This window comes from Lysobacter sp. ESA13C (genome assembly GCF_019970005.1).
GTDB classification, from domain to species: Bacteria; Pseudomonadota; Gammaproteobacteria; order Xanthomonadales; family Xanthomonadaceae; genus Lysobacter; species Lysobacter antibioticus_B.
In genome coordinates this window covers 1-115,343 of sequence record NZ_JAHXYK010000007.1, presented here as the reverse complement: position 1 = coordinate 115,343, position 115,343 = coordinate 1, and the positions used below count along the sequence as shown (strand labels likewise).

Below are 115,343 nucleotides of genomic sequence, written 5' to 3'. Positions count from 1 at the left end.
CCTTGGCCGGCGCCGGCCGGTGCGTGCCGAAGTGCAGCTCGCCGTAGACGTCGTCCTCGATCAAGGGCAGTTCGTGGCGCGCCAGCAGTTCGACCAGTTCGCGTTTCTTCTCGTCCGGCATCGTGCTGCCGAGCGGGTTCTGGAAATTCGTCATCAGCCAGCAGGCCTTCGGCGCGTGGCGTGCGATCGCGGTGGCCAGCGCGCCGAGCTCGATGCCGTCGCGCGGATGGGTCGGCACTTCGATCGCATGCAGGCCGTGGCGTTCGAGCACCTGCAGGGCGGCGTAGAAGCACGGCGACTCGACCAGCACCGCGTCGCCGGGTCGGGTCACCGCGGCGATGCACAGGTTCAAGGCCTCGATCGCGCCGTTGCACACGACCAGATCGTTGGCACCGAGCTCGACCCCGCCGATGCGATAGCGCAAGGCGATATGGCGGCGCAGTTCGGCGTTGCCCGGGGTCAGGTCGTCGACCGTGCTGCGCGGGTCCAGGTGCACGGCCTCGTGCGCCATCGCCCGCCCCAGCCTGGCGAGCGGGAACAGCGCCGGGCTCATGAAGGCCGAGCCCAGCGGCACGATGTCGTGGGCCATCGCCGACTCCAGCACTTCGAACACCAACTCGCTGACGTCGACGGGTCGCGACTCGCCGTCCGGCTGCGAGGCCGCATCGGGTTCCGGTGGCAGCGTTCGGGCCTGCTCGCTGACGTAATAGCCCGAGCGCGCCCGCGACTGCACCAGCCCCTGCGCCTCCAGCAGGTAATAGGCCTGGAACACGGTGGACGGACTGAGCTGCCGCGCCGCGCTGGCCTGGCGCACCGACGGCAGCCGCTGCCCGGGCGACAGCAGCCCCTGGCGGATCGAACGGGCGATGTCGTCGGCGAGGGCCTGGTAGCGCTTCATTTGGAGTCCGTTAGGGGCCGTGTTTGATCGCTTCCCGCGATGCGGGCGCGCTTATCCCTTCTCCCGCTCCGCGGGAGAAGGTGGCCGAAGGCCGGATGAGGGCCATCGCCCAGCCACTTCGCACCAGGCCAGATGACGCCCTCGTCCCGTCTGGAGCCAGTCGACGGTTTCAGGTCGCTACGCAACTGACATGGTTTTTTATCCGAAATCTGATTCTACGTCTTCTGATCCGGTCCGGGCAGAATGGTTCCCGTAGCAAGAGCCCCCTCCGGAAGTCCCCTGCCATGAACCCGCAAGTCGAACTCAACCTGGCCCTGATCCTGTTCGTGCCGTGGTTTTCGATCCTGGCCTGGCTGTTCTGGGCCTATCCGCGCCAGCCGCGCGGCGGCGCCCGCACCGTCTTCGACAGCGCCAGCCTGATCCTCGCGACCGTGCTGGCCGGCTGGGGCATGCACTGGAGCATGCACAACGCCGACCCCAACGCCGGCGCCATCTGGAAACAGGTGCTGGCCAGTTCGGTCGCCTACGGCCTGTTCCTGCTGGTCATGACCCTGGCCATCGTCGTTCGCTGGCGCTGGTTGCGCGCTCGCCGCGCGACCTCTACCGCTGAGCCGGCCGCTCAAGCGGACTCTCACCGAAACAGCACCCGCCCGCTCGCGGGCAAGGTCGAATCATGAAGATCCTGTTCGTCGCCGCCTTTCTCGGGGTGATCCTCTACAACCTCGGCGCCGGCCTGTACTACATGCTGGTCGACAAAGGCACCAGCAAGCGCACCGTCAACGCCCTGACGCGCCGCATCGTCTTCTCGATCGTATTGATCGGCCTGGTCGTGGCCGGCATCGCCACCGGCGTGGTCGAGCCGCACGGCGTCGGCGTTTAAGCCCGGCGCCGGCGCAGGCTAAGCTGGCGGCATCACGCCGCCGAAGCCCGCGCAATGACCCAGGCCCGCATCGTTTCCAACGCCGACACCGCCGAGTACTACTTCGAAGAACGCTGCCACATCATCGAGTGGTGGAATTCCAGCGACGACCCGCAGGCTTCGATCGCGCGCGCCCGCGTCGAGCCCGGCGTTACCACCCGCCTGCACCGCCTGCGCGGCACCAGCGAGCGCTACGTCGTGCTCGAAGGCCGCGGCCGGGTCGAGGTCGGCGACTTGCCGCCGAGCATCGTCGGCCCCGGCGACGTCGTGGTGATTCCGCCGGGCGTGGCGCAACGCATCGCCAACCTCGGCGACGGCGATCTGCTGTTCCTGGCGATCTGCACGCCGCGTTTCGAGCCCGCTAACTACGAAGACATCGATCCGGAGGCCGCATGAGCACGACGGTGCCGACGCTCGGTCTGCGCGAACGCTACCTGGGCTGTCTGCTGGGCCTGGCCTGCGGCGATGCGGTCGGCACCACCGTCGAGTTCAGCGCGCGCGGCAGCTTCGCGCCGCTGACCGACATGGTCGGCGGCGGGCCGTTCGACCTGCGCGCGGGGCAGTGGACCGACGACACTTCGATGGCCCTGTGCCTGGCCGCGAGCCTGATCTACCGACGCGGTTTCGACGCGCGCGACCAGATGAACCGCTACTGCAACTGGCGCGAAGTCGGCTACATGAGCAGCAACGGCGAGTGCTTCGACATCGGCACGACCGTGAGTGCGGCGCTGACCCGCTATCTCGGCAGCGGCGATCCCTTCGCCGGCGACACCGGCCCGCGCGCGGCCGGCAACGGCGCACTGATGCGGCTGGCGCCGGTGCCGATGCTGTGGCGCCGGCATGCCGAGGCGGCCCAGCACTATGCGGCCGAATCCACCCGCACCACCCATGGCGCCGCCGAGGCCCTGGACTGCTCGCGTTTGTTCGCGATGCAGTTGCGCGCCGCGCTGATGGGCGCCGGCAAGGAAGCGGTGCTGACCCCGGCGATGCCGCCGCCGGCGAGCCCCAAGGTGGCGGCCATCCACGCCCGCGAATACGCCGGCAAGCGCGAGGACGCGATCGTCGGCTCCGGCTACAGCGTCGAATCGTTGGAGGCCGCGCTGTGGTGTTTCCTGCACAGCAACGACTACGAAACCGCGGTGCTGCGCGCGGCCAACCTGGGCGACGACGCCGACACCACCGCGGCGATCTGCGGCCAACTCGCCGGCGCGTTCTACGGCATCGACGCGATCCCGCCGCGCTGGCTCGAACGGCTGACCATGCGCGAAGAGATCGCGGCGATGGCGCTGGCGCTGTTGGATTTGGCGGAAACGGAGGTTCAGGCTTGAAAGGCCCAGGCAACTCGTTCTTCCAATTGCACTGGCTTGGTCGCGGATGAGTCGGAAATCGCGAAGCGGGTACTAGACTCCGTGCTTAGCTTGTCCTATGACCCGTTGAACGAATAAAAACCATGGATCTATCCGCTATCGAAGAGCGCCTGATCGAATGGGCCCGAAGCGAACCCATCATCGAAAGAGTCCACGTCTTCGGCAGCCGCGTTCGGGGCGAACATCGACCCGACAGCGATATCGACGTGGTCGTCGAGTTGGATCTCGAAGCCGCCCCTGGAGCGGACTTTAGCGGTGGCTTCGCGACGTTCAATTCCCGGTCCAAACGCTGGAACGCACAGCTGGCCGAACTCCTGCCTATGTCCGTGGATCTGGATTTCTACGCCGGTGCCAAGCACACGCCCATCTTGCATGCCGGCTTGCAACGTTCGAGCCGGCTGATCTACGACAAGCGGGTTTGACCGCCGGAGGACGACGCTGCCCGGAAGTGCCGCCTGAGCGATGTCGCCGGGATGGCCGGCGACATCGCGAGGCAGAGCGCGCTTCGTCGCGTGGGGACTTCAGGGCGCAGGCCTGCGCACCGTCCAGTTCTGGGTCGACTGCGTGCCGCAGGTCTGGATGGTCAGTTGCGCGCCGGCGGTCGACGAGGTCAGGCACAACCCCGACAAATCGCTGCGCAGTTGGTTGCCGACCTGGTTCCACAACTGGTTGCGGCCGCCGTTGCAGGCGTAGACGATGACCGGCGAGCCGGGGGTGGTGCGGTGCTGTTCGACATCCAGACACAGGTCGGCCTGCAGGCGCAGGCTGCGGTCGACGCCGTGCACCCAGGCCTGGTTCTCGCCGGTGTGGCAGCCGTAACCGAGTGCGGGCACGTTGCTCGTCGTCGCGCCGCCCTTCGCGTCGATGCACAGGTTGTTGCCGCTGACCACCGTGCCGCGCAACGAATTGCCGATGGCGTTGACCTGGACGCTGCCGACCGCGGTCTTGTCGACGCGGCTTGCGCAGGGCACGCTGATCTTGGTGCTCGACACGCTGGCGACCGTGGTGCCGCCATTGCCGATGGGGAGCAGGAACTCCGCGTCCGAGTACGGTTGGTTGTAGCAGTTCGACTTAGGCGAGCTCCATTCGAAGTATTCGGTCCAGTTGACCATGCCCTTCGGAGAGAGCTGGGTGGACGCGCTGCGGATGCTGCCGAGCTTGAACGAGCCGCCGCCGGTGAGGTCGGTCACGGTCACACCGAACCAGCGGTCGCCCTCGTGGGCGACGCGGAAACGGTAGGTATGCCCTGCCGTCCACTCATGGGCCATGCGACAGCTCTTGCCGACGCCTTCGCCGTCGAAGTTCAGACAATAGCTGCCCGCGCTGCCGGCCTTGGCCTCGGTCGCGTCCCATACCGAGAACAGGAACATGCGCGACTTGCCGCCGTTGCTCTGCATGCCGGTGTAGCCGACGGAGGGCGTTCCGACGAAAGCGAATTGATTGCTCCAGTAGACGTTGGCGCGATAGCCGGGGTCGGTTTCGACGGTGATGCCGAAATCGACCGAGTCGAGCCCGGTGATGGCGGGGTCGAAGGCGTAGTTGGTGTAGGTGCCCGGCGTATCGCCGGCCGCAGCGCCTAGCGAGAGGAACGACAACAGCAGCAGGCTGCCCCAGCGTTGGATCGATCGCACTATCTTCATGATGGTCTCCGTGGTGGGTTCGCCGTCCGGATGAACGGCGTTCGTGCAACTCCATCGCTATGCGCCAGTGGCCGACTCGAGGTTGCGGTCGGTGCTTCCACGAGCGAGGAGCCTTGCGGCCGTCGCAGCCGTGCCGGCGTGTTCGGCCGGCGATGAGGCTACGAACGGCGGCTTCGCCGCGGCGCCGGGACGGCGAATCCCGCGATCGTCGTCGCGGAGGATTCGCCTGTCGGCGCTGCGCGTCGGGTGCTTACTTCGTGCGCGGTTTCAAGGCGTCCGGCGCGGTCTCGTAGACCGGGTCGGTCAGGCCCTGCAGGCTGCGCGCGCGGCCGCCTTCGACGTCGAGCACGACCACTTCGTTGCGGCCTTTGCGCAACCAGGGAGCGGGCACGAACAGGGTCTGCTGCGGGCCGATCTTCCAGTAGCGGCCGAGGTGACGGCCGTTGATCCAGACATGGCCCTTGCCCCAACCGCGGGTGTCGAGGAAGGTGCTGCCAACACGGTCGAGTTCGAAGCTGCCGCGCCAGAACGCCGGGCCGGTCGGTGCGGTCTTGCTTGAATAACGCAGGCCGCTCAGGTCGCTCAGCGGCAGCGGGTGCATGGTCCAGTCGAACAGTTCCTGCTTGCCAACCGTCACCGAGCGGGTGATGCCCTTGCGCTCTTCATCCAGGCGCGCGCCGAAGTTGATCCGGCCCATGTTCTCGACGAGCAAGTCGAGCCGCTCCCCCGGCTTCAGGTCGGTCGCCAGCTCGCGTTCGCCGAAGCGCCGGTCCAGGGTGCCCACCGGCTTGCCGTCGGCCAGCGCCACCGCGTAGTCGCGCACTTCGTCGACGACCAGCTTGCCGCTGGCGCCCTGCGGCACGGTGTTGCGATAGAGCACGAAGCCGTAGTTCTGGTCGAGCGCTTCCATGGTCCGCGGCAGTTGCGCACGCACCGGCCGGCTCAGCACCGGCAGCGCGTCGAGCACGCTTACCGATTCGCGCAGCACGAACGGCGCGATCGCGATGGTCGGCGTGGCAGACTCGGGAATCGGCGGCAGACTTTCGCCGGCTTCGAGATGACGCCCGATGACCTCGCGCAAGGCGCGGTATTTCGGCGTGATGCGGCCGGCTTCGTCGACCGGCGCGTCGTAGTCGTAGCTGGTGGTGTCGGGTTGATACGGCATGTCGCGGCTGTAGTTCGCGCCCGCCATCCAGCCGAAGCTGGTGCCGCCATGGAACATGTACAGGTTGAACGAGATGCCCTGGCCGAGGAACCAATCGACCGTGCTCGCCGCTCGCTCGGGCGGCGTGGTGTGGTGCTGCTCGCCCCAATGGTCGAACCAGCCGGCCCAGTATTCGCCGACCATGCGCGGCCCCTGCGGGCGGAAGGCCTTGAGGTGCTCGAACGAGGCCTTGGCGTCGGCGACATCGCCGTCGAAGTTGATCACCGCGGTGACGCCCGGCAGCGGCCCGCCCTCGAAATAATGCGGGCCGGCGCCGTCGGAGGTGAACAAGGGCAGGTCGAAACCGGCGCCGATCATCTGCCGCTTGATCGTTTCCATGTAATCGCGGTCGCGGCCGTAGGAGCCATACTCGTTCTCGACCTGCATCATCAGGATCGGCCCGCCGCGCGTGCTCAACAGAGGTCCGAGTTCTTCATGGGTGCGGCGCAGGTAGCGTTCGACCGCGGTGAGAAAGCGCGGGTCCATGCTGCGCACGCGCAGGCCGGGGGTGCGCAGCAGCCAGGCGGGAAAGCCGCCGAATTCCAGTTCGGTGCAGATGTAGGGGCCGGGGCGCACGATCACGTCCAGGCCTTCCTCTTTCGCGGTGCGGACGAACGCGGCGACGTCGAGATTGCCGCTGAAATCGAACCGACCCGGCTCGGGTTCGTGCAGGTTCCAGAACACGTAGGTGGTGACCGTGTTGAGGCCCATCGCACGCGCCTGGCGCAGGCGCTCGCGCCAGAACTCGCGCGGAATGCGCGGGTAATGCATTTCGCCGGAACGGATCAGGTGCGGCTTGCCGTCGAGCAGGAAACGGTCGCCTTCGATGGCGAAACGCGGCGCGGCGAAACTTCCCAGCGAGGCGAAGGCGAGTCCCAGGCCGAGCAGGGCGGCGGCGATGCGGTGACGACGTGCGCGTTGGATCATGATCGGGTTCCGTAGGTCGGCCGCCGCGCGGGCAGGAAGCGACCCGCGTTATCGGCGAAGGATGAGCGATGCGATGGATGTTGCCTTACGGGTGCACGGCATGAGCCGGCAGTTTTGCGATGACCTCCTTCAGTGCATGAATCTCCAGCGCCTGCTCGGCATACAGGCGCTTGAGCTCGTTGTTCTCGGCCTGCAGTTCGCGAACCCTGGCCGTTTCGGCGACGTCCATGCCGCCGTACCTCGATCTCCAGTAGTAGTACGTCGGCACGCTGACTCCGTGCTTGCGGGCCAGGTCCTTGATCGCGATGCCGCTGTCGGTCTCCTTGAGAATCTCCACGATCTGCGCCTGGGTGAATCGACTCTTGCGCATTGAGCGCCTCCTTCGGGCTCGCTCTGCGGAATGATCTGCGTGCCGGTGTGGTTGGGGGGCAATCGAAGCCTCTCGGCAAGGCCGCGCTGGCCCGCCCGTTTGTTGCAACGGGCAGGCCGGGATTATTGACTAGGCAGCCGCTGTCACGGGTGATAACCGATGAACTGCCACTGGTTGTTGTCGGTGGCCGTGGTCGGGAAGTACCAGTACTGGCTGCTGGTCTTCAGCCGGAAGTACTTGTCGCCCGACTTGAACACCGACCCCACGCGGCCGTAACGGTTGTTCTCACCCCATTGGTGAATGGCCATCTCGGGAACGGTTTCGCTCTTGCGATAGTGACGGCCCTTGTAGGTCCAGAACTCGTTGCTGGTCTTGTCGACAGGGAAGTACTGCGCCCCTTTCTTGACCAGGGTGAAATATTCGAGATCGCCGGTATTGGGGTTGTCGTAGTAGAAATAGTCGCCGACCGCGACGTAGGCTTCGTTGCGTTCGGCCCAGCTCCTCAGCGGTTGGTTTCGATGGTAGAGATCGTTGATGACGGGATAGCCCCGGCCGATCGACTGCCAATCCGCATTCGACTGCCCTTGCGGCGGGAACGGGCCGTAGGCGCCGTTGTGTTTCGCGCGGTACAGGTAGGGGTAGTCGACGGAGAGGTCGGCCGCGAAGTACATGCCGGCGGTGGCCTGCTTGTTGTACTGGCCCCACTCGTACAGCCCGCGGTACTGATTGCCTACCGCATTGACGGTGCCGTCGCTCTCCGCCCACGAGATCGAGCCGTAGCCGGCATGCGTCATGCCCGACAGCAGCCACGACGAGTCGCAAGGGTGCGGGTTGCCGTAGGCGGTGCCGTTGAAACTGGCCAGGGCCGTGTCCTGGCCCCAGTTGCCGCGCACCGGCGCAATGGTGGCCCGGGCGTGTCGGAGCGAATAACACTGGTAAGGGTCGGCATAGAAATACTCAAGGAACATTCCATTTTCCTTGTGCAAGCCACCCCAGTTGGAGGGCACACTGATCTGCCCCAGCACCTCGGCGGTGCCGAGCGTCAGGTCGTACAGCGTCATCTGCCACCAGTCGCCGCCGTAACGCGGACTGGCCTCGGCCCGCATCCTGTACTGGTGCCCGACTTTCCAGGTGTATTGGCCTTTGATGCTGGAGCACGCGCCGAACTCGTAACAATCCACCGGCGGAAGGCGATCGCCCATCGCGCCGGTGCCGTTCCAGATCGATACCAGCGCGCGCTTTTCTCCGCTCGCGCGCTGCAGGCCCCAGTAGCCGCCGTTCGCGTTGTTGAACTTGATGTACTGCGCGAAGTAGACGTTCGAGGCGGAGTCGGTGTGCTCGGGGTACTGCTCGCCCGGATCCACGTCGATACGCAGGAAGTAATCCTTCACTTGCGGGGAGGGATTCGCCAACACCCAGGTGCCGGCGGGAGTGGTCGCCGCCGCCGGCGGGGGCGCCGCGGCAAGCAACAGACCGGCCAGGGCCGATGCGGTGTACACGGAAAAGTTAGCCATGCGGGTGTCCTCATGATTCGGTGTTCGAAGAATGGGATGGGTGCAAGCTGCGCCGGGCCGGGTGCTACTTGAACTCGTAACGCAGCACCAGCGAGGTCGTCCGCGGCGCCTGGTATTGGCTCGGAATCAGGAAATTGATATCGGGTACGACCGTGTTGTCGGCGTTGATGTCGGCGCTGAAGGTGTTGTAGCGGTCGGTAATGCCGCGGCGGTTGGTGAGGTTTTGTATGCCGAGGTCGAGGCTGAGCTTGTGGTGTTCGCCGACGCTCAGGTCGTAGCCGACATTCAAATCCAACTGCCAGAACCAGGGCAGCCGTCCCATGGTGCCCGCCGGGGTGACGCCGACCGGGTCGGTCTTCGTGTCGCAGTAATGTCCCCAACTGCCCCAGTTGTACGACAGGCTGTCGACATCGGGCTTCAGGCCGAAGCAGGTGACCGGTTGCCCGGATTGCACGTTGAGGATGCCGCCCACGCGCAGGCCGTTCCTGAAGTAGTAGACGCCGGACGCGGTGAGCTTGTGGCGCACGTCGTTGATCAGGTTGCCGTTGGCGCCGAGGGTGATCTCGGGGAAGTCGTAGCGGCCGGTTTGCCCGATGTAGCCCGCGTTATGGCCTTCCAGGTCGAGAAACCCGTTGTCGTTGCCGAACGAACGCGACCAGGTGTAGCTCAGGCCGAGGTAATAGGGTTCGTCGTCGCTGCGATGGTGATTGAGGTCGAAGGTCAGGTGGATGTATTTGTTCTTGGGCTTGGGCAGGCCGAAGGCCGAGGCGGGCACCCGCAGCGATTGCAGTTTGCCGTCGCCGGCGAAGTCGCGCAGCACGGTGACGTCTTCGCCAGGATTCACCTCGAAACAGGCGATATCGTCCGCTTCGTAGTCCGGATAGCCGTGCGCATTCGCCCAGTCGACGATGCCCTGGTTGTAACAGGTCTGATTGATGACGCGCTTCAGCGTCGAGTAGCCGAAATCGACTTGCCCGATCCAGTTGCCCGGCAGTTCCTTCTGCACGTAGGCCTGGAACTCGTCCTTGTAAGGCGCTTTCAGGTTGGTCGCGGATACTTCATGCGTCTGCGGCGGATTGCCGTCGCGCCCGGGAGGAACATAGGCCGAGCCTATCTGGGTGAGGCCGGTCGGCGCCTTGGTGACCGGGTCGATGCCGGTGTAGCGATACCACTGGGTGGTGGTCGACCGCGCCTGTGCCACGCCGAAGCTGAAGTTGGACGGCATCGACAGCGAGTACCTGCCCAGGTTCGCGCCGACCTTGAGGCTGGAGTCGCCGTTGACGTCCCAGGACAGGCCCAGTCGCGGCGAATACATCGGGAACGAGAACAAGCGCCGTTCCAGGGCATCCTTGTTGACGTACTTGTCGTAGCGCAGGCCAGCGTAAACCATGACGCGATCGCTCAGCTGCCAGTAGTCCTCGATATAGGCCGCCTGGTTGACCGAGAACATCCGGCCGAACTCGCGATTGAGGAAATGCTGCACGTACTTGCCGTTGACCCGCTCGCCGTTCTGCAACTGCACGGTGTTCGGCCGGTTGTAATAGGTGTACCAGCCGGCGAACGGCGTGTGCCAGTCCTGGCCGAGGTAGTGCACGTAATGCTCCAGGCCGAACACGATCTTGTGGTCCTGGACGTTCCAGGTCAGATCGCCTTTGTAGCCGCGGCGCCAATAGTCGTCGGGACGGAAATTGACGGTGCGCTCGTTCGCGCCGATGTTGACCGTCTTCTGGGTGGCGCTGTTGTACTCGTCGACATAGGGAATGTCCTCGGAGCCGTGGGCGCGATCGTTGATCTGGCCCAGGTAGCCGCCCATCAGCCGCAGTTGCAGGTCGTCGGTGATGTTCCAGTGGTAGTTGCCGATCAGCATCCGCTGGCGGGCCGGGGAATGCGAACTCTGCGAAAACGCGCCCCGTTCGGTGGTGTAGTTGCCTTTCAGCAAGTACGTGTCCGTATCCGACTCGTTCCAGTCGCGCGAACCGATCAGGTTGAAGGTCTGATCGTCGTTGATGTTCCAGGTCAGGTTCACCAGCGCGTTCTTGTTGCTGCTGGTCGTGGTCGTTGCGCGGTTGATGGTGTAGCGGTAGCTCTTCCAGGGCGAGGTCTTGCCCAGCAGGACGAACGCGAACAACTTGTCCTTGATCAGCGCGCCCGAGCCCCAGGCATACTGCGTCGCGCTCGAATCGCGGTGATTGTTGGACACGTACTTGTAGTAGGAGTCGTCGCCGCCGTAGATGTCCTTCTCGCGCGGGTTCAGCAGGCGCGACGTCGGCGGCGTCAGGTACAGCGAATAGCCCGCGCGAAAGCTGTTGCTGCCCTGGCGCACCGTCTGCGCCATGATGCCGCCGGTGGCGTTGGTCCATGAGGCGCCGAAGCTGCCCGCTAGCACTTCGGTGTCCTGGATGGCTTCCCGCGGCAGGCGGTTGGAGCCGAGCGAGGTTCGGTCGTTGGTCGTATCGAACTCGTTCAAGTAATAACGATTCTCGGCCGGCGAGGCGCCGCCGAGCTGCACCAGACCGGTGGTGTTGGAGTCGTGGCGTGCGTTGGAGCGCAACAGCGCGATGCGTTCGGGAGTCGCCGACGGAGGCAGGGGCAAGCCGTTGATGAGTTCGCGGCTGTAATGATTGGTCAGTTCCGGGGTCGACACGTCGATCGGCGTGACTTCGGTCGCCATCGAGGTACCGGTCACGACGACGGTATCGAGCTCGGTGGCCGCGTTCTGCGCACTCGCCGCGGCGACGGCGGTGTCGCTGTTCGGCCGCACGCTGATCCGGTTCTCGGAAAGCAACTGCCCATCGCGGCTGATTTTTACCGTGTAGCCGCCGGGGTTGAGGCCGGAGGCGGTGTAGCGGCCGTTCGCATCGACTTTGAGTTCTCTGCGGAAGCCCGTTTCCGGGTTTTCGACCAACACGCTTACCTGGCCCTGCGTCGGCGCGTATCCGTACAGGCCGCCGGTGATCGATTGGGCCTGCGCGGTACCGGCGCAGGCCATCACGGCCATGAGGCTCCACGCGAGCCGGGACCGCTCGATCTGCACGCGCCGCTTGTTCGCTTGCTGCTGCAACTTCATTACGCCCTCCCCCTTGCTGACTGCTGATCGGATCTAGTTCTATTTATCATATATAAGTACTTATTCTTTTTTGAGTCAAGTACCGCTTATCGATCCTTCGATCCATCTGTCATTGAGTGAGTGTCGTGGCGCATTACGGCAGCACTGGAACGATTCGATGTTGCGCGGCAACATCCATGTCGTGCGTTCAGGGGACGGCACGAAGTACTGTTCGAGAGAGAATCGTCGGCGCTGTGGCGAGTGCAGATGCGATGCGTCGGTCGCCGAAAACGCGCGCTCGTTCGCATGATGCCGAGCGTTTCAGGTGTTCGACGCCATGGGGCGGTGCCCGACGGATGCGCTGCGTTGCGTCGTCGACTAGTGTGTTAGATGTAACAATAGAAACTCATACGCGCGACGCCGCTGTTGCGCGACCGAATGCAAGGGATGCTCTCCGTTGAAGCCTGTTTCCATTCGCAACTTGCACAGCCAGGTGGTCCAGGAACTGGGCAGGCAGATCGTCGGCGGCGCGCTGAAACCGGGCGAATTGCTGCCGCGCGAGGAAACCCTTGCAGAGCGCATGGCCATCAGTCGGACTGCGTTGCGCGAGTCCTTGAAGGTGCTTACCTCGAAAGGCCTGATCGAGACGCGGCAGAAGACCGGCACCCGCGTGCGCGAAAAGCAGTATTGGAACCAACTCGATGCCGATGTGCTGGCGTGGCGATGCGAGACGATGCCTACCGACGACTTCGTCGAGAAGCTGTCGGAGATGCGCGAGATCATCGAGCCGGCCGCCGCTGCCGCCGCGGCGAAGCGGCGCGACCGGAAGCAGTTGGCGCGAATCAAGAGTGCGTACGGCGCCATGGATGCGGCGCAGGATCTGAAAGCCTGGACCCAGGCCGATCTCGAGTTCCATCAAAGCGTGCTGGAAGCGACCAACAACGAGTTGATGGTGTCGCTGTTCTCGGTCGTCGAGACCGCGCTGGCGACCTACTTTTCCCTGTCGGCGAGCAAGGTGGTCGACTTCAAGTATTCGCTGCCGCGGCATTTCGCCGTGCTCGAGGCGATCCGGCTGCAACGGCCGGTCGCGGCGCGCGAGGCGATGCTCGGTATCGTCGTGGATTCGCGAGCGAATATCGGCCGCATCAAGCGCTGAGCGCGTTGCCGGCAAGATAGGGGCACTGTGCTGGAGTATGCGAAATCGCGCTCGTATCGGCGAGGAAGGGAGCGCGTCGCGTTACAGTCTCGCCAGGCGCCCGCCGCTGACTTCCAGGCTCGCGCCGGTCACGAACCGCGCTTCGTCGCAGGCCAAAAACAGGACCGCCCCGGCGACGTCGTCCGGCGTGCCGATGTCTTCGGCGGAGATGACTTCGGCGCCCGATTGCAGATTCGGGTTGGACCATAACATCGGGGTGTCGATCGCGCCGGGCACCACCGCGTTCGCGCGCAGGCCCTTCGCGGCGCCCTCGATCGCGGCGCTGCGGGTCAGCGACAACAAGGCGGCCTTGGCCGCGGCATAGGGCGCCACCATCGGCGTCGTCATCGAGGCGTGCACGCTGGCGATATTGACCATCGCGCCGCCGGGCGCGGCATGGCGCAGCCATTCGCGGGTGAAATGCACCGGCCCGAGCAGGTTGACGCCGAGCAGTCGCCGCCACTCGTCGCTGCTGAAGTCTTCCAGCGGCTTGAACAGCATCAGCCCGGCGGTGTTGACGACGATGTCGTGGCCGCCGAGGCGCTCGCGCACGGCGCCACAAGCGGCATCGACCTGGCCTTCATCGGATACGTCGCAGGACAGCACGACGACATGCGCCGCTCCGGCGGCGCGGCAGGCCTCGGTCGCTTTGCTGTGACGATCTTGGCGAAAGTCGATCAGGGCGAGACTCGCGCCTTCCGCGGCGAAGCGCTTCGCGCACGCCAGGCCGATGCCCCCGAGGCCGCCGGTGATCAGCACGGTGCGGCCTTCGAAACGTCGTGCGGAACTCACCATTCGCGAATGCTCCCATCGGCGCCGCGCCAGACCGGGTTGCGCCAAGTGTGCGGTATGCGCGCGGCCTCGCGCACCCTGGCCTCGTCGATCTCGATGCCCAGGCCCGGGCCGGAGGGCACATCGACATAGCCCGCACGGATGTCGAACACCTGCGGATTGCTCAGGTAGGTCAGCAAGTCGTACTCGGCGCTGTTGTAGTGAATGCCCAGCGACATTTCCTGAATCACGAAGTTGGGCGTGGCGGCGGCCAACTGCAGGCAGGCGGCGAGGGCCAGGGGGCCGAGCGGGCAGTGCGGTGCGATGGCGACATCGTAGGCTTCGGCCATGGCGGCGATGCGCCGGCATTCGGAAATGCCGCCGGCATGACTCAAGTCCGGTTGCAGGATATCGACCGCCGCCGCCTGCAGGAACGGCTTGAAGTCCCATCGGCTGTACAGCCGCTCGCCTATCGCGATCGGCAACTTGGTGAACTGCGCCAGTTGCGCGAGGGCCTCGGGATGCTCCGACAGGACGGGTTCTTCGATGAAGAGCGGGCTCAGCGGTTCCAATGCGCTGATCAGCGAGCGCACCATCGGCCTGTGCACGCGGCCGTGGAAATCCAAGCCGACGTCCAGCCCGAGCGCCCGCACCGCCGCAACGCGTTCGAGCACCGGGTCCAGGTCGCGCGGACGGGCCAGCCAGTCCAGGTCCTCGGTGGCATTCATCTTGACGGCGGTGAAGCCCTGTTGCTGGCGGACTCGGCTGGCCTGTTCGACCTCGCCGGGGCGATCGCCGCCGACCCAGGCATAGACGGCGATGCGGTCGCGCACCTTGCCTCCCAGCAGTTGCCACACGGGAAGCCCCAGACGCCTGGCCAACAAGTCCCACAGAGCGTGATCCAGGCCGGCCAGCGCCGACATCAGCACCGGCCCGCCGCGGTAGAAACCCAGGCGATAGGCGACCTGCCATATGTCTTCGATCCGATCCGCATCGGCGCCGACGAAGCGATCGCGCAGCGCTTCATAAGCGCCATCGACGGCCTCGACATGCCCCTCCAGACTGGCTTCCCCCCAACCTACCGCGCCATCGGTCGTTTCGACACGCACGAACAGCCAGCGCGGCGGCACGCGGAAGGTTTCTATCCGGGCAATGAGGCTCATAGGCAGTCGGCGAAATGATGGCGATGGACAGGCTGCACTTTTATCATATATAAGTACTTTAAACCATCGTTCGGCAGGCGACAGAGGCGCCATGACGCCGCCGGATGAGCCGGGGATGAGTATTCCCAGGCGCAGTACCCGCTCGACCATGCAGGCTGGAGCAGCGATCAGATGCCGTCCCAAAGTCACGCAACGCCGTTCGTCATAGCGATCCTGCGCGGAATTACCCCGGGCGAAGTGCTTCGCATCGCCGAGGCGCTCGTCGAGCGCGGCGTGGGCGGAATCGAGATTCCGCTCAACTCGCCCGATCCCTTCGTCAGCATCGGGCTGCTGCAGCGGGCTTTCGGTCGCGATTGCCTGTGCGGCGCCGGCACCGTGCTCGACCTGCGCCAGGTCGAGCAGTTGCACGAGACCGGAGGGCGCCTGCTGGTGGCGCCCAACACCGACGCCGCGGTCATACGGCGCGCCCTGGAACTGGGCATGGTGCCGATGCCGGGCGTGGGCACCGCCAGCGAGGCTTTCGACGCGATCGCTGCGGGAGCGACCCGGCTCAAACTGTTCCCGGCTTCGACCTATGGCCCCGCCCATTTGCGCGCGCTGCGAGCCGTGCTCCCGGCCGGGGTGAGCGTCTGCGCCGTCGGCGGCGTGGACGAGCACAACGCGGCGCATTGGCTTCGTGCCGGGGTCGATGGTTATGGCCTCGGAAACAGCCTGTATCGGCCCGGGATGACCGCGGCCGAGGTCGCCGCCCGTGCCGATGCCTTCATGGCGGTCATCGCGGCATACCGCAAAGACGCAAGCGCGGTGGATGCATGACATTGTCGACGCTCGATCTGGTCATCATCGGCGTCTACGCCGTCGCGATCTTTGGCCTGGCGCATTGGGTCGCGCGGGAGAAACACGGACGCAAGAAAAACAGCAACGACTACTTTCTCGCCTCGCGATCGCTACCGTGGTGGGCGATCGGAGCCTCTCTGATCGCCGCGAACATCTCCGCCGAGCAAATCATCGGCATGTCCGGTTCCGGGTATGCGCTGGGGCTCGCCATCGCATCCTACGAATGGATGGCGGCCGCGACCTTGCTGATCGTGGGCAAGTGGATACTGCCGATCTTTCTGCACAACCGCATCGTCACGATGCCGCAGTTCCTGGAGCAACGCTACGGGTCCGGCATCCGCAACCTCATGACGGTGTTCTGGCTCGCGTTGTACGTGTTCGTGAACCTGACCTCGATCGCCTGGCTCGGCTCGATCGCAGTGAACCAGATCGCCGGTATCGACCAGGGCACGGCGCTGTATCTGCTTGCCGCGTTCGCGCTGTTGTATCAGTTGTACGGCGGCTTGAAAGCGGTGGCGTTGACCGACATCGTGCAAGTGGCGCTGCTGGTGCTGGGAGGTCTGTTGGTGTCCGGGCTGACCCTCGACAAGATCGGCGACGGGGCCGGCATCGGCGCCGGTTTCCGGGTGCTGGTCGAGCGCGCTCCCGATCATTTCCACATGATCCTGAAGCCGGACAATCCCTTCTATCGGGACCTGCCGGGGTTGTCGGTGCTGATAGGCGGGATGTGGCTGGCCAACTTGAGTTACTGGGGCTTCAATCAGTACATCATTCAACGCGCGCTGGCCGCGCGCGATCTGGATCAGGCGCAGAAAGGGGTGATATTCGCCGCGTTCCTGAAGCTGCTGATGCCCATCATCATCGTGCTGCCGGGCATCGCCGCGGTCGTGCTGGCCCCGGATCTGTCCAAGCCGGACGAGGCCTACCCGACGATGATGCGCCTGCTGCCGCCCGGAGTGCTCGGCCTGGTGTTCTCGGCATTGATCGCCGCCGTCATCTCCAGCATGGCCTCCAAGATCAATTCGATAGCGACCATCTTCACCCTCGACCTGTTCGACAAGTATGCGACGGGCGCTCGCCGCGGCTCCGATTCGGACGATGACCCCGTCCGCCAACGCCGCCTCGTCAGGGTCGGAAGAATCGTCGCGACGGTGGCGGTCGTCATCGCTGCGATGACCGCCCGCCCCTTGTTGGGCAAGTCGGATCAAGCGTTTCAGTTCATTCAGGAGTTCACCGGATTCTTCACGCCGGGCATCACCGTGATCTTCCTGCTGGGCTTGTTCTGGAAGCGCGCGAACGAAGCCGGCGCGATCGCCGCGGCGACGGGCTCGGTCGCGTTCTCTTATCTGTTCAAGATGGTATGGCCGTCGCTGCCGTTCCTGGATCGCATGAGCCTGGTGTTTCTGGTCACCGGACTGCTGGCGATGGCGGTGTCGCTGCTCGTCCCGTCGCGGGCCGGGGTGAACCGCATCGAGGTCGAGGGCGTCAGCTTCCGCACCAGCGCGGGCTTCAACATCGCGGCCCTGGCGGTGGTCGCGATACTCGTGGCGCTCTATGCCACGTGGTGGTGAGCCGCGGTCGGTTCCTGCGGCGCCGCGCCGATTGCAGCGGATCGGCCGCGCTTGGGGCGCTTGCCCGGCCCTGTTTTGATACCGCGCAGCGATGCCCGCTTGCCGGCTTGCGTGGCTATTGCCGCAGGCCTCCGCGATAATGCTCCGGCATGGCGGAAGGCTCCGAGTTTGCAGGCATGACAGGCCGCGGCCTTATCGGGTTGGCCGGGCCTCGCCTCTTCGATGGCACGCAGGCCCTGTCGCGAGAGCCATTACCGGAGCTGACCGTATGAATCGATTGCCTCGTTCCGCAAGCCTGACCAGGCGAATCGTCGAATCTCTGGGCGAGGCGATCGTGACCGGTCACTACGGTCCGGAGCAGGCATTCCCGACCGAGGCCGAACTGTGCGTGCAGCTTCGCGCCAGCCGCAGCATCGTGCGCGAGGCAGTCAAGATGCTCACGGCCAAGGGTTTGCTCAGTGCGCGGCCGAAGCGCGGCACCATCATCGAGCCCGAGACGAACTGGAACCTGCTCGATCCGGACGTCTTGCGCTGGTTGCTGGAGCGCAAGTTCTCCATCGGCCTGTTGCTCGAGTTCACTCAGGTGCGGCTTGCGGTCGAGCCGATGGCGGCGATGCTGGCGGCGCAACGCGGCGATGCCGAAGCCATCGCCCGGATCGAGGCCGCGATCGAGCGCATGCGCGCCGCCGAGCTGGGCGAAGGGGATGCACTCGAATCGGACATCGCCTTCCATGTCGCGGTGCTGGAAGCCAGCGGCAACCGCTTCTATTCGCGCCTGCGCGACCTGGTCGATACCGCGTTGCGGATTTCGATCGGGGTCACCAATCGTTCCAAGGGCGTCGATCTGGCCAGCGTGGAGGACCACGCGCGCGTATACGAAGCGATCGCATCGGGCGATGGCGAGCGAGCCAAGTCGGCCATGCGGGGATTGCTCGACGAGGTGACGGCGTTGATCGAGTCGACGGCCGGCGGGTCGCAGCCCGACTGAACCTGCAGGGCGTTCGCCAAGGCGGTTGGCCCCCGGGCCATCGAGTCGGCCGCAGCCGGACTGTCGAGAAAACCCGGGTTGCCCATTTCTAGCCCGTCGTCAGCGGCCGGATGCTTGGGGGCGTGACCGGGCGATCGCTTACGAACGCAAGCCGCGCGGTGTCGGTACCGATTCCAGCCACGCTTCGTTGAAGGCCTGCGCGGTCGAGGCGACCTGCGGCGCGGTCGTGCCGGGCTTGTACAAGGTGCCGCCGATGCCGAAGCCGATCGCGCCGGCCTTGCGCCAGATCGCGAGCAGGTCGGTGTGGATGCCGCCGACCGGCAGCACCGCGGTGCCGGCGGGCAGCACCGCGCGCAGGGCGCTCAGCATCGCCGGGCCGAGTGCATCGGCCGGAAACAGCTTGAGCCCGTCGGCGCCGGCGTTGAGGGCGGCCAGGCATTCGCTCGGGGTCGCCGCGCCCGGCAGGGCGAACAAGCCGCAGGCCTTGGCGTAGCCGATCAGCGCCGGATCGGTGTGCGGGCAGACCATCAGGCGCGCGCCGATGCGGACCAGGGTGTCGACTTCGTCGGCGCGGCGCACGGTGCCGGCGCCGAGCAGGATCGCATCGCCGAAACGCCGTTGCAGGCGGGCGATGCTCTCGAACGCATCGGGCGAATTCAGCGGCACTTCGATGATGCGCCAGCCCGCATCCCACAGCGCTTCGCCGACCGGCAGGGCCTCGTCGGGGGTGATGCCGCGCAGGATCGCGACGAACGGCGACTGGACGAGCCAGGCCGGCAGCGTGCTCGGCAGGGGCAGGGACGTGGCGAGGGTCATACGAATCGGGCTGCCTTTGCGATGCGCCACAAGCCGCGGCAAAACGCGGTGTCGCCTTCGATGATGTAGTGGGGGATGCCGTAGCGGCGCAGCGCCAGGGCGTAGGTCGCGGCGAGCTTGGCGCCGCCGATCACCGCGACTTCGCCGCCGTCGCCGGGTTCGTTGTTGGCGGCCAGGCACTCGTAGCCGATCAACAGGCCGGACAGGAACGCCGGCAATTCCTCGACCGGCGCGGCGTCGCGGACGTTGCGTGCGCGCACGCCGAACAACTGGTGCAACCAGTCGGGACGTTCGCGCGCGGTGTCCAGGCCCTTGATGAAGCCGCGTTCCGACCAGGCCTCGGCCGGCAGGCCGCGCCCGAGCAGGCTGTGATGCAGCAACAGGGAATAAATCTCGCCGGTCGGATAGGTCGAAAACCCGACCACGCCGCCGCCGTCCAGGGTCAGCCATTTGCTGTGCGTGCCCGGTGCGGCTACGCGTCGCGTTCCGGGCGGCACGCCGAGCGCCTGGGTCTCTTCGCCGCGCATGACGTCGTCGAAGCCATCGCTGGCGCCGCTGACGCCGGGCACGATCGCGGCGCGGCGCTGCTTGAACGTCAGCGGCTGCAACGCTGAGGCGAGCGCATCGGCATGGGCGGGCAACGGCGCGTACGGCGCTTCCTGCCAACCGTTGCGCGCGCCGACCATGCCGGCCAGCAAGATCGGCGCGTCGCCGTCGTCGAGGTCGACGCTGAGCAGGTCGTCGAGCGCGGCGGCGAAGGCCTCGGGCGAATGCAGCGAGGCCATGCCGCGCGCGCTCTGGCGCGTGGCGATGATGCCGCCGAGCGCGTCGAAGGCGTGCACGCGCAGATGGGTGGAGCCCCAGTCGACGCCGATCAGGGCGATCGCGGTGCCGGTGTTGGGGGCGTTGCGGTGGAGCGATTCATCGAGCATGGCGTTCCTCCTCGCGGCGCAGGACGCGGCCGCGGCGTTCGCCGGTGGCGTGGGCATCGCGCAAGGCGCAGGCGCCGCCGACCCAGACCGCGCGGATGCCCGCGGCCGCTTGCTTGGGTTCGGCGAAGGTGGCGCGGTCGGCGATGGTGTCGGGATCGAACAGAACCAAATCGGCGGCGAGTCCGGGGGCGATGCGTCCGCGCCGTTTCAGGCCGAAGCTGTCGGCCGACAGCGAGGTCATGCGGCGCACCGCTTCGGGCAGATGGAACAGGCCCTGGTCGCGGCAGTAATGGCCGAGCACGCGCGGAAACGCGCCCCACAGGCGCGGATGCGGGTGGGCGTCGTGCGGCAGGCCGTCGGAACCGATCATGGTGCGGTCGTGGCTGAGCACGCGGCGGACGTCGTCCTCGCGCATCTGGAAATACACCGCGCCGGCCGGGTGCAGGCGGCGCGCGGCTTCTTTCTGGTCGACCCGCCAATCGGCGGCGATGTCGCTCAGGTCGCGACCGGCCTGTTCGGGGTGCGGCGTCGACCAGCTCACCAGGATCCGGATCAGCCCGTCGACGTAGTCCGGATCGAGCACGGTCGAGCCGGCGGTGTAGGGGTAGGCGTCGAGGCCGACCCAATGGCGGCGGCGGCGTTCGTCGATGCGCGCCAGGGTCTCGACGGTGCGGCCCCAGTTCGCGGGGCCGGCGCATTTGTGATGCGACAGCACGACCGGAGTGTGCGCGGCTTCGCCGGCGTCGACGGCTTCGTCGATCGCTTCGAGCACACCGTCGTATTCGTCGCGCAGGTGCGAGGCGTAGACGCCGCCGTGGGCGCCGCTCTCGCGGACGAGTTCGATCACTTCGCTGTTCGGCGCGGCCCGGCTCGGCTGGTAGAACAGGCCGCTGGAGAAACCGATCGCGCCGGCCTGCATCGCCTCGCGCAAGCGCGCGCGCATGCGTTCGATCTCGGCATCGTCGGCGGCGCGGCCGAGGTCGGCGACCTCGGCGATGCGCAGGGTCGAATGACCGACCATCGCCGCGACGTTGACCGCCGGGCGCGCCGCATCGACCGCATCGAGGTAGTCGCGGAAGCGTTCGAAACGGAAATCGGCCTGGCCTCCGATCAACGACAGCGGCGCCGGCGGTTCGCGGTCGGCGCGCCATGGCGCCAGGCTGATCCCGCAATTGCCGGCGATCACCGTGGTCACGCCCTGGCTGAGCTTGTTGAACACGCCGGGGTCGTCGAGCACCGCGCGGTCGTCGTGGGTGTGGACGTCGATGAAGCCCGGTGCCAGTGCGAGCCCGCATGCGTCCTCGCGTTTGCGTCCGTGCAGGCTGTGGGGCGCGCCGATCGCGGCGATGCGCTCGCCGTCGACGGCGACATCGGCGCGGTAGCCGGGGCCGCCGCTGCCGTCGAGCACCCAGGCGTCGGCGATGACCAGATCGAAGGTGGCTGCCGCCGGTGCGAATCTCGCGCTCATGAGCGGCCGGGAACCTGGGTGCGTTCGACTTCGGCCTTGGCCCGGCGCGCCTTCTCCAGCACGCCCGGTTCCTGGCGCAGCGCGACTGCGATCGCCAGCATGTCGATCACGGCCAACTGCATCAGCCGCGACACGCCGGGCGAGTATGGGGTCGCCGCGCTCGACGGCGGCAACAGCAGCGGCACGTCGGCGTCCCAACCCAGCGGCGCGCCGGCCTGGGTCAGGGCGATGATGCGCGCGCCGCGCTGCTTGGCGATGCGCACGCTGTCGTTGACCTCGGGGCTGCGGCCCGACAGAGAGATCGCGAACAGCACGTCGTTGGCGTCGAGCATGCCCGAGGCGAGCCGCTGCAGATGGCCGTCGCTGTGCGCGGTGGCGGCGATGTCCAGGCGCAGGAAGCGCAGGAAGGCGTCCTGCGCGACCACGCCCGAGCCCGAGCCGACGCCGATGCAGCACACGCGGCGAGCGCCGGCGATCAAGCCGGCGGCGGCGTCGAGCGCGGCCGGGTCGGTGCGCTCGCGTACATCGTGCAGGGCCGCGGAGATGCTGTCGCAGACCTTGTGCACCAGGGTCGCGGCGTCGTCGTCCTTGTCGATGGTGACGGTCTGATAGGGCACGCCGACGGCCAGGCTGTGGGCGAGCTGGACCTTGAACTGGCGCAGGCCTTCGCAGCCGATCGCGCGGCAGAAGCGGGTCACGCTGGGCTCGGACACATTGGCGCGTATCGCCAGCGCGCCGATGCTGGCGTGGATCGCGAAGTCCAGGTCGGCCAGCACGGTCTCGGCGACCTTGCGTTCGGCCGGACGCAAGGTGTCGAGCGCTCCGCGGATCTTGGGGATGAGGTTGTCGGACACGATGGGGTCGTTCCTCGGAAGATTGTCGATCGCGCCGATCATGCGGCGATTAGGGGGTATCGATCGCGTCGGTGGCGCGGCGAGCGGGTATCGATCGCGCCGATGGCGCGTTCAGAAGAAAGTATTGATGGCGCCGGTGACGCGATAACCGTCGTCGACCGTCAGCAGCACCTGCCATTTGTCGAACGTGGTGCAAGGGTGCGAAATGCCGGTGGCGACGAGATCGCCGACCTGCAGCGGATGATCGTGCGGCAGTTCGAGATAGGCATGCTGGTCGTTCATCTTGGCGATGCGCGCATCGCGCATGGGCGCCGGCGCCGGCTCGCCGGGGCGGTGCCAGCACAGGGGCTTGGGCAGGTCGATGTCGTAGGACGCATCGCGCTTGCCGAGGGTGAGCAGGGCCAGACCCGGCTCCGGGCGCGACTGCACCGCCGCCCACACTTCCAGCGCCGGTTGCAGGCCGTGGCGGAAGCTGGCGTCGTGGCGGGTGCGCATTTCCTGTTGCAGGCCGTGATAGAAGCCGTGGTCGGAGGTGAGGTAACACCCCGAGCGCAGCACGCGTCGCAGGGGGCGCGTGGTCGCGCCGACCGTGGCGAAGGCGTCGGCGACGAAATCGAAATACGCCGAGCCGCCGGCGCTGATCAAAATCTCCTCGCCGTCGAACAGGCCCTCGCCATCGCAGCGGCGGGTCAGCTCGACCAGCTCGGCGAGCAGGCCGCGCACGCGTGCCAGGTCGCTGTCGCGATCGGCGCCGACCCACAGGCCTTCGTAGCCTTCGATGCCGGCCAGGCGCAGCGCGGGGCTCGCGGCGACTTCGCGCGCGAGCGCCAGCGCGGCGTCGAGGCCGCGCACGCCGGTGCGGCCGCCTTCGGCGCCGAGCTCGACCAATACCGGCAATCGACGTTGCGGTGCGAGCCGCTGCATCACCTCGGCGAGGCGTCGGGCGCCGGCCGAGGAATCGACCAGGACCCAGGCCTCGAAACCGGGGTCGTCGCGCAGCAGCGCGGCCAGGCTTTCGATGTCGGCGATCGCGACCGGCTGATTGGCCAGCAGCACCCGGCGCACGCCGAACCGATGAGCGATGCGCAACTGCGGGACCGTCGCCAGGGTGATCGCCCAGGCGCCGGCATCGAGTTGGGCCTGGAACAACTGCGGGCTCATCGTGGTCTTGCCGTGCGGCGCGAGCAGGGCGCCGGCCCGTTCGACGAAATCGCGCATCCAGGCGATGTTGTGGGCGAGGGTGGACTCGCGCAGCACCGCGACCGGATACGACAGGCTGCCGTCGAGAACATGCAGGCCGAGCCCGCCGATCGCGTCCTGGCGCGTGGCCTGTTGCAACGGCAATCCCTTGACGCCGGGCAGCAACAGGTTCTGTCCGAGCTCGCGCAGTGCCGCGTTCATAGGTACGGCCCCAGTCATCAGTACGGCTCCAGGGTGAGTTCCGAAGCCATCACCCGGTTGCCGGCCATCAGGCCGCCGTCGACCGGCAGCACCGCGCCGCTGATCATGCGCGCCTGCGGCGAGGCGAGGAACCAGGCGGCTTCGGCGATGTCCTCGGGCGTGGCGAAGTCGCCGAGCGGATACCACTTCTTCAAGTCCTCGAACACTTGCGGATGCTTGTCGGCGCGCGCCTGCCAGGCCTGGGTCTTGACCGTGCCCGGGCAGATCACGTTGGCGCGCAGGCCGAGCCGGCCGTATTCGATCGCGATCGATTTTGCGTAGCTGATCAAGCCGGCCTTGGCCGCGCTGTAGGCCGGATGGCCGAGTGCGGCGAGGCCGTTGACCGAGCCGATGAAGACGATGTTGCCGCGGGTACGTTTGAGCCCGTCGAGCGCCGCTTCCACCGTGCAGTAGCCGGCGTTCAAGTTCACATCGACGTCGCGCTGCCACGCGCCCGGCGCGGTGCCGGCCAGGCTCAGTCCTTCGGCGCTGCCGGCGTTGGCGATGACCGCGCCGATCGGGCCGTGCGCCTGGGTGACCGGCGCGAGTGCGGCACGCAAGGCATCGAGATCGGACAACTCGGACGCCGCGGTCAGCACCTGCCCGGGCGCGAAATTCGCGGCCAGCGCGGCCAGCGCATCGGCATCGCGATCGTGGGCGAGCACACGATCGCCGCCGACGACGAAACGGGTGAGCAATCCTCGGCCGATGCCGCCCGCGGCTCCGGTGATCAAGGTCAAACGGCTTTGGCTCATGGACGGATCATTCCTTCAATGGGGGCGCCCGCAGCGTCGGACCGAGCGCAACGAGGCGATCGGGAACCAGCGGGTGATGACGGTAGACCGGAATATCGCCGATAGCGGAGGTTTTGGGTGTGCCGAGCGAGGCGTCGGCACACTTATCTGCGCGAGGCGGGATCGTGCGAATCCATGTGTCCCCGTCGTGGCGGCCGCGCGGCGAAGGCGCGATCGTTGCGCAGGATTTCGGCCGCAGTTCGACGGCGAAACGGCGCAGGCACGGGCCCGATTGCGTGCCGGTCGCGTGCCGGTCGCGTAGCTCCGGCGCACGGCCGGACTCCCAGGAGCGGGGTGCGGCGAATGGATCACAGCGCGGTTCCCCTGGTCATCCGATCATTCCTGTAAATTTCAAACACAGATGGCTTGGCGGGCAATGGAAATGTAGCAGAGGCCCTGATAAACCGCCATGGTGCAGTGCAAAATGCATCGTGAAAGTTTGTAAGATACTTTCACGTCGGCAACGGGAAGGCCTTGAATGTGCCATCCGACTCCGAGCGCCGCCGCCATGCTGCCCGCGATCTGCGAGTGGCGCGGCGGAGCACGCCGGTCGTCGTAGCTTCGCTCTTCCCGTTCCTCCCTATGCAGAGAGTCCATCCATGAGCGATTCCAATTCCATCGTCCGTTACGGCCTGGAGCCCAGCGGCGCCGGCGGCCAACAACTGCCGTTCTCGCCGGCGGTGCGCGCCGGCGACTTCGTCTACATCTCCGGCCAGGTCGCCATGAACGAGCGCGGCGAAATCGAACAGGGCGGCATCGAGGCGCAGACGCGCCGGACCATGGAGAACGTCAAGAAAGTGCTTGGCCTGGCCGGCTGCGACTTGAGCCACGTGGTCAAGATCACCGTCTGGCTCGACGACACCCGCGACTTCTGGAGCTTCAACCGCGTCTACCGCGAGTACTTCGGCGAGCAGCCGCCGGCGCGTTCGTGCGTGCGCTCGCAAATGATGGTCGATTGCAAGATCGAGATCGAAGCCATCGCGTATCACCCGCTGAGGGGCGCGTAGGGGCGAGGGGCGATGGGCGAGGAGCGAGTAATAGCGAGGAGTGAGTAAAGAGGGCGAGCGGCGGATGCTGCCGCAGTTCGCGTGGTCTCGACTCGTTCCCAGTGCCTCACCTTTCACTCCTCACTTCTCACTCCTCGTTCCTCACTCCTCGTTCCTCACTCCTCACTTCTCACTCCTCACTCCTCACTTCTCACTCCTCACTCCTCACTTCTCACTCCTCACTCCTCACTCCTCACTCCTCACTCCTCACCCGCCCCCTACCCACCGAGGCACCTGCATGAACCGACGCGACTTCCTCGCTACTTCCGCGACCGCGGGCACCGTATTGGCCAGCACCGCGTTCACGCCGGCCTTCGCCCGCAAACGCTCGAAGTTGCGCCTGGGCCTGATCGGCACCGGCATGCGCGGCCAGGTGCTGCTCAAGGAACTGGTGCGTCGCGACGACGTCGAAGTCGTCGCGCTGTGCGACGTCGAGCCGATCATGCTCGGCCGCGCGCTGAAGATGATCGAGAAGGCCGGCCGGCCCAAGCCGACGACCTACGGCGAAGGCGGCGACAACGACGCCTACCGCAAGATGCTCGACAAGGGCGGCCTCGACGGCGTGATCATCGCCACGCCCTGGGAGTTCCATGCGCCGATGGCGATCGCGGCGATGCAGGCGCGCATCGCGGTCGCCTGCGAAGTGGTCGCCGGCATCACCCTCGACGACCATTGGCAGGTATTGCGCACCCAGCAGAAGACCGGCACACCCTACATGCTGCTGGAGAACGTGTGCTATCGCCGCGACGTGCTGGCGGTGCTGAACATGGTGCGGCAGGGCCTGTTCGGCGAGATCGTGCATCTGCAGGGCGGCTACCAGCACGACCTGCGCGCGGTGAAACTCAACAGCGGCAACCCCGAGCGCGCCACCGGCGGCGGTGTCGAGTTCGGTGCCAAGGGCTGGTCGGAGGCGCGTTGGCGCACCGAACATTCGGTCCAGCGCGACGGCGAGCTGTACCCGAGCCACGGCATCGGCCCCTGCGCGATGGTCGCCAACATCCATCGCGGCAATCGCTTCACCTACCTCAGCTCGTTCTCGAGCAAGGCGCGCGGCCTGCACGACTACATCGTCAAGCAGGCCGGCCCGGACCATCCGAACGCCAAGGTCAAGTTCAAGCTCGGCGACCTGGTCACTACCCAGATCGCCTGCGAGAACGGCGAGACCATCCTGCTGCAGCACGACACCTCGCTGCCGCGTCCGTACTCGCTCGGCTTCCGCGTGCAGGGCACCGACGGCCTGTGGATGGACATCAACGATTCGATCCACATCGAAGGCAAGACCACGCCGCACGAGTGGGACAAGGCCGAGGCCTGGCTGGAGAAGTACGACCATCCGCTGTGGCAGCGGTTCGCCGAGACCGCGGCCGGCGCGGGCCATGGCGGCATGGACTACTTCGTCGTGCATGCCTTCATCGAGGCGCTCAAGGCCGATGCGCCGATGCCGATCGACATCTACGACGCGGTCGCCTGGAGCGCGATCACCCCCTTGTCGGAGCAGTCCATCGCCGAGCACAAGACCGTGGAGTTCCCGGACTTCACCGAAGGCAAGTGGAAGAACCGCAAGCCGATCTTCGCCTTGAACGACCGCTACTGAGATCCTGCCTGGCCACGCAATACGCCGCTCGCCGTTGCTCCGGCGGGCGGTCGTCAAGCGAGGCATGGCATCGTCGCGTAACGCTCTCTCCGTTTCCGACCTCCACCCGGCGCAAGCCGGGTTTTTTTGCTGCGTTCCCGGTCGCAGCGCTGCAAGAGCAGGGGCGGCGGATCGGAAAGCTAAGACCACGGCCATGAATGGGCGGGCAGGCGGCGCCGTCTGTCTGTAACCTTTAAAACGGTGTTGACAGGTTCGATAGGGTGCGCATAACCTCTAAAAACACATTCAGAGGTTATTCGCATGCGCCTCGCGATCGGACCTACCGTGCTCGGCGCGGCCTTGTCTTCGCTGCTGCCGGCCTGCGCGCAGCCTCCCGCTGCGACGCCTGCAGCCTTCAAGTCGGACCCAGCCGCCATCGTCGTCATCGATGCGCCCAGCAACCTGGGCTTGCGCCCGCCGGCGCCGGGTGTCGAGCCGGGCGTGCGTAAATTGCCCGAGGCCCTGCGCGCGACCGGGCTGCTGCAGCGCCTGCGTGCTCACGATGGCGGCCGCGTCGATGCGCCGCCTTATTCGCCCGCTGCCGATCCCGCGATCGGCTTTCGCAACGGCGCCGCCCTGCGCGACTACAGTCAGACCCTGGCCGACCGCCTGATGCCGCTGCTGGCCCAGGACCGGTTCGTGCTGGTGCTCGGCGGCGATTGCAGCGTGCTGATCGGCAGCGGTCTGGCCCTCAAGCAGCACGGCCGCTACGGCCTGGCCTTCATCGATGCTCACGACGATTTTTCCTTCATCCGCGACCGCCGCCGTTACCACGGCTTGTTGACCGCGGCCGGGCTCGATCTCGGCCTGGCGACCGGGCATGGCCCGGCGGCGCTGTCCGACCTGCGCGGTCGCTCGCCTTATTTCCGCACCGGCGATGTCGTCCACCTCGGTCTGGTGGTGGCCGACCAGGACCGTATCGACTACGAGGTCGAGAGTTTCGAGCGTTCCGGCATTCACGCCATCGACGCCGAGGCGATCCGCCGTCTCGGCGCCGAACGCGCCGGCCGCGAGGCGCGCGCGCGGCTGGAGGCGATGCCGACCGACGGTTACTGGATTCACCTCGACGCCGACGTGCTCGCCGAACGGGTGATGCCGGCGGTGGATTCGCCGAACCCCGGCGGCCTCGACTTCGATCAGTTGCGCGCCGTGCTCGCCCGATTGCTCGCCAGCCCGAAAGCGGTAGGTATGGAGCTGACGATCTTCGATCCCGACCTCGACCCCGACGGGCTCCTCGCGCGGCGCCTGGCCGACACCGTCGCGAGCGCGTTCGAAGACAGCGGCCGTTGGCCGCGGCAAGGCGCTGCAGCCACCGCATCGTCCGCGCCGGCACGCTGAGGCGTCACCGTGCAGCGACGCAGCTTCCTGCTGACCAGTGCCGCCGCGATGACCTGGCTGTCGCGGCCTGCCGCAGCGCCGATGCCGGGACACAAAGTCGTCGATGAAACCGCGCCGTGTTCGCCGACCGCGCCCGACGGCGAATCGATCCACGCCGCGCAACCACACCCCATCACTGCCGCGACCCGGCTGCTGTTCGTCAGCGGCCAGATCCCGGTCGACGCGCAGGGCGAGGCGCCGCAGGATTTTTCCGGACAATGCGCTCTCGCTTGGGCCAACCTTGAGACGCAGCTGCGCGCGGCCGATATGGACCTGCAGCACCTGGCGAAGCTGACCGTCTTTCTCGCCCGTTCCAGCGACCGCAAGCGCGAACGCGAGATTCGCCGCCGCCTGTTGGCCGGCCGTGCCGATCCCGCGGTCAGCGTGGTGGTGACCGGTATCTACGATGAAGCCTGGCGCATCGAGATCGAGGCGATCGCGCTCGCCTGAACACGCCAGCGGCGTCGATCAGGCGTCTTCGCCGCCCGCGCTCCAACGACCGCTGCGCTGCAAGGCGCGGTACTCGCGCGGCGTCATGCCCACAGTGGCCTTGAACTGGCGCGCGAACGCGCTCTGGTCGGAGAAGCCGCAGGACTGGCCGACCTCGGCGATGCTCGCCTCTTCCTGCAGCAACCTCATTGCCGCTTCGATGCGGATCTTGGTCAGGGCCTGTTGCGGGGTCAGCTGGAACACGCGCTGGAAATGGCGTTCCAACTGCGCGACCGACAGCTTGGCCAGTTCGGCCAGCGCGGTCACGCGCAGCGCGCCGGCGAAATGCGCCTGCATGTGTTCGGTGACCCGGCGCAGGCGTTCGTAGGTCGGGTGATGGCCGTCGGGCGCGCCGAGGTCGCGCGACAGGCCGACCAGGCCTGTGCGGCCGTCGGCCAAAGGCAACGGGCGCTTGCCGGTCAGGCACCAGCCCGGTTGCCGGTTCGGGAACAAATGCACTTCGAGCTGGTTCTCGATGGTCTCGCCGTCGAGCACGCGCCGGTCCTGGATCGCATAGCGGCCGCCGAGGCGGGCCGGAAACAGCTCGGTGACGTCGCGGCCGATCACGTCCTCGCGCCGCTTCAGGCCGAGCCGGCGCACCAGGGTCAGGTTGGCGTGGCTGTAGCGGCCGGACGCGTCCTTGGCGAAGAACACCACGTCGGGCAGTGCGTCGCACAGGGTCTGCATGAGGTCGGCGGGAATCTGTAGGGACATGGCGGCCTGCTCCGGGCGGTTCCACAACGATAGCCCGATTATGCCGAATTCCGCATCCATGACCGGCAAGGATTCCTAGACGCGCGAGGCCGCCGACGCGAGCATGGCGGCATGCACAGCCTAGACATCATCGACTCCCACACCGGCGGCGAACCGACCCGGGTCGTGGTTGCCGGCTTCCCCGATCTGGGCGCCGGCAGCCTGGCCGACAAGCGCGAGCGCTTCCGTGCCGAATTCGACCACTGGCGCCAGGCCATCGCCTGCGAGCCGCGCGGTTCCGACACGGTGGTCGGCGCCTTGCTGCTGCCGCCGAGCGAGCCCGAAGCCGCCGCCGGAGTGATTTTCTTCAACAACGTCGGGTACCTGGGCATGTGCGGCCACGGCACCATCGGCCTGGTGCGCACCCTGCAACACCTCGGCCGGATTCAGCCGGGCCGGCACCGCATCGAGACGCCGGTCGGCACGGTCGGTGCGGAGTTGCACGAGGACGGCCGGGTCTCGGTCGACAACGTAGAAAGCTGGCGCCATCTGGCCGGCGTACGCGTGCAGGTGCCGGGCTACGGCGAGGTGGTCGGCGATGTCGCCTGGGGCGGCAACTGGTTCTTCATCGCCCGCGTCGCGCGGGTGATCTCGCTGCTGCACCAGCGCGAGCTCAGCGATTATTCCGAAGCGATCCGGCATGCGCTCGAAGCGGCGGGCGTGACCGGCGCCGACGGCGCGCCCATCGATCACATCGAACTGGAAACGCCGTCGACCACGCCCGGTGTCGACGCGCGCAACTTCGTCCTGTGCCCGGGGCTGGCCTACGACCGTTCGCCGTGCGGCACCGGCACCAGCGCCAAGCTGGCCTGCCTCGCCGCCGACGGCAAGCTCGCGGCGGATGCGGTGTGGCGCCAGGAGAGCGTGCTCGGCAGCGTGTTCGAAGGGCGCTATCGCCCGGGCCCGCGCGGCGTCCTGCCGACCATCACCGGCAGCGCCCACATCACCGCACACGCGCAGTTGTTGATCGACGAAGCCGACCCCTTCGCCTGGGGCATCGCGGCGAAGTGACCGGCATGAGCGCAGCGCCTTCCAACAGCTACGACCTGATCGTGATCGGTGCCGGCATCGTCGGCAGCGCCTGCGCCGAGCGTGCCGTGCAGGAAGGGCTGCGGGTCGCCGTGGTCGAGCCCGGCCCGGTCGGCGGCGGTGCCACCGCGGCGGCGATGGGGCATCTGGTGTCGATGGACGACGACCCGGCCGAGTTGGCTTTGTCGCGGTATTCGCTGGCGCTGTGGGAACGCTTCGCCGATCTGCCCGAAGCCGAATTCAGCCGTTGCGGCACCTTGTGGGTCGCGCGCGAGGCGCGCGAGTTCGACGGCGTCGCCGCGAAGATCGCGCGCCTGGCCGCGTCCGGCGTTCGCGCGCAACGAATCGACGCCGACGAGTTGTACCGACTCGAGCCCGGCCTCACCCCGGGGCTGTGCGGCGGCATGTTGGTCGCCGACGAGGCGGTGGTGTATCCGCCGCGCGTCGCCCAGCATCTGTTCGAGCGCGCCCTGCAGGCCGGCGCCACGGCGTTCCTGGGGCGTCGTGTCGTCGAGCTGAGCGCCAACGGTGCGCGCCTGGACGACGGCAGCGAATTGGTCGGTCCGGTCCTGGTCGCGACCGGTTGCGCCGTGCCCGAATTGTTGCCGCAGTTGCCGATGCGCGCACGCAAAGGGCATCTGGTCATCACCGAGCGCTACCCCGGGCGGGTGCGCCATCAACTGCTCGAACTCGGCTATGCCGACAGCGCTCACGGCGATGCCGACAGCAGCGTCGCCTTCAACGTGCAGCCGCGTCCGACCGGGCAGATCCTGATCGGCTCCTCGCGCGAGTTCGGTGTCGAGGATCGCGCGGTGTCGCTGCCGATGCTGCGGCGCATGCTCGACCGCGCCTTCGCGTTCCTGCCGATGTTGCGCGAGTTGCAGGCGCTGCGGGTCTGGACCGGTTTCCGGCCGACCACGCCCGACGGCCGACCCTACATCGGCGCGGTCGCCGACCGGCCGCGCACTTGGGTCGCGGCCGGCCACGAAGGGCTCGGCGTGACCACCGCGCTGGGCACGGCGCAGTTGTTGCTCGATCAGATGCTCGGCCGCGCGCCGGCGATCGATCCCGCGCCCTTCTTGCCGGAGCGCGCGTTGCGATGAAACGTCCGAGCGTGCAGTTGTCGATCGACGGCATCGCCGTCGAAGTGCCGGCCGGGGCCAACGTCGCCGCGGCCGTGGCCCAACTCGGTCTGCGTTTTCGCCGCTCGCGCAGCGGCGAGGCGCGTGCGCCGCTGTGCGGCATGGGCCTGTGTTTCGAATGCCGGGTCAGCATCGATGGCGTCGCCCATCAACGCGCCTGCGTGGTGGTGGCGCGCGACGGCATGCAGGTGCAGCGCGATGACTGAGCCCTGCGACGTGCTGGTGATCGGCGCCGGCCCGGCCGGGCTGGCGGCGGCGCGCGCCGCGGCGAGCCACGGCGTCAACGTCGTGCTGGTCGATCTGCAGGCGAACCCGGGCGGGCAGGTCTGGCGCCACGACGTGCGCAAATCCGCACCGGCCGCCGCGCGCCTCGCAGTGGCGGAGATGCGCGCGCGCAGCAATCTTCACTGGCTGCCGCAGGCGCAGGTCGTCGCGACCGCGCCGGGCCGGGTGCTGATCGAAGAAGCCGGCCTGGTGCGCGAAATCGAATACGGTGCCCTGGTGCTGGCTACCGGCGCGCGCGAACTGTTATTGCCGTTCCCGGGCTGGACCTTGCCCGGCGTCACCGGCGCCGGCGCCCTGCAGGCCCTGGTCAAGCAAGGCTGGCCGATCGCCGGCAAGCGCGTGCTCCTCGCCGGCAGCGGCCCGCTGCTGTTGGCCTCGGCCGCGACCTTGCGCCGACACGGCGCGCAGGTGCTGGCGATCTGCGAACAGGCGCCGGACGCGGCGCTGATGGCGTTCGCCTCGCAGTTGTGGCGCTGGCCGGGCAAGTTGCTGCAGGCCGCGGCGTTGCGCACGCGCCTGGCCGGCGTGGCCTATCGGCGCGCGAGCTGGGTGCGCGCCGTGCACGGCGACGAGCGGGTGCGCGAAGTCGAGATCGCAAGCGCGCGCGGAGTCGAACGCATCGCCTGCGACCAGGTCGCGGTCGGCTACGGCCTGGTGCCGAACACCGAACTCGCCGCGCAGCTGGGCTGCGCGCTCGAACTCGACGGTCGCCATCCGCGCGTGCGCGTCGACGAGCGGCTGATGACCAGCGTCGACGGCGTGTACGCAGCCGGCGAAGCCTGCGGCATCGGCGGCGTCGATGTCGCGCGTGTCGAAGGCGCGATGGCCGGTCACGCCGCCGCCGGCGCAGACGATGCCGCGCGTGCGCTGCGTCCGCGCCGTCGCCACGCACGCGCCTTCGCCGCTCTGTTGCCGCGTTACTTCGACCTGCGCGACGACGTGCGCAAGCTCGCCGAGCCGGCCACGCTGGTATGCCGCTGCGAGGACGTGGCGTTGGCGCAGTTGCAAGGATATTCCGACGCGCGCGCGGCCAAGCTGGCCACGCGTTGCGGCATGGGCAGTTGCCAGGGCCGCATCTGCGGCACGGCGCTGACCGAGTTGGGTCTGCTGGTGCCGGCGACGCGTGCGCATGTCGCGCGGCCGCCGGTTTTTCCCACCCGGCTGGCCAGTTTGGCCGCAGCCGGCTCTTGTTCCGATCGTACTTTCCTTACCGAATCCAAAGGGTCTGTCTAATGAGCAATGCTTCGTTCTGGCGTGGCGTCATCCCCGCGATCACCACCCCGTTCCGCGCCGACGGTGCGATCGATCACGCCTTCCTCGCCGAACACGCGCGCACCTTGATCGATGCCGGCTGCGTCGGCATCGTGCCGCTGGGTTCGCTCGGCGAAGCGGCGACGCTGAGCTTCGAGGACAAGCTGGCGATCCTGCGCACCCTGGTGCAGGCGCTCGACGGCCGCGCGCCGGTGATCCCCGGCATCGCCGCGCTGTCGACCGACGAAGCCGTGCGCCTGGCGCGCGAGGCCGCGGCGATCGGCTGCGCCGGCCTGATGGTGCTGCCGCCGTACGTGTATTCGAGCGACTGGCGCGAAATGAAGGCGCATGTGCGCGCGGTCATCGAAGCGACCCCGCTGCCGTGCATGCTCTATAACAATCCGATCGCCTACAAGACCGATTTCGTGCCCGAGCAGATCGCCGAACTCGCCGCCGAACTGCCGAACCTGCAGGCGGTCAAGGAATCCTCGACCGATGTGCGCCGCTTCGCCGCGATCCGTTCGCTGCTCGGCGAGCGCCTCGATCTGTTGGTCGGCATGGACGATGCGGTGGTCGAGGGCGTGGCGATGGGCGCGACCGGCTGGATCGCCGGCCTGGTCAACGCCTATCCGAAGGAATCGGTGCAGTTGTTCGAACTCGCCCGCGACGGCGGTGCGCGCGCCGCGGCCGATCTCTACGCCTGGTTCCTGCCGCTGTTGCGCCTGGACACCGTGCCGAAGTTCGTCCAACTGATCAAGCTGGTGCAGGAGCGCGTCGGCCTGGGCAGTGAGCACGTGCGCGCGCCGCGCATGGTCCTGGTCGGTGCCGAGCGCGACGCCGCGCTCGCCGTGATCGAGCGCGCCATCGCCGCGCATCCGGGCCGCTGAGATGGGCGCGCGCGAACCGGTACTGATCGAAGGGCGTTGGCAGGCCTCGCGCGATGCCGGCGGCGATTTCCGCGCCTTCGATCCGACCCGCGGCACGCCGTTCGGACCGGCGTTCCCGGTGTCCGGCGCGGCCGACGCCGAGGCCGCGCTGGCCTCGGCCTGCGCCGTCGCCGACGAACTGGCCGCGGCCGATCCCGAACGCATCGCCGATTTCCTGGAGGCGTATGCGCTCGGCATCGAACACGACGGGCCGGACCTGGTCGCGCTCGCGCATCTGGAAACGGCGCTGCCGATCGAACCGCGTCTGGCCAAGGTCGAATTGCCGCGCACCACCGGGCAGTTGCGCCAGGCCGCGCGGGCGGTGCGCGAGCGTTCGTGGACCCAGCCGATCATCGACACCGCGGCCGGTCTGCGCAGTCATCTCGCGCCGCTGCACAAACCGGTGCTGATCTTCGGGCCGAACAATTTCCCGTTCGCCTTCAACGCGGTGGCCGGCAGCGATTTCGCTTCGGCCATCGCCGCCCGCAACCCGGTCATCGCCAAAGTGCATCCCTCGCACCCGGCGACCAGCCAGCGTCTGGCCGAACTCGCCCACCGCGCCCTGGTCGAGGCCGGCTTGCCGGCCGCGGCCTTGCAGGTGCTGTATCACCTCGACCCCGCGCACGGGCTGGCCCTGGCCGGCGATGCGCGGCTCGGTGCGCTCGCCTTCACCGGCAGCCGCAACGCCGGCCTGGCGCTGAAGGCGCGGGCCGACGCGGCGGGCGTGCCGGCCTATCTGGAACTGTCCAGCGTCAATCCGGTGTTCTTGCTCGAAGGCGCGCTGCACGAGCGCGGCGACGCGTTGGCGCAGGAGTTCTTCGCGTCCTGCACCATGGGCACCGGTCAGTTCTGCACCCATCCCGGCATCGTGGTGCTGCCGCGCGGCGCCGACGGCGATGGCTTCGTCGCCGCAGCCGCGGCTTTGTTCGCGCAGGCCCCGTCCGGGGTGATGTTCTCGCGCGGCGTGCTCGATCATCTGCAGCAAGGGCTCAGCGATTGGCGCGAGGCCGGCGCGGAACTCGTCGCCGGCGGCGCCGTCGCCGAAGGCGAGGGGTATCGCGTGCAACCGGCGCTGCTCAGCGTCGATGCGGCGACGTTCCTCGCCGACCGGCGCTTGCAGAGCGAGGCCTTCGGGCCGGTGAGCCTGGTCGTGCGCGTCGACGGTATCGAACAGGCGGTGGCGATCGCGCAGGGGCTCGAAGGCAATCTGACCGGCACCATCTATGCCGGCGAACCCGACGCCGCCGACGAGGCCCGCCTGGCGGCGAGCCTGCGCCCGCGCGTCGGCCGCCTGATCGCCAGCCGCATGCCGACCGGCGTCGCAGTGAGTCCGGCCATGCACCATGGCGGGCCCTACCCGAGCACCGGCCATCCCGGCTTCACTGCGGTCGGGTTGCCGGCGGCGATTCGCCGCTTCGCCGCCTTGCATTGCTACGACCACGTGCGCGACGAATTGCTGCCGCTGGAGTTGCGCGACCGCAATCCAGGCGGCATCGCGCGTCAGGTCGACGGCCGCTGGACCTACGACGACCTTGGAGCTGCGCCTTGAATCAGATCGGTGGTTTGACCCTCGAGCAGGCGCGTGCCGGCCTGCAACCGTGGAGTGAGCGCGCACCGGCGATCGGCGCCCACGAGTACGCGCAACGCATCGAGCGTGCGCGCGAGCTGATGCGGCGCGAGGGCTGCGAGGCCTTGCTGATCACCGCCGGCACCTCGCTGCGTTATTTCACCGGGGTGCCCTGGGGCGCCAGCGAGCGCTTGGTGGCGATGCTGCTGACCCTCGACGGCGACCCGGCGGTGATCTGCCCGGGCTTCGAATCCGGCTCGCTTTCGCACGTGCTCAAGATCCCGGGCCAATTGCGCCTGTGGGAAGAACACGAAGACCCCTGCGCACTCGTCCTCGACACGATGCGCGCGCGCGGCGCCGCCCGGCTGGCGCTCGACCCGGGCGCGCCGTATGCGGTGTTCACCGCCTTGCGCGCGCTGGCGCCGACGCTCGACATCGTCGATGCGAGCGCCATCGTCGACGGTTGCAGGGCACGCAAGACCGAGGCCGAACTGGCGTTGATGAAGCAGGCCACGGCGATGACCCTGCAGGTGCACCGGCTCGCCGCCGGCCTGGCCGACGAGGGCGTGAGCACGGCGACCTTGCGCCGTTTCATCGACGAGGCGCATCGTGCGTTCGGCGCCGACAACGGTTCGACCTTCTGCATCGTCCAGTTCGGCGAAGCGACCGCGTACCCGCACGGCATTCCCGGCGAGCAGACCCTGCGCGAAGGCGAACTGGTGTTGATCGACACCGGCTGCGCGGTGCAGGGCTATCAGTCCGACATCACCCGCACCTACATCTGCGGCCGTGCCGGCGCCGAGCAAAAGCGGATCTGGGACCTCGAACTCGCCGCGCAACGGGCCGCGTTCGATGCGGTGCGCCCCGGCGTCAGCGGCGAAGCGGTCGATCAGGCCGCGCGCACGGTGCTCGAACGCGGTGGCCTGGGCCCGGACTATCGTCTGCCCGGCTTGCCGCACCGCACCGGGCACGGCTGCGGCATGAGCGTGCACGAGACGCCGTATCTGGTCCGCGGCAACCGGGTCGGGCTGGAGCCCGGCAACTGCTGCTCGAACGAGCCGATGATCGTGGTGCCCGGCCAGTTCGGGGTGCGGTTGGAGGATCACTTCTACGTGACCGAGAACGGCGCGGCCTGGTTCACCCCGCCGTCGCTGGCGATCGACCGGCCGTTCGCCGATTGAGTCGCCGGCGGCGTTGAGTCCGCTGGCGACCACCGGGCTTCCTCTGCACGGGCCGCCTGCCGCGCCGGTATCGGCGGTCCCCCCGGGCGGCCCGTTCAGAGGGGGAAGCCATGGCGCGGATCGGCATCGGCAGACACTTCAGGCACATCCGCGTTCGCGCGGATTGCCGCATGATGGCCCGCATCCGTCCGAATCCCGAACGAGTCCCGCGATGATTTCGATCCGAACTGCTCCGCCGCGCGCGCCCCTGGCCGCTCTGACTGCCGCCTTGTTGCTCGGCCTGAGCCTGGCGCCGGCTTTCGCCGCCGAACCGCCCGCCACCGCGGCGCCGTCCGCGTCCGCGGCCGATGAGGCGAGTGCGCGCGACAGCGAAGCCGGCGTGCGTTTCAAGGCGCTGTACACGCGCGAATGGAAATGGCGGCAGGCGCAGTTCGCCGGCGGCGACGACGAAGACGTGCAGGGCCAGGCCTCGAGCCGTCTGCCCAAGGTCGACCTCGCCACTCAGGCCGAGCGCGAGCGTTATTGGGCGCAGGTGCTGAAGGAACTCGACGCGATCGACAAGGCGCAGCTGCGCGGCGAAGACCCGGTCAACTACGAGGTGTTCCGCCAGCAGATCCAGAGCCTGCTCGCCAACCAGCGCCTGCGCGGTTGGGAGATGCCGTTCAACAGCGACAGCGCGTTCTGGACCAACCTGGGTTTCACCGCGCGCCGTCCGATCCGCGACGGCGAAGGCTATCGCCGTTACCTCGGCCAGCTGCGCGACATCCCGCGTTATTTCGACGAACAGATCGACAACATGCGCGCCGGTCTGGTGCGCGGCTACAGCGTGCCGCGCGTGACCCTGACCGGGCGCGACGCCTCGATCAAGGAAGTAGTCGACGCCAAGCTCGACGACAACCTGCTCTACACCCCGTTCAAGCAGATGCCGGCGAACATGCCCGCGGCCGAACAGGCCCGCTTGCGCGCCGAGGCGGCCAAGGCGATCGACGAGCAGGTGCTGCCGGCGTATCGCAAGCTGTTGGCCTTCATGCAGGACGAGTACATGAAGCAGGCCCGCACCACGCTGGCGGCCGAGGCCATGCCCGACGGCGAGGCGCTGTACCGGGCCAAGATCCGCGAATACACCACGCTCGACTTGCCGCCCGCGCAGATCCACAAGATCGGCCTGGAGGAAGTGGCCAAGATCCGCGCGCAGATGGACCAGACCATCGCCAAGACCGACTTCAAGGGCACGTTCCCGGAATTTTTGCATTACCTGCGCACCGATCCGAAGTTCTACCCGAAGACCGGCGACGAACTGCTGATGCGCGCCTCGTGGCTGGCCAAGCGCGTCGACGGCCAGATCGGCAACTACATCCGCCTGCTGCCGCGCCAGCGTTTCGCGATCCGGCCGGTGCCGTCGGACCTGGCGCCGTTCTACACCGCCGGACGCGGTGGGCGCGACGTGTACCTGCTCAACACCTACGACCTGCCGTCGCGGCCGCTGTTCAACCTGGCCGCGCTGACCCTGCACGAATCCGCGCCGGGGCATTCCCTGCAGACCTCGCTCGCCGCCGAGCACGAAGGCCTGCCGGACTTCCGCCGCTACACCTACATCTCCGCCTACGGCGAAGGTTGGGCTTTGTACTCGGAGAAGCTCGGCATCGAGATGGGCCTGTACGACACGCCCTACGACTACTTCGGCTATCTGACCTACCAGATGTGGCGCGCGAGTCGGCTCGTGGTCGACACCGGCATCCACCACCTCGGCTGGAGCCGCGAACGCGCCCAGGCCTTCCTGCGCGACAACACCGCGCTCAGCGAACACGAGATCCAGACCGAGGTCGACCGCTACATCGGTTGGCCGGGCCAGGCGCTGTCGTACTACCTCGGCCAGATGAGCATCGAGCGCGCGCGTGCGAAGGCCGAACAGGCGCTCGGCCAGGACTTCGACATCCGTGCCTTCCACGATGCGATTCTCGCCCTGGGTTCGGTGCCGTTGCCGGTATTGGAGCAGCGTGCCGATCGTTTCATCGAGGAGAGTCGAGCGAAGGCGGCGCAGCGGGCGAAGACCGCCGCCGCGGCGGCTGCGAAGCCTTGATCGGTCGTTGTATCGATTAGCGGCATGGGTACGTCGCTTCTCCTGTAGGAGCGGCGTGAGCCGCGATAGGAACGCGCAGAACCCGCACTGCCGTTGCCGCTGATCGAAATCTCGAAACTATCGCAGGGTAGGAGCGACGCGAGTCGCGACTGCGCGGTCTCCCGCTGCGGCGTTTGCTGCCGCAGACTCGTAAAGCAAAATCTAAAGCTTCCGTCCGCTGACGCGGCCGGGTTACTTTCTTTTGCTAAGCCCAAAAGAAAGATAACCAAAGAAAAGGGCTTTCCTTGACGAAGCTCCCCTGCGAGTACTTAGCTTGCGCTGGGATTTTCCGATAAGACGTCCCTGTCTTATCGGAAAACGCCGCACGTCCTGTGCGGCGCCCTCCGGGTCTACGGTTGCATCGCAAGTTTGGAACTGCGCCAAGCTTTCACCGCAACAGCAACAGCAACAGAAATCATCAGGTGGTGCTTCTGCTTTGGGGTAGGAGCGGCGCGAGCCGCGACCGCGCCATGGCGACAACGACGCGGCGATCTGGAGGCACGGTCGCGACTCACGTCGCTCCTACACGGGGTGGTGTCGTCGCATATAGCTGTGGCTGTGCGTCGCCGAGTCCTCGCGAAGGCAATGGAAGACCCGAAGGGCGGCGCGCAAGGATGCGCGCCGTTTTTTCATCGGGACAGGGATGTCCCGTATGTAGATCCCTGCGTCGGCATCGAACGTGCGGGCCTGTGATTCAAAGAAAAGCAACTTCTTTGGTTACCTTTGGCCGAAGGGAATCCAGACGGACTTTTGGGCCAGCAAAAGAAAGTAACCCGCCGCTTTGGAAGCGGGAGCTCTTGGCGTTTGATCTTGATCTTGCTTGAACGAAGCGTGGCGAGACCGCAACAACGCGGTCGCGGCTCGCGCCGCTCCTACCCTGGGTGGCACCGCCACAGCAGATTCACCGCGACGTTTTAGCGGCGGAAGCTCTTGGCGTTTGATCTTGATCTTGCTTGAAAGAAACGTGGCGAGACCGCAACAACGCGGTCGCGGCTCGCGCCGCCCTTACCCTTGGCGGCGCCGCTGCAGCAGATTCGCCGAGACGATGCCGCAATCGGTCTGCGACACGACAACGCTGCCCTCAACGCCCCGCCGGCTCCGGCAATCCCCAGGCCCGCCAATGTTGCGCGTACTGCGCCTGCGGCAACAGCACGAACACCGGCTGCGCTTCGGGCTTCAGCCACGCCAGCAAACGGTCCATCTCGCCCTCATCCATCGCGGTGCAGCCGGCGGTGGCTTCGCCGGGGGCTTTCCACAGGTGGGCGAAGATGCAGCTGCCCGCACCGGCGACGCCGGCGCGGTTGTGTTCGATCACGAAACCCTGGCGATAGCGTTGATCGCCGCCGGCGTGCAGGTCGCGGCGCATCGGTTCGGTGGAGCCTGCGACCGCGGCCTCGCCGACGGTCTTGGCATCGACGATGCGGTTGTACAAGGGCGAGTCGCTGACGTCGATGCAGTAGTCCGACACCGTCATCGCGCTGTAGGGCAGGGCGGTGGCGGCACGGTCGGCGTAGCCGAAGGCGGTGCCGATGTGGAACAGGCCGGCGGGGGCGCGGCCGTCGCCTTCGCGCTTGACCGGGCCGTCTTGCTGCGCCGGATGCAGGCCGAGGCCCCAGGCCGAACCGGCGCGGCCGATCGTTACCTCGGCCGCATCGCCGACCGAGCGCCACTGGCCGTCGACGCGCTCGAAGCGCTGTAGCCGACCCTGGTTGGCGTCCCAGTCGGCCGTGGTCACCACCACCAGTTGCCCGGCCTGACTGGTTTCGCCGCCGTAGCGGTCGCTGCCGGTCGTGGCGCAGCCGGCCAGCATCAGGGCCAGTCCCGCCGCGATGAGGCCGGCGCAGCGACGCAGTCCCGAGGCGGGCTTGAACTTGGCCTCAGGCTGGGCTGGAGATTCGCGCCCGGACGAGAGCATGCGGAAGGACGGGGGCATGGGCATTCCTCGCGGCGCATCGCGCGGCATCAGGTGTCGAGCATGTCCTGGATGCGTTCGGCGTTGCTGTCGAGCTGGCTGAGCCGGCCCTGGCCGCGTTCGCACAGCAGGATGAAGATCAGGTCGAGCAGGTGCTGCAGCGCCGACTGGTACAGCAGCGGCTCGACATGGGCGCGCTCGTCGTGGGCCGAGACCAGCAGGGAGAAATCGGCATGGGCGCGCAGCGGGTTGGGGGTGTGGCGGGTCACCGAGACGACCTTGCCGCCGGCTTCGCCGAAGGTGCGCGCCAGGTGGCACAGCGCGGTCTGCTTGCCGAGCTCGGAGAACACCAGCAGCAGGTCGCTCTGGTTCGCGGTGGCGGTGCTCGCGGTCATCAGCACCGGGTCGAAATGGTGGACGCTGAGGATGCCGATCATCGCTAGCTTCATCGCCAGGGCGCGGGCCGGGATGCCGTCCTCGCCCAGGCCGATGATGAACACCCGGCGCGCGTCCTGGATCAGCTCGGCGATGGCGTCGATGCGCTCGGCCGGGTTGATCAGCCGGGTTTCCTCCTCGGCGCGGGCCTTGCCGTGCCACAGGCGCTCGGCCAGGGCGGCATGCGGGTCGGCGTGGACCGATTCGACCGCGTGGGCGTCGTCGTGGCCGTGGCCGCGCGCGACCGCCTCGCCGATCGAGTACTTCAGGTCCGGATAGCCCTTGAAGCCGAGCTTCTGGCTGAACTTGACCACGCTCGACTGGCTGATGCCGAGCGCGTTGGCCAGCTGCTGCGAGGAATAGTCGCGCAGCAGGTGCGCGTTCTCGAGCAGGTAATCGGCGATCCGGCGTTCGATCGCCGACATCTGGTCGCGTTCGGAGCGGATCTTGAGCAAGGGCGACATCGGCGGGTCCAGTCCTGTACGGCTAATCCTGTGGCGAAACCGGAGCCGCGGCTCAGACGTCGAGCGGTTCCAGGCCGCGGATCTCGCGGATGCCCAGACCCGGCGCGTCGGTCACCGTGATCTCCGATTCGTTGAAGATAACTCCCCCGTCGACCGGATTGAACGCGCACAGCGAGGGACCGTCCAGATCCACCTTGGTGATCACATTGGATTTGGCCACCGCCAGGTGGACCGCGGCGGCGACGCTGATGCTGGTCTCGATCATGCAGCCGATCATGCATTCGACCCCGTACATGGCGGCGATATCGGCGATCTGGATGGCCTTGGACAGGCCGCCGGTCTTCATCAGCTTGATGTTGATGATGTCGGCGGCGCGCATCCGGATCAGGTCGATGACCTCGGCCGGGCCGAACACGCTTTCGTCGGCCATGATCGGGGTGTGGACCCGATCCGTGACGTACTTCATACCGTCGAGGTCCTGGGCCTTGACCGGCTGCTCGACCAGTTCCAGGCGCACCCCGGCGTCTTCCAGGGTCTGCAGGGCATACACCGCCTGCTTGGCGGTCCAGCCCTGGTTGGCGTCCAGGCGCAGCAGGGCGCGGCCTTCGACCGCGGCATAGATCGCCTTGACCCGCTCGATGTCGACGCCGATGTCCTTGCCGACCTTGATCTTCAGAGACTCGAAGCCGCGGTCGACCGCGGCGATCGAGTCGGCGACCATCTTCTCGATGTAGTCCACGCTGATGGTGATGTCGGTGGTGATGACCGGGTCGCCGCCGCCGAGCATCTTGTACAGCGGGGCGCCGTAAAGCTGGCCCCACAGATCGTAGACCGCGATCTCGACCGCGGCCTTGGCGCTGGAATTCTTCTCCAGCGCGCCCTGGATCAGGCCGGTGATGCGGTTGAGGTTGGCGATCTCCTCGCCGATCAGGCGCGGCGAGATGAACTTGCGGATCGCCTCGACGATCGAACCGTGGGTGTCGCCGGTGATCACCGCCGTCGCCGGCGCTTCGCCGTAGCCGATGTGGCCGGTATCGGTGTGGACGGTGACGACGATGTCCTCGACCACGTCGACCGTGCGCAGCGCGGTCTTGAACGGGGTCTTCAGCGGGACCCGCAGCATGCCGAATCGGATGTCGGTGATCTTCATGTGGTCGGTAAGGTCTTGGTTCGTTCGGCGTGTTCGGTGGTTGGGAGGGTGGCGGCGCTCGGCGACGCTACTTCGGATGGGGTCGACGGCGGTGTGAAGTCGGCGACCGCGGCTTGGGAGAGGATCGCTCTCCGGCGTGGATGGCCTCGCTCATGGACGAATACGTTGAATGCTGGTGATCCGGTCCACGGTCGGCTGCTCGCGGTTGAACAGCAGCGGCACCAGCGGCGTCACTGAGACGCCGTTGAGGTGCACGCGCGCCAGTTCGCCGGTGCGGTCGCGGAAGGTGATGCCGGTGGTGTCGTGGATCACGTAGGGCCAGCCGTCCTCGTGGCCGACCACCATCATCACGTGGCCGGGGATGTAGATCAGGTCGCCCACTTCCAGGGTCTTGAGGATCTTCAGGCGGTCCTCGTGGCCGACATCGTCGGCCAGGTCGATGCGGTTGTAGGCCGGGCTGACCGCCTGGTCGCGAGTATTGCGCGGCAGCTGCACGCCGAAGCTGCGGTAGATCTCGGAAACGAAGCCGCTGCAGTCGCGGGTGTTGTAGGAATGCCCCCAGCCGTAGCGTTCGCCGAGGAACTTGAAGCCCTGGCGGACCAAGTTGGCTTGCGTCAGCGGCAAGTAGTCCGCGGCGGTGTCCGCGGTGCGCGGCAGCAGCGCCGGGGAAAACTGCAAACGCCCCGCTCCGTCGCGATACGGCAACTCGATCACATGCGAGGCGTAATGGTGTTGGCCGTTGACCGGGCGCTCGGCCGGCCAGTCGGCGAGCAGCGGCACGCGCACGCCCATCTCCAACTGCACGTCCGACACGCCGGGCTGTTCGGGCGCATGCACGGTGCGCGCGGTCGCGCCGGTGACGACCAGGTAGGGCGCCTTGCGGGTGTAGGCGAAGATCGGCTTGGCCTCGCCCTCGGCGATGCGGTCCTTCTCGACCCAGGCCGCGTACAGCTCGCTGACCACGAACCAGTACTGGCCGTCGAGGCTCTCGTGCACGATCGCCACCGGCGTGCCCGGGAACAGCGCGCTTTCCTGGTAGCGGTCGATGTCGGTGTCGCCGCGCGCGGTGAACACGCGCAGCCGGGTCGGGAAGGTGCGCAGGTCGGCGCGGCGCACGACCATGCCGTAGCGGGTGTCTTGTAGCGCCGGGATGGCGTCCAGCGCCAGGGCGTCGCCGAGTTGCTGTAAGGTCGGCGCCGGCACTTCCTCGCCGCGCTCGTCGTACAGGGTTTCCTCGCGCGCCTGCGACAGCGCCGCGATCCACTCGCGGACCTGCGCACGTCGCAGTTTTGCCGGCAGATGTTCGATATCGTGCACCGACGGGTCGAGCCGATGCAGGCGCTGGTTCTGCGCGTCGATCGCTTTGCGGTCGAGTATCGTCGTGTCGGGCTGGGTCTGCTGGCGTATCCAGTAGTCCGCGTTCAATTGCCCCTCCTCGATGCCGATCACGCCGGTCGCCGGCGTGCGCGCAGTCTCGCGTGCGAAGGCCGGCACCGCGCCCAAGGGCACGGCTGCCAACAACGCCGCGATCAACAGCGCGGCGCGGCCATGGGAATGCTGCGGGTGGCGAGTGTCGCTACGCATCGCTTCATGCTCCGGGCGCGCTGGGCCGATCCCGCGCGCCGTCACAGGCCCGATGCCGGTCGTCCGGCACCCACCCGGCTTCGACGAACGCGCGACGTCGGGTCGGTCCGCAGAATACATACTTCCTACAAAAAATAGATAGAGAATAATTTATTGACCGGGTCCGCCCTTCATGTTACACAGCCATGAATCGATGGCCCCCGCGTGGGTGACACCAGGTATGGATCCCGTGACTGACCTGCTGTTTATCGCTCCCCGCGCGAGGGCCATCGTCTTCTTCGCTGGGAGTTGGCGGGCGGCCGTGCTGGCCGCGGCGCTGGCCGTGGCCGCGCCGGGCTGGGCCCACGGCGCGGCCACGGACGACGCCGGCGAACGCCTCGCCGCCATCGTGGCCCTGGTCGACACCGGTCATTTCGAAGGCGCCCGGGCCCGCATCGCCGAGGCCCTGGCCCGCCCCGGGGTGACCGCGCCGCAACGCCAAGCGCTGGAGTTCGAGCGCGAGCGCATGCGTCGCATCCGCCTGGACTTCACCCTCGACGAAGCCCAGGCCCAGGCCAAGCTGCGCGAGCAGATCCCCGACCTGCGCGCCGACGAGTTCGCCGCCTGGGACCGCGCCGGCCTGCTCGAATACCTCATCATCGACGGCGACAAGCGCTATTTCCAACGTGCGCCGTCGAACCTGTTCCGGCTCAGCGAGCAAGCCCTGGCGCGACGCAAGCCCGGTGCCAAACCGCTGAGCCATGGGCCGATGGAAGTGCTCAACGCCCATCACGCCGAAGTACGCGATGCCGCGCTCAAGAGCGGGCTCGCCCATGCCGCGCCGCGGCGCGTGCGCGTGACCCAGTCGTTGACCGTCGAGGCCGATGCGGTGCCGGCCGGCAAGACCGTGCGCGCCTGGCTGCCGTATCCGCGCGCCTTGCCGCGGCAGCAGGAAGGCATCCGCTATCTCGCCAGCACGCCGGCCGGCCATCGCATCGCCCCGGAGTCGGCCCTGCAGCGCACGGTCTATCTGCAACAGACCGCGAAGGCCGGGCAGCCCACCAAGTTCCAGGTGCAGTACGAACTGACCGTCTATGGCCAGTACCGTGCGATCGATCCCGACAAGGTGGTGCCGGCACCGGTGAACCAGGACACCCGGCCTTATCTGGGCGAACGCGCGCCGCACATGGTCTACACCGACGCGCTGCGCAAGTTCTCGCGCGAGGTGGTCGGCGACGAAACCAATCCTTACCGCATCGCCAAGAAGCTCTACGCCGCGGTCGACCGCATTCCCTGGGCCGGCGCGCGCGAGTACTCGACGATCTCCAACATCAGCGACTACGCCCTGCACGCCGGCCATGCCGACTGCGGCCAGCAGACCCTGCTGCTGATGACCCTGCTGCGCCTCAACGGCATCCCGGCGCGCTGGCAGTCGGGCTGGGTCTACGGCGACGACGGCTACACCAACATGCACGACTGGGCCTGGATGTATTTGGCGCCCTACGGCTGGATGCCGGTCGACGTCACGACCGGCCGTTTCGATTCGTCCGACGCGCAGCTCGCCGATTTCTACTTCGGCGGCTTCGATGCCTATCGCATCGCGTACAACGACGACTACGGCCGCGACTTCGTCCCGGCCAAGACGCACGAACGCTCCGAAACCGTGGATTCGCAACGGGGCGAGGTCGAGTGGGAAGGGGGAAATCTCTACTTCGACCAATGGGACTACGACTACGAGACACAAGTGCTGCCCGCCAAGGCTTGAGCAGGCGGAGCGGCGTCCATCATTCTGGGGAGGAAGTGCGGTATGAACGGCAAGACCTTGCGTAAGTCCGGGCTGTGCATGGCGATGGGGATCTGCCTTGCTTCGATGGCGCTGCAGCCGGCGCTGGCGGCCAACACCGACGGCTCGCTCGCCGGCCGGGTGACCGCCGGCGCCGAGGTCACGGTGCGCAGCACCGAGACCGGCTTCACTCGCACCGTGAAGGCCGACGAGAGCGGCAACTACCGCTTCCCGTTCCTGCCGATCGGCACCTATCAGTTGCAGGCCAGCAAGGACGGCGCCGCGGTCGGCGAGCCGATCGAGGTGGTGGTGAGCCTGGGCAACGAGGCCAACATCAACCTCGGCGACGCGACCAATCTCGGCGCAGTGCAGGTGATCGGCTCGCGGGTGATCTCGCCGGTCGACGTGCGTTCGACCGAATCGGCGACCAACGTCACCAAGGCCGAGCTCGAACGCGTGCCGGTCGGCCGCGACGCGCAGTCGGTGGCCTTGCTCGCGCCCGGCGTCATCCAGGGGCAGTACGGCGGCGCCTCGTTCGGCGGCTCGTCGGTGTCGGAGAACGCGGTCTACATCAACGGCCTCAACGTCACCGACTTCTACAAGCGCGTGGGCTTCTCTTCGGTGCCGTTCGGCTTCTTCAAGGAGTTCCAGGTCAAGACCGGCGGCTACTCGGTCGAGTACGGCCGTACCACCGGCGGCGTGATCAATGCGGTGACCCAGTCGGGCACCAACGAATTCCGCTACGGCGCCGAACTGGTGTGGGAGCCGGCTTCGCTGCAGTCTAAGGGCAAGAACCACTACGACGCCGACGGCAATCCGTTCCGCATCGCCAGCAAGGATCAGTACGACCGCACCAACCTCAACGTCCACGCCTCCGGTCCGATCGTCAAGGACAAGCTGTTCTTCTACGCGATGTACGAGTTCCGCGACTACCAGCCGGAAAGCACCAACGACGCCGGCAGCACCTTCTTCAAGGGCAAGTCCGACAAGGGCTTCTGGGGCGCCAAGCTGGATTGGCAGATCAGCGACAAGCACCTGCTCGAATTCCTGGCCTTCTCGGACAAGAACGAGACCACCACCGACAATTATCTGTACGACTTCGACGCCGGCCAGCGCGGCAACCGCTCCAACACCCAGTTCAACGAGGCCGGCGGCACCAACTGGGCGCTGACCTACACCGGCTACCTCACCGAGAACTTCTCGATGAAGGCCTTGTACGGCGAGAACAAGCGCGACCGCATCCAGAGCAGCCTCAACGATATCGCCTGCGATGCGGTGCAGGACCGCCGCGTCGCCGGCCTGCCGCAGATCAGTTGCGTGTCCTCGGCGCAGATCGAGGTCGGCCTGGACAAGCGCGAGGCCGCGCGCCTGGACTTCGAATGGCAGCTCGGCAACCACCTGCTGCGCTTCGGCATGGACCGCGAGGTCAACACCTCCGAGAACGAGAGCTTCTACCCGGGCCCGTCGCGCAAGTTCTTCCAGATCTACCCGACCCGTCCCGGCACCACGCTGGAGAACGGCGGCGTCGTGCCGGCCGGCGTGACCGCCTACGTGCGCGCGCGCCAGCAGGAAGTGCGCGGCAACTTCGAGTCGATCAACTCGGCCTACTACCTCGAAGACAACTGGCAGATCACGCCGGACTTCATGCTCAACGCCGGGGTGCGCATCGAGGGCTTCGACAACAAGAACGGCGAGGGCAACACCTACATCAAGATCGACGACATGGTCGCGCCGCGCCTGGGCTTCTCCTGGGACTTCAAGGGCGACGGCCGCTCCAAGGTGTTCGGCAACGTCGGCCGCTACTTCCTGCCGATCGTCAACCAGATCAACGTCAAGCAGGCCGGCGCCTTCCTCGACGAGCGCACCTTCTACGTGTTCAACGGCCTGGAGCCGTTCCAGTACAACGGCTCGACCTATTACCGCCCCATCCTGGGCGCGCAGATCGGCGCGGTCGACAACAGCCAGGGCGACGGCACCGTCGGCGACCTGCGCAGCGAGGTCGACGCCGACATCGACCCGGTCTACCAGGACGAGGCCATCCTCGGCTTCCAGTCGATGATCGACGACACCTGGTCGTGGGGCGTGCGCGGCATCTACCGCCGCCTGCACAACGCCATCGACGATATGGAGATCACCTCCAACGGCATCCTGTGCGGCGGCGAACCCGGCAGCATCGGCTACGTCATGGCCAACCCGGGCAAGGACGTCACCCTCTACACCGACACCAACTGCGACGGCAGCAACGACGGTTTCGTCACCATCGATACCTCGCGCGCCGGCTGGGCCTTGTACGACGATGACGGCAACTACGTCGGCGAGCGCGGCTGGGTCAAGCCCAAGCGCACTTACCGCGCGCTGGAGTTCATGCTCGACCGCGCCTGGGACGACAAGTGGGCGTTCAATGCCTCGTACACCTGGTCCAAGAGCGAGGGCAATGCGGAAGGGCCGTCGAACTCCGACTTCGGTTTCGACAACACCGGCCGCACCGAGTCCTTCGACGACCCGTTCGTGAACTTGAACGGCAACGGCCCCTTGCCGAACGACCGTCGCCACCAGATCAAGTTGCGCGGCGCCTATGCCTTCGACGACCACTGGTCGGTGGGCGCGACCTTGAACGCGCAGTCGGGCCGGCCGATCAATGCCTTCGGCAAGGGCAACCCGTTCGACGACACCAGTTACCACAGCTTCTACGTGTGCGTGTCCAACTGCACCGCCGACGCCTCGCAGCGCGTGTACGAGCTGCGCCGCCGCGGCTCCGGCGGCCACCTGCCGTGGACCTTCGATATCGGCGCCAGCCTGACCTATCAGCGCTCGATCGGTGCGGCCGACCTGCGGGTGAAGCTGGCGGTCTACAACCTGCTCAACAACCAGCGCAAGCTCGAAGTCGACGACGAGTTCGAGACCGGTATCGGCGTGCCGAACGAGTTCTACCGCTACGGCACCGGTTACCAGAGCCCGCGCTACGCCCAGCTGACCGTGTCCGTGGATTTCTGATGGTGTACCCGTTGGCGGCCCTGGGATGGGGCCGCCTTTCTTTCCCGCAGGACCGTCCGATGCGACACAGACCCCGTTCGCCGGTCCTGATTTTTATGCTTGCGCTGCTCGCGACGCCCCTGCCGGGCGCGGCGGCGGATCGCGTCGATGCGCCCGGCGCCGGTGACGCGAACCGGCGAGCGCTCGACCGCATTTTCGACGACGTCATGGGGCGTTACCGCCTGCCCGGGTTCGCGATCGGCGTAGTCGAAGACGGCGTGGTGACGTACGAGCGCACCGCCGGCGAGTTGGTGGCCGGCGAGGGTACGGCGATCACGCCCGACAGCGTGTTCAAGATTGCCTCGAACACCAAGTCGATGACCACCGCCCTGCTGGCGCGCCTGGTGGATGCCGGCAAGCTGCGCTGGGACGACCCGGTGACCCGGCATCTGCCGGGTTTCCGCATGCACGAGGATTGGGTCACGCGCGAGATGCAGGTGCGCGATCTATTGATCCACAACAGCGGCCTGCGCGCCGGTGCCGGCGACCTGATGCTGTGGCCGGAGCCGAACACCTTCACCCGTGGCGACATCCTGCACGGCCTGCGCTATCTCAAACCGGTGCACAGCTTCCGCTCGCGCTACGACTACGACAACCTGCTCTACATCGTCGCCGGCGAAGTGGCCGCCGCGGCCGGCGGCGCGCCTTATGAAACCCTGCTGCGGCGCGAAGTGTTCGCGCCCTTGGGCTTGTCGCGCTGCCAGATCGGCGATTGGAGCCGCGATGCGATTGGCGATGTCGCGCAACCGCATGTGCAACGCGACGGCCGCAACGTCGCGGTGCGCCGCGATGGGGCGCAGATCGCGGCGGCGACCATGGACCCGGCCGGCGGCGTGCGCTGCAGTCTGCGCGACATGACCGCCTGGATCGGTGCCTGGCTCGACCCCGGGCGCGCAGGTGCCGACGGCAAACCCTGGCTGTCGCCCCAGCAGCGCGAGGAACTTTGGCGGCCGCAGATGGCGATGACGGTGTCGAAGCGGCAACGCGAATGGAGCCGGACCCATTTCGCCGCCTATGGCTACGGTTGGCGGCTCAGCGATGCCGACGGCCTGCTCAAGGTCTCGCACACCGGCACGCTGATGGGCATGCACTCGTTGGTGACCTTGCTGCCCGAGCGCCGTAGCGGTTTCGTCGTGTTGATCAACGGCGACGCCGGACAGGCGCGCAGCGTGCTCGACCAGGTCTTGAGCGAGCGCTACACCGCACCGGCGCGGGCCCGCCCGGTCGCCTATTACGCCGATACGCTGGAGCGCGAAGCGCAGGCGCCGGCGGCGAAGCGCGCGCCGGACACCTCGAAGCGCATGGCGATACCCGCTTCGGCGCTGCGCGACCGCCTGGGCGTCTATCGCGACCCTTGGTTCGGCGAGGCCTCGGTCTGCGCACGCGACGACGGCGTCGAGTTCGCTGCGCGCAAGTCGCCCTTGCTCGCGGGTAAGATCGTCAGCGTCGGCGAGCGCCTGTTGCTCGACTGGACCGCGGACGAGGTCGATGCCGAGGCCTGGCTCGATTTCGCAGCCGCGGCCGACGGCGCCGTCACCCTGACACTGGCGAAGGTCGATCCCGATGCGGATTTCAGCTACGACTACGAAGACCTGGCGTTCGCGCGCGTCGGCGACTGCCCCATGGGCGAGGGCCGCCCTTGAGTTGAGCCTCGTTCTGGTGTTGAGCGCCTGCGCCGCCGCGCCGCCGCTCACGCCGCGGCCGAAGCCGCAGAGCGTCGCCCCGACGCTGTCGTCGGCGACCGATGCCGTCGCCGCGGGCATGGTCGAGATCCGCTCGCTGGTGCCGGACATCTCCCTCGACATCCGTTATGCCGGCGCCGACAACTTTGTCGGCCGCCCGGTGAAGGGATACGAGGCGGCCGGCTGCTATCTGCACGAACCCGTCGCCCATGCTTTGGCCCGGGTCGAACGCAGCCTGCGCCCGCAGGGCTTGATGCTGCGGATCTACGATTGCTACCGGCCGGTGCGCGCGGTGCAGGACTTCGTCGCTTGGGCCGGCGACCTCGATGATCAGCGCAGCAAGCCGCAGTACTACCCGAACCTCGACAAGCGCGTCCTGCTCGGCGACTACATCTCGCCGACCTCGGGCCATAGCCGCGGTGCGACCCTGGACCTGGGTCTGCTGGAACTGCGCGAAGACCGCTTCGAGCCGCTGGACATGGGCACGCCCTTCGACTTCTTCGACGAGACCGCGCACACCGCCTCGCCGAAGGTCAGTGCGAAACAGCGCTCCAATCGCGAGTTGCTGCGCTCGGCGATGCGCCGCGAGGGGTTCGAGAACTATCCGCTGGAGTGGTGGCATTACACCTACAAGCCGGAGCCCACCCCGCAAACGGCGTTCGATTTTCCGGTGAGGTGAACGCAGGCCGGGACTTCGGCTTTCGGCGTTGCGCTTCGGCCTGGGCGTCCGCATTGCCTGTTTCCCCTCACCCCAACCCCTCTCCCGTAAACGGGAGAGGGGCCAAGAGCGGATGGCTTTGAGTCCCCTTTCCCGTTACGAGAGAGGGCTAAGAGCGGACGGCTGTGAGTCCCCTCTCCCGTTTACGGGAGAGGGTTAGGGTGAGGGCGTCGTGCTGCGCGGCCTCAATCGAACCTCAACGTCCCGCGCCTGCGGCATCCGGCAAATACAGCTCCGCAATCCGCAAGGCCAGGCGATAGGGCTCGGGGTCGTTGCGATTGCTCAGCAACACCACGGTCAGGCGCCGCTGCGGGTAACGCACGATGACGTTGCGGAAGCCGATGCTTTCGCCGGAATGCCACAGAGTCTCGCCGGTGATGCGCCAACCGTAGCCATAGGCGACATCCGCCAAGTCGGTGGACGTATGCGGGCTGAAGGCCAGGCGTCGCGATGCGTCGCTGAGCAAGCGGTCGTCGTACAGGGCCGCGTCCCAGCGGGCCAGGTCGTCGATCGAGGAATAGATGCCGCCGTCGCCGAGCACCGCGCTGGTCGGGCTCTGGTCGGTGCGGGTCCAGCGGCGCTGCTCGAAGCTGTAGCCGTAGGCGCGGTGCGCGACTTCGGACAGGCCGCGCTCGTAGGCGACGGTGTGGCGCATGCCCAGCGGCAGGAAGATGCGCTCGCGCAGGAAGGCGGCGAAGCTCTTGCCCGAGGCTTTTTCGACCGTCAGCGCGAGCAGGGCGTAGCCGCTGTTGCTGTAGCGATACTCCTGGCCGGGGATGAAGTAGGTGCGGTTCTGGCCTTCGAGGACGCGCAGCACGTCGCGGTCGTGCATCTGCCGATCGCGGTCGTCGAACTCCGGCGGCATGACGTCCTCGTAGTCGATCAGGCCCGAGGTGTGGCTGAGGATCTGGCGGAGGGTGATGGCATCGGCGGCCTTCGGCAGCGACGGCAGCCAACGTTTGATCGGGTCGTCCAGGCCGAGCTTGCCGTCCTGCGCGAGCAGCAACACCGCGGCGGCGGTGAACTGTTTGCTGATCGAGGCCAGGCGGTAGTTGGTCTGCGGCGTCGCGGCGGCGCCATCCTCGAGCACCGCCCGGCCGTAGCCGCGGCGCAGCACCGCCTGGCCGTCGTGCAGCACCAGCAACGAAGCGCCGGGGCCGTCGCCCGCATAGTCGCGCATCAAGGCCTCGACGCGGTCGGCCGTGGCCGGGTCGGCGTTCGCAGGATCGGTGGTGGAAGAAACCGGCGCGGCGGCGCAGCCGGCGATCAGGGCGGACAGCCCCAGCGTCAGGGTGATCGTTCGCATCGGCCGATAGTGCGGCAGGGTGGGGCGCGGCTGGAAGTGTCTTGGTTATGGTGGGGAGGGGGCGGCAAAGGCGGGCTCCGCTTTATTTCGGCGGAGCCGAATACCCACGGCTTCACTGAGGCATGACTCTTAAGTCTCTGGATCTCCGCCTTCGCGGAGATGACGGCTGCAGTAGCACCGCCCGGGATTCGATCCACCACTGGAACACTCCGGGACCGGATTCGGCGCCTGTCAGTGCTTGCTATTAAATAGCGCGCCATGTAAATTGAGCCCCATGAAGAAGCCCGCCGCCTCCGCCAAATCGCCGCAGCCGACCCTGCTGCTCGACGACCAGCTGTGCTTCGCCCTGTATTCCACCAGCCTGGCGCTCAACAAGGTCTATCGCAAGCTGCTCGCCAAGCTCGGCCTGACCTATCCGCAGTACCTGGTGATGATGGTGCTGTGGGAGCGCGACGAGGTGACGGTGTCGGAGATCGGCGAACGGCTGTTCCTCGATTCGGCCACCCTGACGCCGCTGCTGAAGCGGCTCGAAGCCGCCGGCCTGGTCACCCGGACCCGCGCCGCCAGCGACGAGCGCCAGGTCATCATCGAGTTGAGCAAGGCCGGGCGCGCGCTCAAGACCAAGGCCCAGGGCATTCCTCAGGGCGTGTCGTGCGCGGTCGAAGGTTGCTCCTACGAGCAACTGGCGCTGATCAAGCGGCAACTCGAAAGCCTGCGCGAAAGCCTGATCCGAAACGCTTGATCGATGCCGGCGGTCGCTCGCCGGAGGCATCGTTCGATTCTGTAAATAGTGTGCGATTAAATAGTCATCGATTCATTTCTGGCGGGCTTGCCGCCCGCCGTCACCACCCCACCGGAGCCTCACCATGTCCATCGAAAAAGTCCTCTACACCGCCCACGCTCACGTTACCGGCGGCCGCGACGGCCGCGCCGTCTCCTCCGACAACGCGCTCGACGCCAAGCTGACCACGCCGCGCGAACTCGGCGGCGCCGGCGGCGACGGCACCAACCCGGAGCAGTTGTTCGCCGCCGGTTATTCGGCCTGCTTCATGGGCGCGCTGAAGTTCGTCGCCGGCCGCGAGAAGATCGCGCTGCCCGCCGACGCGGCGATCGACGGCAGCGTCGGCATCGGCCAGATCCCGACCGGTTTCGGCATCGAAGTCGAACTGAAGATCTCCCTGCCGGGCCTGCCGCGCGAACAGGCGCAGGCGCTGGTCGACAAGGCCCACGTGGTCTGCCCGTACTCCAACGCCACCCGCGGCAACATCGACGTGACCTTGACCCTGGTCTGATCGGCGCGGCGATACCGCGTCGGCCCACGATGTGGCCCATGCGGGACTGCGAGCGATGACGAACGGCCCGGTTGCGCATGCAGCCGGGCCGTTTCCGTTCGAGCGCGGCACTGCGATGTTCGCGGCAATAGTCGATATCTTCCGCACGGCCTGTGCAGGCTGCACGGTGAGTTTCGGTGAGCTACATACAGCTGCCTGAATACGGGTGAGCGAACGTGAGTTCGCAATGCAGGCCGATCAATAAACTGCTACGCGATCGCACAGACTCGCCATGGCGTTTCGTTCTCTGCTGTCGCGAATCGAGGCACCCGCTGCACGTTGTCGATCGCCGCTGTCGTTCGTAACTGTCGAAACAGGATCTCGTCGTTGTCGGATGGCCGGGCCAGCGCCCGGCCTCGTCGTTGGCACGGGCGTGACGCCGTTGTAATCGAAGGTCCTCGTCCTTCGACCGTCCCCGTCGTGCCAGCTTTGGCTAACGGAGGAACGGTCATGCCCGCAGATGCGCGTCGTAGTCTTCGCCTACATCCCCTCAGCCGCGGCATCGCCCAGGCGATCCCGCTGCTGATCGCCCTGCAGATGTTCGCCGGCCAGGCCCGCGCTGCGTGCACGCCGGCCGTGCCGACCGACGGCGCCACGGTCAGCTGCACTGGCGTGCCGATCCTGCTTCCGCCGAATCCGAACAGCTTCCTCAGCAACGCCAACAACCTCGACGTCACCGTTCAGGCCGGCGCGATCATGAGCACGCTGCCGGGCGGCACCGCGATGACCTTCGGCGGCAACGGCCTGACCCTCAACAATCTTGGTGCGATCGACGCCAATGCCGCCGGCTCGCTGGTGCTGGCGCGCGCGCTCGCGGTCGGCAACCTGGTCGCGCCGGCCAGCGGCAATGTCGTCATCAACAACCAGGGATCGATCGAAGGCACCTTCGACGGCACCTTCGGCCTCGGCGGCACGGCGATGCTGGTGGCCAACACCGGCACCACCGCGATCACCAACAGCGGTTCGATCGGGATGAGCGCGTTGGGTCTGTTCGATCCGGTCAATTCGGTCGCAGTCGCCATCTACGGCGGCGGCAACGTCAACTTCACCAACACCGGCACGATCACCGGCCGGGTCGCGTTCTCCAGCCCCGGCAGCGGCGGCAATGTCTTCGTCAACGCCGGCACGATCAACGGCAGCGTCTCGCTCGGCACCACCCTCAGCAACGACACGTTCATCGCGGTCACCGGCTCCTCGCTCGGCAATCCGCTGATTCCCTTGCCGCCGGTGACCGTACCGACGCCGTCGGTACCGCCGAGTTTCCTGACCTTCGCCGCGACCGGTACCGTCGATGCCGGCGTCGGCGGTCTCGACACCCTGGTGCTGCAGAACACCGTCGCCGGCCCGGGTTCGGGCAGCGGCGGCAGCGGTTCGATCTCGGCGCTGCAGTACCTCAACTTCGAAAACCTGACCGTCAACAGCGGCACCTGGACCCTGAGCGGCGCCGTGGTCAGCGGCAGCGCGACCCTCAACGGCGGCTTGTCGATCTTCGACAACGCGCTGTCGTTCGGCAGCGGCGCCTTGACCGCGAACGGCGGCGCGATTCAGGCCTCGCTGCCGGGTCTGACCCTGGCGCAGAACGTCGATCTCACCGGCGGCTTGATCGTGCAAGGCCCTAACAGCCTGAACCTCGGCGGCACCGTCAGCGGCGCCGGCGGCCTGATCAAGAACGGCACCGGCACGCTGTCGCTGCTCGGCAGCAACAACTTCAGCGGCGGCCTCGCGCTCAACGCCGGCGGTCTCACTCTCGGCAGTGCCGGCTCGCTCGGCACCGGTTTGTTCCTGGTCGGCGGCCCGGCGACGCTCAACGCCGCCTTCACCGGCACCTTGACCAACCAGGTACAACTCAACGGTGCACTGACCCTCAACGGCGCCGGCACGCTCACCCTCGGCGGCAACATCAATGGCGCCGGCAGTCTGACCCTCAACAGCGGTGCGCTGGCGCTGACCGGCAGCAACAACTACAGCGGCGGTACCGTGCTGCAGGCCGGTTCGATCGATGTCGGCAACAACAGCGCGCTCGGCACCGGCACCCTGACCGTCAACGGCGCCGGCTCGCTCACCGGCGCAGCCGGCGTGACCCTGACCAACAACCTGGTGCTCAACAACACCCTCAACTTCGGTGCCGGCGGCGGTGGCGGCGCGTTGACCCTCAACGGCACGATCAACGGTGCCGGCGGTCTCAGCCTCGCTGGCGCGCCCGGGCTCACCCTCAACGGCAGCAACAATTTTTCCGGCGGCTTCAATCTCGGCGGTGGCGCACTGACGGTCGGCAGCAACACCGCTCTCGGCAGCGGCGCGGTGACCGTCAGCGGCGCCGGCACCCTGGAAGCCAACACCGCGGTCAGCCTCGGCAACAACTTCAATCTCAATGCCGGGCTGGGCATCCTCGGCAGCAACGACCTCGCCCTCAACGGCAGCCTCGGCGGCCTCGGCGGCCTGACCAAGAGCGGCGCGGCGACCTTGAGCCTGGGCAACGCCAACGCCTTCGCCGGCGGCATCAACCTGCTCGGCGGCGGACTCAGCGTCGGCACCAACACCTCGCTCGGCCTCGGTACCTTGAGCGTCAACGGCGCGGCGAACTTCAGCTCCACCGCGGCGATCAACCTCGGCAACGCAGTGGTGCTCAATGCCGACCTCGGCATCGGCGGCAGCAACGACATCGGTTTCGGCGGCCTGATTTCCGGCGCCGGCGGATTGAACTACGGCGGCAGCGCCACCTTGAGCCTCAACGGCGCCAATGCCTTCGGCGGCGGCGTCGACTTGTCCAGCGGCAGCCTCAGCGTCGGCAACAACCTCGCCCTCGGCACCGGCGCGCTCGACGTCAGCGGCAATGCCGGCTTGAGCGCCGGCGTGCCCGGCATCGCGCTCGGCAACGCGGTCAATCTCGCCACCGGCACCACCCTCGCCCTGAGCGGCGCCAATGCGCTCGCGCTCAACGGCACCATCGCCGGCGACGGCGGTCTGTCGATCAACGGCAGCGGCGCTTTCACCCTCGGCGGAAGCAACAGCTTCGGCGGCGGCGTGTCGCTCGCCGCAGGCAATCTCCTGCTCGGCGCCGATGCGTCGCTCGGCACCGGCACGCTCGACGTCGCCGGCAACGCCAGCCTCGCCAGCACCGGCGCGGCCTTGAACCTCGGCAACGCGATCAACCTCGGTGCCGGGGCCGGGCTCACCCTCGGCGGCGCGGCCGACCTCAGTTTCGGCGGCACCATCGGTGGCGCCGGCTCATTGATCAAGACCGGTGCCGGTGCAGTCTCGCTCAACGGCGCCAACAACTTCGGCGGCGGCTTCGACCTGCAGGCCGGCACCCTCAATCTCGGCACCGCTACCGCGCTCGGCAGCGGCGCGCTGTCGGTCAACGGCGCGGCCACGCTCAATGCCAGTACCGCGCTGAGCGTGAGCAATGCGATCAACCTCAACGCCGCACTGAGCATCGGCGGCGCCAACGATCTCGCCCTCGGCGGCACCATCGGCGGGGCCGGCGGCTTGAGTTTCAACGGCCCGGCCACGCTCACGCTGAGCGGCGCCAACGTCTTCAACGGCGGCGTCGCGCTCGGCGGCGGTACCCTCGCGGTCGGCTCCGACCTCGCGCTCGGCGGCGTCGCGCTCAACGTCGGCGGCAACGCCGGCCTGACCGCAAGCGCGCCCGACATCGCCTTGGCCAATGCGATCAATCTCGGCGCCGGTACGACGCTCGCCATCAGCGGTGCCAACGCGCTCTCGCTCAACGGCAGCATCGGCGGCGCGGGCGGCCTGGCGATGAACGGCATCGGCACGCTCGAACTCGGTGGCGCCAACCTGTTTGGTGGCGGCGTTGCGCTCAATGCCGGCACGCTCGGCGTCGGCAACAACCTCGCGCTCGGCAGCGGCACGCTCAGCGTCGGTGGCGATGCCGAACTCACCGCGACCGCGCCTGCCATCGCCCTCGGCAATGCGATCACCTTGGCGGGCGGCGCGCAGTTGGGCATCGGCGGCACCAACGATCTCGCCCTCAACGGCAGCATCGGCGGCGCCGGCGGTCTGGCCTTCGACGGCAGCGGCACCCTGACGCTCGGCGCCGCCAACACCTTCGGCGGCGGTTTCGACCTCGACGCCGGCACGCTCGCGCTCGCCAATTCCACCGCGCTCGGCAGCGGCGCGCTCAGCGTCGGCGGCAACGCCAACCTCAGCGCAGCGATCGCCGGCATCGATCTGGCCAACACCGTCAATGTCGACGCCGGCACCGCACTCAGCGTGATCGGCAGCAACGGCCTGACCCTGAGCGGCACGGTCATGGGCAGCGGCACCCTGATCAAGGCCGGCAGCGCCGCGCTGACCCTCAGCGGCAACGTCTCCGGTTTCGCCGGCGGCCTGTCGGTGCAGGGCGGCACCCTCAACGTCAGCAATCCGATCGCCGCCGGCTTCGCTTCATCGGCCGGTACCAGCGCCAACTTCAGCGGCGGCGTCGACCAACTCAGTGCGACCGGCGCGATCGCCGGCGCGGTCGATCTCGGCGGTGGCGACGACCGTTTCTACAGTAGCCTGGCGAACCTCGCCGGCATCACCGGTTCGATCAACGCCGGCATTGGCAGCGACACCTTCGCGGTCGGCGGCAGCGGCGAGGGCAGCTTGCCCTGGGCTTCGTTGATCGGTTTCGAACAACTCAATCTCGCTGCCGGCGGCAGCCTGATCCTGCCCGCCGGCGGCACCGCCAATTTCGCCAACAGCGCCATCGCCGGCAACCTGGTGCTCAACGGCACGCTCGCCGGCAATGCCGCGATCGCGGCGGGCGGCGCACTGATTGGGGACGGCGCGTTGACCGGTGCGTTGACGCTCGGCGGTACCCTCGCGCCTTCCGGCCTGGCCGGGGCGACGGGTGCGGCCGGCGGCAACGGATCGGTCGGCGCGTCGCTCAATGTCGCCAGCCTCATCGTCAATCCCGGCTCAACCCTGCAAGTGCGGCAGACCGGCGCAGGCGTCACCGACAGCGTGATCGTCGCGGGCACAGCGACCTTGAACGGCGGCCAGGTCGTGGCGATTCCGCAGGCCGGCAGCTACGCACCGGTTACCGACTATCGCATCGTCGATGCCGCGGCGATCAGCGGCGCTTTCACCGGCGTCTCGCAAACCGCCTTGCCCTTCCTCGATGCGACCCTGGTGACGATCGGCAACGACGTGTTCCTGCGCTTGAGCGAACACGATGTCGGCGGCAGCGGCATCCGCTTCAATCAGTTCCCCGGCCTCAGCGGCAATCAACAGGCGGTGGCCAACGCCTTGCAGACGATCGCAGACGCCAACAGCGGTCAGTTGCCGACCCTGATCGCGGCTGCGCGCGGCCTCACCGCGGCGCAGGCGCCGCGCGCCTTCGATACGCTCAGCGGCGAGACCTACGCCTCCATCGTCAGCGCCCAGCGCTACAACGCCGAGCAACTGCAACGCAGCGTCGCCCGCCAGCTCGACCGCGTGCGCGATGCCGGCGTCGAGGACGAGGACACCCTCGGCACCTTGTGGGCGTCCGCGTACGGCGGCCGCGCCGAGTTCGACGGCGAAGGCCTGGCCGGCATCGACAACTCGCTCGCCGGTTTCGCGATGGGCCTGGAAGGTTCGCCCGGCGCGAACTTCCGTTTCGGCGGCCACGTCGGCATGGCCCACTCGAAGATGGAGACCGACCGTCGCGACGACCGGGTCGAAGCCGATCTGTTCAACGTCGGCATCCAATGGTTGTATGCGCCGGGTGCGTTCTGGACCCAGGGCGCGGTCGGCTACAGCTACGCCAGCTACGACGCCGAACGCGAGATCGCGGTGGGCAGCTTCAACGCCCGCACCGATGCGCATTTCAGCGGCGACGGCGTGTACGGCATGCTCGAAGCCGGTTGGCGCTGGGATGGCGCGAGCCTGCGCATCGAGCCCTTGCTCGGCGTGTACTACAGCAAGCTCGAAGCGATCCGTTTCAGCGAGCGCGGTGGCGGCGACGCCAACCTGGTCGTGAGCAGCGACAGTTTCGACGCCACCACCGCCGGCATCGGCGTGCGTTTCTCGGGCCTGCCCGGTCAGGGCGCGCGCAAGTGGCGGCCGACCGCGGACATCCGTTATCTGCACGACCTGCAGGACGACCGGCCGTTCGCGCGCAACGCTTTCGCCGGCGCGAGCGTGCCTGACTTCGCCGTCAACGGTTTCGCCGCCGAGCGCAATCGCTGGAACGTCGGCCTGGGCCTGTCCTACCAGCTCAGCCCGGTCAGCAGCGGCTTCATCGAGTACCGCGGCGACATCGGCAGCGACGATCGCGCGCATTCGCTCAACATGGGCCTGCGCCTGGGCTGGGGCGGTACCCCGGCGGTCGCGGTCGCGCGCGCGGCGCCGCGGGCCGATGCCCAGACCGATGCGGGCGGCGGCGATCCGGCAGCGCCGGCTACGACGAGCTCGACTGCGAAGGCGGCTTCGTCGATGCCCGTCGTCGCGGTCGCCAGCGGCGCGGCCGCGGCCGTGTCGGCACCTTCGAGCGCAGGTACGACTGCGCAAGCGGTTGCGGCGCCGGCGCGTCCCGGCTATTGCCCGATTCGGCCCGCTGTTGCCTCCAAAGCTTCGGGCTCGATCGCGAAGGCCAAGGCGCGCGCTGCGCGGCCGATCTCCAAGAACAAGCGTGTCGCCTCGCGCGGCACCGGTATCAAGGCGAAGCCGCGTCGCAGTGCGACGCGGGTCGCCGCCCAGACACCGCCTCCCGCCCCTCCGTCGGGTGCGGTGGCCCTGCCGTCGCACTGGTGCGACGAGGCTTCGGCCCGGGTCGACTAGACCGGACCGATGCATCAGCGTCCCCGGCAGGGGGCGCTACTGGCTCCGGTACGCTGGACCGGAGCCAGTAGTCGCTTTTATCGTCACCTTTGTACCGCGCAAGGATCAGCGCAACGCGGCCTGTAGACGCGGCAGGCGCGCGAGCAGCCAACGGTCGAGTACGAACACGAGCAGCAACGAGGCGCCCAGCAAGGGGAACAGCAGGCCGCAGCCCGCCGCGATGGCGACGACGGTCTTCGCTTGGGTCGGCGTCGAGGTGCGCGGCGCGCCGAGGCGGCCGCGTGGGCGCCTCCGCCACCACATCCACACGCCGCTGAGGCATAAGCCGACTACGCCCAGGCAGGGCAGCAGCATGACGAACTGGTTGGCGCGGCCGAAGTAGTTGCCCATGTGCAATTGCACGCCGACTTCGACCGCCTGCGCCGCCCAGCCGTAATCGGCGAAGCCGGTGTCGCCGGCGACGGTGCCGCGATAGCGGTCGATCTGCACGCTGCGCTGGCCTTGTGGCCGGTCCGGATAGGCCACCGCCGAGTAAACACCGTCGACGCTCTGCGGCAAGGACAGGCGGTAGTCGGCGACGAGTCCCTGCGCGGCGAGTGCGCGCACTGCGGCATCGATGCCGATGTCGCTCGCCGGCGCCGGCGAAATGCCGGCATGCCCGTCGTGATGCGCGTGCGCGGATACCGGCATCGGCACGTCGCGCAAGGTCCACGGTGTTTCGCCGATGGCCTGCGCCATGGTCGGCGCGGCGCTGGACTTGGTCGGGCCATGGTGGCGATGCTGTTCGGGATAACCGATGCCGAGCGACTGGGTGCCGGCGCGCAACAGATCGCCCCATACCCCGGCCCAGGGCAGGCCGGTCAGGATCAGGAATACGATCAGCGCCGAGGTCCACACCCCGGCCGCGCCATGCAGGCTGCGCCAGAAGCCGCGTCCGCGCGCACGCAGATCGGGCCACAAGGCGCGATACCAGGCGGGGCCGGACGGCCACCACAGATACAGGCCGGTCGCGATCAACAGCAGCGCCCAGCACGCGGCCAGCTCGACGATGGCGTCGCCGACGCGGCCGAGCAGCAGCGAGCCGTGCACGGTGTCGGCGAAACCGACCAGGGTGCGGGTGTAGACGAAGGCGCCGTGGACGCGGGCAGTGCCGGGGTCGACGAACACCCGCAGCGGTGCGCCCTGGGCCGGCGTCACGAACACCTGTGCGGTGCGGCGCGGCTGCGAGGGCAGGTCGATGCGCGTCACCGTGCCCGGATACGCCGCCTGCACGGCCGCGATCAGGCGCGACGGCGGCAGCGAGGCGCGGCGTTCGGGCGCGAAGCGCAAATCGGCGTGGACCGTGTCCTCGATTTCGTCGTTGAACAGATAGATCGAGCCGGTGATCGCCAGGATCAGCAGCAAGGGCGCGACGAACAGGCCGGCATAGAAATGCCAGCGCCATACCGCGCGATAGAGATCGTGACCGGCCGCGGCCATGTCAGAACGAGTGCGAATAGGTCAGCTCCAGCGTGCGCGGCGCGCCGAGGTAGATCTGGGTTGCGCTGTAGCCCGACCACTGCGCATAGAAGGCGTTGCCGAGATTGCGCAGGCGCAGGCTGTAGCGGCTGGCGGACGAAGGTTCCCAGGCGACCGAGGCATCGGCGACGGTATGCGAACGGACCCGATAGGCGTTGGCGTTGTCGGTGTAGAAATCGCCGACGTGGCGCAGGCCGAGGCCTAAGCTCAGGGGCAAGCCTTCGAGGCGATACCAAGCGTCGAGGCTGGCGCTGCGCTCGGGCACGTTCGAGGGGCGATTGCCGCTGCGGTCGATGCCGCCGGCTTCGAGCAGGCGGTCGAAACGCGCCGACAGCAAGGACGCGCTGGCGTCGATGCGCAGTCGCGAGGTGGCCTGCGCCGACAGCGAGAGCTCGACCCCGCGCGAGGACTGACGGCCGTTCTGCACGGTCAGTGCCGGCTGCAATGGGTCGCGGGTCAGGATGTCGTCCTGGCGCAAGCGGTAGGCGGCCGCGGTCAGCTGCAGGCGATCGTCGAACCATCGGGTGCGCAGGCCGATTTCGATCGAATCGCCTTCGCTGAGCTCGAAGGCGTTGTGGCGCTGGTTGATGGTCAGGAACGAGCTGACCGGCAACACCGCGTTGCTGTACTGCGCATACAACTGGGTGCCGGGGCGCAGATCGAACACGCTGCCGAGCCGCCACGAGGTGGGGTTGAAGCGGCGGCGGAAACCGCTGCGCAGGCCGGTGTCGAGATCGATGCCATCGCGATCCAGCGAGATGCGCTCGTGGCGCAATCCGCCGACCAGCAGCCAGCGCGGGCTCAGGTTGATCGCGTCTTCGACGAATAAGGCGGCGACGTCGACGCGGGTGCTGAAATCGTTGCGGCCATTGCGGAAATTGGCGGCGGTGTCGGCCGGAAAGCGGCCTCGCTCGTGCGCGGCCAGGTCGACCGGTGCAGCGCGACCGAAGCGGCGCAGGTTGAAGAAGTCGGTATCGCTGTATTCCACTCCGGCCGCGAACACGTGCCGGCGCCCACCGAGGCGGCCGTCGTGGCGCAGGCTGAGGCGCTCGTTCCAGACCCGCTGCTCGTGGTGGATGCGGGCGCTGCTGCGGTCGAGCAGGCCGCTGGCGGCGTTGTAGCTGAAGTCTTCGGTGTTGTCCCAGCGGCGCCGTGCGTCGTAGACACTGAACTCGTTGCTGAGCGACCAGTGCTCGTCGATGCGGTAATCCAGGCGCGAGCGCAGCCAGGTCGAATGCGCATCCATGCGGCCGTCGCCGACGTTGTAGTTGCGCGCGCGCGCGGCCCGGTCGATCGCCAGGCCGAAGGCATTGTCGACCAGCCCGCTCGGTGCGCTCGCCACCGAGCGCGGCACCAGCGGCGTGCCGAAGTAAGCCGTGTCGAAATCGTCGCGCTGATGGTCGAGGGCGAGGGTGGCCGACAAGCGCTCGTTCGGGCGCCACAGCAGCGAACCGCTGAACGCCAGCGCCGCCGAGTCGGTGTCGTCGACGTGGCCGCTCGAACGATTGGCGCTGAGCACCCCGCGAACCGCCAGGCGTTCGTTGAGCGGCAGGTTGCCGTCGAGGCCGAGGCGGGCGCTGCCGTGGCTGCCGTAGCCGAGCAGCAGTTCTCCGTTGCGCTCGTCGAGTTGCGCGCTCTTGGGCACGTAGTTGATCGCACCGGCGAGCACGCCCTCGCCGTACAGCACCGAGGCCGGGCCCTTGAGTACTTCGATGCGCTCGAAGTTGAAACTGTCCCAGTTGCGCGAGGAGAAGCCCGAACTGGTCAGGCGCACGCCATCGAACAAGTACGAGATCGCGCCGCTGGCGAAGCCTCGCATCGAGGCCACGCCGGGCTGCCCCGGCAGATTACCGGCCATGACGCCGGGCATCGCACGCAGGGCTTCGACGCTGTCGCGCAGACCCCGCGCCTGGATGTCGCGACGATCCAGCACGTCGAGGGTCGCCGGGATTTCCTCCGGGTCCAGGCCGAGCCGGCTCGCGGTGGCGACCGAGCGCGCCGGCGCTGGCGCGGCGACCACGCGGACCGCATCGAGGTCGACCGCCGCGGCATCGGCGTGGGCGAGTTGGGGCGTGTGCGCCGCGGCGAAGCAAGCCAGGGCGAGGCGGAAGCGGCGGTGGTGAGGGGGCATCTGCGGGATCGGGACTCGGAACGGCGGAGGCGCGGCCGCACGGCAAGGGTGGCGGCCACGGTCGCGGTGGATAGGGGGAGGCGGCGCTTGCAGCCGCCGGGCGCGCAGATGCTAGGCGAGGCAGTGGCGCAGCCGGCTGCGGCAAGTTGCCGCACTGCGCCTTCCGACCTGCGGTCGCGGCGCTCGCCTCTGCTGCGATGCATTCCGGCCTATGCTGGCGGCCCGCGCTGCAGGACTGGCGCGGTTCGCCCCGGCCTCGCGCCGCCCCGTTTGCCCGCCACGGTGACGCCATGACCCGAAAGATCGAAGGCCCCTTCGACGTGAAACTCAGCCCGGAGCCGGTGCACGACGCGGCCACGGGGAAATTCGGACGCATGGCGATCGACAAGCGCTTCCATGGCGAACTCGATGCGGCCAGCCGCGGCGAGATGCTCGCGGCGATGACCGAGGTCAAAGGCTCGGCCGGCTACGTCGCCCTGGAAAAAGTCGAGGGCCGCCTGGACGGGCGCAGCGGCAGCTTCCTGTTGTTGCACCGCGCCCTGATGGTGCGCGGCACGCCCGACCTCAGCATCGTGGTGGTGCCGGACTCGGGCACCGGCGAACTGCTCGGCCTGACCGGTACGATGGGCATCGACATCCGCGAAGGCGGCGCGCACTTCTATCGCTTCGAGTACGCGCTGCCCGAAGCCGAATAGGCGAACGACGGACGCTGGTTTGAATCGTCGTGCCGGCGCGCCGCCGGTCCGGCCGGCATACCGCGCAAAGACGCCCGCGCGCGTCTCAAGCACCATCGACGGGACAATCCATCGCGGCCCTGCGAACGCCGTCGCGGCGCTTCCGTGCGAACGTGTGCGCCGATCCTCCTGCCTCGCCGGCCCCGCAGAGCGGGCGCCGCGACGCTGCATGGATCGGCGCTTGCATACGCATCGCACCGCCTCGTCGCCGCCCTTCGGGCCAGGTCGCTCCGTCCGTTTCGTTCGTCTCGATAGTCCTTCCCCATGCGCCAGACCGCTGTCCTGCTTTCCGCTCTGTTGTTCGCTTCCGGCGTGCACGCCGCCGGCCGCGAGGCCTGCACCAACGGCCACACCCGCCTTCCGCCCACGGTCAATCTGCGCCTCGACAACGATCTGTTCGGCGGCCAGGACCAGGGCTATAGCAACGGCATCCAGCTGACCCTGGTCTCGCCTAACCTGGCCGACTACACCGACGACCCCTGCATTCCGCGGCTCGCGCGTTGGGTCAACCGTCGCCTCGATGCGCTGCAGCCCGAAGGCTTCGAACAGCGCAACATGATCGCGACCTTCGCCCAGGGCATCTTCACCCCGACCGACTACATGCGTCGCGACTTGATCGAGGACGACCGGCCGTACGCGGCGGCCTTGTTGGTCGGCTTGGGTTATAACGCCCGCAACGGCGATTACCTGCAGACCACGCAGCTGCAGTTCGGCCTGGTCGGGCCGTCTGCGCTGGGCAAGCAAGTGCAGAACGAAGTGCACAAGATGCTCGGCGACGAGACCTTCCGCGGCTGGGACCACCAGCTGCACGACGAACCGGTGTTCCGCATCGTCCACGAACGCATGCACCGATATTCGGCCGGCGACGCCCACAACGGCCGTTGGGGCTGGGATGCGATCGGCCATTACGGCGGCAGCTTCGGCAACCTGGCGACCTATGCCAACGCCGGTGGGGAACTGCGTTTCGGCCTGCGCTTGCCGGACGATTTCGGCAGCACCCCGTTGCGTCCGGCCGGCGAAAACACCGCGCCGACCCAGCACTACAACACCGGCAACCGCCGTTTCGGCGCGCACCTGTTCATGACCTTCGATGCGCGCTGGGTGTTGCGCGACATCACCCTGGACGGCAACACCTTCCGCGACAGCCACAGCGTCGACAAGCGGCCGCTGGTGGCCGATGTCGGCTACGGCCTGGCGGCGATGCGCGGGCGCTGGAAGTTCGCCTTGGCGCGGTATCACCGGACGCGGGAGTTCGAGGGGCAGAGGCAAACGCCCGTGTTCGGGAGTTTTACCGTGAGTCGGGCGTTTTGACTCACGGGGTGCAGTTGCCTCCACTGTAGGAGCGGCGTGAGCCGCGACCGCGGGACGCGCAGAGACAACAACGCCGATGTTGCAGCATCGAAGCGGTGCACCGTCGCAGGGTAGGAGCGGCGCAAGCCGCGACCGCGCTGCAACGGGTTCGCGGCGTTTCGCTCAAGCAAGATCAAGATCAAACGCGAAGAGCTTCCGCCACTAAAGCGGCGGGTTACTTTCTTTTGTCATAAGCAACAAAAGAAAGGTAACCAAAGAAAAATGCTTTTCTTTGAATCACAGGCCCGCACGAGCGGTGCATCCGCAGGGATTTTTCATACGGGACATCCCTGTCCCGATGAAAAACGGCGCGCATCCCTGCGCGCCGCCCTCCGGGTCTTCTATGGCCTTCGCTAGTGCGAGGCGACGCACAGCAACAGCAAAATCTTTACGGCAATGGCAATGGCAATGGCAACGGCAACGGCAACGGCAACCTGAGGGCCGCTCCGGCCCTGGCCGTTGTTTTTCTTGCCTGGCGTAGCCACGACCTTGCGAGAACGCCTGGAGACCCGGAGGGCGCCGCACAGGACATGCGGCGTTTTCCGATAAGACAGGGATGTCTTATCGGAAAATCCCGGCGCAAGCTGCGTGCTTGCAGGGGAGCTTCGTCAAGGAGAGCCCTTTTCTTTGGTTAGCTTTCTTTTGGGCTTAGCAAAAGAAAGTAACCCGGCCGCGTTAGCGGACGGAAGCTTTGCTGTTGATGTTGCTTCGCTGTCCTCCAGCCGGAGACGCGGGAGCACGACAGGACGCGGTCGCGGCTCGCGCCGCTCCTACCCTTTAAAGCTGTCTGAGCTGCGGCGTCGAGGCGCCTCGCCTCACTCCAAGGTAATCCCCGCCGCCGCCGGCGTGCGGTCCTTCAGCGTTTCGCTGGCGCGCGCCCACCATTCGCGGTGCTCTTCGCTGGCGCAATACTCGGCATAGGACAGCTTGGCGATGGTCGCCAGGGAATAGTCGGGACGGCCTTCGGCCAGCATCGCGCTCATCGCGCGCAGCAGGGGCAAAGAAGGCAGCAGGTCTTCGATGAAGAGGAATTGGCCGGCCTGGTTCACTTCGAGGAAATGCGCATCGCCGTTGCCGTCGATGGCCAGGTCGATGCAGCCGAACACCAGGCCGAGTTCGCGCATCAGCGCGGCGAGCTTGGCCTGGTCGGCGGACGAGAGCTCGCCGACTTCGGCCTGCAACCCCTGCGTGTTCTGGGGGACGCGCCAATCGACGAAGCCGTCGTCGTGTTGGGTGTACAGGCGAGCGGCGAAGTAGCGGTCGCCGATCGCGGTCACGCGCAGGTCGTAACGTTTGTCGACGTAAACCTGGTAGATGCCGGGGCAGTGCAACAGGCTCTGGTCGTCTTCGAGCATCGCCGGTTCGACGATGCGCGCATAGGTGCTGAACATGCGGCCGGTCTCGGCGTCTTTCCAGGTGTGGGTCAGGAAGGGTTTGTAGACCACGCGGCCGTGGCGCTGGACGAAACGGCGGATCTCGGCGGGGTCGTGCGAGACCAGGGTCGGAGGGAAGCGCAGGCCGCAGTGATGGGCGGCGCGCAATTGTATGAGTTTGTTCTCCGCCATCGCCGCGGCAGCGGGGCGATTCACCCACAGCCGGTCGGCGCCTTGATCGGTGAGTGCATAGACGTTCTTGAGGAAACGCCCCCATTCGCCGCGCAGAAAGGGCTGGTCGCCGGCCTGCGCGCGCGGGAAGGATTCGGGATTGCGCGGCCGCCGATACCAGACCGTGCCGACGCTGGCGTCGTCGAGAGGGCCGCTCATGCGCAGGCCGAGGTCGGGGTCGCAATGCAGGGACATCGCGCCAAGTTCGGCTTCGGCCAGCGAGCTCAGCCAGGTTGCGTCGATACCGCTGGCGCGCAAAGCCCAGCGCGCGGCGGAAGCATGGATGTCGTGGGCCAGCGAGGACAGGATCAGCGGACGGCGGTGAGCGGGCATGGAAGCGTTCGTGTTTTCAGGGCCATTGAAAACGGCACGCCCCGTCGGACGGGGCGTGCCGGGTCATGCGTGGCGGCGGGGTTTACGCGCACGTCGCTCGCGCGCGGGTCCACCCTGCCTGGTGCATGGACTGCATCCGATCAGATCGAGCGGAAGTCGAGGCGATTACAGGAAATCGGGATCGCCCGGATCGTCGCCGTTCGGGCCGGTGGCGTGGGTGCTGTCGCCCTTGCCGCCGGAGATCGCTGCGATCTCGTCCAACGAAAGTTCGCGCGCTGCGATGCGGGCGAGCGGGCGGGCGGCTTCGTCCTGAGGCAGAGCGTTGTTGCTGTAAACGTCTTGCTTACTCATGGAGCGTTCTCCTAAACCGTAGAGTGCCAGGATGAGTTAAAAGGCCGTCCCGGCGTCGGCACGAGCATCGATGCTAACAACTATGAAAGTCGCGGTTTGCTAATCGCGATCCCACTTTCGCCCTGAATGCGCGAAGCGATGGGGATTGCAAACTCGGGCGTTGTGATCTGTTCACTGACGCCGTCGCGCAAGGCGACGACGCGGTCTGCGCTGCGGATCGTATCGGGCCTGTGCGCGATGACGATGCGGGTCATGCGCAAGGCGGAAATCTCGCGATTGATCTCGTGCTCGCGGGCGACGTCGAGGTGGCTGGTGGCCTCGTCGAGCAACAGGATCGCCGGCGAGCGATACAAGGCGCGCGCCAACAGCACGCGTTGTTTCTGTCCGCCCGACAGCGACGAACCCAAGTCGCCGACCAAGGATTCGTAACCCATCGCCATCGCCGCGATATCGTCGTGGATGCGCGCCGCGCGCGCCGCCGCTTCGATGCGCCCGGGGTCGGCGGCGTGGTCGAAGGAGGCGATGTTCTCGCCGATCGAGCCGGCGAACAGCACGTCCTCCTGCATCACCGCGCCGAACAGTTCGCGGTACGCGGCCAGGCCGTAGTCGTGAATATCGACGCCGCCGATGCGGATCGTGCCCGAGCTCGGGCGCAGCAGGCCGAGGATCAGCTTGGCCAGGGTGGTCTTGCCGCAACCCGAGGCGCCGACGATCGCCACCGATTCGCCGGCTTCGATGTCGAAACTGCAGTCGCGCAGGATCCACGGCTCGTCGTCGGCGTAGCGGAAGCTGAGCCGCTCGATCTCGATGCGCGGCGCCGGCACCGGGCCGGCGTAGTCGGTGTGCACGTTCGCTTCGGGCGGCTCGAAGGCGATGTCGGCGATGCGTTGGCCGTGCAGGCCGAGCAGGCGCAGGTCGACGAGCTTGTCGATCAGGCTGCCGGTGCGGGTAGCGAACAGGTCGGCATAGGCGACGAACACCACCATCATGCCGGCGCTGAAGCGGCCCTTCAGGGTCAGCCAGGCGCACAGCCAGATCAGCAGCACGCGCTGGGCGCCGAACACCAGCTTCGACAAGGCGGAGAACACCGCGGTGGTGCGGGCGATCGCAGCCTCGCGATTGGCCACCTCGACGCTGGCGTTGGCGATGCGCCCGCGACGGTCGTCCTGTTGATTGCCGAGCTTGATCGTCTGCACGCCCTGGATCGACTCGATCAACAGGCTCTGCTGCTTGGCGACGTGGATCAACTGCTCCTCCTTGAGCCGCCACAGCCGCCGGTACGCGGCCCAGCGCACAATCGCGTAGACGGCGAACGCGGCCAGCACCAACGCCGTCAACGGCGGGCTGTAGAACAGCAGCAGCGCCAGCACCAGGGTTACGGTAAGGCCGTCGAGCAGGCTCTCGACGAAGCTGCCGGTCAAGGTCTGCTGGATCGCCTGCACCGAGACGAAACGCGACATCACTCCGCCGACATGGCGCTTTTCGAAGAAATCCAGCGGCAGCCGCATCAGGTGGCCGAACAGATTGGCCAGCCATTGCGAGTTCAAGGCGGCGCCGAGGTCGGCGACCAACCAACCGCGCATCGCCGTGAGCGTCGCCTGGAACACCACCACGACCAGGAAGCCGATGCCGAGCAGGTTCAACAAGCCGATGTCGGCGGCCACCAGAACGCGGTCGATCACCCACTGCATCGCCAGCGGCAGCAGCAGGGTGAACACCTCCAGGCTCAGCGCCAGGATCAGGATCTGCGCACCGGCGCGGCGCAGGCCGACGATGCGGCCGGCGAGCCCGCGCAGGCTCAGGCGCTGGCGTTCGCGCATCGGCACGAAGTCGGTCTTGGGCGACAGTTCCAGGGCGATGCCGGTGTAGTGGCGGCCGAACTCGGCCAGCGGCAGGCTGACCGCACCGCGCGCCGGGTCGTGCAGTTCGGCGCGGCCACGGGCGATGCGCTTGAGCACGACGAAATGATTGAGGTCCCAATGCAGCACGCAGGGCAGGCGCAGATCGGCGAGGTGTTCGATCTCGGCCCGCAAGGGGCGGGTGTCGAAGCCGAGCGCGCCGGCGATCTTGATCAAACGCGCCAGGGTGGCGCCGCGTGGCGACACCGGGAAGCGCCGGCGCAGGCTGCTCAGATCGATGTCGTGGCCATGGTGGACGGCGATCATCGCCAGACAGGCCAGGCCGCACTCGGCCAATTCGTTCTGCTGGATCACCGGCACGGACTTCGCGCTCATGAGCCCGTCCGATGCGCGTCGGGTGCGGCCTCGGTGTTCGACAGCGGCGCCAACACGAACTCGTAAAGACGTCGTTGCTCCAATTGAAGCTCGGCATCGACTCGCATACCCGCCTGCAATGCCTGCGTGCCGATGCGCTGGCGATCCAGCTCGACCTGCACCGACCAGACCGGCGCGTCCGGGCGCAGGCCGCTGCGCCGGTGGACCTCGTCGGGCGATGAGGCCGCGGCGGCTATCGCGACCACGCGGCCGTGCTGCACGCCGTAGCGCTGATACGGGAAGGCGCGGTAGCGCAGGACTGCCGGCGTGCCCTGGCGGATCGCGGCGATGGCGCGATCGGGCACCCACACCTGCGCCTGCAGGGGCGATGGGCCGCGCGGTGCGGCCTGCGCTACCAGCACGCCGCCGACACGTTCGCTATGGGTGTAACGGCCGAATGCGAGCAGGGCTGACAGTGCGAGCAGACCGAGCAGGCCGAGCGCGGCCATCGGCCAGCCCAGGCGCGAGATCGGCAGGCGGATGCTGCCGAGCCAGCGTTGTTTCCTGGCTTCGAGCATTTCGCGTCTGAACAGGTCTTCGTGCACGTAAGCCTCAGACGCGTGGCGAGGATCGAAGGGTGCCGTTCGGCGAACCCATGGCGATCGCGGTGCGTCTGTCGTCTCCTGCCGTTACGACTCGGTCGCTGAGTGTCGTACAAGGCCGATGGCGTTTCCAGGTCGCTATTGTCGAACGCCGTCACGGTTCGCGGGGATTGCAACAAATCGTTCAGCCCTGTTGCTGTCGGCCATGCCGCGATGCGCAGGCGTTCGAGACGCAGCGCATGCTCAAGCGGCATCGCGCACGGGTTTGCGCCAGCGCGGCCAGGTGCCGAGGGTGATCGCGCGCAACAGCCATTCCATCGGGCCATGGCCGTGACGCTGCATCCACGAGGCGCTGAGGCGCAGTTGCGCGCCGAACAGCAGGACCGCGAAAGCCAGTACTGCGAGCGGCGAGACGCGCCCCATCAGGCCGAGGCCGTAGCCGGTGAACACCAGCGCGGCGGCCGCCGATTGCAGCAGGTAGTTCGACAAGGCCATGCGTCCGGCCGGGGCCAACCATCGCACGAGTCGCGGGCCGGCGCGGCCGGCGAAGCCGCTCATGGCCAGGGCGGCATAGGCGCCGGTCAGCAAAGGCGCGGTCAGCAGGCTCAAGGCCAGCGCCGCCAGTTCGAGCGCGCCGCCGGGTTCGAAGGTGGAGACGCCGGCATAGAACGCCGCCGCCGGCAGGCCGATGCCGAAACCCCAGCGGCGCAGTCTGCGCAGCAACGGTCGATAACGATCGAGGCGGGCAAACACTTCGCGACGGCCGGCGACCCGGCCCAACAGGAACATCGCCAAGGCGCATGGCGCCTGCATGAAGGCGAGCACGATCCCGGTCGACGCCAGTTCGCTTATGCGCTGGGCGACGACCGCGCTGGGCGGACCGGTGAAGCCGGCGAGGGTCGCCTGCGCTTCGGCCGCGGCGCTGCGGGCATCGACGGCGCCGGTTTCGCCACTGAGCAAAATCAGCAAAGCCAGCCCGGCCCAGGCGGCGGCGGTGGCCACGATCAGGGCCAGGGCGCAACGCAACGCGGCGCGCTCCGACAGCGCGCGCATCGCCAGCAGGGCCAGGCCCATCGCCGCATAGGTGCCGAGGATGTCGCCGTGAAACAGCAGCACGGCATGGGCCAGGCCGATCAGCCACAGCCCGAGCGAACGCCGCAGCATGCGCGGCACGAAGGCCTCGCCTGCGCGCTGCGCCGAATCGAGCTGCAGGCTGAAGCTGTAACCGAACAGGAACGAAAACAGCAGGTAGAACTTCATCTCGAACAGGCCGGCAACGAGCAGGCGCACCGCGCGGTCCAGCCCTCCGTCGTAACCCGGATCGGGCAAGCCCAGGCCGTAGTAGGGCGAGGCGAACACGCCGAGGTTGACGACCAGGATGCCGAACAGAGCGAAGCCGCGCAGGGCGTCGAGCTGTTCGATGCGTGGCGGCACGATGCGGGCGGATGCGGTCATGTGGGCGGCACGAACGGGGGAGCGTGGATGCTGCGCGCGGCGCCGTGGCGATCGCATCGGGCCGGCGACGGGAGCCAACCGGGACGTTTGGCGGATTCGCCGCGCGCGGAAACTGGAATACTGGCGGCATGAGCGAAATCCCCGCCGCACGCCCGGTGCCGGCCGCGCGCGCGCCGGCGCGCCGCTGGTGGAGCGGGCTGTTCTGGAAATGCCTGCTGTCGATGCTGATCGCCTCGTGGATCAGCACCGCGCTGCTGTCCGGCCTGGACCTGTACCTGTCGCGCACCGAGGTGCGCGAGGCGATGGCGCCACCGATGCTGCAGGGCGCGATGCAGCGCGAATTGCAGCAGTTCGGCGCATTGCCCGACCTGGCCATGACTTCGCACGCGCAATGCGAGGCGATCCTGCAGGCCTTGCTGGTGCGCATCGTCGGCATGGACTCGCAGGAGTGGATGAACTCGCACAGCTTCGCCGGCAGCACCCACGACGGCCGTTTGTCGATCCGCTATCGCGACCGCGACGGCCGCGTATGCCGCTATCCCGCGCAGGCGAGTCCGCCGCTGGCGCAGATGCTGGAGGAGATCGAGCAAGAAGCGGTGTCGTCGCATGCGCCGGTGCCGCGCCGCCACGAGCGCGAAGGCGACTGGATAAGCGCGGTGGCCTTGCCGCTGGCGCGGACTCCGGGCGCGACCCTAAGCGTCGGCCAGCACGCCGGCGGTTCGCTGGCGACCTTCATGCACATGGATTCGGGCGACATCGAAAGCCTGGCGATCTATCTGGTGCTGATCAGCGCGATGTCGGCGATCGCCGTGGCGACCCTGCTGACGCGCCGGATCGGCCATGCCGAGCGCGCCGCGGATGCGTGGGCCGCGGGCGAACTCGGCGCGCGCATCCACGATGCCGGCCGCGACGAGTTCGGGCGCTTGTCGCAGCGTTTCGACCGCATGGCCGATGCGCTCGGCGAAGTGATCCAGGTGCGCCAGGCGTTGGCGGTATCGGAGGAGCGCAACCGTCTTGCCCGCGACCTGCACGACACCGCCAAGCAGCGCAGCTTCGCTCTCGGCCTGCAGCTCAGCGTGCTCGATCACCTGAGCCAGCGCGAGGGCGGCGAGCAGGACCCGCGCCAGATCACCTTGATCAAGGCCGCGCTCGGTCTGACCGGGCAACTGCAGCGCGATCTGGCCGACGTGATCCAGCGCTTCTCGGCACCGACAGTGGCCGAGCAGGGCTTGCGCAAGGCCATCGAGGACACCTGCTCGCATCTGCTCGCCGGCAGCGAGATCGAGTGGCGGCTGTTGCTCGACGGCGTCGCCGAGCGCGGCCTGGGCGCGTGGCCGCAGCATGCCGGTCAGCTGTTGATGATCGCCACCGAGGCGGTCAGCAACAGCCTGCGCCACAGCGGTGCGCGCCGCATCGAGGTCGTCCTCAACAATTCCGGCAACCGCTACGGCTGGACCATCCAGGACGACGGCTGCGGCTTCGTCCCCAACGAACACGAGGCCACCGGCATGGGCCTGGCGAACATGCGCTTGCGCGCACGCACGCTGCCGGGCGGGCGTTTCCGTCTCGCCAGTTCTCCCAGCGGCACGGTGGTGACGGTGTCGTTCACGCTGGAATCGCAGGGAATCCAGGCATGAGCACATCGGTATTGCTGGTCGACGACCACGAGGTGGTGCGCAAAGGCATCCGCAGCCTGTTGATGCTGACCGACGACTTCGAAGTCGTCGGCGAAGCCGGCGGCGGCGCCGAGGCGATCGCGCTGGCGCGCGAACTGGCGCCGGACCTGATCGTGATCGACCTGATGATGCCCGACGTCGACGGCGTCGAGGCGATCCGCGCGATCAAGGGCCTGAGCCCGCGCAGCGCCATCGCGGTGCTGACCTCGACCGACCAGGACGACCTGGCCTTCGCCGCGATCGAGGCCGGCGCGCAGTCGCTGTTGTTCAAGAGCATGCTCGGCGACGAGCTGCTGGCGACCTTGCGGCGCATCGCCGGCGGCGAGGCGGTGATCCATCCCTTCGTCGCCCAGCGCATCCTCAAGGCGGTGCGGCGCAAGCGCGAGCCGCGCGAGGACCCCTTCGCCTGCCTGACCGAACGCGAGTTGGACGTCTTGCGCAAGCTGGCCGAGGGAGGCAGCAATGCGCGCATCGCCGCGGCCTTGAACATCGGCGAGAAGACGGTGAAGTCGCACCTCGGCAACGTGCTGGCCAAGCTGCACCTGGCCGACCGCACCGAGGCGGTCGCGTTCGCCTGGCGGCGCGGCCTGATGTCGGCCGAATCCGAGCACGGCGGCGGCTGAAGGTTTCGCGACGCCTCTCAAAGCCGTCATCCCCGCGAAGGCGGGGCGCATGGATGCGCTTGCGGGCGACTGACTCGCGCACTCATGAACGCCAGGGCGTTATGCGCCCGGGCCGGGGGAGAGACTTCACAGCGATGCCTCGGTGAAGCCCTGGGTTCCCGCCTACGCGGGAACGACGGTAGAGAGGTCTCGCTGCGCCTCTCAAAGCCGTCATCCCCGCGAAGGCGGGGATCCAGAGACTTCAGAGCGACGCTTCGGTGAAGCCCTACGCCCCGGCCTTGCGCGGGGGCGACGACAAATAATTCTCACGGCTTCTCAAGCATCCGCGCGCTTTGTCGTGGCGTCTGGCGCCAGATTCGGCAAAGTCGAATCGATCGTTTCCGTCGCCTCACTATCCGCGCAAGCGTCGTTAGTCATGCCTGCCGAATGGCACAACTGGGTAGGGAGGCACACGTGCCCTTGCGTTTGTGATTCACACAGGTCGCACGAAGATCGACCGAACACGATGCCGCGATAGGCATCGGACCACTGCTTCAAGCGCCGCCACGCCGCGCTTTCGACACGATAAGGGACTACTGACCGATGCAAGGCATTACCCGCACCACGCGTAATCGCGTTACCCGCATGCATTCCCGTTCTCTGCTTTCGCTCGCCATCGTCGGCGGCCTGCTCGCCGTTTCGGCGTCGGCCGCGGCGCAGAACGCGAACCCGATGGGCCAGCTCGGCAATCCCGACAGCTGGCGCAGCGACGAATTCAAGGCCGATTGGGGCCTGGCCACGATCAACGCCCAGTACGCCTATGCGCGCGGCCTGACCGGCAAGGGCATCCGTCTGGGCGTGTACGACAGCGGCACGGTGTTCGGCCATCCCGAGTTCGCCGGCAAGGACCACCGCGCCGTGCACATGGCCGACGTGCTCGCCGACGGCAGCGTTTGCACCAATACCTCGATCATCGGAGGCGCCGGCGCCTGCTTCACCTCGCGCGGCGACCAGGCGCAGATCCGCTACGTCGGCTTCAACGCCAACGTGCCCGAGAACATCCGCCGCATCATCCAGTCCGGCCCCTACGTGCAGCCGGGTTGGGAGTTCAACACCCACGGCACCCACGTCGGCGGCACCATCGCCGCCAACCGCGACGGCAGCGGCATGCACGGCGTCGCCTTCGGCGCCGACCTGACCGCGGCCAAATGGTCGTTCAACAGCGTGCGCGAGTGGGCGCGCAGCGCCACCGGCGGCTACAGCGTGGTCAGCATCGGCGGCGTCGGCCCGGAAGACGCGACCGTCGCCGGCATGTACGCGCAAATGAACGAGCAGGGCGTGCGCGCGGTCAACCACAGCTGGGGCTTGGCCAACGAGCCGAGTACCCTGGCCCAGCTCGACGGCTATCTGTTCGATCCCGACAACGCCGCCTATTTCGACACCTTCGCCAAGGGCTCGCTCGACAAGGGCATGCTGCAGGTGTGGGCGGCGGGCAATCACAACGTCGCCGGCACGACCCCGCAGACCGCGCCGCAGGCCGGTCTGTACGCGAGTCTGCCGCGCGGCCGCGCCGAACTCGAGCCGTACTGGCTGACCGTGGTCAACGTCAATCAGAACCTGGTGCTCAGCGCTTCGTCGATGCGTTGCGCGCAGACCGCGAACTGGTGCGTCGCCGCACCGGGTTCGACGATCAACTCGACCGTGCTCGGCGGCGAGGAATCGCTGCAGGGCGGGTTGGTGCGCAATCCCGACGGAACGATTTCCTTCGACATCACCGCCGGCGCGCCGACGTTCGAGTACGGCAACCTCAGCGGCACCTCGATGGCGACGCCGCACGCAGTCGGTTCGCTCGGCCTGCTGATGGAGCGCTTCCCCTATCTCGCCAACACCCAGGTCCGCGACATCCTGCTGACCACCGCGACCGATCTCGGCGCGCCGGGCGTGGACGAGGTTTACGGCTGGGGCTTGATCGATTTGAAGAAAGCCATCGACGGCCCGGGCCAGATCCGCGTCGACACCGATGTGGTGATGGACCGTCCGGGCGGCGGCGCCAAGGTGTGGGACGGTAAGGCTTGGGACGATTGGCGCAACGACATCGGCGGTTCCGGCGTGCTGAGCAAGTCCGGCCTCGGTTGGTTGCGCCTGAGCGGCAACAACAGTTTCGGCGGCCTCAAAGTCAAGGATGGCGTGCTCGAACTGACCGGCCACAACACCTACGCCGCGCAGGTCGAAGGCGGCACCCTGGTCGTCAACGGCAGCCTGACCACGGCTTCCTTGCCGGTGCTCGCCGGCGGCGCGCTCGGCGGCAGCGGCCGCATCGTCGGCGACGTGCGCATCGAAGGCGCGGTCTCGCCGGGCAATTCGATCGGCACCCTCAGCGTGCAGGGCAACTACGTGCAGGCGGCGGGTTCGACCTATGTGGCCGAGCTGTCGGCCGGCGGCGCCTCCGATCGCATTGACGTCAGCGGCCAGGCCCGCCTCGAAGGCGGCAAGTTGGTGGTGCTGCATGCGCCGGGCCAGTACATGCTCGGCCAGTCGTTCAACTTGATCAGCGCCGCCGGCGGCGTCAGCGGCCAGTTCGCCTCGCTCGACCAGACCGCGTTCTCGCCGTTCCTCAAGTTCGGCCTCAGCTATGCGGCCAACCAGGTCGGCGTCGACGTGACCCGCGGCGCCTCGCTGGCGGCGAGCGCGCAGACCGACAACCAGCGTGCCGCCGCCGCCGCGGCCGACCGCCTCGCGATCGGCCAGGGCATTCCGCAGCCGCTGACCCAGTTGTTCCCGGAGCAGGCGCTGGCCGCGCTCGACGCGCTCAGCGGCGAGGCCCACGCCAGCCTGCGTTCGATCATGGTCGACGACAACCGCCATGTGCGCGATGCCGCCTTGGGCCGTGCGCGCGCCGGTCGCGGCGATTTCGCCGCCGACAGCGCCGGCGAATCCTCGCAGGGCGCCTGGGTGCAGTTGCTGAAGTCCGGCGGCACCCTCGACGGCGACGGCAATGCCGCGCGCAATGAGTACAACGGCTCGGCCACCTTGCTCGGTTACGACTACCGCTTCGACGGCGGCTGGCGCATCGGCGTGCTCGGCGGCAGCGGCCGCAGCGACAACAACGATGCCCGCAACGACAAGGGCCGCATCAAGACCCGTCACCTGGGCCTGTACGCCGGGCAGAACTGGGGCGGTTTCGGCCTCAGCGCCGGCGTCGCGTTCGCCCGTCACGACGTCGACCTGGATCGCGGCATCGCCTTCAACGGCTTCAACGATCGCGCCCGTTCCAACTACGACGCCGACAGTAAGCAGGGCTTCGTCGAAGGCGGCTACCGCTTCGACGCCGGCGCCTGGGCGTTCGAGCCGTATGCGCAGTTCGCCCAGGTGCGGGTGAAGAGCGATGGCTTCCAGGAAAGCGGCGGTGCCGCGGCGCTGACCGGCCGCGGCGCCGACAGCCGCGTCAACCTGTCGACGCTGGGTCTGCGCTTCAACGTCGACCTGAAGGGCTCGCAGCAGGAGCAGAGCTGGCTGAGCCTGCGCGGCGGCCTCGGCCGTCGCCATGCCAGCGGCGACCTCAACCCGGCGACCTCGGTGGCCTGGCGCGGCGGCGACGCCTTCCAGGTCCACGGTGCGCCCCTGGCCGACGACGCCACCTTGCTCGAAGCCGGCATCGCCGCACGCCTGAGCGCGAACGGTTTGTTGGAACTGAACTACAGCGGTCAGCTCGCCGACGAGGCGCACGACCACGGAGTCAACGCGCGGTATTCCCTGCGCTTCTAACCCCCCGCCCGAAGGGGGAGCCCCCGAAGCCGCAACGATCTAGGTCGTTGCGGCTTCTTTTTTGGGTTCGTCTGGGGGTAAAAGCAAGAGCAAGAGCAAATCCCCCCTGGCCCCCCTTTTTCAAAGGGGGGACTCGTTCGAGTGAGATCGGATGCTTTCTGTTCCTGAGCGAGGCAGGTGTAGGCATGAGGGAGGCAAGTGCAGGTAGTCGTAGAGCCATAGGCAAAGCCGAAGCCAAAGCCAAAGCCAAAGCCAAAGCCGAAGGTAAATACGCGTGCCGGCCGCGTTGCGCATCCGGCGAACGCTCCACCTGGCTACGCGTCTCCCCGACCACCCCTAGGCACTCCCCCCTTTGAAAAAGGGGGGCTAGGGGGGATTTGCTCCGGCTCTTACGACAACGAACCGCCGCCATCACCCGCGGTCCGAGACTCACCACTCCGACCATCACCATCCACCACCCCCCAGCGTTGCGCCACACCCGCTTATGCCGGTCGCCGCATTCGGCGATGATGAGGCCCCGCCGCCATTGCCCCGTGCATCGCGCCGGTCCCCCACGACTCCGGAGATGCGCATGTTCGAGCTGTCGGCACTCTTGACCTTCGCCGGCCTGGCCCTGGTCATGGTCCTCACCCCGGGGCCGAACATGATTTATCTGGTCTCGCGCTCGATCTGCCAGGGCCGCAAGGCCGGGCTGATTTCGCTGGCCGGGGTCGGCGTCGGCTTCTTCTTCTATCTGTTCGCCGCCGCCTTCGGCATCACCGCGCTGTTGTTCGCTGTGCCGTTCGCCTACGACGCGCTGCGCATCGGCGGCGCGATGTACCTGCTGTGGATGGCCTGGCAGGCGGTGCGGCCGGGCGGTCGCTCGCCGTTCCAGGTCCGCGACCTTGCCGCCGACAGCCCGCGCCGCTTGTTCACCATGGGCCTGCTGACCAGTCTGTTGAACCCCAAGGTGGCGATGTTCTACCTCGCCCTGCTGCCGCAGTTCATCGACCCGCAGCGCAGCGTGATGCTGCAGTCGTTGCTGCTGGGCAGCCTGCAGATCGCGATCAGCGTCGGCGTCAACGCGTTGATCGTCGCCGGCGCCGGCGGCATCGCCAACTTCCTGGCCGGACGGCCGCGCTGGGTGACCGCGCAGCGCTGGGTCATGGGCGGGGTGTTGTCGGGGCTGGCGGTGCGCATGGCGGTCGACGCCCGCCGCTGAGGCTCAAGGCGCGCGGCCGGCCGCCTGGTCGCGCGCGCGCTGGATGATCGCGCGGACCTGGGCGCGGTCGCGATGGCGCGAAATCGCCACCGCGCCGAGCGCGATCGCGCGTTCGCGCATCTGCGCGGTGACGTCGTAGTGGCAGCCGCTGGCCTTGTCCTGGAACGATTCGCGGCGCTTGCCGAGCCGCGCCGCGAAAGCGTGCAACTCGTCGAGGCGGTCTGCCATCAGATGCGCCCAGCGTTCGCCGCGCCAGGGCCACACGGCATCGTCGACGTACACGGTCACCGCATTTCTCCAGGGAATGAATCCAGCCGCGTCGCGGACGATTCTGTCACGACGCGTGGCTGAGAGCCGCGCAGGCGACAGGCTGTGCCCAGTATCCGACAATCGCGGTGTCGCGGGCGTCTTCCCTCGCTCGCAGGAGCCGTCATGCGGATCTCGGCCATCCACCACGTCGCGATCATCTGTTCCGACTATCGACGCTCGAAGCACTTCTACACCCAGGTGCTCGGGCTGAGCGTGCTCGCCGAGGTCCATCGCGAGGCGCGGCGTTCTTATAAGCTCGATCTGGCCTTGCCCGACGGCGGCCAGATCGAACTGTTCTCCTTCCCCGATCCGCCGCCGCGGCCGTCCTATCCGGAAGCCTGCGGCCTGCGTCATCTCGCTTTCGCGGTCGACGACATCGACGCCTGCGTCGCCGAGCTGCAGGCGCAGGCCGTCGCGGTCGAGGCGGTGCGCGTTGACGAATACACCGGGCGCCGTTACACCTTCTTCGCCGATCCCGACGGTTTGCCGATCGAATTCTACGAACGCGGCTGAGGCGCCGCGCGGCCGCCTCAGGCGTGGGCGACGAGGTGGCCGTGCTCGCGCCAGGCCTCGAAGCCGCCGGCCAGCGGGCGCACGCGCTTGAAACCGCGCCGGCGCAGTTCGCGCGCGAGGGTCGCGGCCGAGGCTTCGTTCGGGCAATCGCAGTAGACGATGACCTCATCGCGCCGCTCCAAAGGAACATCGGCCAGGGACACGTCGGCCAGCGAAGCGACGAATACCGCACCGGGTATCCAGCCGGAGGCGTCGCGTTGCGGCTGCGAGCGCACGTCGAGGATCATCGGGCCGTTGCCGTCTTCGAGCAGCCGATAGAGCTCAGGCACGGTGATCCGCGCCATCCGCAGTTCGCGCAGGAACAGGCGGCGCTTGAGCAGCTTGTAGCCGACGAAGGCGGCGATGGCCGCGGCCACCAGCAGCAGGCCGTAGCGGCCGAGCGTCTCCAGGCTGTCGAGCACGTCGTTGACCGCTTCATGGAAGACCGCGCCGACCGCCACCGCGAGGCCGGCCCAGAGCAGGGCGCCGATGCCGTCGTAGAAGGCGAAGCGGCGCGCGCTGGTGCCGGTCTCGCCGGCCAGGGTGGTCGCGACCGCGGCGAAGCCGGGCACGAACTTGGCGACCACCAGCGACGGCGCGCCCCAGCGCGCATAGACGCCGCGGGTCATCAGCACGCACGAGTCCGGCGACAGCGAGACCTTGCACATCAGCCGCAGCAAGGCCGCGCCGATCCGGCGCCCGCCGAGATACCACAGGCTGTCGGCAAGCAAGGCGGCAAGCGCGGCGATCAACAGGATCGGCCACAGGCTCTGCTGCTGGTCCACCGCAATCGCGGCGGTGACGATGATCGGCGGATAAGCCGGCACCGGCAGCCCGCCCTGATCGAGGAACACGCTGACGAAGACCACGAGCAGGCCGTAGGTCTGGATCAGATGCAGCAGGGCGTCCATCGGTCGGTCCTAAGACCGCGTCACGCGGTCGGAAACATGGCAATGCCGCGTCACGCGGTCGGGAAACAGAGCAAGCCGCGTCGCGCGGTCGGAAAAATTAGTAAGCCGCGCCGGGCGGTCGGGGACACGTGGGCAAGCCAACGTGGCCAGGCCGCCTCGCACGGCTGGAAAGCCATCGGCAGTTTCCGCCCGCGCCGCGTCCGCTGCAATCGCATGGCGGCGACGGATCGTTGCGGACCTGCCGTCGGCGCTGCGGTCGCCGGACCGCCGGGTTCGAGCCCGATGCGGGTCCAAACTGCGTTCGCCGTAGCCTTGGGCGTCACATCGGCGGTCGCACAATGACCCGTGACAGGTCGATGCGGCCGGTCGTCACGGGAGTGTTCGATGCGCCTGGAAGGCAGTCAGGAAACCTTGTTGATCACGCTTTATGCCAAGGCGATGGACAACCGCGCCACGCCGTCGATCCTGCGCGACGCCCTGGCCGACGACCTGGTCCGCCACATCGACTACGATTTCGAACGCTTCGGCCTGGGCCCGTCGGACATCCGCGGGCTGGCGCTGCGCTCGCGCATCATCGACGGCTGGACCCGCGCCGCGCTGCAAGCGCGCCCCGACACCCTGGTGCTGCATCTGGCCTGCGGCCTGGACTCGCGCGTGTTCCGGGTCGATCCGCCCTTGGAAGTGGATTGGATCGACCTCGATTTTCCCGAGGTGATCCGCCTGCGCGAGGCGCTGCTGCCGCAACGCGCCGGGCGCTACCGCACCTTGCCGAGCAACGTCATGGAGCCGGACTGGATCGAGCGCCTCGACAACCAGCGCCCGGTCCTGGTGATCGCCGAGGGCTTGTTTCCCTACCTCGACGAGCGCCGCGCCCGCGAACTGGTGCGGCGCCTGATCGAACGGTTTCCGCAGGGCGGGCAATTGCTGTGCGACCTGTACAGCCCGCTCGCGCTGCGCCTGCTCCGCCACGCGACCATGATCCGCGCGACCAAGGCCCGCATCGGCGATTGGACCCGCGCCGAACCGCGCAGCCTGGAAGCCTGGCATCCGCGGCTGCAGTTCGTCGACGAGCCGCGCCTGAGCGAAGTCGTCGAGGTGGCGGCCCTGCCGCGGGCGCAGCGCTGGCTGTTCAAGCTTTACGACCGCTCCGAATGGCTGCGCAACCTGGGCCGCGTGGCCCGTTTCCGCTTCTGACCAGCGAGCAGTCCCGCTTCCAGTAGGAGCGGCGTGAGCCGCGACCGCGGCGGCACCCTGCATATCGCCGCGTCGAGGCCTCTGTCGTACGGCCCGTCGTTACCGCCCTGAACGGCGCGCTCCGCTCATTCCGCCAACGCCGGGTCCGGTTTGCGAAACGCGATCGCCAGCCGGTTCCAGGCGTTCATCGAGATCGCGGCATAGGTCAGGGCGACCAGGTCGTGGTCGCCGAACTGCGCGCAGACCTCGGCATACACCGCATCCGACACAGGCGCTTGGTTGACCGCGGTGATGGCTTCGGCCCAGGCCAACGCGGCGCGTTCGCGCGCCGTGAACGGGCCCTCGGCCCAGACCCGCAGCAGGTGCAGACGGCGATGGCTTTCGCCGCGCCCGACCGCCTCTTCGGTGTGCACGCGCAGGCAATAAGCGCAGCCGTTGATTTGCGAGATGCGCACATTGACCAGGTCGATCAACGAGCGCTCCAGGCCGCTTTTGTCGACATAGCTTTGCAGGCCGGCCAGGGCGCGGGTGCCCTGCGGGTCGACGGCGTTGTAATCCAGGCGGGCGGACATGGCGGTCTCCATCGGATGAGCGTCGTGCGACGCGATGGCGCCACGTTAGGATGTTCGTTCCTGAAAGGCATTCCGCCACGGATGCAAATCGAGATTGCATGAATGAACAATCCCTGGGCTGGGACGACTACCGTTTCGTCCTCGCGGTCGGCCGCGCCGGTTCGCTGAACGGAGCGGCCAAGCGCCTGGCGGTCAGTCATCCGACCGTGTTCCGGCGCATCAACGCGATCGAGCGCGCGCTCGGCGCGCGTTTGTTCGAACGCGCCCGCGACGGCTACACGCCGACGCCGACCGGCGAGGAAGTGATCGCCGTGGCGGCTGAGATCGAAACGCGCATCGCCGCGACCGAGCGGCGCCTGGCCGGCTTGGACGCGCGCCTCAGCGGCCGCATCCGCGTGACCACGGTCGAGCCGGTGCTGTACGGCCTGTTGCCGCCGCTGCTGGCGAAATTCCGCCGCGAGCACCCGGGCATCGTGCTGGAGCTGGTCGCCGACAATGCCGTGCGCGACCTCAGCCGGCGCGAGGCCGATGTCGCCCTGCGCCCGGGCGGCAAACCGCCGGAAGGCCTGATCGGGCGCAAAGTCGCGCGTTTGGCCGCGGCGGTGTACCGGCCGCGTACGCTGCGGCTGCCGCGCGGCGCAGGCCCCGAGGCCCTGGCCGACTGCGACTGGGTCGTGCCCGACGACAGCCTGGCGCATATCGGCATGGCGCAATGGCTGCACCGACAGCGCTACGACGAACGCGCGGTATTGCGCGCCAACAGCCTGTTGGCCTTGCGCGACGCGGCCGCGCACGGCATCGGCCTGGCGGTCTTGCCTTGTTTCCTCGGCGACGCCGACCGCCGCCTGGCGAGGGTGGGCGAGCCGCTGGAGGGCCTGACCGCGGATCTGTGGTTGTTGAGCCACCCGGACCTGCGCCGCACCGAGCGTATTCGGGTCTTCAGCGAGGCCATGCGCGAAGGATTGGCCCGTTTGCAGCCGATGCTGGATGGCCGACCGGCCACCGCATAGGCCCGTGGACGGGCGGAGGCGGACGCTGGCACCCGCATCCGTGAAGCCGGTCCGTCCAGATCGTCCGGCACAAAAAGTCCACAGTTACTTTTGAAACCTGTGACTGAACGCACATCACATTAGGAAAAATCCTACACGCTTAGGGGTGTTCCGACGACGGTTTACTGTTCACGCAAGACGCATCTTTTGATTGCTCCGACGGCATCCGGATACAGATTCGCCCTGAGGCGAACTTCCCCCCACCGCGCCGGCTGAACTTTTACAAGGATGAACCATGTTTCGCGTCGAACTGAAGCAGCGTGATGGCAGCGACGACAGTGCGCTGGCGGTAGCGATTGCAGAGATCGCGCAGGAATACCGCAGCGCCGAAGCGGCGTTGCGCGCAGTACTGCCGCAGGCCAGGAGATACGCCGCGCACGCCCCGAAGGGGTTGTGGCTGCGTATCTACGATGCCGATTCGCAGCCCGTGTTTGGCACGTTGGTTCCCTAGGGCCGACGTGCGGTTTGCGCCGCCCGGCTGACAGGGAGTCTGGCCGGGCGGCGCGGGCCTCCTTGCGTCCGCAGCGCGGGCGCCGAGCGAGTGCGTCCGCCGGCTCGGCTCAGGCCTCCTCGATGCGGCTCGCGCAAGGCCCATGGCCGAATTTGTCGCGCTCTTGGGTAGGAGCGGCGCGAGCCGCGACCGCGTCCTGTCCGCTTGCGTCGTAGCTGTGGCTTCGCGGTCGCAGCTTATGACCCACGGGTTCCCTGTGGGACGCAGCTCCTACAGGGGCTCCGGTGAGATTCGTCCGCGCTCTTGGGTAGGAGCGGCGCAAGCCGCGACCGCGTCCTATCCGCCGCGCCGTAGTTGCGGCTTCGCGATCGCAGCGCCTACAGCGGCTCTGGCGAGATCCGCGTGCCGTTTGGACGCAACGGTCGGGTTCGGCTTCTGCTTCCCCTACGGCGCATCGATCCAACCTCGCGCCGTCGCGGCGATCAGATCCGCGGGGGTGTCGAGGTCGTGTTCCAGCTCCGGGGCGTGCAGCCGCCAGACGGTCTCGATTGGCAGGCGCTTGAGCGCCGCGCCGAAGCCGCGGTCGCCGCGCAGTTGTTCGACCTCGCGCCAGACCGCGGCGGCGATCACGGCCGGGATGCCGAGGGCATCGCCATGTGCGGTCGCGGCGCATCCGGAGGCGGCTTGCGCGGCGCCCTCGAGCAAGGCCTGCAGATGCCCGGCCTCCAGCGCCGGTTGATCGCAGCCGAGCACCAGCACCGGAGCTTCGATACCGACATCGCCCAGCGCGCGCGCGGCGGCGCGCAGGCTGCTGGCGAGGCCTTCCTGCCAGGCGTCGTTGTCGATGCACTCGACCGCCAGATCGGCGACGGACGCGGCCATCGCGCCGCTGCGCGCGCCGAGCACGACCAGAACGCGTTGCGCTCCGGTCGAGATCGCCAAACGTGCGGCACGGTGCAGCAAGGTCTCGCCGTCGCGACGCAGCCCTTGCTTGGGCTGCCCGAGGCGGCGGCTCGCGCCGGCGGCCAACACCACGGCGACATGCCTCATCGCTCAGGGTTCGCCGTGGCGGTGGGTCTGCAACTGCGCGGCGATGCTCAGCGCGATCGCTTCCGGACCCTCGCCGCCGAGCTTGAGCCCGATCGGCGAATGCAGGCGCGGCGCCAGCGAGGTTTGCGCCGAGGCCGGCAGCACGCGGAACAGGTCTTCGCGCCGCCGCACCGGGCCGAGCAGGCCGACGAAACCGATCTGCTGGCCGTTGGCGCTTTCGGCCAGTTGTTCTAGCGCCTCGCGGTCGAGATCGAAATGGTGGTGCATCACCAGCGCCGCATCGTGCGGGCGCGCGGTCGCCAAGGCCTGCGCCGGACTGCGTTCGATGGCGTGGTCGGCGAGCGCGCCGGCCGCGCTCCATCGCGAGCGCCGTTCGACCAGGGTGGTCATCCAGCCCAGGGTGCGCAGCAGCGGCAGCAGGGTCGGGGTTTCCGGACCGGCGCCGAACACCAGCACCGACGGCGGCGCCGGGATTTCGAGGTTCCATTGCGCGGCTGCGGCCGACGACCACGGCGGGGTGTTGACCGCGAGGGTCCAGCGCATGCGTTCGTCGCCGACCGAGGCGGCAAGGGCGCCGTGATTGCGTAGGTCCAGGTGCAGGTCGCCGTGGCCGCGCCGCCACTCGTCGATCAAGGCCGGCCATTCGCGCAAAGCCGACAGCGGCAACAGCGCCAGGCGCAGGCGGCCGCGGCAGCCGACCGCGGAACCGGCGAACAGGTCTTCGTCGCTGCGGGTGTCGATGTCCATCCACTCGATGCCCTGCGACTGCGCGGCATCCTGCGCGCGCAGTTCGATGTCCGGCTCGATGCAGCCGCCGCTGAGCCAGCCGACCTGGCCGTCGCGCGCACCGAACAAGGCCATCGCGCCGGGCCGGACATAAGTCGAGCCTTCGGTTTCGAGCACGACCGCCAAGGCGGCCGGATCGCCGCGCGCGGCCGCGGCGGCGCTGGCCTCGAGCACCGCGCGCGGACCGCCGGGCGCGCTGCGCTTCGGAAACGAGGGGTCCGGCGAGTCGGCCATGCGTACGCCCAGGGGCGGAGAAGCTTCGAGTCTAGAGCGTTCGCGGCATCGGCGGCGTTGCGCTGCATCACGCCGGCCGGAGGCGGCAGTTTTGGGCAAGCCGCGATCGAGGCCGGCGCACGAAAAATGCGCGGACGTGTCGCATCGCTCGCCAGCGCGGCGCGGACTTGCGTCGCAGCATGCGCAGCAAGGCTCGGAGAATCCGGCAAGCGCCCTGTTTTGGCGCTTCATCTTGGTATCGAAGGCGATCTGGCGGCGGCCAATTTTGAGGAGTAGGCTCGGACGACCCCAGCCGCCGCGAGGGAACCATGAAGCTTCTTGTCAACGGCACCGAACACGAGGTTGCCGCGCCACCGGACATGCCCCTGCTGTGGGTGCTGCGCGACCTGATGCACCTGACCGGCACCAAGTTCGGCTGCGGCATCGCCCAGTGCGGTGCCTGCACGGTCCATGTCGACGGTGCGCCGCGACGCGCCTGCGTGACCCCGGTCGCCAGCGTCGAAGGCAAACAGATCACCACCATCGAAGGCCTGTCGCAGGACGGCAGCCATCCGGTGCAACGCGCCTGGGCCGAGATCGACGTGGTCCAGTGCGGTTACTGCCAGTCCGGCCAGATCATGTCGGCGGCTGCCTTGTTGACCCAGATCCCCCAGCCGACCGACACCGACATCGACCAGGCCCTGTCCGGAAACATCTGCCGTTGCGGCACCTATCCGCGCATCCGCGCGGCGGTGAAGCGCGCGGCCGAAATCGGCAAGGCCTGATCGCGTCATCCCCCCGACGTCATGCTCGCAGCGCCGGCACCTTGGGCGCTTTAGGAGGTCGATGTGAATACCGTACCGGCGCCATCGCGGCGCCAGTTCCTCAAGACCAGCGCGCTGATCGGCGGCGGTCTGGTGGTCGGCTTCGTGGTGCCCGGCGCCAAGCGCTTCGCCCACGCCGATCCGGCCGCGGCTGCGGCGGTGTCGAGCGGCTTCGTACCCAACGCCTTCCTGCGCGTGGGCGACGACGACACCGTGACGGTGTTGATCTCGCATTCGGAGATGGGGCAGGGCGTGTGGACCGGCCTGGCGATGTTGATCGCCGAAGAACTCGACGCCGACTGGTCGAAGATCAAGGTCGAACACGCGCCCGCCGCGCCGGCGTATGCGCACACCGCCTTCGGCATGCAGATGACCGGCGGCTCGACCAGCACCTGGTCGGAATTCGATCGCTATCGCCAGGCCGGCGCGACCGCGCGCGCCTTGCTGGTGGCGGCCGCGGCGCAACGCTTCGGGGTGCCGGCCGATCAGGTCCGTACCGAGAACGGCGTGGCCATCGCCGGCGACAAGCGTGCGCGTTACGGCGAGCTCGCCGCCGACGCGGCCAAGCTGCCGGCGCCGACCGCGCCGCAGACGCTCAAGGAGGCCAAGGACTGGAAGATCATCGGCAAGCCGACCAAACGCCTGGACTCGCCGGAGAAAATCACCGGCAAGGCGAAGTTCGGCATGGACGTGCAGTTCGACGGCCTGTTGACCGCGGTGGTTGCGCGTGCGCCGGTGTTCGGCGGCACGGTCAAGTCCTTCGATGCGGCGCCGGCCAAGGCCGTGCCCGGCGTACGCGACGTGCTGCAGGTGCCCAGCGGCGTGGCGGTGATCGCCGATCACTACTGGGCGGCCAAACAGGGCCGCGATGCGCTCGTCATCGATTGGGACCTCGGCCCGAACGCGGGCCTGGACACAACGAAGCTGCGCGAAGACTTCCGCAAGCTCGCCGCCACCGAAGGCGCGGTCGCGGCGCAGGCCGGCGACGTCAAGGGCGGGTTGGCGAAGGCCGCCAAGACCATCGAGGCCGAGTACAACGTGCCCTATCTGGCGCATGCGCCGATGGAGCCGCTGAACTGCACGGTCAAGATCGAAGCCGACCGTTGCGAGATCTGGACCGGCACCCAGTTCCAGACCGTCGACCAGCAGGTCGCGGCCAAGATCACCGGCCTCAAGCCCGATCAGGTGCAGATCCACACCATGTTCCTCGGTGGCGGCTTCGGCCGCCGCGCCACCCCGACCGCGGACTTCGTCACCGAAGCGGTGCACGTGGCCAAGGCCGCCGGCAAACCGGTCAAGACCGTGTGGTCGCGCGAGGACGACGTGCGCGGCGGCTATTACCGGCCGATGTATCTGCAGCACGCGCGCATCGGCATCGATGCGCAGGGCATCCCGGTGGCGTGGCAGCACGTGCTGGTCGGGCAGTCGATCATCGCCGGCACGCCGTTCGCCGGGGCGATGATCAAGAACGGCATCGACGCGACCTCGGTCGAGGGCGTCGCCGATTCGCCGTATCTCAAGGAGATCGCCGACTATCGCGTCGACCTGCATTCGCCGAGCACCGGCATCCCGGTGCTGTGGTGGCGCTCGGTCGGGCACAGCTACAACGCCTTCGTCATGGAAAGCCTGATCGACGAACTGGCCCATGCCGCCGGCAAGGATCCCGTCGAGTACCGCCGCGCGCTGCTCAAGCAACATCCGCGGCATCTGGCGGCGCTGAACCTGGTCGCCGACAAGGCCGGCTGGGGTACGGCCCTGCCGGCAGGTCGCGCGCGCGGCGTGGCGGTGCACGAATCCTTCGGCAGCTATATCGCCCAGGTCGCCGAGGTTTCGGTCGAGCCCAAACCGGGCGGAGGCCAGGGCATTCGCGTGCACCGTTTCGTCTGCGCGATCGACTGCGGTCTGGCGGTGAATCCCGACGGCGTGCGCGCGCAGATGGAATCGGGCATCAACTTCGGCCTTGGCGCGGCGCTGTACAGCCAACTGACTTTCAAGGACGGACGGGTGCAGGAGTCGAACTATCACGACTACCGCGTGCTGCGGTTGGACGAGGCGCCGCAGATCGAAGTGCACATCGTGCCGAGCACCGACAAGATGGGCGGCGCCGGCGAGCCCGGCACCGCGCCGGTCGCGGCGGCCGTGGCCAACGCGGTGTTCGCACTCAATCAACAGCGGCTGCGCGAACTGCCGCTGCAGTTGCCGGCCTGAGGAGACGACGATGCGCGCATTGATCATCGCCATGGCGGCCCTCGCCGCTACCGCTTGCGGCCCGAAGGTCACCCCGGAGCAACGCGAGCAGGGCATCGCCGCGTTCGCGACCGTGCAGCAGGTGTTCCAGCATCCGCGTTGCCAGAACTGCCATATCCCCGGCGACCAGCCGCTGCAATTCGATGCCGGCCTGCCGCATGCGATGGGCGTGGTGCGCGGCCCCGAAGGCAAGGGCGCGGCCGGCCTGCCGTGCTCGACCTGCCACGGCGAAGCCAACCTGCCGGCGAGCTATGGCCCCAATGTACCGCCGGGCGCGCCGCATTGGCAACTGCCGCCGCCGGATCACAAGATGGCCTGGATCGGACTGCCGGCGCCGAAGCTGTGCGAGATGATCAAGGACAAGAAGAGCAACGGCGGCCGCGATTTCGCCGCGCTGATCAAGCACGTCAGCGAAGACAAGCTGGTGCTGTGGGGCTGGGCGCCGGGCGGCGAACGTAAGCCGGTGTCGGTGCCGCACCCCGAGTTCGTCGCCAAGTTCAAGACCTGGGCCGACGCGGGCGGGCCGTGCCCGGCGTCTTAGCCGGGCGCGCGAATCATCGTGTCGATGCGGTTGATCTTGAGGAGTAGGAGCGGCGCGAGCCGCGACGGCGAAACCGCGCTTGCGTCGCAACCGGGAGGTCGCGGATCGCGCCGTTCCTACCCTTGAAGCGGTCTTCAGTGACTGGGTGGATCACAAGCCACGCTCTCGATCTGCAAGGTGCAGTGCTCGATGCCGTAGCGTTCGTCGAGTTGCCGCGCCAATTCGCCGCGCAAGGCATCGGCATCGACGCCTGCGTCGACGACCAGGTGCGCGGTCATCGCCGGAGTGCTCGACCCCAGCGACCACACGTGCAGGTCGTGCACGTCGCCGACGCCGGGCGTTGCCGTCAGGGTCGCGCGCACCGCGGCGAGGTCGATGCCGCCCGGCACGCCTTCCATGAGCACGTTGCCGGCCTCGCGCAGCAGGGTCCAGGTACGCGGCAATACCCACAGGCCGATCAGCACGGCCAGGATCGGGTCGACCACGGTCCAGCCGGTGAAGCGGATGACGATGGCGCCGGCGATCACCGCGACCGAGCCGAGCATGTCGCTCCACACCTCGAGGTAGGCGCCTTTCATGTTGAGGCTTTCGCCGCTGCCGGCCTTGAGCAGGCGAATCGCGACCAGGTTGACGGCCAGGCCGAGCGTGGCGATCACGAGCATGCCGGTGGTCGCGATCTGCGGCGGTTCGCTGAAGCGGCCGGCCGCTTCCCACAGAATGTAGGCGGCGACCGCGAACAGCATCAGGCCGTTCGCCATCGCGCCCATGGCTTCCATGCGCGCGTAGCCGTAGCTGCGTTTCGCATCCGCCGGTTTGCGGCTCAGCCGCACCGCGGTCAGCGCGATCATCAGCGCCAGGGTGTCGGTGCCCATGTGCGCGGCGTCCGACAACAGCGCCAGGCTGTTGGTCAGGAAGGCGCCGACGACTTCGGCGATCAGGAAGCCGCCGGTCAGGCCGAGCGCCCACCACAAGGGGCGCTCGTGGCGGATCGCGGTGCTGCCGTGGTCGTGTCCGCTGCTCATATCGATGCTCCTGTTTGCGTCGTAAGCGGATCGCCCGCGGGCGATGCCCAGGATCGAGGCGGGCCGCGCGAATGCGACCCGCCATGCTGCCGCGTCAGTGGGCGGGCGAGGGCTCGGCCGCGGTCGGCGCCGGCGGTGGATCGAGCTTGCGCTCGCCGGCGTCGTTGCGGTGCAGCCAGCGGTACAGCACCGGCAGCACCAGCAGGGTCAGCAGGGTCGAGGAGACGATGCCGCCGATCACCACCGTCGCCAGCGGCCGCTGCACTTCCGAGCCGGCGCCGACGTTGAAGGCCATCGGGATGAAGCCCAACGAAGCCACCAGCGCGGTCATCAGCACCGGCCGTAAGCGGCCCAGGGCGCCGTCGACGATGGCGTTGTCGAGTGGGTCGCCTTGTTCGCGCAGCTTGCGGATGAAGGCGATCATCACCAGCCCATTGAGCACCGCCACGCCGGACAGGGCGATGAAGCCCACCCCGGCCGAGATCGACAGCGGAATGCCGCGCAAGGCCAGGGCGATCACGCCGCCGGTCAGCGCCAGCGGCACGCCGCTGAAGACGATGGCGGCGTCTTTGGCCGAGCCGAAGGCCATGAACAACAGGGCGAAGATCAGCACCAGGGTCACCGGCACCACTACCGCCAGGCGCTGGCTGGCCGAGATCAGTTGCTCGAAGGTACCGCCGTAACCGATCCAGTAACCCTCGGGCACCTTCACTTGGGCATCGAGTTTCTGCCGCAGCTCGGCGACGAAACCGCCGAGGTCGCGGTCGCGCACGTTGGCGGTCACCACGATGCGGCGTTTGCCGTTCTCGCGGTTGATCTGGTTCGGGCCGAGGATCGAATTGAGCTTGGCCACTTCGCGCAACGGCACCGTGCGCGGCGCACCCGAACTCCAGGTAGCGTCGCGGCTGGATTCGTCGCGGTCGCCTTCGCTGCGCGCAGGCAGCGGTATCGGTAGGTCGGCCAGCGCCGCGGTGTCCTGGCGCAGGCGTTCGGGCAGGCGCACGACCAGGTCGAAGCGGCGGTCGCCTTCGAACAACTGCCCGGCGACTTCGCCGCCGACCGCGGTCGCCACGGTGTCCTGCACCGCGGCCGGGTTGAGCCCGTACACGGCCAGCGAGCGGCGGTCCGGTTCGACGCTGAGCATCGGCAGGCCGGTGACCTGCTCGGCCTTGACGTCGGCCGCGCCGGGCACCTGTTTGGCCGCCGCTTCGATCTGCCGGGCGATCTTGAGCAACTGCTGCAGATCGTCGCCGTAGACCTTGATCGCGACGTCGGCGCGCACGCCCGAGATCAACTCGTTCATGCGCATCTGGATCGGCTGGGTGAACTCGAAGTTGTTGCCGGGCAGGGTGCGCGCCACCGCTTCGATGTCCTCCATCAGCCTGGCCTTGGTCTTGCCCGGGTCGGGCCAGCGCTCGCGCGGCTTGAGCATCAGGAAGGTGTCGGCGACCGAAGGCGGCATCGGATCGTTGGCAACCTCGGCGGTGCCGATCTTGCTGAACACCCGTTCGACTTCCGGCATCGCCAGAAACGCCTGTTCCATGGTCTTCTGCATGGTCACCGACTGGGTCAGGCTGGTGCCGGGAATGCGCATGGCTTGCACCGCGACATCGCCTTCGTCGAGGCTCGGCACGAACTCGCTGCCCATGCGCATCGCCACCGCGCCGCTGAGGATCACGAGCACCGCGGTGCCGGCCAGCACCGTCATGCGGCTGCGCAGCGCCCAGGCCAGCACCGGCTCGTAGCGGCGTCGCAGCCAGGCCATGGCGCGGTTTTCCTTTTCGGCGACCTTGCCGCCGAGGAAGGTCGCGACCGCGGCCGGCACGAAGGTCAGCGACAGCAGCATCGCGCCGGTCAGCGCCAGCACCACGGTGATCGCCATGGGGTGGAACATTTTTCCTTCGATGCCGCTGAGCGCGAAAATCGGCAGGTACACCGCGGCGATGATGCCCAGGCCGAACAGGCTGGGGCGGATGACCTCGGCGGTGGCCGAGGCGGTGAGGTCGTGGCGTTCGTCGTCGCTCATCTCGCGGCCGAGCGCATGCTGGGCTTCGCCGAAACGGCGCAGGCAGTTCTCGATGATGATCACCGCGCCGTCGACGATCAGGCCGAAGTCGAGCGCGCCCAGGCTCATCAGATTGCCGGACACGCCGCCGCGGACCATGCCGGTGATGGTGAACAGCATCGCCAGTGGAATCACCAGGGCGGTGATCAAGGCGGCGCGGAAGTTGCCGAGCAGCAGGAACAGCACGACCACCACCAGCAGCGCGCCTTCGACCAGGTTCTTCGAGACCGTGGCGATGGTGCGGTCGACCAGCGAGGTGCGGTCGTAGACCGGGTTGGCGCTGACGCCCTTCGGCAGGCTGGCGTTGGCCTGTTGCAGCTTCGCCGCCGCCGCCTGCGAGACGTCGCGGCTGTTGGAACCGACCAGCATGAACACCGTGCCGAGCACGACCTCGTGGCCGTTCTGGGTCGCCGCGCCGCTGCGCAGCTCGGGTCCTTCGCCGACCGTGGCGACATCGCGCACCCGGATCGGCACGCCGTCGCGGCGGTCGAGGACGATCTCGCCGATCGCTTCGATGCCGACGATCTGCCCCGGCACGCGCACCAGGAACTGCTCGCCGTTGCGTTCGATGTAGCCGGCGCCGACGTTCTGGTTGTTGGCGGCGAGCGCGGCGACCACGTCGCGCTGGGTCAGGTTCAAGGCCACCAGCCGCGCCGGGTCCGGAGTGATGTGGATCTGCCGCGCGTAGCCGCCGATGGTGTTGACCTCGGTGACGCCGGGCGTGTTGCGCAACTGCGGGCGGATGACCCAGTCCTGCAGGGTGCGCAGGTCGGTGGCGTTGTACGGCGTGCCGTCGGCCTTGCGCGCTTTCGGCTCGGCATCGACGGTGTATATGAAGATCTCGCCGAGGCCGGTCGCGGTCGGGCCGAGTTCGGGTTCCAGGCCGGCCGGGATCTGCGATTTCACCTGCTGCAGGCGCTCGGCGACCTGTTGCCGGGCGAAGTACAGGTCGGTGCCGTCCTTGAACACCACGGTCACCTGCGACAGACCGTAGCGCGACAACGAGCGGGTGTAGTCGAGTTTCGGCAGGCCGGCGAGCGCGGTCTCGATCGGGAAGGTCACCCGCTGCTCGGATTCCAGCGGCGAGTAGCCCGGCGCCTGGGTGTTGATCTGCACCTGCACGTTGGTGATGTCGGGGGTGGCGTCGATCGGCAGTTGCCGGAAACTCCACACGCCGATGGCGATCAGCGCGCCTGTCAGCGCCAGCATCAGCCAGCGGTGGCCGATGGCGAAACGCAGGATGCGTTCGAGCAGGCCCGAGCGCTCCGGCGCCGGCCCGGTCGTCGTGTCAGTGCTCATGCGAGGCTCCCGATTTTTCGATGTCGGCCTTGATCAGGAAGCTCTGCTCGACCACCACCTGTTCGCCGGCGCGCAGGCCGGACAGCACTTCCATGCGCCGCGCGTCGCGGCGGCCGATACGAACGGGTTTGGCGATGTAACGCTCGCCTTCGCGCACGAACACCACGTCGCGTTCGTCCATGCGTTGCAGCGCGGTCAGCGGTACCGCCAGCGATACCGGCTGCTGTTCGACGGTGACGCGTGCGCGCACCGCCGAACCGGGCCGCCACAGGCCGTCGGCGTTGGCGATCGAGGCGCGCGCGACGGTGCTCTGGCTCGCAGTCGCGGTGCCGGGGAGGATGCGGTCGAGCGTGGTTTCCACGCCCTGTTCTTCGCCCATGCGCATCACCGTCACCGGCACGCCAGGACGCAGATGCGAGGCGTCGGCGCCGAACACGTGCAGATCGACCCACAAGGTCGACAGGTCGGCGACCTCGAACAGGGTCGTGCCTTCGACCGCGACTTCGCCGACCGAGGCGTTGCGCGCCAGCACCACGCCGGTGATCGGCGAGGCGATGGCGTAGGTGGTCAGGCTGAGGTTGCTGTCGACCGTGGCCAAAGTCTGGCCGGCCTTGACGCGGTCGCCGACGTTGGCGCGCAGCGAACGCACCGGCCCGGGATAGCGCGCGGTGATGTTGGCTATGCGGCCTTCCAGCGGCGTGACCAGGCCCTGCACTTCGTGTTCGTCGGCGATGGTGCCGGGGCCGGCGGCGGCGACGACGATGCCGGAACGCTGGGCGATCGCGGCCGGGATCGCGGTGCTTTCGGCTTCCTCTTCGGCCTCGCTTTTGTCGCCATGGCCGGCTTCGCCCTCGCCGTGGCGGTGCTCGTCGCTGGCTTCGTCGGCATGCGCTGCGTCGGCCTTGCCGGCATCGGCCGCGGGCGCCTCGGCGGAACCGCCGCAGGCGCTCAGGGTCAGAGCCAACAGGCCCGCGGCGATCAACAGTTCGGGCTTCATGGGGCGGCTCCTGCGGGGGCGGACGGTGGGGCGAGGAAGGATTCGCCGGTGAGGCGCTGGATTTCGATCAGCGCCAGCTGCGCGTCGAGCGCGGTGTCCAGGCGCTGTTTGCGCACGGCCACGCTGTCGGCCTGCAACAGGGCCAGTTCGAGATAACTGATGGCGCCGGCGCGGTAGGCGTACTCGGCGGCGTTTTCGGCCCGGCTCATGCGCGGCAGGACCTCGTCCTTGAGGCGCGCGACTTCGAGTGCGCCGACCCGGTAGCGGCCGTGCGCTTCGACCAGGGTCGAATACAGCGACAAGCCCTTGGCTTCGCGCTCGGTTTCGAGCACGGCCAGTTCGGCCTGGGCGCCGCGGATGCCGGGTTCGGCGCGGCTGCGTGCGCCGAGCGGCATCGACACGCTGCCGATCAAGGCGGTGTCGCCGCCGTCCTGCAAGCGGCGCACGCCGATCTGCCAATCGATGTCGGCGCTGGCCTGGCTCTGCGCCAGGCGCACGCGTGCTTCGCCGATGCGGCGCGCGTCGACGAACCGGGTCAGCTCGGGGCTGCGGTCGAGCAAGCCCGCCAAGGCGGTGGCTTCTTCGATCTTCGGCAAGGCATAAGGATCGCCGGCGACCTCGGCGAAACCCGGGTCGCGTTCGCCCCACAGCGCGGCCAGGTGTTGGCGCGCGGCGAGCAGGCTTTGCTCGCTGCGCGCGCGATCGAGTTCGGCGCGCGCCAGCGCGGCCTGTGCGGTCAACAGGCCGGACTCAGGCGACGCGCCCGCGACCAGGCGCTGGCGCGCGGCGGCGACGGTGCGCTTGCGCTGGCCGATGTCGAACTGCGCCAGTTCGATCCGGCGTTGCGCGGCGACGATGCCGAGATAACGCCGCGCGGTCTCGGCCAGCAGGTCGAGTCGGCGGCTTTCGCGATCGACCGCGAGCGCATCGATGCGGCTCTGGGCGAAGGCGCGGCGCGCGTCGAGCTTGCCGCCGCGTTCGAACACCGAGGCCAGGCTGAGGGTGATCTCGGCCCCCTTGACGCCGCTGACCGCGCCGCTGCCGAAGACGTTGTCGACCGCGGCGCCGGCGATCCAGGCCGGACGCTGCGCGGCGAGGTCGCGCTCGGCTTCGAGCACCGAACGCTGGCTGCCGAACAGACCCAGGTCGGGGTGGGCGTCGCCGATGCGCGCGAAGGCGTCGTCGAGAGTGAACACCGAGGCCGCGCGCGCGGCCCCGGTTGGGGGGGGAGCTGACGTGCCGGAAGTAGCAGGACCGGCAGTGGCCGGGCTTGAAGCGGCGGCAAGGGGAGGCCGCGCCTGTGCCGAAAAGCACAGAGCGGCCGTCAGGACGGCCAGGGCCGCCGGACGCAAACGCATGGGATGTTCTCCTGAATCTCGAAAGACGCCGGGCGCGAACGCAGCGCACGGCGACGAAGACCCGCGCAGGCCGACGCGGCGCCGCAGGGCGCGTGCGTGCGGCCGGCTCAGGCCGGCATCGGGATCAGGCGGAGATCGGTGGGCGGAACGGGACCGCGGTCGGGGTCGGCACGAACGCGATCGAGACGGCCGGCACCGGGGCGGCGGCGCTGGCTGCGAGCAGGCCGACCTCGAAGCGCGGCAACAGTGCGGCTTGCAGGGCGCAGCAGTGGCTCAGGTGCCAGCGGGCGTCGCCGCAGCCGTCCGGGTCGGCGTTGTCCGGGGCGGCGCTGTCGCCGGCGGATGCGCCGGCATGCTCGTGCGCCAGCGCCGCGACCGGCCCGGCGAGTTCGCCGATTTCGGTCGCGAAGGTCAGCGTCGGCTTGACCAGCATCACGGCGATCAGCACGCCGAAGACGAGGTAGCGGAACGCGGTCGCGATGGCGGAGGGGCCGGGCATGGCGGGCATCTTAGGAGCCGCCGACCCCGCTATACAATTTCAGGCCCCGCGCCGCCGTTCATGTGCGGCCGTAGCGCATCGCCACTGAATGCCGGCCGCCGCGGCCCGGCCGCGGTTCCACCCTCGCTCCCGATTGCGGCGATAATCGCGCCGCGCAACGGACCTGCGGAACCGCGGGCAGGGACACCCAGACAGCAGTCCGGACAGGATCGGCAATGACGGTGCCTCGGCGCCGTCATATCGTTTGCCTAGTCTGCGCACGTATTCGGTAGTGGCGGTACAGGGGGTTTGGCAGTGAAGGTTGTTGTGAAACCGGTGTGTGAGTTTCCCGCCGGTCGTTGGTCGAAAGCCGGTGCGCGCGCGATCGCCGGTCTGGCCCTGGGCGTCGCCCTGGGCGGTTGCGGTTCCGAAGCTCCCCACAGCGCCGCGTCCCCGGCGCCGGTTGCCGATGCCGCGCTGGAGTTGCCGGCGCCGCTGGACGAACTCGATATCGAAGGGTTGCGCGCGCGCGCCACCCAGGCCCTGCGCGAGCAGCGCATCCACACCCCGGCCGGCGACAGCGCGGTCGACTATTACCTGGCCCTGCGCGACAAGGAGCCGGGCCAGATCGACGTGATCGGTGCGCTCGACGAGTTGCAGCCCTATGTGGTGATCGCCGGCGAGCAGGCCTTGCTCGACGACGATCTGGCCGAATCGCACCGTTTGCTGGACTTGCTGGCGCGCATGGACCCGCAGGCGCCGGCCTTGCCGCGCATGCGCGAAAGCCTGCGTGTCGCCGAGGCCAGCCGCGAGCGCAAGACCCGCGAGGAAACCGAACGCCTGATGGCCGAGCGTACCGACGCGGCGACCGTGCTGTCGGCGCGTCGCGAGGCCGCGCGCACCGCCAATACGGCGTCGGCGAACGCGGCGATGAAGGCCGATGCGGCCGCCAGCGCGCTCGCCGCCGATGCCGCCGCGGCGAAAACCGGCAGCGCGTCGGCGGCGCAACCGGTGGCGGCGTCGGCCGCGACCCCGGCAGCGTTGCCGGCCATGACCTCGGCGAACGCCGCCTCGCCGGCGATGCCGCGCCTGCTCGCCGATGCCAGCCCGCGTTATCCGCTGCCGGCCTTGAACCGCAAGATCGAGGGCAGCGTCGAGATCAGCTTCACGATCCTGCCCGACGGCCGCGTCGGCGCGCCCAGGCTGGTGTCCTCGGAACCGGCCGGGGTGTTCGACGCCGCCGCGCTGGCGGCGGTGGCGCGCCTGCGTTTCGAGGCCAGCGGCCAGTCGCATACGGCCCGCCGCACCCTCAATTTCCGCCTGCCTTCGCGCTGAAGCCTGCGGCGGCGAGAGCGGCCGGCCTTTACATGGCCGACTGCGGCGGCCGACGGCGACGACCGATTGCGACGGCGGACACGTCCGTCGGGGCGGGAGCTTGGCGGTCCGCGCGCTGTGCCGCCACAATGCGGCGATGGAGACTTCCGCACCCCCCGCCTTACTCGAAACCGTCGAACGCGAGACCGGCCCGGCGCCGACCTGGAGCGTGCTGTGGCTGCACGGCCTCGGCGCCGACGGCCACGACTTCGCCCCGATCGTGCCCGAACTGCTGCGCCGCGATTGGCCGGCGCTGCGCTTCGTGTTCCCGCATGCGCCGGTGCGCGCGGTCACGATCAACAACGGCGCGCGCATGCGCGCCTGGTACGACATCCGCGACATCAGCGATCTGGCCCAGCGCGCCGACGAAGCCGGCGTCGATGAGTCGGTGCAGCAGGTCGATGCGCTGATCGAGCGAGAAATCGAACGCGGCGTGCCGGCCTCGCGCATCCTGCTGGCCGGCTTTTCCCAGGGCGGCGCGATCACCCTGGCCACCGCATTGCGGCGCAAGCAGGCGCTGGGCGGGCTGATCGCCCTGTCGAGCTATCTGCCGATGCCCGAGCGCCTGGTCGCCGAGGCGACTGCGGTCGCGCCGAGCCAGCCGGCCTTCATGGCCCACGGCCGACACGACCCGATGGTGCCCTACGCCGGCGGCGAAGGCGCCGCGGCGCGCCTGCGGGGCCTGGGCTTCCAGGTCGACTGGCATGCCTATCCGATGGCTCATCAGGTCTGCGCCGAGGAGATCGACGCGCTCGGCGACTGGATGTCGCAACGGTTCGCCGCCACGGCATGAGCCGGCTCTGACCATGCTCGAGTCCGCCGGCGAACACGAACCGTGGCTGCCGGACTTATGCCGTTTGCCGCGGCTGGTGGTCATGCTGAGCATGGCCGAGCTGATCGTGATCGTGCTGGCGCTGGCGCCCGACGGTACCCGCTGGGACCTCGGCCGCTTCGTGTCTTCGAGCGCCTTCGCGCTGTGGCTGGCGCTGGCGATCTCGGTGCTGCTGTGCGTGTCGCGGCGCCAACTGTCGCGTTTGCCGCCCGGCGTGGGCGGCTTCATCGCCACCGCGACGGCGGCGGCGATCGCCGCGGCGGTCGCGGCGGTCACCCACATCATCGACAGCGTCACCGGCATCGGTCTGGTGCCGCCGGGGATCTCGTTCCAGCGCTTCGTCGGCGGTACCGCGGCGGTGGCGATCCTCGCCGTCGGCGTGGTCCTGCGCTATCTCTACGTCAACGACAGCTGGAAGGCCCAGGTCCGCGCCAACGCCCGCGCCGAAGTCGATGCGCTGCAGGCGCGGATCAAGCCGCACTTCCTTTTCAACAGCATGAACACCATCGCCGGCCTGGTGCGCAGCGACCCGGTGGTCGCCGAGCGCGCGGTGCTGGACCTGTCGGACCTGTTCCGGGCCGCGCTGGGCGCGTCCAAGTCCGATTCCAGCCTGGCCGAGGAGGTCGAGCTGGCCGAGCGCTATCTGGCGATCGAGCAACTGCGCCTGGGCGAGCGCCTGCGGGTGGTCTGGCGCAAGCGCGAGCCGCTGCCGTGGCGGATGCCGCTGCCGCGCCTGGTCCTGCAGCCCCTGGTCGAGAACGCCGTGCTGCACGGCATCTCCCGGCTGCCGGGCGGCGGCGAGATCGAAATCGAGCTGACCGAGCTCGCCGACGAGCTGCTGCTGCGCATCCGCAACCCGGCCCCGCCCCCGGCCGACGGCCGCAGCGGGGCCCGCCACGCCCACAGCAGCATCGGCCAGCGCCTGCGTTATGCCTATGGGCCGACGGTGCGGATGACCGCGGGCTGGAACGAAGGCTACTATCTGTGCGAACTGCACGTGCCGACCGGGGTGGAGGCGCATAGCCGATGAAAGCGACGAGGCCGGCCATGAGAGTGGTGATCGCGGATGACGAACCGTTGGCGCGCGAGCGCTTGCGCAGCCTGTTGGCCGAGCGCGACGACGTCGAGGTCGTCGCCGAAGCGGCCGACGGCCAGCACGCCTTGCACGCCTGCGCCGAGCACCGGCCGGATCTGGTCCTGCTCGACATCGCCATGCCCGGCATCGACGGCCTCGAAGCCGCGCGCCATCTGGCCGCGTTCGAGCCGCGCCCGGCGGTAGTGTTCTGCACCGCCTACGACGCCCACGCCTTGTCGGCGTTCGAGGCCGAGGCGATCGACTACCTGGTCAAGCCGGTGCGGGCCGAACGCCTCGACGCCGCGCTCGAACGCGTGCGCACCTTCGCCGCCGGCCGCGAGCGCCACGTCGGCGGCACCGAGACCGCGCCGGGGCAAAGCCGCAGCCACCTGTGCGCGCGCCTGCGCGGCAGCCTGCGCCTGATCCCGATCGAGGACGTGCATTACCTGCACGCCGAAGAGAAGTACGTGATCGTCCATCACGCGCGCGGCGAAGACCTGATCGAGGAATCGCTGAAATCGCTGGAAGACGAATTCGGCGAACGCTTCGTGCGCATCCACCGCAATTGCCTGGTCGCGCGCCACGAGATCGTCGAACTCAAGCGCGACTCCGAAGGCCACGTCCAAGCCGTGCTGCGTCACGGCAAACAACCCCTGGAAGTCAGCCGCCGTTGCGTGGCGGCGCTGCGCGAGACCCTCAAGCATTTGTGAGGCTTTGGGATTTGGGATTTGGGATTTGGGATTCGGGATTAGGGATTAGGGATTGGTCATTGGGGATTAGGGGATTAGGGGGTTCGGGGATCGACTCGTCCGGAGCTCGCCGAACCAAGGGTAGGAGCGGCGCGAGCCGCGACCGCGCTGCCTCAATCTCGCGCTGCATCCGGCCGTAATCCCCTGTAGGAGCGGCGTCCCACTGGATTTCCTCCGGTCATAAGCCGCGACCGCGTAGTTGCCGATTGTTGCGTTTCTGGCCGCAGGGCGGTGAAGCAACATCAGGATCTAAAGCTTCCGTCCGCTCACGCGGCCGGGTTACTTTCTTTTGCTAAGCCCAAAAGAAAAGTAACCAAAGAAAAGGGCTTTCCTTGCAAGGGCACAGGCCACGAGTGCGATGCTGTCGCCGGGATTTTTCGATAGGACATCCTTGTCCTATCGAAAAACGGCGCACGTCCTGTGCGCCGCCCTCCGGGTCTCCACTTGACCGGTAAAGCGGCAAAGCAGATCAAAATCTCGGCAACGGCAACGGCAACGGCAACGGCAACGGCAACGGTCTGTGGCGCCTTGGGATAGGGCGGCCTTCCTTCGGTCACTGGCCGCCACTGCGTTCCCCCCGGGTCCCCATCCGTTGCTGATTTAGCAACCGATACGCCCCCCGGTGGCCCGCCCAGGCAGCTTTTGATGCCGACCCCCGGCAGCGGCGATAATGCCGGCATGAAGACCCTGCGCATCGCCACCCGTAAGAGCCCGCTCGCCCTGTGGCAGAGCGAGCATGTCGCCGACCGGCTGCGCGCCGCGCATCCGGGGCTCGAGGTGAGCCTGGTGCCGATGAGCACTCGCGGCGACGAAGTGCTGGACCGCTCGCTGGCCGCGATCGGCGGCAAGGGCCTGTTCCTCAAGGAGCTGGAGCTGGCGATGCTGCGCGGCGAAGCCGACTGCGCGGTGCACTCGCTCAAGGACGTGCCGATGGAACTGGAGCCGGGCTTCGCCCTGCCGGCGATCCTCGAGCGCGCCGACTACGCCGACGCCTTCGTCAGCAACCACCACGACGGCATCGACAGCCTTCCGCTCGGCGCCCGCGTCGGCACCTCGTCGTTGCGCCGGCAGGCGCAGTTGCGCGCCTTGCGCCCGGACCTGCAATTGCTCGATCTGCGCGGCAACGTCAATACCCGGCTGGCCCGGCTCGATGCTGGCGACTACGACGCCATCGTCCTGGCCTGCGCCGGCTTGCAGCGTCTCGGCTTCGACGCGCGCATCCGCGCCCGCCTCGAATCGCCGTATTGGCTGCCAGCGCCGGCGCAGGGCGCGATCGCGATCGAATGCCGCGAGGACGACGTCGCTGCGCGCACGTTCTGCGCCGCGCTCGATCACGCCGCCACCCGCACCTGCGTCGAAGCCGAGCGCGCCATGAATCGCGCCCTGCATGGCAGCTGCCATGTACCGGTGGCCGCCTACGCGCGCCTGGACGGCGAACACCTGCGCCTCGACGGCCAGGTCGGCTCGGCCAGCGACGGCCGCGCCGTGCGCGCCCACGGCGAAGGCCGCGGCGACGCCCCGGACTGCCTCGGCATCGAGGTCGCGCAACGTTTGTTGGAGCAGGGCGCGGGCGAGTTCATCGCCGATTCGCTGGTGGATATCGACGCGGATTGATTCGGGCTGTGGCTGCCCAACGTCGTTGGCGTTCTACGCTGTCGTTGATTTGCGCGACCTCAGTTCAAGCCTTCGCCTTCGTATGCGATCGTCTTTGCCTTGGGGTAGGAGCGGCGTTCTGCTGGATTCTCTTTGGTCACAAGCCGCGACCGCGGGACGCGCAGAGTCTGCAACGCCTTCGCCATTGATCGGAGGCATGAGTTGGCGCGAGGGTAGGAGCGGCGCGAGCCGCGACCGCGCTGCGACGGTCTCGCGGCGTATCGCTCCCGCTAGACCGGGATCAAGATCAAACGCCTAAAGCTTCCGCCACTAAAGCGGCGGGTAACTTTCTTTTGTCTAAAGCAACAAAAGAAAGTCACCAAAGAAAAATGCTTTTGTTTTGCATCACAGGCCCGCACGAGCGATGCCAACGCGGGGATTTTTCATGCGGGACATCCCTGTCCCGATGAAAAACGGCGCGCATCCCTGCGCGCCGCCCTCCGGGTCTTCGGTTGCCTTCGCTAGTTCGAGGCGACGCACAGCAAGGACAAAATCCCGACAGCAGTGGCAACTTTGCTGGTGCTGTTTCTATTGCTATTGCTATTGCTATTGCTGTGAAGAGCTTGGCGCAGCGACGAACTTGCGAGAACACCTGGAGACCCAAAGGGCGGCGCACAGGACGTGCGCCGTTTTCCGATAAGACAGGGATGTCTTATCGGAAAATCCCCGCGCGCGCTGCGAACTCGCAGGGGAGCTTCGTCAAGGAAGGCCTTTTCTTTGGTTAGCTTTCTTTTGGGCCAGCAAAAGAAAGTAACCCGGCCGCGTCAGCGGACGGAAGCTTTAGATTTTGCTTCACCGCTCTGAGGTGAGAAACGTCGACGTGGCAAGCAGCGCGGTCGCGGCTCGCGCCGCTCCTACCCAAAAGCAGAGGAACCGCCAACCTGTCGGCGCCGCAGCGGAGCAAAAGAAAGTAACCCGGCCGCGTCAGCGGACGGAAGCTTTAGATTTTGCTTCACCGCTCCGAGGTGAGAACGCCGACGTGACAAGTAGCGCGGTCGCGGCTTGCGCCGCTCCTACCCTTCGCGACAACACGCCGCTTCGATGAATGACATCGGCGTCACGGTCTATGCGCATCCCTTGGTCGCGGCTCGCGCCGCTCCTACCCAAAAGCAGACGAACCGCCAACCTGTCGGCACTGCAGCGGAGCAAAAGAAAGTAACCCGGCCGCGTCAGCGGACGGAAGCTTTAGATTTTGCTTCACCGCTCTGAGGTGAGAACGCCGACGTGACAAGTAGCGCGGTCGCGGCTCGCGCCGTTTCTACCCTTCGCGACAGCACGCCGCTTCGATGAATGACATCGGCGTCACGGTCTATGCGCATCCCTTGGTCGCGGCTCGCGCCGCCCCTACCCAAAAGCGGACGCGCCGCCAACCGTAGGCGCCACAGCGGGCCAAAAGTAAGCGACCCGGCCGCTTTAGCGGGCAAACGCTGTGGTGCTTCTTTCAATGCTCCGGATCTTTCAATGCCGCGGATCGCAAAGCTCGATCGAGCGGAATCAAAACCGCCGAATCAACTCGATCGAACTTTCCGCACTCTCGCTGCCGCCACCGCCGTTCGAATCGTGACGGATCGCGAAGTCGGTTTCGAGTTTCCAGTACGGCCACAGATCCACGTCCAAACGCATCGACTGTTTGACGAAGGTGTCGCCGTGCCCGCTCTCGAACTGCACGCGCTGGCTCCAGCGCGCGCGGTCGCCGATGCGCTGGCCGATGCTGACTTCGCCGCGGAACACGGTGCCGGGACGGTTGATGCCGTCGTCGTGGAGCGGGGCGAGGCGGTAGCCGGCGCCGAAGCTCAGGCCGACCTGGGTCGGGCCGTCGCGCAAGGCCTGCACGCCGTAGCGGGTGCCGATGCGGTAGTCGTTGGAGTACATGGCGCGACTGGTGCGCGAGGTCGCCGGCGCCCTGACCCCGCCGACGTGGCGTTGCGAGCCGGGCAGCAGCACGGTGCGCAGCGGCGGCAGATCGAGCGGGTCGATTTCCGGGCCCTTGGCGCGCCCGGACGTGGCCAGTCGCCATTCCTCGTCGCCGCAGCGGGTCGAAAAACAGTACAGACGCATCTGTGCCGGATCGCTCGCAATGGCGATCAGCGTCGGGTCGCCGCCGAAGGCGGGGGTCGGCAATGTCACCAGGGGCGCGCCCAGGAGGGCGAGCCCGATCGCACCGAGCATCGTCTTGGCTTGGGGCCGGAAGAGGCTGGGATGATGCCATGAAACCGGTTACAGACACGAGACCGCGGACACGCCGGGATAGGTCCGATTCACCCGTCGGCGTATCCTTCCGCAACCCTGAAAACGCCGCCTGGCGGGGCTTTGCGAAGAATTGCGGCGTGTTCCGGCGTATTTTGGCGCGAGCGGTCGTGGCTCAGTAGTACAGCGTCACCAGATGCCGGGCCTCGGCGAAGAACAGCCAGCGCTCGACCAAGGTACCGAGCAGCAGCGACAAGGTCGCGAGCGGCATCGCGAGCACGGCGACCGCCGGCAGCGCCAGCGCGATGATGCTCAGCACGACCGGCGCGACGGCGAACAAGGCCAGCGCGATCCGGCGCAACTTGCGCGAGTGCTTGCGCGCCAACACGTAGCCCATCTCGCGGGTGAGGTAGTTGTCTTCGGTGTGCGGGCGCTCGAACACGTCGAGTTCGCGTTGCGGCAGGCCGACCGCGTCGCCGCGGGTGACGGTGAGCGGGGTGCGGTCGATGTCGCGCCAATACCTGAGCTTGATCGCGGCCGTCAGCAATGCGAGCAGCAGCAACGCCCCCGACATTGCACGCCCGGCCGCGAACTCCCCGGGAATGGCGGCGAGCAGGGCCGCACCGCCGAACAAGGCGAAGAGCAGATAGCCGGGCACCACCAGGCGATGCCGCCAGGCGGGAATCGGTGGCAAGGAGGCGTAGATCATCGCCGTGCAGGCGACCGTGATCATCGAGCAGATCGCCAGCATGGCCGCCAGCGCCGCCGGTAGGATCGCGCCGGCATCGCGCAGCGGACTCGACGGCCACAACCACAGGCCTAACGCGAGCGCGGGCAGGTAAGTGACGACCGCCATGACGCCCTCGCGCGACAGCCAGGAGGTGCGCCATTGCGAGAACGCACGCCAGGCACGCGCTGGTTTGCCCAAGTGCAGCATCGAGCTGAGCAGGCCGACACTGACCAGTGCCAGCGCGGCGATCAGGGCGAAACCGATCGTCCTGTCGGACAGCGACTGCGGCGATCCGCTCAGCGCGTGCTGCCAGAACACGAATACGCCCAGCCAGGCCATCAGGCCGTAGCCGGCCCCGGACAAGGTGGTAAAGAAAATGACCGAAAACGCGGGATGCATATCAGCCTGCGAGTAAGCGACGAACGAGCACGGAGCCGGCAACGGTCCGATCCGCGCGAGCGGTACCGGTGCAGGCGCATTTCGGCGGCTGGGTTTCGCAGGGCTTCATCGCGACAGCATCCGGTCCAGCCAGCGCAGCGCCGACGGCAATTGCTTGGTGTCCAAGGCTTCCTCGCGCGGTGGGGCTTCGGCCGGTCCGGCGCGGCGCGGACGCGGCGGCAGGTATTTGTTGGTCGGCTGATAGCCCAGTTGCGCCATCAGGTCGACGCCGCCGCGTTCGGCGACGAGCTTGGAGACTTTGGACTCGGGGTCGCCGAGGTCGCCGAAATGACGCGCCCGGGTCGGGCAGGCCTGCACGCAGGCCGGCTGACGTTCGGACTCGTCGAGGTTCTCGTTGTAGATGCGGTCGATGCACAGGGTGCATTTCTTCATCACGCCTTCGACCGGGCTGTACTCGCGCGCGCCGTAGGGGCAGGCCCAGGAACACAGCTTGCAGCCGATGCATTTGTCCTCGTCGACCAGCACGATGCCGTCTTCGGCGCGCTTGTAGCTGGCGCCGGTCGGGCATACGGTCACGCAGGCCGGTTGTTCGCAATGCAGGCACGAACGCGGGAAGTGCAAGGTCATCGCCGGTTGCGGCGCCGCGACCTCGCCGCAGCCGCGCACCGGGTCGGCCAGCGGCATCGCTTCGGCGCGCGCGGGTGCGGCCTCGCTCGCGGCGACTTCGTAGCTGTGCACGCGGTTGAACCAGATGCCGGACGGATCCTTGCCGTAGGGGCGCTCGTCGGTGAGCGGCGCAGCGAAACCGCCGGCATTCCATTCCTTGCAACTCACCGCGCAGGCATGGCAGCCGACGCAGGTGTCCAGGTCGATGACCAGACCGAGCTTTTTCTTCGACGGCGGCGGCAGATCGGTCATCGTTTTTTCTTTCCGGTAGCGAGCAACCACAGGCCCAGCGCGAACACGGTCAAGCCGATCGCCACGCTCGGCATCAGCGCGATCAACACCGGCGTGGCCGAAGTCGCGTGCGCGGCGGCGTCCCGGGTCGGGTCCAACACGCCGAGCCCAAGCAGGACGATCAGGCCGAAGCCGAGCGCGATGCACAGCCAACCGGCGAACAGGCGTGCGGTCCTCATCGGCGATGCTCCCTGCCGGTTTCGACGACGTTCGCGCAGCGAGGCATCGCCGATTCAATCCTGCTCATGCTTGCCTCCCGCGCGGCGAGCGCGAAATTCCGCGCCGTAGCGCAAGGGACCGGGTTCGGCCTGGGCGAACGCGAGCGGGGCGAACTGCGGTTCGGATTCGCCGCGCGCGTTCTGCGCCGCATCAGCCTTGCGGATCGACACGCGCAGATCGAACCACGCCGCCTGCCCGGTGACGGGGTCGGCATTGGCGTAGTCGCCCTTCGGGGTGATGTCGGAGATCAGATGATTCATCAGGAAGCCCTTGCGGCTTTCCGGGGCGTCCTTGTCCAGCCGCCAGGCGCCGCGGCGCTTGCCGATCGCGTTCCAGGTCCAGACCGTGTCGGCCTGTACGTTGGCGGCGAAGCGCGCCTGCACGGTGATGCGGCCGTGGTGCGATTCCATGGTGATCCAGTCGGCGTCGGCGATGCCGTGGCGCGCGCCGGTGTCCGGATGCAGATACAGGTAATTGCGCGCGACGATCTGGCGCAGCCAGGCGTTCTGCGAACCCCAGGCGTGGTACATGAACATCGGCCGCTGGGTCACCGCGCTGAGCGGGAATTTCGCGTCGACCTGATCGACCTGGGCGCCCTCGAAAGGTTCGTACCAGATCGGTAGCGGGTCGAAATAGGTCGCCACGCGTTCGCGGTGCTCCGACGGCGGTTGCTGCGGGCCATGGCCCTGCGCGGCGAGGCGGAACTTCTGGATCGTCTCCGAATACAGCTGCAGCACGATCGGGTCGGCGTGGCCGATGAAGCCCATCTTCTGCGCCCAGTCCAGATAGCCGCGATTGGCCATCTTGTAGTAGCGCGCCGACTCCGGCACATGGCTGCGCCAGAAGCCGCCGTTATCGATGTAGCGCTGCAACTGCTGCGGGTTCGGCGGGCCCTTGGCTTCGAGTTCGCCGCGCTCGCCGCGCCAGCCGGCGAGCAGGCCGACGCCGGGCGCGCGCTCGTGGCGGACGATGTAGTCGGCGTAGTCGCGGTAACGCGGGCTGCCGTCGTCGTGGACCATGCCGGGCAGGCCGAGGCGCGCGCCGAGTTCCAGCAGCACCGACTGGAAGCCGCGCACGTCGCGGCCTTCGCGCTGTTGCGCGGCGTCGACCACTGGATGGCGGATCGCGTCGCTGGCCGAGTCGGCATCGGAGATCGGCCGGTCGAGCAGGCTGATCGCGTCGAAGCGTTCCAGATAGGTGGTATCGGGCAGGACCAGATCGGCGTAGGCGGTCATCTCCGAGGCGTAGGCATCGGCGTAGATGATGCGCGGGATGCGGTACTCGCCGTCTTCGCCGCGATCGGTCAGCCAGCCGATGGTCTCGCCGGTGTTCATGGCCGAGTTCCAGCTCATGTTGGCCATGAACATCATCAGCGTGTCGATCTTGTACGGGTCGCCGGCCCAGGCGTTGCGGATCACGGTGTGCATCATGCCGTGCGCCGACAACGGATAGGCCCAGGAGAAGGCGTGGTCGATGCGGCGCGGCTGGCCGTCCGCGTCGACGACCAGGTCCTCGGGGCTATGGACGAAGCCGAGCGGCGCGGCGTCGAGCGCGCCGTTGGGCTGGCGCGTCTTGCCGGGCCGGTTCGGCGGCGGGATCGGTTTCGGGAACGGCGGCTGATAGCGGAACGAGCCCGGCGTATCGACCGCACCGAGCAACAACTGCAACACGTGCAGCGCGCGGCAGGTATGGAAGCCGTTGCTGTGCGCGCTGATGCCGCGCATGGCGTGCATGCTGACCGGGCGGCCGGTCATTTCGGCGTGCTGGCGGCCGTAGGCGTCGGTCCAGGCGATCGGCAGGGTGATGGCTTGTTCGAACGCGGCCTCGGCGAGTTCGCGGGCGATGCGGCGGATGGTCTCGGCGGGAACGCCGCAGCGTTCGCTGACCGCATCGGGTGCGTACTGCGGGTCGAGGTAGCGTTCGGCGACCAGATGGAACACCGGTACCGCGCGACGGCCGTCGGGCAGGCTGTATTCGCCGACCACAGCCGGCGAGATGTCGATCGCGTCGGCGGGGTGGGCGCAGCCTTGGCTCGCGCCGTCAGGCAGACCACGCGTCCAACACAACGCACGCCCCTCGCCGTCGCGCGCGAACAGGCCGTCGTCGGCGCCGCCGGGATTGCGGATCACCAGCCAGTGCGCGTTGGTGTAGCGCACCAGGTAGTCCAGGTCGATGCGGTCGGCCTTGAGCAATTCGTGGATCAGGGCGAACGCGAACAGGCCGTCGGTGCCGGGGCGGATGCCGATCCATTCGTCGGCGATCGCGCCATAGCCGCTGCGCACCGGGTTCACCGCGACGATCTTGGCGCCGCTGGCCTTGAGTCTGCCCAGGCCGAGCTTGATCGGGTTGGAGTCGTGGTCTTCGGCCACGCCCCACAACATCAGATAACGCGAATGCTCCCAGTCGGGCTCACCGAACTCCCAGAACGAACCGCCCAGGGTGTAGAGGCCGCCGGCGGCCATGTTGACCGAGCAGAAACCGCCGTGCGCGGCATAGTTGACCGTGCCGAACTGCTGCGCCCACCAACCGGTCAGCGCCTGCGACTGGTCTCGGCCGGTGAAGAAGGCCAGCTCGTCGGGGTTGCGTTCGCGGATCGGCGCGAGCCAGTCGGCGGCGATGCGCAGCGCCTCGTCCCATTCGATCTCGCGGAATTCGCCCTTGCCGCGCTCGCCCACGCGCAGCAAGGGCTTATCGAGCCGCGCCGGCGAGTAGTGCTGCATGATGCCGGCCGACCCCTTGGCGCACAGCACGCCCTGGTTGACCGGGTGATCGGGGTTGCCCTGGATGTAACGGATCCGGCCGTCGCTGAGCCAGACCTTGATGCCGCAACGGCATGCGCACATGTAACAGGTCGTGGTCTTGACCTCGTCGCCGGGCGAGGGCGACAAGTCGATGGCTGGCTCTTGGGGAGCGTGCTTTCGCATGGCGGCATTGTGCCTACCTGGGCGTGTCGCCGCGAGCTTGCGCGAAATCCGGGCTTGTGCGTTGTAGCGCCATCGCACTGCAACATTGTGCAGGTCTTGTGATCGGGCTTGGCGTCGCGGCCGTCGGCGGGCTCGCACAGTCGCAACCGTTGCGACCGCATGGGTGTCTAATGTCACTACTGCGCCGGCGCTCCGATCCAGATACTGCTTCCGACACCGGCTCTCGATGCCGGCGTCGTCGTAACCTCATCCGGTCGAGGGGAGTCGCTGCCGGTGTTGCCGGCCGGCGACCCGCTCGAGCTGTCGACGGCTCGTCCTCGTGCGCAACTGCGCGCAGGCGTTCGCGCCGGCGCGATGAGGCTCGGCGAAGCCGGCCGCGGCCCCGGGCGGTCCGCTCCGGCGGCGCTCCGGCCTGGCGGGCGCCGCGGTCAGCCCGGTAAACGCGGCGCCGGGGGCGGCGTTGCGGATATTGCGGGCTCGATCACGTACGATCCCCAAGTTCGATGGTGGCGGCCGGACAGCGGCCGGTGCCATGCTAGTTGCGACCCCACCGAATCCACTAGACATCGCCGACATGGAACGTATCGAACGCATCCACGCACTGCACCGGATTCTCACCGCAGCCCGGTATCCGGTCACAGTCCAGCGCCTCCAAGAGGATCTGGAGTGTTCGCGCGCGACTGTCTACCGCGACCTGGCCTACCTGCGCGACTACCTGATGGCGCCGGTGGTCGGCAACGGCGAGGCCGGTTTCCGCTACGACACCAGCGAAGGCGATCGCTTCGAGCTGCCCGGCCTGTGGCTGAGTTCGGAAGAGCTGCACTCGCTGTTGGCCGCGCAGCAGTTGCTGATGCGCAGCGGCGGCGGCGTGTTGTCGAACGCACTCGCGCCCTTGCAGCAGCGCATCGAAAAGCTGCTCGACGAACATGCCGGCGGCCGACGCCTGCCGGTCGAGCGCGTGCGGGTGATTCCGCACCGCACCCGGCGCCTCGACGAGACCGCGTTCCGCGCCGTCGCCACCGCCGTGCTCGACCGCAAGCAGTTGACCTTCGAATACCGGGCGCGCTCGACCGACCAGCGCACCCGCCGCAGCGTGTCGCCGCAGCGCCTCACCCATTACCGCGAAAACTGGTACCTCGACGCCTGGGATCACGAGCGCGATGCGCTGCGCAGTTTCTCGGTCGACCGCATCAGCGCGGCCAAGATCGGCGAAGACACCGCGCGCGACGTCGCCGACGACGAACTCGACCAGCACCTGGCTTCGAGCTACGGCATTTTCTCCGGCGCGCCGAAGGGCTGGGCGACCATCGTCTTCAGCGCCAAGGCCGCGCGCTGGGTCGCCGACGAGCACTGGCATTCGCAGCAGCAGGGCCGTTTCCTGCCCGACGGCCGCTACGAGCTGAAGGTGCCGTACAGCGCCGGACGCGAGCTGCTGATGGACGTGATGCATTACGGCAGCGATGCCGAGATCGTCGAGCCGGTGGTGCTGCGCGAACAGGCCAAGTCGATGCTGGAATTGGCGCTGAGCAACTACGGACGCTGATGCCCGGCGCCGACGCACCGCATATTTCCCGCGACGAACCGGTCGCCCTGGTGCTCGGTGCGGGCGGTGCCCGCGGGCTGGCGCAGATCGGCGTGATCGAGGCCTTGCAAGCGCGGTCGATGCGCATCGTCGCGGTCGCCGGCTCGTCCAGCGGCGCCCTGGTCGGCGGCCTGTTCGCCGCCGGCAAGCTCGAGGTCTACCGCGACTGGCTGTACGGCATGAGCCGCACCGCGATGCTGCGCCTGCTCGACCCCGGCCTGGGGCAACCGGGCCTGTTTCGCGGCGAGCGCCTGATGCACGCGCTGCGCGAACTGACCGGCGAGCCGCGCATCGAAGACCTGGAGATCGAGTTCACCGCGGTCGCGGTCGACTTGATCCGCCAGCGCGAAGTCTGGCTGCGCGAAGGCGACCTGTGGGACGCGGTGCGCGCGTCCATCGCCATCCCGGGCGTGTTTCCGCCTTATGAATTGCACGGCCGCGAACTCGTCGACGGCGGCCTGTTGGCGCCGTTGCCGATCGCGGCCACGCGTTTGTCCGATGCGCACCGTTTGATCGCCGTCGACATGCACGGCTGGCCGGAGCGGCCGCCGGGCGCGCTCGCCCAGCAGAACGGCGCCAAGGCGCCGGGCAGCGAGGTGGCGGAGTCGAAGCCTTCGATGCTGATGCGCTGGTTCCGGCGCGGCGCCGACGAGGCCCAGAACGGCGAACAACCGCCGCACGAACTGGGTTTCAGCGAACTGATGGCGCGTTCGCTCGACATGATGCAGGCCCAGATCGCTCGCGTGCAGTTGGCCCTGGACCCGCCGGAGCTGGTCATCCGGATTCCGCGCGACGCCTGCCAGTTCTACGAGTTCTGGCGGGCCAAGGAACTGATCGCGCTGGGCCGCGAAGAAGCCGAGAAGGCGCTCGACAAGGCCGGTTACTGAGCTTCGGCTCGGGGGCGATCGCGCTTGGGTAGGAGCGGCGCAAGCCGCGACCGTGACCCCCCCGGGCGACGCGACCGCGGCCGCTGCGCTTTGTCGCGGTCGCGCTCGCGCCGCCGCCTCGCGCATGAGCCCGCGGCCCTTCCGCCATGGTTGCGAGCGAATCTCCGGCGTTTTGGTTCGCGGCCATGGGCCAGCCGCCCGCTCGAGTCGCCAGACCCGGCACAGCGTAAAGCCGACGTGCCGCACGGGCGGCGCGCCGATGAGCGGCAAGGAAGATCGCAGCCTCTGAGACGGCGCGGCGAGATGGTGGGGTCACCGACACTTACGCCCGCTTTCCGGAGCCTGGACATGACCGTCAGCACGTCTTCCGACCATTTCGCCGATGCCGTCCGCGCGGACCTCGACACCGCCCTGCGCTACGCCCTCGCCATCGGCAGCCTGTTGGTGCTGATGCTGCCGGCCGCGCGCGGCAGCCATGGCGCGATCGGCTGGTTGCCGTTGTGGCTGGTGGCGATGCCGGCGGTGGCCTGGTGGGCGCTGCATCGGTTCCGGCTGCCGGCCTGGGGCCAGGCCGAGGACGCCGAGGCTACGGTGGCGCCGCGCCGGCGCCGTCGCGGCGCGGTCCAGGCCCGCCGCCGTGGCCGTGCGGCGGTGGTCGCGCG

General features: G+C 68.0%; 90 protein-coding genes and 1 pseudogene (1 of these 91 running past the window's edge). 49 read left to right on the top strand and 42 right to left on the bottom strand.

Annotation, left to right across the window (positions count from 1 at the left end; genetic code table 11):
* On the bottom strand, window positions 1-898 hold the 5' portion of the coding sequence (locus LC490_RS15455) for a PLP-dependent aminotransferase family protein (protein ID WP_031371957.1). Its footprint begins 527 nt before the window's first position; only the first 898 of its 1,425 coding nucleotides appear in the window; its start codon is at window positions 896-898; its stop codon lies off the left edge, out of view.
* 284 nt (window positions 899-1,182) lie between these two features.
* On the opposite strand from LC490_RS15455, the gene LC490_RS15450 reads away from it, so the two are divergent.
* The 5 genes from LC490_RS15450 (at window position 1,183) to LC490_RS15430 (ending at window position 3,606) form a co-directional block, all read left to right on the top strand.
* Window positions 1,183-1,575 (top strand): hypothetical protein, encoded by a 393-nt coding sequence (locus tag LC490_RS15450; protein WP_223620747.1) that lies wholly within the window; start codon window positions 1,183-1,185, stop codon window positions 1,573-1,575.
* Window positions 1,572-1,778, top strand: a complete 207-nt coding sequence (locus tag LC490_RS15445) for a twin transmembrane helix small protein (RefSeq protein ID WP_223620746.1) — start codon at window positions 1,572-1,574, stop codon at window positions 1,776-1,778. The genes LC490_RS15450 and LC490_RS15445 overlap by 4 nt, the downstream gene beginning before the upstream one ends.
* A gap of 54 nt (window positions 1,779-1,832) precedes the next feature.
* Window positions 1,833-2,213, top strand: a complete 381-nt coding sequence (locus LC490_RS15440; protein ID WP_031371954.1) for a cupin domain-containing protein — start codon at window positions 1,833-1,835, stop codon at window positions 2,211-2,213.
* Entirely contained in the window at window positions 2,210-3,145 is a 936-nt protein-coding gene (locus tag LC490_RS15435) for an ADP-ribosylglycohydrolase family protein (protein WP_223620745.1), read from the top strand. Before LC490_RS15440 ends, LC490_RS15435 begins: the two co-directional genes overlap by 4 nt.
* Window positions 3,146-3,267: 122 nt before the next feature.
* Window positions 3,268-3,606, top strand: a complete 339-nt coding sequence (locus LC490_RS15430) for a nucleotidyltransferase domain-containing protein (protein ID WP_223620744.1) — start codon at window positions 3,268-3,270, stop codon at window positions 3,604-3,606.
* A 99-nt stretch (window positions 3,607-3,705) separates the two neighbouring features.
* Here the strand turns inward: LC490_RS15430 and LC490_RS15425 are convergent, their stop codons facing one another.
* The 5 genes from LC490_RS15425 to LC490_RS15405 all read right to left on the bottom strand — a co-directional run bounded on the left by LC490_RS15425 (window position 3,706) and on the right by LC490_RS15405 (window position 11,906).
* A complete protein-coding gene (locus LC490_RS15425) occupies window positions 3,706-4,824 on the bottom strand; it encodes a ricin-type beta-trefoil lectin domain protein (protein WP_223620743.1) in 1,119 nt (372 codons plus the stop codon).
* A gap of 250 nt (window positions 4,825-5,074) precedes the next feature.
* Window positions 5,075-6,955, bottom strand: a complete 1,881-nt coding sequence (locus tag LC490_RS15420; protein WP_223620742.1) for a beta-galactosidase family protein — start codon at window positions 6,953-6,955, stop codon at window positions 5,075-5,077.
* Window positions 6,956-7,040: 85 nt separating this feature from the next.
* Entirely contained in the window at window positions 7,041-7,325 is a 285-nt protein-coding gene (locus LC490_RS15415; RefSeq protein ID WP_031371949.1) for a transposase, read from the bottom strand.
* Between the two features lie 143 nt (window positions 7,326-7,468).
* The gene (locus LC490_RS15410; protein WP_223620741.1) at window positions 7,469-8,839 is read right to left on the bottom strand and encodes a hypothetical protein; all 1,371 of its coding nucleotides are present in this window, start codon (window positions 8,837-8,839) and stop codon (window positions 7,469-7,471) included.
* 64 nt (window positions 8,840-8,903) lie between these two features.
* A complete protein-coding gene (locus tag LC490_RS15405; RefSeq protein WP_223620740.1) occupies window positions 8,904-11,906 on the bottom strand; it encodes a TonB-dependent receptor in 3,003 nt (1,000 codons plus the stop codon).
* 436 nt (window positions 11,907-12,342) lie between these two features.
* On the opposite strand from LC490_RS15405, the gene LC490_RS15400 reads away from it, so the two are divergent.
* The gene (locus LC490_RS15400) at window positions 12,343-13,041 is read left to right on the top strand and encodes a FadR/GntR family transcriptional regulator (RefSeq protein WP_223620739.1); all 699 of its coding nucleotides are present in this window, start codon (window positions 12,343-12,345) and stop codon (window positions 13,039-13,041) included.
* Window positions 13,042-13,122: 81 nt separating this feature from the next.
* On the opposite strand, the gene LC490_RS15395 is transcribed toward LC490_RS15400, so the two are convergent.
* Together LC490_RS15395 and dgoD are read right to left on the bottom strand one after the other, a co-directional pair.
* Window positions 13,123-13,875, bottom strand: a complete 753-nt coding sequence (locus LC490_RS15395; RefSeq protein ID WP_031371945.1) for an SDR family oxidoreductase — start codon at window positions 13,873-13,875, stop codon at window positions 13,123-13,125.
* Window positions 13,869-15,014, bottom strand: a complete 1,146-nt coding sequence (dgoD, locus tag LC490_RS15390) for a galactonate dehydratase (RefSeq protein WP_031371944.1) — start codon at window positions 15,012-15,014, stop codon at window positions 13,869-13,871. The genes LC490_RS15395 and dgoD overlap by 7 nt, the downstream gene beginning before the upstream one ends.
* Window positions 15,015-15,185: 171 nt before the next feature.
* Here dgoD and LC490_RS15385 point away from each other — a divergent pair, with 171 nt between their 5' ends.
* The 3 genes from LC490_RS15385 to LC490_RS15375 all read left to right on the top strand — a co-directional run bounded on the left by LC490_RS15385 (window position 15,186) and on the right by LC490_RS15375 (window position 18,410).
* Entirely contained in the window at window positions 15,186-15,830 is a 645-nt protein-coding gene (locus LC490_RS15385; protein ID WP_223620738.1) for a 2-dehydro-3-deoxy-6-phosphogalactonate aldolase, read from the top strand.
* Window positions 15,827-17,422, top strand: coding sequence for a sodium/solute symporter (locus LC490_RS15380; protein WP_223620737.1), 1,596 nt, complete (start codon window positions 15,827-15,829; stop codon window positions 17,420-17,422). The genes LC490_RS15385 and LC490_RS15380 overlap by 4 nt, the downstream gene beginning before the upstream one ends.
* A 268-nt stretch (window positions 17,423-17,690) precedes the next feature.
* Entirely contained in the window at window positions 17,691-18,410 is a 720-nt protein-coding gene (locus tag LC490_RS15375) for a FadR/GntR family transcriptional regulator (protein WP_031371941.1), read from the top strand.
* 138 nt (window positions 18,411-18,548) lie between these two features.
* Here the strand turns inward: LC490_RS15375 and LC490_RS15370 are convergent, their stop codons facing one another.
* The 6 genes from LC490_RS15370 to LC490_RS15345 all read right to left on the bottom strand — a co-directional run bounded on the left by LC490_RS15370 (window position 18,549) and on the right by LC490_RS15345 (window position 24,675).
* On the bottom strand, window positions 18,549-19,226 hold the full coding sequence (locus LC490_RS15370; protein ID WP_223620736.1) for a 2-dehydro-3-deoxy-6-phosphogalactonate aldolase: 678 nt from the start codon (window positions 19,224-19,226) through the stop codon (window positions 18,549-18,551).
* Complete coding sequence (locus LC490_RS15365) at window positions 19,223-20,158, bottom strand: 2-dehydro-3-deoxygalactonokinase (RefSeq protein WP_051884916.1); 936 nt, start codon at window positions 20,156-20,158, stop codon at window positions 19,223-19,225. Before LC490_RS15365 ends, LC490_RS15370 begins: the two co-directional genes overlap by 4 nt.
* On the bottom strand, window positions 20,148-21,626 hold the full coding sequence (locus tag LC490_RS15360; RefSeq protein WP_223620735.1) for a D-aminoacylase: 1,479 nt from the start codon (window positions 21,624-21,626) through the stop codon (window positions 20,148-20,150). The genes LC490_RS15365 and LC490_RS15360 overlap by 11 nt, the downstream gene beginning before the upstream one ends.
* The gene (locus LC490_RS15355; RefSeq protein ID WP_200875822.1) at window positions 21,623-22,480 is read right to left on the bottom strand and encodes a MurR/RpiR family transcriptional regulator; all 858 of its coding nucleotides are present in this window, start codon (window positions 22,478-22,480) and stop codon (window positions 21,623-21,625) included. Before LC490_RS15355 ends, LC490_RS15360 begins: the two co-directional genes overlap by 4 nt.
* A gap of 111 nt (window positions 22,481-22,591) precedes the next feature.
* Window positions 22,592-23,881, bottom strand: coding sequence for an amino acid deaminase (locus tag LC490_RS15350; RefSeq protein ID WP_081930859.1), 1,290 nt, complete (start codon window positions 23,879-23,881; stop codon window positions 22,592-22,594).
* A 17-nt stretch (window positions 23,882-23,898) separates the two neighbouring features.
* Window positions 23,899-24,675 (bottom strand): SDR family oxidoreductase, encoded by a 777-nt coding sequence (locus LC490_RS15345; RefSeq protein WP_223620734.1) that lies wholly within the window; start codon window positions 24,673-24,675, stop codon window positions 23,899-23,901.
* Window positions 24,676-25,313: 638 nt separating this feature from the next.
* Here LC490_RS15345 and LC490_RS15340 point away from each other — a divergent pair.
* The 4 genes from LC490_RS15340 to LC490_RS15325 all read left to right on the top strand — a co-directional run bounded on the left by LC490_RS15340 (window position 25,314) and on the right by LC490_RS15325 (window position 29,220).
* Window positions 25,314-25,721: a RidA family protein gene (locus tag LC490_RS15340; RefSeq protein WP_031371933.1), complete on the top strand. Its 408-nt coding sequence runs from the start codon at window positions 25,314-25,316 to the stop codon at window positions 25,719-25,721.
* A 277-nt stretch (window positions 25,722-25,998) separates the two neighbouring features.
* Window positions 25,999-27,354 carry a Gfo/Idh/MocA family oxidoreductase gene (locus LC490_RS15335; RefSeq protein WP_031371932.1) on the top strand — a complete coding sequence of 452 codons (1,356 nt, stop codon included), beginning with the start codon at window positions 25,999-26,001 and terminating at the stop codon, window positions 27,352-27,354.
* A 300-nt stretch (window positions 27,355-27,654) separates the two neighbouring features.
* Window positions 27,655-28,731 carry an arginase family protein gene (locus LC490_RS15330; protein ID WP_223620733.1) on the top strand — a complete coding sequence of 359 codons (1,077 nt, stop codon included), beginning with the start codon at window positions 27,655-27,657 and terminating at the stop codon, window positions 28,729-28,731.
* 9 nt (window positions 28,732-28,740) lie between these two features.
* Window positions 28,741-29,220: a RidA family protein gene (locus tag LC490_RS15325; RefSeq protein ID WP_223620732.1), complete on the top strand. Its 480-nt coding sequence runs from the start codon at window positions 28,741-28,743 to the stop codon at window positions 29,218-29,220.
* A gap of 18 nt (window positions 29,221-29,238) precedes the next feature.
* Here the strand turns inward: LC490_RS15325 and LC490_RS15320 are convergent, their stop codons facing one another.
* Window positions 29,239-29,973 carry an AraC family transcriptional regulator gene (locus LC490_RS15320; RefSeq protein ID WP_223620731.1) on the bottom strand — a complete coding sequence of 245 codons (735 nt, stop codon included), beginning with the start codon at window positions 29,971-29,973 and terminating at the stop codon, window positions 29,239-29,241.
* Window positions 29,974-30,084: 111 nt separating this feature from the next.
* On the opposite strand from LC490_RS15320, the gene LC490_RS15315 reads away from it, so the two are divergent.
* The 8 genes from LC490_RS15315 (at window position 30,085) to LC490_RS15280 (ending at window position 39,473) form a co-directional block, all read left to right on the top strand.
* Window positions 30,085-31,023, top strand: coding sequence for a 4-hydroxyproline epimerase (locus tag LC490_RS15315; protein WP_223620730.1), 939 nt, complete (start codon window positions 30,085-30,087; stop codon window positions 31,021-31,023).
* A 5-nt stretch (window positions 31,024-31,028) separates the two neighbouring features.
* The gene (locus LC490_RS15310; protein WP_223620729.1) at window positions 31,029-32,144 is read left to right on the top strand and encodes an FAD-dependent oxidoreductase; all 1,116 of its coding nucleotides are present in this window, start codon (window positions 31,029-31,031) and stop codon (window positions 32,142-32,144) included.
* Window positions 32,141-32,389 carry a 2Fe-2S iron-sulfur cluster-binding protein gene (locus tag LC490_RS15305; RefSeq protein WP_223620728.1) on the top strand — a complete coding sequence of 83 codons (249 nt, stop codon included), beginning with the start codon at window positions 32,141-32,143 and terminating at the stop codon, window positions 32,387-32,389. Before LC490_RS15310 ends, LC490_RS15305 begins: the two co-directional genes overlap by 4 nt.
* On the top strand, window positions 32,382-33,701 hold the full coding sequence (locus tag LC490_RS15300; RefSeq protein WP_223620727.1) for an FAD/NAD(P)-binding oxidoreductase: 1,320 nt from the start codon (window positions 32,382-32,384) through the stop codon (window positions 33,699-33,701). Before LC490_RS15305 ends, LC490_RS15300 begins: the two co-directional genes overlap by 8 nt.
* A complete protein-coding gene (locus LC490_RS15295; RefSeq protein ID WP_031371924.1) occupies window positions 33,701-34,606 on the top strand; it encodes a dihydrodipicolinate synthase family protein in 906 nt (301 codons plus the stop codon). Before LC490_RS15300 ends, LC490_RS15295 begins: the two co-directional genes overlap by 1 nt.
* 1 nt (window position 34,607) lies before the next feature.
* Window positions 34,608-36,194: an aldehyde dehydrogenase (NADP(+)) gene (locus LC490_RS15290; RefSeq protein WP_223620726.1), complete on the top strand. Its 1,587-nt coding sequence runs from the start codon at window positions 34,608-34,610 to the stop codon at window positions 36,192-36,194.
* A complete protein-coding gene (locus LC490_RS15285; protein ID WP_031371922.1) occupies window positions 36,191-37,393 on the top strand; it encodes a Xaa-Pro peptidase family protein in 1,203 nt (400 codons plus the stop codon). The genes LC490_RS15290 and LC490_RS15285 overlap by 4 nt, the downstream gene beginning before the upstream one ends.
* 211 nt (window positions 37,394-37,604) lie before the next feature.
* Window positions 37,605-39,473, top strand: coding sequence for a DUF885 family protein (locus tag LC490_RS15280; protein ID WP_223620725.1), 1,869 nt, complete (start codon window positions 37,605-37,607; stop codon window positions 39,471-39,473).
* A gap of 1,120 nt (window positions 39,474-40,593) precedes the next feature.
* Here the strand turns inward: LC490_RS15280 and LC490_RS15275 are convergent.
* The 4 genes from LC490_RS15275 to LC490_RS15260 all read right to left on the bottom strand — a co-directional run bounded on the left by LC490_RS15275 (window position 40,594) and on the right by LC490_RS15260 (window position 45,057).
* The gene (locus tag LC490_RS15275) at window positions 40,594-41,322 is read right to left on the bottom strand and encodes a hypothetical protein (RefSeq protein ID WP_223620886.1); all 729 of its coding nucleotides are present in this window, start codon (window positions 41,320-41,322) and stop codon (window positions 40,594-40,596) included.
* A 152-nt stretch (window positions 41,323-41,474) separates the two neighbouring features.
* Complete coding sequence (locus tag LC490_RS15270) at window positions 41,475-42,323, bottom strand: MurR/RpiR family transcriptional regulator (protein WP_223620724.1); 849 nt, start codon at window positions 42,321-42,323, stop codon at window positions 41,475-41,477.
* Window positions 42,324-42,375: 52 nt separating this feature from the next.
* Window positions 42,376-43,473 carry a dipeptide epimerase gene (locus LC490_RS15265; protein ID WP_031373019.1) on the bottom strand — a complete coding sequence of 366 codons (1,098 nt, stop codon included), beginning with the start codon at window positions 43,471-43,473 and terminating at the stop codon, window positions 42,376-42,378.
* A gap of 150 nt (window positions 43,474-43,623) precedes the next feature.
* Window positions 43,624-45,057, bottom strand: coding sequence for an SH3 domain-containing protein (locus LC490_RS15260; RefSeq protein ID WP_051885187.1), 1,434 nt, complete (start codon window positions 45,055-45,057; stop codon window positions 43,624-43,626).
* 322 nt (window positions 45,058-45,379) lie between these two features.
* Between LC490_RS15260 and LC490_RS15255 the strand changes: the two genes are divergently transcribed.
* Genes LC490_RS15255 through LC490_RS15240 form a run of 4 tightly spaced genes read left to right on the top strand, consistent with a single transcriptional unit; the run spans window position 45,380 to window position 52,213 of the window.
* Window positions 45,380-46,801: a transglutaminase domain-containing protein gene (locus tag LC490_RS15255; RefSeq protein WP_223620885.1), complete on the top strand. Its 1,422-nt coding sequence runs from the start codon at window positions 45,380-45,382 to the stop codon at window positions 46,799-46,801.
* Window positions 46,802-46,843: 42 nt separating this feature from the next.
* Entirely contained in the window at window positions 46,844-49,813 is a 2,970-nt protein-coding gene (locus LC490_RS15250) for a TonB-dependent receptor (protein ID WP_223620723.1), read from the top strand.
* A 59-nt stretch (window positions 49,814-49,872) separates the two neighbouring features.
* The gene (locus tag LC490_RS15245; protein ID WP_223620722.1) at window positions 49,873-51,495 is read left to right on the top strand and encodes a serine hydrolase; all 1,623 of its coding nucleotides are present in this window, start codon (window positions 49,873-49,875) and stop codon (window positions 51,493-51,495) included.
* 1 nt (window position 51,496) lies between these two features.
* A complete protein-coding gene (locus LC490_RS15240; protein WP_223620721.1) occupies window positions 51,497-52,213 on the top strand; it encodes a M15 family metallopeptidase in 717 nt (238 codons plus the stop codon).
* Between the two features lie 235 nt (window positions 52,214-52,448).
* Here LC490_RS15240 and LC490_RS15235 read toward each other — a convergent pair whose 3' ends face one another.
* On the bottom strand, window positions 52,449-53,558 hold the full coding sequence (locus LC490_RS15235) for a serine hydrolase domain-containing protein (protein WP_223620720.1): 1,110 nt from the start codon (window positions 53,556-53,558) through the stop codon (window positions 52,449-52,451).
* A 274-nt stretch (window positions 53,559-53,832) separates the two neighbouring features.
* On the opposite strand from LC490_RS15235, the gene LC490_RS15230 reads away from it, so the two are divergent.
* The 3 genes from LC490_RS15230 to LC490_RS15220 all read left to right on the top strand — a co-directional run bounded on the left by LC490_RS15230 (window position 53,833) and on the right by LC490_RS15220 (window position 61,660).
* Window positions 53,833-54,300 (top strand): MarR family transcriptional regulator, encoded by a 468-nt coding sequence (locus LC490_RS15230; RefSeq protein WP_031373026.1) that lies wholly within the window; start codon window positions 53,833-53,835, stop codon window positions 54,298-54,300.
* 124 nt (window positions 54,301-54,424) lie between these two features.
* Entirely contained in the window at window positions 54,425-54,850 is a 426-nt protein-coding gene (locus tag LC490_RS15225) for an organic hydroperoxide resistance protein (RefSeq protein WP_031373027.1), read from the top strand.
* A 489-nt stretch (window positions 54,851-55,339) separates the two neighbouring features.
* On the top strand, window positions 55,340-61,660 hold the full coding sequence (locus LC490_RS15220) for an autotransporter domain-containing protein (protein WP_223620719.1): 6,321 nt from the start codon (window positions 55,340-55,342) through the stop codon (window positions 61,658-61,660).
* Window positions 61,661-61,765: 105 nt separating this feature from the next.
* Here LC490_RS15220 and LC490_RS15215 read toward each other — a convergent pair whose 3' ends face one another.
* A complete protein-coding gene (locus LC490_RS15215; protein WP_223620718.1) occupies window positions 61,766-63,139 on the bottom strand; it encodes a PepSY domain-containing protein in 1,374 nt (457 codons plus the stop codon).
* Window position 63,140: 1 nt separating this feature from the next.
* Window positions 63,141-65,309 (bottom strand): TonB-dependent receptor, encoded by a 2,169-nt coding sequence (locus LC490_RS15210; protein ID WP_223620717.1) that lies wholly within the window; start codon window positions 65,307-65,309, stop codon window positions 63,141-63,143.
* Window positions 65,310-65,599: 290 nt separating this feature from the next.
* Here LC490_RS15210 and LC490_RS15205 point away from each other — a divergent pair, with 290 nt between their 5' ends.
* Both LC490_RS15205 and LC490_RS15200 read left to right on the top strand, forming a co-directional pair.
* The gene (locus LC490_RS15205) at window positions 65,600-66,004 is read left to right on the top strand and encodes a DUF3224 domain-containing protein (RefSeq protein WP_031373031.1); all 405 of its coding nucleotides are present in this window, start codon (window positions 65,600-65,602) and stop codon (window positions 66,002-66,004) included.
* Between the two features lie 303 nt (window positions 66,005-66,307).
* On the top strand, window positions 66,308-67,354 hold the full coding sequence (locus LC490_RS15200; protein WP_223620716.1) for a lipid A deacylase LpxR family protein: 1,047 nt from the start codon (window positions 66,308-66,310) through the stop codon (window positions 67,352-67,354).
* A gap of 854 nt (window positions 67,355-68,208) precedes the next feature.
* Here the strand turns inward: LC490_RS15200 and LC490_RS15195 are convergent.
* The 5 genes from LC490_RS15195 to LC490_RS15175 form a co-directional block, all read right to left on the bottom strand.
* Entirely contained in the window at window positions 68,209-69,330 is a 1,122-nt protein-coding gene (locus LC490_RS15195) for a hypothetical protein (RefSeq protein WP_223620715.1), read from the bottom strand.
* 165 nt (window positions 69,331-69,495) lie between these two features.
* Entirely contained in the window at window positions 69,496-69,681 is a 186-nt protein-coding gene (locus LC490_RS15190; protein ID WP_031372533.1) for a hypothetical protein, read from the bottom strand.
* Window positions 69,682-69,761: 80 nt separating this feature from the next.
* On the bottom strand, window positions 69,762-71,915 hold the full coding sequence (locus tag LC490_RS15185) for a peptidase domain-containing ABC transporter (protein WP_223620714.1): 2,154 nt from the start codon (window positions 71,913-71,915) through the stop codon (window positions 69,762-69,764).
* Entirely contained in the window at window positions 71,912-72,499 is a 588-nt protein-coding gene (locus tag LC490_RS15180) for an HlyD family secretion protein (RefSeq protein ID WP_223620713.1), read from the bottom strand. Before LC490_RS15180 ends, LC490_RS15185 begins: the two co-directional genes overlap by 4 nt.
* A gap of 240 nt (window positions 72,500-72,739) precedes the next feature.
* Complete coding sequence (locus LC490_RS15175; RefSeq protein WP_223620712.1) at window positions 72,740-73,951, bottom strand: DUF418 domain-containing protein; 1,212 nt, start codon at window positions 73,949-73,951, stop codon at window positions 72,740-72,742.
* A 128-nt stretch (window positions 73,952-74,079) separates the two neighbouring features.
* Between LC490_RS15175 and LC490_RS15170 the strand changes: the two genes are divergently transcribed.
* From LC490_RS15170 to LC490_RS15155, 4 genes are all read left to right on the top strand, one after another.
* Window positions 74,080-75,588 (top strand): ATP-binding protein, encoded by a 1,509-nt coding sequence (locus tag LC490_RS15170; RefSeq protein ID WP_051885099.1) that lies wholly within the window; start codon window positions 74,080-74,082, stop codon window positions 75,586-75,588.
* On the top strand, window positions 75,585-76,250 hold the full coding sequence (locus tag LC490_RS15165) for a response regulator transcription factor (RefSeq protein WP_031372538.1): 666 nt from the start codon (window positions 75,585-75,587) through the stop codon (window positions 76,248-76,250). Before LC490_RS15170 ends, LC490_RS15165 begins: the two co-directional genes overlap by 4 nt.
* 624 nt (window positions 76,251-76,874) lie before the next feature.
* Window positions 76,875-79,994 carry an autotransporter serine protease gene (locus LC490_RS15160; RefSeq protein ID WP_223620711.1) on the top strand — a complete coding sequence of 1,040 codons (3,120 nt, stop codon included), beginning with the start codon at window positions 76,875-76,877 and terminating at the stop codon, window positions 79,992-79,994.
* A gap of 571 nt (window positions 79,995-80,565) precedes the next feature.
* Window positions 80,566-81,195, top strand: coding sequence for a LysE family translocator (locus LC490_RS15155; protein WP_031372540.1), 630 nt, complete (start codon window positions 80,566-80,568; stop codon window positions 81,193-81,195).
* A gap of 3 nt (window positions 81,196-81,198) precedes the next feature.
* Here the strand turns inward: LC490_RS15155 and LC490_RS15150 are convergent, their stop codons facing one another.
* Window positions 81,199-81,483 (bottom strand): DUF4031 domain-containing protein, encoded by a 285-nt coding sequence (locus LC490_RS15150; protein WP_031372541.1) that lies wholly within the window; start codon window positions 81,481-81,483, stop codon window positions 81,199-81,201.
* A 144-nt stretch (window positions 81,484-81,627) separates the two neighbouring features.
* On the opposite strand from LC490_RS15150, the gene LC490_RS15145 reads away from it, so the two are divergent.
* Complete coding sequence (locus LC490_RS15145; RefSeq protein ID WP_031372542.1) at window positions 81,628-82,017, top strand: VOC family protein; 390 nt, start codon at window positions 81,628-81,630, stop codon at window positions 82,015-82,017.
* A 17-nt stretch (window positions 82,018-82,034) separates the two neighbouring features.
* Here LC490_RS15145 and LC490_RS15140 read toward each other — a convergent pair whose 3' ends face one another.
* A complete protein-coding gene (locus LC490_RS15140) occupies window positions 82,035-82,967 on the bottom strand; it encodes a DedA family protein/thiosulfate sulfurtransferase GlpE (RefSeq protein WP_031372543.1) in 933 nt (310 codons plus the stop codon).
* Between the two features lie 384 nt (window positions 82,968-83,351).
* Between LC490_RS15140 and LC490_RS15135 the strand changes: the two genes are divergently transcribed.
* Window positions 83,352-84,161 carry a class I SAM-dependent methyltransferase gene (locus LC490_RS15135; protein ID WP_031372544.1) on the top strand — a complete coding sequence of 270 codons (810 nt, stop codon included), beginning with the start codon at window positions 83,352-83,354 and terminating at the stop codon, window positions 84,159-84,161.
* 125 nt (window positions 84,162-84,286) lie between these two features.
* Here LC490_RS15135 and LC490_RS15130 read toward each other — a convergent pair whose 3' ends face one another.
* Entirely contained in the window at window positions 84,287-84,733 is a 447-nt protein-coding gene (locus tag LC490_RS15130) for a carboxymuconolactone decarboxylase family protein (protein WP_223620710.1), read from the bottom strand.
* Window positions 84,734-84,831: 98 nt separating this feature from the next.
* Between LC490_RS15130 and LC490_RS15125 the strand changes: the two genes are divergently transcribed.
* Both LC490_RS15125 and LC490_RS15120 read left to right on the top strand, forming a co-directional pair.
* On the top strand, window positions 84,832-85,743 hold the full coding sequence (locus LC490_RS15125) for a LysR family transcriptional regulator (RefSeq protein WP_036148904.1): 912 nt from the start codon (window positions 84,832-84,834) through the stop codon (window positions 85,741-85,743).
* A gap of 274 nt (window positions 85,744-86,017) precedes the next feature.
* A complete protein-coding gene (locus LC490_RS15120; RefSeq protein ID WP_031372547.1) occupies window positions 86,018-86,233 on the top strand; it encodes a hypothetical protein in 216 nt (71 codons plus the stop codon).
* Between the two features lie 444 nt (window positions 86,234-86,677).
* Here LC490_RS15120 and LC490_RS15115 read toward each other — a convergent pair whose 3' ends face one another.
* Together LC490_RS15115 and LC490_RS15110 are read right to left on the bottom strand one after the other, a co-directional pair.
* Window positions 86,678-87,283 (bottom strand): NTP transferase domain-containing protein, encoded by a 606-nt coding sequence (locus tag LC490_RS15115; RefSeq protein ID WP_223620709.1) that lies wholly within the window; start codon window positions 87,281-87,283, stop codon window positions 86,678-86,680.
* Window positions 87,284-87,286: 3 nt separating this feature from the next.
* Window positions 87,287-88,303 (bottom strand): XdhC/CoxI family protein, encoded by a 1,017-nt coding sequence (locus LC490_RS15110; RefSeq protein ID WP_223620708.1) that lies wholly within the window; start codon window positions 88,301-88,303, stop codon window positions 87,287-87,289.
* Window positions 88,304-88,611: 308 nt separating this feature from the next.
* Between LC490_RS15110 and LC490_RS15105 the strand changes: the two genes are divergently transcribed.
* The 3 genes from LC490_RS15105 (at window position 88,612) to LC490_RS15095 (ending at window position 91,894) form a co-directional block, all read left to right on the top strand.
* A complete protein-coding gene (locus LC490_RS15105) occupies window positions 88,612-89,067 on the top strand; it encodes a (2Fe-2S)-binding protein (protein ID WP_223620707.1) in 456 nt (151 codons plus the stop codon).
* A gap of 63 nt (window positions 89,068-89,130) precedes the next feature.
* Window positions 89,131-91,314, top strand: coding sequence for a xanthine dehydrogenase family protein molybdopterin-binding subunit (locus LC490_RS15100; protein WP_031372551.1), 2,184 nt, complete (start codon window positions 89,131-89,133; stop codon window positions 91,312-91,314).
* A 10-nt stretch (window positions 91,315-91,324) separates the two neighbouring features.
* Window positions 91,325-91,894: a hypothetical protein gene (locus LC490_RS15095; RefSeq protein WP_223620706.1), complete on the top strand. Its 570-nt coding sequence runs from the start codon at window positions 91,325-91,327 to the stop codon at window positions 91,892-91,894.
* Window positions 91,895-92,055: 161 nt separating this feature from the next.
* On the opposite strand, the pseudogene LC490_RS15090 reads toward LC490_RS15095, so the two are convergent.
* The 5 genes and pseudogenes from LC490_RS15090 to LC490_RS15070 all read right to left on the bottom strand — a co-directional run.
* Window positions 92,056-92,916, bottom strand: a pseudogene (locus LC490_RS15090) (cation diffusion facilitator family transporter); the annotation flags it as partial.
* 94 nt (window positions 92,917-93,010) lie between these two features.
* Window positions 93,011-96,235 carry a CusA/CzcA family heavy metal efflux RND transporter gene (locus LC490_RS15085; protein ID WP_223620884.1) on the bottom strand — a complete coding sequence of 1,075 codons (3,225 nt, stop codon included), beginning with the start codon at window positions 96,233-96,235 and terminating at the stop codon, window positions 93,011-93,013.
* Between the two features lie 34 nt (window positions 96,236-96,269).
* Window positions 96,270-97,277 (bottom strand): efflux RND transporter periplasmic adaptor subunit, encoded by a 1,008-nt coding sequence (locus LC490_RS15080; protein ID WP_223620704.1) that lies wholly within the window; start codon window positions 97,275-97,277, stop codon window positions 96,270-96,272.
* The gene (locus tag LC490_RS15075; protein WP_223620703.1) at window positions 97,274-98,473 is read right to left on the bottom strand and encodes a TolC family protein; all 1,200 of its coding nucleotides are present in this window, start codon (window positions 98,471-98,473) and stop codon (window positions 97,274-97,276) included. The genes LC490_RS15080 and LC490_RS15075 overlap by 4 nt, the downstream gene beginning before the upstream one ends.
* Window positions 98,474-98,759: 286 nt before the next feature.
* Window positions 98,760-99,134: a hypothetical protein gene (locus tag LC490_RS15070; RefSeq protein ID WP_223620702.1), complete on the bottom strand. Its 375-nt coding sequence runs from the start codon at window positions 99,132-99,134 to the stop codon at window positions 98,760-98,762.
* A gap of 306 nt (window positions 99,135-99,440) precedes the next feature.
* Here LC490_RS15070 and LC490_RS24590 point away from each other — a divergent pair, with 306 nt between their 5' ends.
* The 5 genes from LC490_RS24590 to hemC all read left to right on the top strand — a co-directional run bounded on the left by LC490_RS24590 (window position 99,441) and on the right by hemC (window position 104,757).
* The gene (locus LC490_RS24590; RefSeq protein WP_031372558.1) at window positions 99,441-100,448 is read left to right on the top strand and encodes a TonB family protein; all 1,008 of its coding nucleotides are present in this window, start codon (window positions 99,441-99,443) and stop codon (window positions 100,446-100,448) included.
* Window positions 100,449-100,584: 136 nt separating this feature from the next.
* Complete coding sequence (locus tag LC490_RS15060; protein ID WP_223620701.1) at window positions 100,585-101,280, top strand: dienelactone hydrolase family protein; 696 nt, start codon at window positions 100,585-100,587, stop codon at window positions 101,278-101,280.
* A gap of 13 nt (window positions 101,281-101,293) precedes the next feature.
* Window positions 101,294-102,349 (top strand): histidine kinase, encoded by a 1,056-nt coding sequence (locus tag LC490_RS15055; RefSeq protein WP_031372560.1) that lies wholly within the window; start codon window positions 101,294-101,296, stop codon window positions 102,347-102,349.
* The gene (locus tag LC490_RS15050) at window positions 102,346-103,104 is read left to right on the top strand and encodes a LytTR family DNA-binding domain-containing protein (RefSeq protein WP_031372561.1); all 759 of its coding nucleotides are present in this window, start codon (window positions 102,346-102,348) and stop codon (window positions 103,102-103,104) included. Before LC490_RS15055 ends, LC490_RS15050 begins: the two co-directional genes overlap by 4 nt.
* 717 nt (window positions 103,105-103,821) lie before the next feature.
* Complete coding sequence (gene hemC / locus LC490_RS15045; RefSeq protein WP_223620883.1) at window positions 103,822-104,757, top strand: hydroxymethylbilane synthase; 936 nt, start codon at window positions 103,822-103,824, stop codon at window positions 104,755-104,757.
* 1,533 nt (window positions 104,758-106,290) lie between these two features.
* Here the strand turns inward: hemC and LC490_RS15040 are convergent.
* The 5 genes from LC490_RS15040 to LC490_RS15020 form a co-directional block, all read right to left on the bottom strand.
* Window positions 106,291-106,965, bottom strand: coding sequence for a DUF481 domain-containing protein (locus tag LC490_RS15040; protein WP_031372851.1), 675 nt, complete (start codon window positions 106,963-106,965; stop codon window positions 106,291-106,293).
* 193 nt (window positions 106,966-107,158) lie between these two features.
* Window positions 107,159-108,112: a DmsC/YnfH family molybdoenzyme membrane anchor subunit gene (locus tag LC490_RS15035; protein ID WP_223620700.1), complete on the bottom strand. Its 954-nt coding sequence runs from the start codon at window positions 108,110-108,112 to the stop codon at window positions 107,159-107,161.
* Window positions 108,113-108,217: 105 nt separating this feature from the next.
* Window positions 108,218-109,030, bottom strand: a complete 813-nt coding sequence (locus LC490_RS15030) for a 4Fe-4S dicluster domain-containing protein (RefSeq protein WP_031372849.1) — start codon at window positions 109,028-109,030, stop codon at window positions 108,218-108,220.
* Window positions 109,027-109,248, bottom strand: coding sequence for a hypothetical protein (locus tag LC490_RS15025; protein ID WP_031372848.1), 222 nt, complete (start codon window positions 109,246-109,248; stop codon window positions 109,027-109,029). Before LC490_RS15025 ends, LC490_RS15030 begins: the two co-directional genes overlap by 4 nt.
* 54 nt (window positions 109,249-109,302) lie before the next feature.
* Window positions 109,303-112,212, bottom strand: a complete 2,910-nt coding sequence (locus tag LC490_RS15020; protein WP_223620699.1) for a molybdopterin oxidoreductase family protein — start codon at window positions 112,210-112,212, stop codon at window positions 109,303-109,305.
* A 574-nt stretch (window positions 112,213-112,786) separates the two neighbouring features.
* Between LC490_RS15020 and LC490_RS15015 the strand changes: the two genes are divergently transcribed.
* The 3 genes from LC490_RS15015 to LC490_RS15005 all read left to right on the top strand — a co-directional run.
* On the top strand, window positions 112,787-113,755 hold the full coding sequence (locus tag LC490_RS15015) for a YafY family protein (protein ID WP_057916671.1): 969 nt from the start codon (window positions 112,787-112,789) through the stop codon (window positions 113,753-113,755).
* Entirely contained in the window at window positions 113,755-114,681 is a 927-nt protein-coding gene (locus tag LC490_RS15010; RefSeq protein ID WP_223620698.1) for a patatin-like phospholipase family protein, read from the top strand. Before LC490_RS15015 ends, LC490_RS15010 begins: the two co-directional genes overlap by 1 nt.
* A 450-nt stretch (window positions 114,682-115,131) precedes the next feature.
* Window positions 115,132-115,343: hypothetical protein (locus LC490_RS15005; protein ID WP_223620882.1), on the top strand; the 212-nt coding region annotated here is incomplete at its 3' end.

Coding starts and splice junctions, on each gene's coding strand:
- LC490_RS15135 (WP_031372544.1), top strand. CDS start 83,352: ATGCGCCTGGAAGGCAGTCAGGAAACCTTGTTGATCACGCTTTATGCC.
- LC490_RS15080 (WP_223620704.1), bottom strand. CDS start 97,277: ATGAAGCCCGAACTGTTGATCGCCGCGGGCCTGTTGGCTCTGACCCTG.
- LC490_RS15215 (WP_223620718.1), bottom strand. CDS start 63,139: ATGGCCGCGGCCGGTCACGATCTCTATCGCGCGGTATGGCGCTGGCAT.
- hemC (WP_223620883.1), top strand. CDS start 103,822: ATGAAGACCCTGCGCATCGCCACCCGTAAGAGCCCGCTCGCCCTGTGG.
- dgoD (WP_031371944.1), bottom strand. CDS start 15,014: ATGAGCCTCATTGCCCGGATAGAAACCTTCCGCGTGCCGCCGCGCTGG.
- LC490_RS15170 (WP_051885099.1), top strand. CDS start 74,080: ATGAGCGAAATCCCCGCCGCACGCCCGGTGCCGGCCGCGCGCGCGCCG.
- LC490_RS15050 (WP_031372561.1), top strand. CDS start 102,346: ATGAAAGCGACGAGGCCGGCCATGAGAGTGGTGATCGCGGATGACGAA.
- LC490_RS15165 (WP_031372538.1), top strand. CDS start 75,585: ATGAGCACATCGGTATTGCTGGTCGACGACCACGAGGTGGTGCGCAAA.
- LC490_RS15380 (WP_223620737.1), top strand. CDS start 15,827: ATGACATTGTCGACGCTCGATCTGGTCATCATCGGCGTCTACGCCGTC.
- LC490_RS15200 (WP_223620716.1), top strand. CDS start 66,308: ATGCGCCAGACCGCTGTCCTGCTTTCCGCTCTGTTGTTCGCTTCCGGC.
- LC490_RS15350 (WP_081930859.1), bottom strand. CDS start 23,881: ATGAACGCGGCACTGCGCGAGCTCGGACAGAACCTGTTGCTGCCCGGC.
- LC490_RS15430 (WP_223620744.1), top strand. CDS start 3,268: ATGGATCTATCCGCTATCGAAGAGCGCCTGATCGAATGGGCCCGAAGC.
- LC490_RS15295 (WP_031371924.1), top strand. CDS start 33,701: ATGAGCAATGCTTCGTTCTGGCGTGGCGTCATCCCCGCGATCACCACC.
- LC490_RS15320 (WP_223620731.1), bottom strand. CDS start 29,973: ATGTCCCTACAGATTCCCGCCGACCTCATGCAGACCCTGTGCGACGCA.
- LC490_RS15445 (WP_223620746.1), top strand. CDS start 1,572: ATGAAGATCCTGTTCGTCGCCGCCTTTCTCGGGGTGATCCTCTACAAC.
- LC490_RS15250 (WP_223620723.1), top strand. CDS start 46,844: ATGAACGGCAAGACCTTGCGTAAGTCCGGGCTGTGCATGGCGATGGGG.
- LC490_RS15190 (WP_031372533.1), bottom strand. CDS start 69,681: ATGAGTAAGCAAGACGTTTACAGCAACAACGCTCTGCCTCAGGACGAA.
- LC490_RS15125 (WP_036148904.1), top strand. CDS start 84,832: ATGAATGAACAATCCCTGGGCTGGGACGACTACCGTTTCGTCCTCGCG.
- LC490_RS15235 (WP_223620720.1), bottom strand. CDS start 53,558: ATGCGAACGATCACCCTGACGCTGGGGCTGTCCGCCCTGATCGCCGGC.
- LC490_RS15035 (WP_223620700.1), bottom strand. CDS start 108,112: ATGCATCCCGCGTTTTCGGTCATTTTCTTTACCACCTTGTCCGGGGCC.
- LC490_RS15365 (WP_051884916.1), bottom strand. CDS start 20,158: ATGCTCGATGAATCGCTCCACCGCAACGCCCCCAACACCGGCACCGCG.
- LC490_RS15260 (WP_051885187.1), bottom strand. CDS start 45,057: ATGCGTAGCGACACTCGCCACCCGCAGCATTCCCATGGCCGCGCCGCG.
- LC490_RS15220 (WP_223620719.1), top strand. CDS start 55,340: ATGCCCGCAGATGCGCGTCGTAGTCTTCGCCTACATCCCCTCAGCCGC.
- LC490_RS15275 (WP_223620886.1), bottom strand. CDS start 41,322: ATGCTGGCCGGCTGCGCCACGACCGGCAGCGACCGCTACGGCGGCGAA.
- LC490_RS15040 (WP_031372851.1), bottom strand. CDS start 106,965: ATGCTCGGTGCGATCGGGCTCGCCCTCCTGGGCGCGCCCCTGGTGACA.
- LC490_RS15410 (WP_223620741.1), bottom strand. CDS start 8,839: ATGGCTAACTTTTCCGTGTACACCGCATCGGCCCTGGCCGGTCTGTTG.
- LC490_RS15405 (WP_223620740.1), bottom strand. CDS start 11,906: ATGAAGTTGCAGCAGCAAGCGAACAAGCGGCGCGTGCAGATCGAGCGG.
- LC490_RS15210 (WP_223620717.1), bottom strand. CDS start 65,309: ATGCCCCCTCACCACCGCCGCTTCCGCCTCGCCCTGGCTTGCTTCGCC.
- LC490_RS15245 (WP_223620722.1), top strand. CDS start 49,873: ATGCGACACAGACCCCGTTCGCCGGTCCTGATTTTTATGCTTGCGCTG.
- LC490_RS15140 (WP_031372543.1), bottom strand. CDS start 82,967: ATGGACGCCCTGCTGCATCTGATCCAGACCTACGGCCTGCTCGTGGTC.
- LC490_RS15360 (WP_223620735.1), bottom strand. CDS start 21,626: ATGAGCGCGAGATTCGCACCGGCGGCAGCCACCTTCGATCTGGTCATC.
- LC490_RS15145 (WP_031372542.1), top strand. CDS start 81,628: ATGCGGATCTCGGCCATCCACCACGTCGCGATCATCTGTTCCGACTAT.
- LC490_RS15155 (WP_031372540.1), top strand. CDS start 80,566: ATGTTCGAGCTGTCGGCACTCTTGACCTTCGCCGGCCTGGCCCTGGTC.
- LC490_RS15440 (WP_031371954.1), top strand. CDS start 1,833: ATGACCCAGGCCCGCATCGTTTCCAACGCCGACACCGCCGAGTACTAC.
- LC490_RS15160 (WP_223620711.1), top strand. CDS start 76,875: ATGCATTCCCGTTCTCTGCTTTCGCTCGCCATCGTCGGCGGCCTGCTC.
- LC490_RS15340 (WP_031371933.1), top strand. CDS start 25,314: ATGAGCGATTCCAATTCCATCGTCCGTTACGGCCTGGAGCCCAGCGGC.
- LC490_RS15415 (WP_031371949.1), bottom strand. CDS start 7,325: ATGCGCAAGAGTCGATTCACCCAGGCGCAGATCGTGGAGATTCTCAAG.
- LC490_RS15420 (WP_223620742.1), bottom strand. CDS start 6,955: ATGATCCAACGCGCACGTCGTCACCGCATCGCCGCCGCCCTGCTCGGC.
- LC490_RS15300 (WP_223620727.1), top strand. CDS start 32,382: ATGACTGAGCCCTGCGACGTGCTGGTGATCGGCGCCGGCCCGGCCGGG.
- LC490_RS15020 (WP_223620699.1), bottom strand. CDS start 112,212: ATGCGAAAGCACGCTCCCCAAGAGCCAGCCATCGACTTGTCGCCCTCG.
- LC490_RS15185 (WP_223620714.1), bottom strand. CDS start 71,915: ATGAGCGCGAAGTCCGTGCCGGTGATCCAGCAGAACGAATTGGCCGAG.
- LC490_RS15270 (WP_223620724.1), bottom strand. CDS start 42,323: ATGTCGCCCTTGCTCAAGATCCGCTCCGAACGCGACCAGATGTCGGCG.
- LC490_RS15060 (WP_223620701.1), top strand. CDS start 100,585: ATGGAGACTTCCGCACCCCCCGCCTTACTCGAAACCGTCGAACGCGAG.
- LC490_RS15110 (WP_223620708.1), bottom strand. CDS start 88,303: ATGGCCGACTCGCCGGACCCCTCGTTTCCGAAGCGCAGCGCGCCCGGC.
- LC490_RS15120 (WP_031372547.1), top strand. CDS start 86,018: ATGTTTCGCGTCGAACTGAAGCAGCGTGATGGCAGCGACGACAGTGCG.
- LC490_RS15450 (WP_223620747.1), top strand. CDS start 1,183: ATGAACCCGCAAGTCGAACTCAACCTGGCCCTGATCCTGTTCGTGCCG.
- LC490_RS15025 (WP_031372848.1), bottom strand. CDS start 109,248: ATGAGGACCGCACGCCTGTTCGCCGGTTGGCTGTGCATCGCGCTCGGC.
- LC490_RS15395 (WP_031371945.1), bottom strand. CDS start 13,875: ATGGTGAGTTCCGCACGACGTTTCGAAGGCCGCACCGTGCTGATCACC.
- LC490_RS15370 (WP_223620736.1), bottom strand. CDS start 19,226: ATGACCCTCGCCACGTCCCTGCCCCTGCCGAGCACGCTGCCGGCCTGG.
- LC490_RS15010 (WP_223620698.1), top strand. CDS start 113,755: ATGCCCGGCGCCGACGCACCGCATATTTCCCGCGACGAACCGGTCGCC.
- LC490_RS15070 (WP_223620702.1), bottom strand. CDS start 99,134: ATGCCCGGCCCCTCCGCCATCGCGACCGCGTTCCGCTACCTCGTCTTC.
- LC490_RS15205 (WP_031373031.1), top strand. CDS start 65,600: ATGACCCGAAAGATCGAAGGCCCCTTCGACGTGAAACTCAGCCCGGAG.
- LC490_RS15030 (WP_031372849.1), bottom strand. CDS start 109,030: ATGACCGATCTGCCGCCGCCGTCGAAGAAAAAGCTCGGTCTGGTCATC.
- LC490_RS15015 (WP_057916671.1), top strand. CDS start 112,787: ATGGAACGTATCGAACGCATCCACGCACTGCACCGGATTCTCACCGCA.
- LC490_RS15425 (WP_223620743.1), bottom strand. CDS start 4,824: ATGAAGATAGTGCGATCGATCCAACGCTGGGGCAGCCTGCTGCTGTTG.
- LC490_RS15105 (WP_223620707.1), top strand. CDS start 88,612: ATGAAGCTTCTTGTCAACGGCACCGAACACGAGGTTGCCGCGCCACCG.
- LC490_RS15385 (WP_223620738.1), top strand. CDS start 15,186: ATGCCGTCCCAAAGTCACGCAACGCCGTTCGTCATAGCGATCCTGCGC.
- LC490_RS15175 (WP_223620712.1), bottom strand. CDS start 73,951: ATGACCGCATCCGCCCGCATCGTGCCGCCACGCATCGAACAGCTCGAC.
- LC490_RS15130 (WP_223620710.1), bottom strand. CDS start 84,733: ATGTCCGCCCGCCTGGATTACAACGCCGTCGACCCGCAGGGCACCCGC.
- LC490_RS15290 (WP_223620726.1), top strand. CDS start 34,608: ATGGGCGCGCGCGAACCGGTACTGATCGAAGGGCGTTGGCAGGCCTCG.
- LC490_RS15265 (WP_031373019.1), bottom strand. CDS start 43,473: ATGAAGATCACCGACATCCGATTCGGCATGCTGCGGGTCCCGCTGAAG.
- LC490_RS15305 (WP_223620728.1), top strand. CDS start 32,141: ATGAAACGTCCGAGCGTGCAGTTGTCGATCGACGGCATCGCCGTCGAA.
- LC490_RS15280 (WP_223620725.1), top strand. CDS start 37,605: ATGATTTCGATCCGAACTGCTCCGCCGCGCGCGCCCCTGGCCGCTCTG.
- LC490_RS15310 (WP_223620729.1), top strand. CDS start 31,029: ATGAGCGCAGCGCCTTCCAACAGCTACGACCTGATCGTGATCGGTGCC.
- LC490_RS15330 (WP_223620733.1), top strand. CDS start 27,655: ATGCGCCTCGCGATCGGACCTACCGTGCTCGGCGCGGCCTTGTCTTCG.
- LC490_RS15315 (WP_223620730.1), top strand. CDS start 30,085: ATGCACAGCCTAGACATCATCGACTCCCACACCGGCGGCGAACCGACC.
- LC490_RS15375 (WP_031371941.1), top strand. CDS start 17,691: ATGAATCGATTGCCTCGTTCCGCAAGCCTGACCAGGCGAATCGTCGAA.
- LC490_RS15115 (WP_223620709.1), bottom strand. CDS start 87,283: ATGAGGCATGTCGCCGTGGTGTTGGCCGCCGGCGCGAGCCGCCGCCTC.
- LC490_RS15195 (WP_223620715.1), bottom strand. CDS start 69,330: ATGCCCGCTCACCGCCGTCCGCTGATCCTGTCCTCGCTGGCCCACGAC.
- LC490_RS15225 (WP_031373027.1), top strand. CDS start 54,425: ATGTCCATCGAAAAAGTCCTCTACACCGCCCACGCTCACGTTACCGGC.
- LC490_RS15055 (WP_031372560.1), top strand. CDS start 101,294: ATGCTCGAGTCCGCCGGCGAACACGAACCGTGGCTGCCGGACTTATGC.
- LC490_RS15095 (WP_223620706.1), top strand. CDS start 91,325: ATGCGCGCATTGATCATCGCCATGGCGGCCCTCGCCGCTACCGCTTGC.
- LC490_RS15230 (WP_031373026.1), top strand. CDS start 53,833: ATGAAGAAGCCCGCCGCCTCCGCCAAATCGCCGCAGCCGACCCTGCTG.
- LC490_RS15335 (WP_031371932.1), top strand. CDS start 25,999: ATGAACCGACGCGACTTCCTCGCTACTTCCGCGACCGCGGGCACCGTA.
- LC490_RS15435 (WP_223620745.1), top strand. CDS start 2,210: ATGAGCACGACGGTGCCGACGCTCGGTCTGCGCGAACGCTACCTGGGC.
- LC490_RS15345 (WP_223620734.1), bottom strand. CDS start 24,675: ATGAGCCAAAGCCGTTTGACCTTGATCACCGGAGCCGCGGGCGGCATC.